Origin of the sequence: Sinorhizobium terangae (assembly GCF_009601505.1) — a bacterium.
In the GTDB taxonomy this organism is placed as follows: domain Bacteria; phylum Pseudomonadota; class Alphaproteobacteria; order Rhizobiales; family Rhizobiaceae; genus Sinorhizobium; species Sinorhizobium terangae.
This window is the reverse complement of sequence record NZ_WITC01000066.1, coordinates 1-95,010: the sequence shown is the minus strand read 5'-3', so window position 1 is coordinate 95,010 and position 95,010 is coordinate 1. Positions and strand designations below refer to the sequence as shown.

Below are 95,010 nucleotides of genomic sequence, written 5' to 3'. Positions count from 1 at the left end.
CCGTTCGACAAGATCTGCTACATCGGCTGCGGCGTCACCACCGGCATTGGCGCGGTGATCAACACCGCCAAGGTGGAAATGGGGTCGACGGCGATCGTCTTCGGTCTCGGCGGCATCGGTCTCAACGTCATCCAGGGGCTCAGGCTTGCCGGCGCCGACATGATCATCGGCGTCGATTTGAACAACGACAAGAAGCCCTGGGGCGAGAAGTTCGGCATGACCCACTTCGTCAATCCGAAGGAGGTCGGCGACGACATCGTGCCTTATCTCGTCAACATGACGAAACGCGGCGCCGATCAGATCGGCGGCGCCGACTACACCTTCGACTGCACCGGCAATGTGAAGGTGATGCGCCAGGCGCTCGAAGCCTCGCATCGCGGCTGGGGCAAGTCGGTGATCATCGGCGTCGCCGGCGCCGGCCAGGAGATTGCGACGAGGCCTTTCCAGCTGGTCACCGGCCGCACCTGGATGGGCACCGCCTTCGGCGGCGCGCGCGGGCGTACCGACGTGCCGAAGATCGTCGACTGGTACATGGAGGGCAAGATCGCCATCGATCCGATGATCACCCACACGCTGCCGCTCGACGACATCAACAAGGGCTTCGAACTGATGCATTCCGGCGAAAGCATTCGCTCGGTCGTCGTCTACTGAGCGTGAAACATGGAACTGGTAACGCAAAATCAATGCTTCGGCGGGACGCAGTCGGTCTACCGGCACCTGTCCGAGGTCTGCGGTGTCGAGATGACCTTCGGCCTCTATCTGCCGCCGCAGGCGCGGACGCGTCCGGTCCCGCTGCTGTGGTATCTCTCGGGGCTGACCTGTACCCATGAGAACGCCATGATAAAGGCGGGCTTGCAGCGCCACGCGGCGGAAGAGGGGCTGGCGCTGGTCTTCCCCGATACCTCGCCGCGCGGCGAAGGGGTGGCCGACGACGAGGCCTATGATCTCGGTCAGGGCGCAGGCTTCTACGTCAACGCGACGCAGAAGCCCTGGGCACGGCACTACCGGATGTATGATTACATCGTCACGGAATTGCCCGCCCTGCTGCAGGAGCAATTGCCGCTCAACGGCATCAACGGCGTTACCGGACACTCGATGGGCGGTCATGGCGCGCTGACGATCGCCTTTCGCAATCCTTCGCTGTTCCGCTCGGTTTCCGCCTTTGCACCGATTCTCAATCCGACCCGGTCCGACTGGGGCCGCAAGCAGTTCTCGGCCTATCTCGGCGACGACGAAGCCCATTGGGGCATGTACGACGCTTGCCTGCTTCTCAGCGAACTCGGCTGGCAGGGCGATATCCTGATCGATCAGGGCTCGGCAGACCAGTTCCTGGGACAGTTGCAGCCCGAGGCGATGGCCCGGCTCATGGCCGAGCGGCGCCAGGCCGGCGTCCTCAGGATGCAGGCGGGATATGACCATAGCTACTACTTCGTGGCGAGCTTCGGCGAAGACCACGTGCGCTGGCATGCAGAGCGGTTGAACGCCGCGTAAGGGAGAGGAAGGCATGGCTTTTAGACCTGGTACCGCACTGACCGCAGCAGCCGTATTTGGCGGAGTTCTCGCAGGCCCGGCTGCGCCGGCGCTTGCACTTGATCCGGCTGCCGGCGACCCGGCAGCGGGCAAGACAGTGTTCCGCAAGTGTCAGGCCTGCCATGCGATAGGTCCGGATGCCAAATCGAAGACCGGTCCGCTGCTCACCGGTGTGGTCGACCGCCCGGCCGGCAAAATCGAAGGGTTCTCCTATTCGCCAGCCATGACCAAGGCGGCGGAGGGCGGATTGACCTGGACGCCTGACAAGATCGCTGAGTTCGTGACCAATCCGAAAGCCTTTTTGCCCGGCACGAAGATGACCTTTGCGGGATTGCGCAAGGACCAGGAGCGCGCCGATCTGATCGCATATTTGGCAACGTTTCCCTAAGGCGCGTCGCATTCGTTTCGAGCCGTGCGATGCGCTTTAAGTCTTTGATTTCACGCACGTCCAGAAGCCGCGGCGCACTTTCAGGCGACACGCACTAAAGCGAAGGAGGAGCCGAATACCAGAAGCATGAGGAAGATGCCCCGGCCTCGTTGAAGCGGCGGGGGTAGTGTCGCAGGCCGATACCGGGAAGTGAGGAGACCCACGAGGTTTTCCCGGGGCGAGCGGGTTGAATGGCCCTGATCGGCAGCACTCAAGAGGAGGATGAAATGAAACGACTTCTTACATTGCTTGCCATCATGTCGATAGGCGGCAGCGCGCAGGTCGCTCTCGCCAACTCGGAATTGCAGAAGCTTATCGACGATCCCAATCAATGGGCTATCCAGACCGGCGACTACGCCAACCTGCGCTACTCGAAGCTTGACCAGATCAACAAGGACAATGTCGGGAAACTGCAGGTGGCATGGACTTTCTCGACCGGCGTGTTGCGCGGTCACGAAGGTGCGCCGCTCGTCATCGGCGACATCATGTATGTCCATACGCCGTTCCCGAACACGGTCTACGCGCTGGATCTCAAGAAAGACGGCCAGATCCTCTGGAAATATGAACCAAAGCAGGATCCGAACGTCATTCCCGTGATGTGTTGCGACACCGTCAATCGGGGCGTGGCCTATGCGGATAACAAGATCTTCCTGCATCAGGCCGACACAACGGTCGTGGCGCTCGACGCCAAGACCGGCAAGGTCATCTGGAGCGTCAAGAACGGCGATCCCTCCAAGGGCGAGACCAACACCGCCACCGTCATGCCGGTGAAGGACAAAGTGCTCGTCGGCATCTCCGGCGGCGAATTCGGCGTGCGCGGCTCCGTGACGGCCTATTCGATGGCGGATGGCAAGCTCCTGTGGCGCGGTTATTCGATGGGCCCGGACAGCGATACGCTGATGGATCCAGAAAAGACCACACACCTTGGCAAGCCGGTCGGCAAGGACTCGGGCACCGCCACCTGGGAAGGCGATCAGTGGAAGATCGGCGGTGGAACCACCTGGGGCTGGTATGCCTATGATCCCGAACTGAACCTCATGTATTACGGATCGGGCAACCCCTCGACCTGGAACCCGACCCAGCGGCCCGGCGACAACCGCTGGTCGATGACCATCTGGGCGCGCGATGTCGATACCGGCATGGCCAAATGGGTTTACCAGATGACGCCCCACGACGAATGGGACTATGACGGCGTCAATGAGATGATCCTGACCGACCAGCAGATCGACGGCAAGGATCGCAAGCTGTTGACCCACTTCGACCGCAACGGCTTCAGCTATACGATGGACCGTGTCACCGGCGAATTGCTGGTGGCGGAAAAGTTCGATCCCAAGGTCAACTGGGCGAGCGAAGTGGTCATGGATCCGAAGTCCGACCAGTACGGTCGGCCGCAGGTCGTGGCGCAGTTTTCGACCGAGCAGAATGGCGAGGACACCAACTCGACTGGTATCTGCCCGGCGGCGCTCGGAACCAAGGACCAGCAGCCCGCGGCCTATTCGCCGAAGACTGAACTGTTCTACGTGCCCACCAACCATGTCTGCATGGACTACGAACCGTTCCGGGTAAACTACACCGCCGGGCAGCCCTATGTCGGGGCGACGCTATCGATGTATCCGGCGGCTGACAGCCATGGCGGCATGGGCAATTTCATTGCCTGGGACAACAAGGAAGGCAAGATCAAGTGGTCCCTGCCGGAACCCTTCTCCGTCTGGTCGGGCGCTCTGGCGACAGCCGGTGACGTGGTCTTCTACGGAACGCTAGAGGGCTATCTGAAGGCGGTCGATGCCGCGACAGGCAAGGAGCTCTATCGCTTCAAGACGCCTTCCGGGGTGATCGGCAACGTGATGACCTACGCCCGTGACGGCAAGCAGTACGTCGCTGTGCTCTCGGGTGTCGGCGGCTGGGCCGGCATTGGTCTGGCAGCGGGCCTGACCAACCCGAATGAGGGTCTCGGAGCAGTCGGCGGCTATGCGGCCCTCAGCAACTACACCGCGCTCGGCGGCACGCTCACCGTGTTCAAGCTGCCGGATTGAAGGGGCAATCCTCGCCAGGGAATGGGCGCGGGCAGTGAAGCTCGCGTCCATTCGTCCCCGCCTAAAAGGACATAAGATGACCAGAACCAGACCCGCGATACCGTTGATCCTTTCCGCATTGACGCTTTTTGCCGGCCCCGCAGGCGCGGAAGACGCGTCGGCGCCAAAGGACAACATCACCGCCGTCCGCAGCGAGAACGGGCGGTACTATACCGCCGATGACGTTCCGACCTTCAATATCGCCAAGGATGGCACGGTTGACTGGATGACCTATTCGGGCTTCCGTCGCTATCATTCCGAATGCCACGTCTGTCATGGCCCGGAGGGCGAGGGCTCGAGCTACGCGCCGGCCCTGAAGAACTCCGCCATAAATCTGGACTACTACGCCTTCCTCGAAGTTGTCACGAACGGACGCAAGAAGGTGAACGTGGCCGAGCACTCGGTGATGCCCGCATTCGGCGAGAACGCCAATGTCATGTGTTATCTCGACGACATCTATACCTATTTGAAAGCGCGTGGCTCAGGTGCCTTGCCGCGGGGACGCCCGGCCAAGAAGGAAGCGAAATCGGATGAGATCCGGGATGCTGAAAAATCGTGCCTCGGCAGTAACTAGCGTCGGCGCAGCAGTCAGCGTTCTCGTCCTGGCCGTCGTCCGTATCGGTCCGGCAATGGCGCAGACGTCGGATCTGGTGTCGAAGACAGCTTTTCGTGTCTGCGCCGATCCGGCCAATCTGCCGATGTCGGATCGCTCGGGCGCAGGGTACGAGAACAAAATTGCCGAGCTCATGGCGTCCAAGCTTGGACTGCCATTGGACTACACGTGGTATCCAATGGCCACCGGCTTCATTCGCAAGACTTTGCAGGCCAATGCCTGCGATGTGGTCATCGGCTACGCCCAGGGCGATGAACTTGTATTGAACACCAACCACTACTACACCTCGGCCTATGTGCTGATCGTCCCCTCGAGCGGTCCACTGTCCGGCGTGACCAAGCTGTCCGATCCACTCCTCAGGGACAAGCGGATCGGCGTCATCGCTGGAACCCCGCCCGCGACGCATATGGCGCGGAACGGACTGTTGCCCAAAGCCAGGCCGTACCATCTGATGGTCGATCGACGCTACGAGGATCCGGCCGACGAAATGCTCGCCGACCTGAAGTCTGGCGCCATAGACGCGGCGATCCTCTGGGGGCCGATCGGCGCCCCCTTGGTCAAGGCGAGCCATCCGGACCTGAAGGTGACGCCGCTTTTGTCGGAGCCGGCGCTGCCGAAGCTCTTCTACCGCATCACCATGGGCGTCAGGCAAGGCGAGAAGGTCTGGGAGCGCAAGCTGAACTCCCTGATCCGCCGAAATCAGCCCGAGATCAACGCCATTCTCACCGAGGCGGGTGTGCCGCTCGTGAACGATATGGGCACAGGGCCGCTCAAGGCGTCACAATGACGCCTGCCGGCCTCACGTTTTGAAGCAGTGGTTTTTCAGGATGTAGTGAAGGCCGCGCAGCCAGCTGTCGTCGGTGTTCGAGCGAATGTCGACCGCGAGGCCGCGCAGCATCTCGCCCGAGCGCACGTCGCGTAGCACGAGGCTTATCGACAGAATGAGGTTGGATATTTTCCGCACTTCGCCAACCAGCACATAGTCGGCCCCGAGCTGGGCGGCCATGCGCACGTCGCAGCCGTTGCAGTTGGCGGGGTTCACCGTGTTGGCGAGATCGGTCGCCACGGGATCATTGGAGAGGATGACGAAACCTTCCGCTGCGAAACGGTCGCGCGCGGCACCCTCCAAGAGTTCGAGCCGCGCCGTTTCGTCGGCGCGCACACCGTTGTAGGCGCCCTCCGTCGACAGATCGATGAAGGTCACGCCGAGGAATGCCACCTGGGCACCCGACATCAGCGGCTTGTCCAACCCCGCCACGGCAAGTGTCGGCAACAAGGCCAGGATCAGCGCTGTCAGGATGCGTTGCATGGCTCAGCCTAGCACAGGCTTTTTGCGAAACTACGCTCCTTAAGTATCGGTTTTGCAACAAAAACTGCGCTGTTAATCTCCTCCCCAAAGGGAGTGTCAGACTGGGAGGTCGTTCCGGCAATGTCCAACCTACGGCTTGCGCTTGCCGCCTTTTGCGCGGCGATGCTTGTCGCGCTCCCCTTACGGGCAATGGAGGTGAAGGCTGCCGTGCTCAGGATCGACCGTGCGGTCGGCACGCCGATTTCGCGGCTCGACGCGCTACCTGCCGATCTGGGCTTTGCCGGCGCCATCGTAGGCAACGAGGACAATCGGACGACCGGCGCATTCACGGACACGGACTACACGCTGAAAACGCAGGCGGTTTCACGGGACAAGGCGGCGGCAGCGCTGGACGCGCTGAAGGCAGAAGGCTTCGGCCTGATCACGGTGATCGCCGATGGCGACGCCCTGAAGGCGCTGTCAGACCGGGCCGGGCCCGAAGTGCTGCTTTTGAACGCAGGCGCTCGCGACGAGACGCTGCGCGACGCCGACTGCCGGGCCAATGTACTGCATGTCTCGCCGAGCCGCGCCATGCTCAGCGATAGTGTCATCCAGTTCCTCATGTGGAAGAAATGGCCGCGTATCCTCTTGATCCACGGCTCGCATCCCGAAGACCAGCTTCTGGCCGAAAGCTACCGCAAATCGGCCGCCAAGTTCGGGGCGGAGATCGTCGAGGAGCGCGAGTTCGTCGACACCGGCGGCGCCCGGCGCACCGATACCGGCCACGTCATGGTGCAAAAACAGATTCCCGCATTTACCCAGGATGCCGAGGATTACGACGTGATCATCGCGGCCGACGAGGCCGGCGTCTTCGCACCCTACCTGCCTTATCACTCCTGGGATCCGCGGCCTGTGGCAGGATCCGCGGGCCTGCGCCCGGTGTCCTGGCATGCCGCCCATGAAGCCTGGGGCGCGACGCAGTTCCAACGCCGCTTCGAGAAACTGGCCGGCCGCGGCATGCGCGAGGAGGACTACCAGGCCTGGCTTGCCATGCGGGTGATCGGCGAAGCGGTGACGCAGTCCGGCAAGACCGATCCGGCGTCGGTCAGGGCCTATGCCCTTTCTGAGGATTTCGAACTGGCTGCGTTCAAGGGCCAGAAGCTGACCTTCCGTCCCTGGAACGGGCAAATGCGTCAGCCGATCCTTTTGACCGATGGGCGGGTGACGGTGTCCGTTTCGCCGCAGGATGGCTACCTGCACCAGCATTCGCCGCTCGACACGCTGGGCACGGATGCACCCGAAACCGCTTGCCACGCCTTTGGAGGATAGAATGCTGAGATCCGCAGTGTTGCTCTTGCCGGCCGTTCTGATGTTTGCCGGCCCTGCTGAGGCCAACAAGGTCTTCGTGACCAATGAACGCAGCAACAACGTGACAGTGCTCGACAGCCAAAGCTGGGAGGTGATCGCCACCTTTCCGGCCGGCAACAGGCCGCGCGGCATCACGATCAGCCCCGATGGCAAGGAGCTCTATGTCTGCGCTTCGGATGACGACACCGTCCGGGTCTTCGATCCCGAAACCTACAAGGAACTGCATACGCTGCCGTCAGGCGCCGATCCGGAGCTGTTCGTTCTCGATCCCTCAGGCAATCCGCTCTACGTGGCGAACGAGGACGACAATCTGGTAACGGTCGTGGACGTGAAGACGCGTCAGGTGGTGGCCGAGATACCGGTCGGCGTCGAACCGGAAGGCGTTGCGGTCAGCCCGGATGCGAAGACCATCATCAACACCTCCGAAACCACCAATATGGCGCATTTCATCAACGCCTCCACCTACGAGATCGAGCACAACGTGCGGGTGGACCAGCGCCCGCGCTACGCCGAATTCACGGCCGACGGCAAGAAGCTTTACGTCAGCTCTGAAATCGGCGGCACCGTTTCCGTGATCGACCTGGCGGCGCCCGAGCCGACGATCGCCAAGAAGATCGGCTTTGCCGTGCCGGGCATTCTGCCGGAATGGTTGCAGCCGGTGGGTGTCAAGGCGACCAAGGATGGCTCCCGCGTTTTCGTGGCGCTCGGCCCGGCCAACCGGGTTGCGGTGATCGACGCCGTGAAGGACGAAGTTCTCGACTACCTGCTTGTCGGGCAGCGCGTCTGGCAGATGGCATTCACCCCGGACGAGGAATTCCTGATCACCACGAATGGCAACTCAAACGATGTCAGCATCATCGATGTCAAAGAGGAAACGGTGATCCGCTCGGTTCAAGTCGGCGAGCAGCCCTGGGGCGTCGTGGTCGCTCCGAACTAAGAAGAAGCAATGCAGCCGGAAGGTGCAGACCTTCGTTCAGTGAGCCGGCCGGAAATGACAGTTTTGGGGGAGGAGGCGATGAACTCCTTCTGCTGCTCTAGATCGTATCGGACGAACTCCTGTATCGGCCCCTGGGCATAGTGCTGGTTTACGCGCTTTCATTCATCGGCGTGATGCGCGAGGCGCTGCTCTGCAGCCGTCAGAACGCCGCGTGCGGCGCTGGAGGACGGCATGATCAAGGTCGATGTCAGACGAAAGGCATTCGGCGGCGACGAGATCCTGCGCGACATCCATTTCGAGATGGACAAGGTGCTCGACAGTGCCCGTTTGCAGGCGGTCGACGCCGAAAACCGACACTTTCCGCTATATTGCCGCCGACGGCATTTGCCTTGATCCTGCTTTCTCGGGAAGGACCTGAAGACGTTCAAGAGAGAGGAGGAACAGATGCTCAAGCTACATCCGTCCATCGACAACGGCTTTCCGCCCGCCAGCCCGGACTTCCAGGGCGGCACGCTGAAATGCAAATGCACAACCAATCCGGTGACCGTCAGGATCGATGCACAGACGGCACACAACCATGCCTGCGGCTGCACCAAATGCTGGAAGCCAAATGGCGCGATCTTTGCGCAGATCGCGGTTGTCAGCCGCGACAAGGTGAACGTCACATCCGGTTCGGAAAAGCTGCAGATCATCGATCCAAGCGCAACGATCCAGCGCTACGCCTGCAAGGATTGCGGTACGCACATGTATGGCCGGATCGAGAATACCAAGCATCCCTTCTATGGCCTCGATTTCGTGCATACCGAGCTCAGCGACGAAACCGGTTGGTCGCCGCCGCAATTTGCAGCCTTCGTATCCTCCGTGATCGAAAGCGGCGTCAGCCCCGACAGGATGCCGGACATCCGTGCACGCCTGACCGAACTCGGCCTGCCCCCCTACGACTGCTTGTCTCCTGCGCTGATGGACGCAATCGCCACGCATATCGCAAAACAGTCCGGCGCATTGCCGGCCTGACAAGAGAGCCCAACGCCTCCTCCCTCGGACCCCGCCCGTTTGTCTCCTGTTAGGAGGCGCTCCCAACGGGTGGGGTTTGAGGCGTTTACGGCCAAGTCGGTTGGAGGCACCCCCTCTGCCCGGCAGGGCAGAGGGGGTGGCTAACCCGTCGGCGAAATGGAATTCAAGCCTGATAGGCCGATGCTTTCCATTTGATGGCACAGCCTATGGAGGGCTGTTGTTCCGACGGGCCTTTGCCGAACAGCGCGACCATGACCATGGCCTCGTAAAGGTCGCGCCTCAGATCGGCAGGGCCGATCTCCTTGCGCGAGGCGTCCAGTCGCCCGCGATATTGCAGTTTCATGTCCTTGTTGAAGCCGAAGAAGTCGGGCGTGCAGACGGCGCCATACGCTTTGGCGACGGATTGGTCCTCGTCGTAGAGATAGGGAAAGGGCAGGGCGTTTTGCGAAGCGAAGCGCTTCATGTTGTCGAACGAGTCTTCCGGATACGTGCCGGCGTCATTGGCGTTGATCGCCACGAAGCCGACACCGTGAGTCTTGAGGCCGACCGCGTCCCGAACGATCCGGGCAATGACCGCTTTCACATAGGGGCAGTGATTGCAGATGAAGGCAACGACCAGCCCCTTCGGGCCGGCCCGATCGAATATGGAGTGGGTGAGACCATCGGCGCCGGGAAGCCTGGCGTCGACCGCCGGCCAGCCGAAATCACAGACAGGAGGTGTCGCGGCCATGGCTCACGCCGCTTTCTGCATCGCGCCATCGGAGGCCGCACGGATGGCCGCGATGTTTCTCGCGTAGGCTTCCTCGCTGCCGCCCTTGAACACCGCGGAGCCGGCAACCAGCACGTCCGCACCGGCGGCGGCAACGAGCGGTGCCGTTTCCGGCGTCACGCCGCCGTCGATCTCGATGTGGATTGGACGGCTGCCAATCATGGACTTCACGCGCCGCACCTTCTCGACGGCCGATGGAATAAAGGCCTGGCCGCCGAAACCCGGATTGACCGTCATCAGGAGGACGAGGTCCAGTCGGTCCAGCACATATTCGATGGTGGTTTCCGGCGTCGAGGGATTGAGCGACACGCCGGCCTTGCAGCCGAGGTCGCGGATCGCCTGCAACGACCGGTCGAGGTGGGTAGTCACTTCGGCATGAACTGTGATGATGTCGCAGCCGGCCTCGGCGAAGGCACCGAGAAACGGGTCGGCTGGTGCGATCATCAAGTGACAGTCGAACACCTTGTCCGTTCGGCTCCGGATCGCCTTGATGACCGGTGGCCCGAAGGTGATGTTCGGCACGAAATGGCCGTCCATAACGTCAAGGTGGATCCAGTCGGCACCCGCCCGGCAAACGGTCTCGACCTCTTCGCCGAGTCGTGCGAAATCAGCCGACAGAACCGAAGGGGCTATGATGGTCTTCTCGCTCATGACGACGTCTCCGGATGATTGGGCTCTCCCATGCTGAACACGCGACTTGCGGAAATGTCCCGAGCCGTGATGGTTGAGAGTTGCTCGGCGTCGACCGGGCCGACGGTTTCCTCGAACAGGCGGTTTGCCTGCCGCAGTCGCGCCCGGTCGAGCGCGTTGCGGATCGAGCGCGCATTGGCGAAATGCGGCTGGCGCCGGCGGCGCGCGATGTAGTCGCCCATCACCGCTGTCGCCTCGGCGTCAAATCGATAGCCCTGACGGCTGAGCATGCTCTCTGCAATCGACAGGAGCTCGCCGTCGTCGTAGTCGGGAAAATCGATATGGTGGGCAATGCGCGAGCGGAAGCCCGGGTTGCTCTCGAAAAACCGGTCCATGCGGTCGGCGTAGCCGGCGAGAATGACGACAAGATCGTCGCGGTTGTTCTCCATGACCTGCAGCAGGATCTCGATCGCTTCCTGGCCGTAGTCGCGCTCGTTGTCCGGACGGTAGAGATAATAGGCCTCGTCGATGAACAGCACGCCGCCCATTGCCTTCTTCAGGATCTCCTTGGTCTTGGGCGCCGTGTGGCCGATATATTGTCCGACCAGGTCGTCGCGCGTCACCGACACGAGATGTCCCTTGCGGATATAGCCGAGCCTGTGCAGCAGATTGGCCATGCGCAAGGCGACCGTCGTCTTGCCGGTGCCGGGATTGCCGGTGAAGCTCATGTGCAGCGACGGCGGCTCGTGGGTGAGGCCCATCGCACGGCGGGCCCGTTCAACGAGCAGCAGGGCGGCCGTCTCGCGGATCCGCCGCTTCACGGGTTTCAGGCCAACGAGCTCTCGATCCAGCTCGTCGAGGATTTCGGCGACGCCGGAGGCCCTGTATTCCTCGGCGAGGTCGACCGATGTCGGCAGGCTTTCGGTGCTCGATTGGGCTTGCGGCATCGCCATCTTGTCTGCTCCTTTATCGCTGCGTTTCCCAGGCATAGCGCTGGCTGCGACCGCGGCTTTCCGTGCGGGTCATTCGCAGTTTTGGCTCGTTGTCGGGACGGTTGACGATGAAGGACATCGTCACAGTCTCGAGGCCGCGGCTGGAATCGAAGGCATTCAGGCGGATGTAATCCTGCGGATGGGCTTTGCGGCAATCCTCCAACTCCATCATGACGCCCTTGGCATCCTTGAGGTCGAACATCGGATTGCCCCACATTTCCCAGTAGGTGTTGCGGGGATGCGGATCGTCAGTATGCTCGACGCCGATCGCCCATCCCTTACCGAGACAGTACTCCACCTGTGCCGTTACCTGTTCGTCCGTCAGGTCCGGCAGGAACGAGAAGCATCCTTGAGTGATACGCATGTCGTCTCTCCTTATTCCTGTATCCGTCAGGCGACGCTTACGCTCGGTACGAAGTCCGAAGTATCCGTCGGGGTATAGTTGAAGCTGATGTTGCCCCAGGTCTCGAGGGCCGCTTCGAGCGGCTTGCACCACTTGGCCGCTGCCCTGAGGATCTCGGGACCTTCATGGGCGATGTCGCGGCCTTCGTTGCGGGCAAGCACCATGGCTTCCAGCGCGACCCGATTGGCTGTGGCGCCTGCCTGTATGCCCATGGGATGACCGATCGTGCCGCCGCCGAACTGCAGCACGACGTCATCACCGAAAAGATCGAGCAACTGGTGCATCTGGCCGGCGTGAATGCCGCCCGACGCCACCGGCATGACCTTCTTGATGTCGGCCCAGTCCTGCTCGAAGAAGAGACCTCGCGGGAGGTCGACCTCATTCTTCATTTCGCGGCAGACATTGTAGTAGCCCTGCACGGTCAAGGGATCTCCTTCGAGCTTCCCGACGGCAGTGCCTGCATGCAGGTGGTCGACGCCGGCGAGCCGAAGCCATTTGGCGATGACGCGGAAAGAAATGCCGTGGTTCTTCTGCCGCGTGTAGGTGCCGTGACCGGCCCGGTGCATGTGCAGGATCATGTCATTCTGCCGGCACCATTCCGAGATCGACTGGATTGCCGTCCAGCCGATGATGAGATCGACCATGACGATGACCGAGCCAAGTTCCTTGGCGAATTCGGCGCGGCGGTACATCTCCTCCATCGTGCCGGCGGTGATGTTGAGATAGTGCCCCTTGACCTCGCCGGTGACGGCAGAGGCGTGGTTGACCGCCTCCATGCAGTAAAGGTAGCGGTCGCGCCAGTGCATGAAGGGTTGTGAGTTGATGTTCTCGTCGTCCTTCATGAAGTCGAGACCGCCCTTCAGCCCCTCATAGACGACGCGGCCATAGTTCTTGCCCGAGAGTCCGAGCTTCGGCTTCGTGGTGGCGCCAAGCAGCGGCTTGCCGAACTTGTCGAGCCGTTCGCGCTCGACGACGATGCCGGTCGGCGGACCCTTGAAGGTCTTCACATAGGCGACGGGAAGGCGCATGTCCTCGAGCCGTGCTGCCTTCAGCGGCTTGAACGAGAAGACGTTGCCGATGATCGACGCGGTCAGGTTGGCGATCGATCCTTCCTCGAACAGGATCAGGTCGTACGCGACGTAGCAGAAGTACTGCCCCGGCGTTCCAGGTACCGGATCGACCCGATAGGCCTTGGCGCGGTATTGGTCGCAGGCGGTCAGACGATCGGTCCAGACGACCGTCCAGGTGGCTGTCGAGCTTTCGCCGGCAACCGCGGCCGCCGCCTCGATCGGATCGACGCCCTCCTGCGGCGTAATCCGGAAAAGCGCGATCAGATCGGTGTCCTTCGGCTCGTAGTCGCCGTTCCAGTAGCCCATCTGCGCATATTTGAGCACGCCGGCCCTGTAGCGTTCCTTGCCCTTGATCTCTGTCTTTGCATCGGCGTTCATGACAAAGTCCTTTCCTCTGGATGTGGTCAGGCGGCTTGCGACTGCGCCGTCTGGGGTTTGAGCGAGCCGCTCGCGTAGCGCCGGGCCATCTCCGCGATCGGCACGACCTTGATGCGGGATGCGTTGCCGGCGGTGCCGAAGGCCTCGAAACGGGCCTTGCAGACCGCCGACATGGCGTCCATGGCGGGCTTCAGGAACTTGCGCGGATCGAATTCGCTGCGGCTCGTGTCGGCGACGCGGCGAAAGGCAGCGGCCGCCGCCAGGCGCAAATCCGTGTCGATGTTGACCTTGCGCACGCCGAAACGGATGCCCCGCACGATCTCCTCGACCGGCACGCCGTAGGTCTCCCGCATTTCGCCGCCATGGGCGTTGAAGACATCCTGCCATTCCTGCGGCACCGAGGAGGACCCGTGCATGACGATGTGGGTGTCGGGTAGCCGGTCATGGATCCTCTCGATCACATCCATGGCGAGCACTTCGCCGGTCGGCTTGCGGCTGAACTTGTAGGCGCCGTGCGAGGTGCCGATGGCGACCGCCAGGGCATCGACCTCGGTCTCGGCGACGAAGCGGGCGGCCTCGTCCGGGTCGGTCAAGAGTTGCGAACGATCGAGCGCACCTTCGAAGCCGTGGCCGTCCTCGGCTTCGCCATGGCCGGTTTCGAGCGAGCCGAGGCAGCCGAGCTCACCCTCGACCGATGCGCCGACCATATGGGCGAGGCGGCTGACTTCCGCGGTGATCGCAACGTTGTAGGCATAGTCCGCGGGGGTCTTCGCATCCTCCTTCAACGAGCCATCCATCATCACGGAAGTGAAACCATGCTGGATCGCCGTGAGGCAGGTCGCGACATTGTTGCCATGGTCCTGGTGGATGCAGAGCGGGATGTCGGGATACATAGCTTCGAGTGCTTCCATCATCTTGGCGAGCATGATGTCGTTGGCATAGGAGCGGGCGCCGCGCGAAGCCTGGAGGATCACAGGTGCGTCGCAGGCGCGCGCCGCTTCCATGATCGCCAGGCCCTGTTCCATGTTGTTGATGTTGAAAGCCGGTACACCATAGGTGTGTTCGGCGGCATGATCGAGCAACTGGCGGAGCGTGATACGGGCCATGGTCAAACCTCCCTGGACGATGCGATGACGGCTTCGCCGGCCCGCATGGTGGTCCCGGTGCCGATGGGGCGCGCGTCCCGGAATTCCTTGCGAACGAGCCTCAACGCTTCGGCGATGATGTGGTCGGCGGTGATGCCGAAATGGCGGTAGAGGTCTCCGGCCGGTGCGGAGGCACCGAAGCCGACCATGCCGACGAAGGCACCGTCCGGCCCCATCCAGCGATCCCAGCCGAGGCGGCCGGCCGCTTCCACGGCAATGCGCGGGGCATCTCCGAGGACCTGCCGCTGATAGGATACATCCTGGACTTCGAATTTCTCCCAGCAGGGCATGGAGACCACCGCCGCTTCGATACTCTCCTCGGCCTGCAAGCGTTCCGCTGCAGCGACGGCGATCTCGACCTCGGACCCGGTGGCAAGCAGCGTAACGTCGCGGGCCCCACGCGCTTCCCTGAGGACATACGCCCCGCGCGCTGACAAATTCTCGTCGCCGTCGGTCTGGCGCAGCATCGGCAGAGCCTGCCGCGAGAGAGCGAGGACGCTTGGCGTCTTCTTCTCGCCAAGCGCGATCTCCCAGCATTCCGCCGTCTCGATGATGTCGGCGGGCCGGAAGACGTTGAGGTTGGGGGTGGCACGCAGCATCGCCAGATGCTCGACCGGCTGGTGGGTCGGTCCGTCCTCGCCAAGACCGATGGAGTCATGAGTAAGCACATAGATGACGGGGAGACCCATCAGTGCCGAGAGTCGGATCGCGCCGCGCGCATAGTCTGAAAACGCCAGGAACGTGCCGCCATAGGGGATGAAGCCGCCATGCAGCGCGATGCCGTTCATGGCGGCCGCCATGCCGTGCTCACGGATACCGTAATGCAGGTAGCGGCCCTTGAAATTGCCAGGCCCGATGGGCTGAGTCTGCGACGTCATCGTCAGGTTCGAGCCGGTCAGGTCGGCGGAGCCGCCGACCGTCAGGGCCGTCGCGCCATTGATGACCTCCAGCGTCATCTGCGAGGCCTGGCGTGTGGCGACCTTGGAGGCTCTCTTGCGGTGTGCCGCTCGGAATTTAGCCAGCAGAGGAGCAAGGTCGTCGCCTAGTTGCCGGCCGACGGTTTGTTCGTAGCGCCTTTTCGAGCGGGAAGCATCCAGCCGGGTTTCCCATGCCTCGCGCGCCATCCGGCCTCTGACCGCCACCCGCTGCCAGGCGGACTTGATCTCGGGCGGCACGAAGAAGGGTGGGTGTGGCCAGGCGAGCTTTTCGCGTGTCGCGGCGATTTCCTTGTCGCCGAGTGCTGCCCCATGGGTCTTGTGCGATCCTTCCATGCTGGCTGCGCCCTTGCCGATCCGGGTGCGGCAGGCAATCAGCGATGGCTTGCGGGTCCGGTGCGCTCGCTGGATCGCCTTCGCCACGGCCTCGGGGTCGTGGCCATCGACGCGTTGCGCGTCCCAGCCGGCGGCGCGGAAACGTGCAAGCTGATCCATCGAGGTGGAGAGGTCGGTCGAACCATCGATCGATATCCGGTTGTCGTCCCAGAGCACGATGAGCTTGCGCAGCTTCAGATGTCCGGCAAGGTCAATCGCCTCGTGGCCGATACCCTCCTGCAGGCAACCGTCGCCGGCGACCACATAGGTGAAGTGATTGCAGAGCGAACTCGAAAAGCGGGCGGCCATCATCTGTTCGGCAATCGCCATGCCGACGGCCGTGGCAATTCCCTGGCCGAGCGGGCCGGTGGTGGTCTCGATCCCAAGGGCATGGCCGTATTCGGGATGGCCGGCCGTTTTCGAGCCGAGCTGGCGGAATGCTGACAGCTCGGCCATCGGCATGTCGGCAAAGCCGATGAGGTGATGGATGGCATAGATGAGCATCGACCCATGACCGGCCGAAAGCACGAAACGATCGCGATCCGGCCAGTCGGGCAGGGAGGGGTCAATCTTGATGAAGCGGTTGAAGAGGACGGTCACCGCGTCGGCCATGCCCATCGGCATTCCGGGATGGCCGGAATTGGCCTTCTGCACGGCATCCATGGCGAGAAACCGGATGGCATCGGCCATGTTGCGCTCCGATGCGGCGGCTCGGGCTTCGATCTGCTGCGAAACATTCATGATGTCCTCCTCACGACATGCGGTGTTTGCGCTCGAGCAGTTTGTGGATGAGCGGCGTAAAGATCAGCTGCATGGCGAGATCGAGCTTGTCGCCCGGCACCACGATGGAATTGGCGCGCGACATGAAGCTGTTGTGGAGCATCGACAGCAGGTAGGGGAAATCGATGCTTTGCGGTTTGGCGAAGCGGATGACCAGGATGGATTCGGCGTGCGTCGGTATCCAGCGGGCGATGAAGGGGTTGGACGTATCGACGATCGGCACACGCTGGAAATTGATATCGGTGAGCGAAAACTGCGGGCAGATATAGTGCACGTAGTCGGGCATGCGCCGCAGGATCGTGTCGGTCACGGCCTCGGTGGAGTAGCCGCGCGTCGCCTTGTCGCGATGGATCTTCTGAATCCATTCGAGATTGATGACCGGAACGACGCCGATCTTCAGATCGCAATGCTGGGCGAGATTGACCGTCTCGGTGACGGCACAGCCATGCAATCCCTCGTAGAAAAGAAGATCGCTGTCGCCAAACTCTTCCCAGTTCGTGAATGTCCCGGGTTCCGCGCCATATTTCGCGGCCTCGGCGTCGTCATGCACGTAGTGACGCGTGCGTCCGATGCCGCGCCTGCCATATTCGGCAAAGACGCTCTCCAGGATTTCCAGTTCGTTCGCCTCGGCGGAGAAATGGGTGAAATCGACGCCTCGCGCTTTCTCCTCGGCTATCTTGCGGCGCATGGTTTCCCGGTCGTAGCGGTGGAAAGCATCCCCTTCGATGAAGGACGCCGAGACGTTCTCACGCTTGAAGATCTTTTCGAAGGTGTCCTTCACTGTGGTGGTGCCGGCGCCGGAGGAGCCGGTGATCGATATGATCGGGTATTTGGCTGACATACCGGTCTCCTTTAGGCGCGAAACAGACCGCGCTTGCCGAAAAGCGGCGCGCGTTCACCAATCATGTTCGGGTCGACGTGATAGCGGGCGACGCGCGCCACCTCGCGGCGCGAGCCGAAAGCCAGCGGCACGCGCTGGTGCAGGTTTTCCGGAACGAGATCGAGAATGCGGGTGATGGAGTTTGTGGCCGCGCCGCCGGCGTTCTCGATGATGAAAGCAATCGGGTTGGCTTCGTAGACTAGCCGCAGCCGACCCTGGTGGTATCCTTTTCGACCATCGGCGGGGTAAAGGAAAATCCCGCCGCGAACCAAGATCCGATAGGTGTCGGCGACCAGCGAGGCGATCCACCGCATGTTGAAGTCCCGCTCGCGCGGCCCCTCGGAGCCTGCCAGGCAATCGTCGACATAGAGCCGGATCGCCTCTTCCCAGTGTCGGTAGTTCGACATGTTGATGGCGAATTCGCTGGTGCGCTCCGGGATGCTGACCGACTTGTAGGCCTCTACGAAACATCCGAGCCGGTTGGAGAAGATGAAAATCTCCGTGCCCTTGCCGAGTGAGAGCACGAGGGCGGTTTGCGGACCATAGATAAAAAAGCCCGCCGCCAATTGCCGGTTTCCGGGTTGCAGAAAGGACTGGGAGGGGTCCACGTCCGGTCCCTTGGCGGCGGGAAGCACGGAGAAGATAGTGCCGATCGAGACGTTGTTTTCGATGTTCGACGAGCCGTCGAGCGGATCGATCGCAACAGCGAGGTGCGCCGCCGGATTGAGCAGGACAGGCTTTTCCAGCTCTTCCGAGGCGTAGTATGCGACCGGCGCCCCCTGCAGGCACGACAGGAAGAGCTCGTTGCACAGGACGTCCAGATTCTTCTGCAGGTCGCCGTCTGAATTGCTGAACCCGGGGGTGCCACTGAACGCGGTATCGAGCGCTCCCTGATTCATGATTTTACGGACGACGAGGGCGGCCGTTGCCAGCCTCTGGATCACTGCGGCCACGTCCGGCGCCGGACCGTCGCCATTGGCTGTACGCGATGCGAGATAAGCCTCGAGAGTTGCGCCTGACATGATGTCTCCTCCCACGATGTCTCCTCCCACGATGTCCGGGAAAGGATGGCGCAAAAGGGCGGTTTGTAAAATTTATTCGATTGACTACAGAAGTTAGATTTACTTACTCTCTTGCATGCGCAACGTAACCCTTCGCCAACTCCGGACTGTTGAGGCCATTTGCAGGCTGGGGAAAATCAATCTCGCAGCCGAGGCTTTGCGTGTGACCGGACCGGCGCTCACCTTGCAGATCCAGCAGCTCGAACGGGACGCCGGCGTGCCGCTGTTCGACAGAACGCGCAACGGCATGGTTCCGACGGCTTACGGTATTGCCTTCCTGGAGGCGGCGCGGGCAGTTGAAGACAGCCTCGTCGGGCTCGAGGATTCGATCAGTGCCATCAAGGGGCTCAGGACCGGGCGGTTGCGTCTCGGTGTCGTATCGACCGGAAAATATTTCGCACCGCAACTGATTGCCGCCTTCCGCGATCAGACTCCGGGCATCGAGATCAATCTCTTCATCGGCAATCGCGCCGAGATCATCACAAAATTGAGGGATCATGAAATCGATGTCGCCCTTATGGGGCGGCCACCGCGCGATGTCGAAGTGCGCGCTCAAGTGTTCGGCGACCATCCGCTGGTCTTCATCGCCAACGCCGGTCATGCGCTTGCAGGTGTCCTGGAAATTTCGCGGGAGCGGATTGCCCAGGAGCAGTTCCTGGTACGCGAGAAGGGTTCGGGAACGCGCATCTCGCTTGAGATCTTTCTGAGCGGCACGCCGCACAGACTGGAGGAACTCGGCACGGAGATCGCGTCGAACGAGACGATCAAGCAGGCCGTCATCGCTGGTCTTGGGATCGCCTTCATCTCGGCCCATACTATCGAGCAGGAGGTGAAGCTCGGCCGGTTGGTCATACTCGATGTGGTGGAGACGCCGATCCGCCGGCAATGGTTCAGCGTATCACGCTTGGACCGCGTCACCACCCCGGCGATGCAGGCTTTCGAGCGGTTCCTGCTGGCGCAGGGTGCGAGATACCTGCCGGTGGTCAGCAAGCCCTATCCGGCCAACGCGTTCGGCTAGGCCGGTAGCGCTCCGGCAGATCAGTCGACGGAACGCACAATGTTCGCCGTCGCGCGGCAGGAAAACGCGGTGTCGACCGCCACCTTGGTCTTAATTGTGAGGCCACTGAACGGTTGATACCATTCAACATAGAGGGCGGAGGACCCTCGCACGGATCACCCGTAACCGCCGCAGTCAGGTCCGACGTGGACCGATAGCGGTTGCAAAACCCGGCGACGGCGACGCCGGGCATGTCGGTGCGGCGACAGACCGCTCCGACTCTTCACCCAAGCGGCGCTCTGAGAGCAACGCTTGTTTCGTGTTCGGCCCGGTTGCGAGGCGCCGGTAATGCGGGGCGGCACACAGATCTGGACGAATGGAGGAGACATGTCCTGGCATAAACCGAAATTCATTGAAGTCAGCTGCGCGATGGAAATCACCCGCTACGCTCCCGCGGACGGGGATGAGCCGATCCTGTTCTAGGTCGCGATGATTCCGGTCGGGTCGACGCAAGATCACGACCGTGATCCATTCCAAAAAGTTGGAGCGGGATACCGGCGGAAAGCGCGACACGTTTTCTCATCCCGCTCTACTGCATGATTCCTCGAATCGGGATCGGTTTGAGGCGACCTTTGCGCATCTCATAAAGACACGCGGCGCTGTGAGACGCGGCCCTACGAGGATCGGCCCGCAGCTCTTTGGGTATTCCGGTGAAGAAATCATCCGATGTTCGCATCATCGTTCTGGGGTCCGCCGCCGGCGGCGGCCTTCCGCAGTGGAATTGCGGCTGCCTGAACTGCACGATGGCGCGCGATCCGGGCTCCGCCCTCAAGCCACAGACCCAATCATCGCTTGCCGTCAGCCTCGATGGCGAGGCCTGGGCCGTCTTCAATGCCTCTCCGGACATCCGCCAGCAGATTGAGCACAATCGTCTGCTGCAGCCGCGCCGGCTGCGTCACAGTCCGATCAAGAGCGTCGTACTGACCAACGGCGACATCGATCATCTGGCGGGACTGCTTGTGCTCAGGGAAAAGCAGCCGTTCACGGTGTTTTCCACCTGTTCGGTCGGCGAGATCATCGCCGAGAATCCGGTCTTCCGCGTGCTCGATCCGGAGCTGGTTTCAAGGAGGAGCGTCGAGATCGAAGAAGCTTTCTTTCCGCTTCCCGACCTCGAGGCGCGGCTCTTCACTGTTCCCGGCAAGGTCCCGCTGTTCCTCGAAGAGGACGAGCCGGATCTGAACGTCGAGGGCGAAAACACGGTGGGGATCGAGCTTAAAGCCGGCAGCAAGCGCGTTTATTATATTCCCGGCTGTGGCGTGATGAATGCCGGTCTCGGCGCGCGCCTCGCGGATGCCGACGCTCTGTTCTTCGACGGCACGCTCTTTACCGACCGTGAGATGATCGCGACCGGTACGGGACGCAAGACGGGCCGCAGAATGGGCCACATGCCGATCAGCGGCGAGGGCGGCAGCCTCGACATACTCGATGGCCTGAACATTCGTCGAAAGGTCTATATCCACATCAACAACACGAACCCGATCTGGCGGCCTGGCCCCGAGCGCACAGCGGTGGAAAGCCGCGGCTTTGAAGTCGGGTTCGACGGCATGGAGGTCAGCCTGTGACGACGGCAACTGGCAGAGAAGCTTTTCATGCGCGCCTTCTGGCGATCGGCGAGGAGCGCTATCACGACAAGCATCCTTTCCACGCGATGCTCCACGGCGGCCGCGCAACGATGGCGCAGGTCCGCGCCTGGGTGATCAACCGCTACTATTACCAGAGCCGCATTCCGATGAAGGACGCCGCCTTCCTGTCGCGCTGCGACGACCCGGACCTGCGCCGGGCCTGGCGCTCCCGGATCGAAGACCACGACGGCGGTATCGACGAAGGCGGCGGCATCCGCCGCTGGCTGCGTCTCGCGGAAGCGGTCGGCCTCGACCCCGCCTATGTCGCCTCGACGCGGGGCGTCCTGCCTGCGACCCGATTTGCCGTCGATGCCTATGTGTCGTTCGTGCGGGAGAAGCCCCTTGTCGAGGCGGTGGCCGCCTCTCTGACCGAGCTTTTTGCGCCGAAGATTCACTCGGAGCGCATTGCCGGGCTTCTGCAGCATTATGCGTTCGCGGACGATGCGGCACTCGCCTACTTTCGGCAAAGATTGACGGAGGCGCCACACGACGTCGAATTCGGTCTTTCTTATGTGCTCGATCACGCCGACACGGCGGAAAAGCAGGATGCCGCCGCCGCGGCGCTCACCTTCAAGACGGACGTTCTGTGGTCGCAGCTCGACGCGCTTTACTCCGCCTATGTGACGCCCGGCCTCATCCCGCCGGGCGGCTGGGACGGAGAGCAAGGTGTCGTCGGCGCGAAGACGCCCAGGGAGGCGGCGGAATGAGCGCCGATGCGGCGATGAATTCAGGGACCAGGATTTCAGGGGCGAGCGTCGTCAAGCTGGCACGCGGCGTGCGGCTGCACGAGGACCCGGTTCGCGGCCAGACGGTGCTCTTGGCACCGGAGCGGGCGATGGCTCTCGACGATATCGCCGTCGCGATCGTGCAAGCGCTTGACGGTGAGCGGAGCCTCGACCGGATCGTCGACGATTTTGCCCAAAAGTTCGACGCTCCCGCTGCCGAGATCGCTAGTGACGTCAGGGCTTTCGTCGAGGAACTCGCCAATCGCCGCCTGCTGGAGATCGTCGCATGAGCAGCGCCCTCGCCTCGACAAACCATTCCGCGTCCCCCGTAGCGCGCGTGCCGCCGCCGATGGCGATGCTGGCGGAGCTGACGCATCGCTGTCCGTTGGCCTGTCCCTACTGCTCCAACCCGATCGCCCTGACACCGGGGGACGAGGAGTTGTCGACCGAGGAATGGATCGACGTATTCAGCCAGGCGGTGGATCTCGGCGTGCTGCATCTGCACTTGTCCGGCGGGGAGCCGGCGGCGCGACGGGATCTCGTTGAACTGACGCGAGCGGCGGGTTCGCTGGGGCTTTACACCAATCTGATCACGTCGGGTGTCGGCTTGACCGAGACCAGAATCAATGACCTCGCCGCGGCCGGTCTCGACCACATTCAGTTGTCGATCCAGGGTGTTTCCCCCGAAAGCGCTGATCGGATCGGCGGCTACAAAGGTGGCCATGAACGAAAGATGGCCGTCGCAAACTGGGTGGCGGGCGCCGGCATCCCGTTGACAGTTAATGCTGTCTGCCACAGGCAGAACATGGGCGAGATCGACGGTATGATCGAGCTGGCGATCCAGCTTGGGGCGCGGCGGGTGGAGATCGCGACCGTGCAGTTTCATGGCTGGGCCGAGCGCAACAAGGCGGCGCTGCTGCCGACGCGCGAACAAGTCGAGCACGCCACGCGAACCGTCTCTGCGGCACGGGAAAAATATCAGGGCATCCTGGTGATCGACTATGTGCCGGCCGACTATTATTCGAAATACCCGAAGGCGTGCATGGGCGGCTGGGGCCGCGTCGGCCTGAACGTCACGCCCTCCGGCCGGGTGCTTCCGTGCCACGCGGCCGAAACGATCCCGAGCCTCACCTTCAAGACCGTCCGCGAAGACACGCTTTCCAAGATCTGGTACGAGAGCGACGCCTTCAACGCCTATCGGGGCGAAGACTGGATGCCGGAACTCTGCCGCAACTGCGAGCGCAAGCAGGTCGACTTCGGCGGCTGCCGTTGCCAGGCAATGGCGCTTGCCGGCGACGCGAGCACAACGGATCCGGTTTGCATCCGATCGCCGCTTCGCGAACGGTTGACGCGCGAAACCGAACGGCTTTCGGCGATGTCACCGGCCACTGCCTGGAGCTACCGCGGACGGTAGCGCTCATTCATGTCCGGAATGGGCTCTGATTTGCCCCACTCGGATGAACTGGTCGGTGTCCTGAAGCTTGCGCTCGATCACGACAAGGAAAGCCGCCAGCCCGACGCCTGTCGCACGCCAGTACCAAACCGCCGGCTGTTCCGGTTGAGCACTTCCGCGACCCATTCAACGTCCGTTCTGGATGGATAGGCGAGACTGAAGCGATGCGCCCGGAGGGGGGCGATTTCAAGCGCCGAGAGCTCGCCATTTGCCGGGTTGACGCCAGCAAAATACATCAGACGCAGGTCGCTCCGAAACTCCTCGTACCCCCTAATTCCTTCATAGTCATTGAGGAAATCGCCGCAGCCATAAAGGAGGAGGCGGTTGCGATAGACTTCGATTGCCTTGGCGTGGTGCGATGAGTGTCCGTGCACGATCGACACGTCGGCTTCGTCAATTAGTGCATGCGCAAATTGCCGCTGAGCATCGGGGATGTCATCCCCCCAGTTGGGGCCCCAATGAATCGACGCGACCACCACATCCCGTGGCCGCTTCATCTTCACGATATGATCAGCAACGCGACTGGCGCTGGTCGGGGTAAGATCCGGCAGAAAATTCACGCCTGCCCTGTTCCCTGTCGCGGCCCAGCTAGGTGGGGTCCCGGCCGTCGGAGCGGCGAGCGCAAAGACGAGCACGCGTCCTCTCTTACCCGTTTCAAGGACGGCCGGCGCACTTGCTTCGGCCAAGTCGTGTCCGGCGCCGGCCGTCTTGATCTGCAGGCGGTCCAAGACCGCCAAAGTGTCGAGTAAGCCGGCATGTCCCCAATCAAGAACGTGGTTATTGGCAAGGACGCAACAGTCAACTCCGCCAACGACCAGGCAGGAAGCGTTTTCGGGGCTCATTCGATAGTTGATGCCCTTCGGGACATAATCGTTGCTGCGGGTTATTGCCGTCTCGAGATTGACGATGCGAACATCCGGGCTCGCGCGATCGAGTTCATTCAACGCCACCCCCCAGATATAGGCTGGCGCCGCCGGCCGCGGGATCGGCCCGTGCGCTTGTTCCGCAAGGCGGATGTAGTCACGCGCTGATTTACAATAGCCCTCATGCAGAACCGGATCGCACGGAACGGGCAGCACCTGGTCGATGCCCCGTCCGGTCATGACGTCACCGCAAAGGAAGAGCTGCATATGCAGACCGTTCTCAAGTGACCGCGCCATCGGATGCCTCCAGCTTGTGCTGCTGTTCGCGCCGTAACGACCTTTTGCAGCCTATCGCGCAGTACTCACATGCACCATCGAATTTCCCTCGGCCGGCAGGCTGCGAACGAGCCGCAGATGTCCCTCGCGCGAATTACGATACTGAACGGTATCGCGCTGGGCGACCGGCGCCAGCCTTTCGGTGCTGGCTCACAGGTGCTATCCTTAGGATTTCGCTTGGGATCCACGGCGCCCACAAGCGATAGGAATGACCTGGGAGGCAGCCTATGTCACAGGAAAGAGCCGCAGACGTGTCGGAGGCCGAGATCGCCGTCCACTGGCAGGAAGAGGATTACGTCAAACCATCCGAGAAATTCATCGCGCAGGCGAACCTGACCGACAAAAGGGTCCTGGAACGCTTCAGCCTCGACAACTTCCCTGATTGCTTCAAGGAGTACGCCGATCTTCTTGATTGGTACAGACCTTGGGACATCACGCTTGACACAGGCAAACCGCCGTTCTGGAGATGGTTCGTCGGCGGCAAGATCAACGCGAGCTACAACTGCATCGATCGCCACCTCGCCAAGCACAAGAACAAGACTGCAATCCACTTTGTCCCCGAAGCGGAGCAGGAAGCAATCCAGCACGTCACCTACCAGGAACTCTACGTGCGCGTGAACGAGGTAGCGGCGCTGCTGCGGGACTTCTGCGGGCTGAAACAGGGCGATCGAGTGACGCTGCACATGCCGATGGTGGCCGAGCTTCCGATCACCATGCTCGCTTGCGCCAGGCTCGGCGTCATTCACTCGCAGGTGTTCAGCGGCTTCAGTGGAAAGGCGACGGCAGACCGCATTGTCGATGCCGAGAGCCATGTGCTGATCACGATGGATGGCTATTACCGTGGCGGCCAGTTTCTCGATCATAAGCAAAAGGCGGATGTCGCTGTCAGCGAGGCAAAAAAGGAGGGCTTGTCGGTCGACAAGGTGCTGGTGTGGCAAAGGCACCCGGGCAGATACTCCAGTCCAACGCCCTTGGTTGAGGGTCGCGATTTCATCGTGAACGAGGTGTTGTCCGGTTACCGGCACCGCAAGATCGAACCGGTCGAGATGCCGGCCGAGGATCCGCTGTTCCTGATGTACACCAGCGGCACTACTGGCAAGCCGAAGGGCTGTCAGCACAGCACGGGCGGATATCTGTCCTATGTCGCGGGGACGTCGAAATACATTCAGGACATCCATCCGGAGGATGTCTACTGGTGCATGGCCGATATTGGCTGGATCACCGGCCATTCCTATATCGTCTACGGCCCGCTGGCGCTCGCCGCCTCTTCGGTCGTGTTCGAGGGCCTTCCCACCTATCCCGACGCCGGACGTCCCTGGCGCATTGCGGAAGAACTCGGCGTCAACATCTTTCACACTTCGCCGACGGCGATACGCGCGCTGCGGCGCGCAGGCCCCGACGAGCCGCGGAAATACGATCACCACTTCAAGCATATGACGACCGTCGGCGAGCCCATCGAGCCGGCGGTTTGGCGGTGGTACTACGACGTCGTGGGGAAGGGCGAGGCGGTGATCGTCGACACCTGGTGGCAAACGGAGAATGGCGGCTTCCTCTGCAGCACGGTTCCGGCCCTCCACCCGATGAAGCCGGGAAGTGCAGGACCGGCCGTTCCAGGCATTCATCCGATCATCTATGACGAACTTGGCAACGAAATTCCGCCGCGCTCGGGCCGTGCCGGAAACATCTGTATCCAGAACCCCTGGCCGGGCGGTTTTCAGACGATCTGGAGGGATCCGGATCGCTTCGTCGAACAATATTACGCGCGTTACTGCAAGGACAGGAAGAGCCTTGACTGGCGCGACTGGCCGTACATGGCCGGCGACGGCGCCTTGCAGGCGGCCGACGGTTACTATCGCATTCTCGGCCGCATAGACGACGTCATCAATGTGGCTGGACATCGGCTCGGCACCAAGGAAATCGAGTCCGCCAGTCTGTTGGTGGAGGAGGTCGCCGAGGCTGCGGTCGTCCCCGCCAGAGACGAGATCAAGGGCAAGGTGCCCGACCTTTATGTGTCGCTGAAACCCGGTCTCGCGCCGAGCGGGGCCATTCGCAAGCGCGTGGAGGATTCCGTGGTCCATGAGATTGGGCCGATTGCTCGGCCGCGCCGTGTCGTGATCGTCCCCGACATGCCGAAGACCCGGTCCGGAAAGATCATGCGGCGCGTGCTCAGGGCGATCTCCAACGATGAGGATGCCGGTGACATCTCGACACTGGCCAACCCGGAGGTCGTCGACGAGATTCGAAAGATAAAGGCCTAAGGCGCGTCGCGTATCAATGCGGCAGAGGAACGGTAACAGATAGCGAGCGCATAGGAGTCGCGGTCAAGCAGACGCATGCGCCGTAATCCCATCAAGATCTAGGCGTTGCTCTGCTCCATCGCCAGTTCGGCCTCGAGGCTTTCGGCATCGCGGAAGATCGTGGCAACCGCCAGAAGGCGTCCGCCGCGCTTGTAGCGCAGGAGGCAGTCCTTCGCGGTAACATCACCCTCGACCTCGATCGCGTCCCATCCCTCCGCATGGCCGACATAGTTGATCGGAACGTCGTAATGCTGGCTCCAGAAGAACGGCACGTCCGTGAACCTCTTCCGGTGTCCGAGCATGTTGAGCGCCGCGGCAGCGCCCTGCCGCTCCGCCACCACCCAGTGCTCCACCCTGATGCTCTCGCCGCTGTGGGGGTCGGGCCACCGCGCGATATCGCCGGCCGCATATATTCCCGGCACGCTGGTCTCGAGATAGGCGTCGACGAGGACGCCCCGGTCGGTGGCGAGACCGGCTCTCTCGGCAAGGTCGACCCTGGGCCGCACGCCGATGCCGGCGACGACCATGTCGGCGGCCAGGGTGCTGCCGCTGCTCAGAACGACCTCGCTCGCGCCGATGCTCGCCGCGGTATCCCCAAGGTGGAAGATGACGCCTTTTTCCTCGTGCAGCGCGCGGATGAAATCGCCCATCTCGGGGCCCAGCACCCGTTCCATCGGCCGTTCCTCGGGCGCCACCACATGGACCTCGACACCGCGGGTCCGAAGGGAGGCGGCAACCTCGAGGCCGATGAAGCTGGCACCGAGCACGACAGCGCGCTGCGCCGCGCCGCTCTGCGCGATGATCTTGCGGCTGTCGGCAAGCGAGCGCAGTGTATGGACATGCGGCTGGTCCGCGCCGGGTATGCTCAGGCGGACCGGCTCGGCGCCGGTCGCGAGCAGCAATTTGTTGAAGGCGACCCGTGCCCCGTCGCCGAGCACGACCTCGCGGGCACCGACATCGATATCGGCAACCCTTGTTGCGAGGCGCAGGTCGATGCCGTTCCTGGCATAAAAGCTTTCCTTGCGCAGCGGGATCCAGTCCTCCGGAGCCTTGCCCGCGAGATAGTCCTTCGAAAGGTTGGGGCGGTCGACGGGCAGGGCCTCGTCGTCGCTGATCACGACGATGGCGCCCTGATACTGTTCGCGCCGCAGTCTCTCTGCTGCGGCAAACCCAGCCGCGCCACCGCCGACGATGACGATCCTCTCCTGGGAGCCCCCGGCATCGCTTTCGCGCGGGGCCGGAGCCGGCTTCTTGCGCTTCTCGCCAACGAAAATCCTGTCACCGCGCTGCTCGACCGACCAGCAGGCGAGCGGCGACAGGGCCGGGGCGCGCAACGCCTCCCCGGTGCGCAGGTCGAAGCAGGCGTGATGCCAGGGGCAGCGGACGCTGTCGTCGGCGACGAGGCCGTCGGCCAGCGGTCCGCCATAGTGCGAACAGGTGGCGGTAACGGCGAATATCTCTGCTCCGCGGCGCACCAGAAGCACAGGCTCGCCGTCGCGATGGCCGACCAGCTTGCCGCCATCGGGAAGATCGGCAAGCGCAATGCCGAGGGCGAGATCGGGTCCGCTCGGGGCTGAATGGTTACCGGCCATTTTTCTCCTCCCTCGAAGGGCAGCTGCCGGTGTCGCGACGCTCGGTTGCCGCGGCAGCTTCCCTTGAATTGTCCGCTATTCCGGCTTGTAGGCAAATGAATTTGGCCTGACGTGAGTGGAATTTTTGTGATGACGTCAGGTGCAGTCGCTCTCGCAGCACAACGAACGGCCGAGAAGCTGGGATTGAGCCGGCGGGACGGGTGGATTAGGCCGCTCTGTCGAAATCCCGGTCGAGCCGACGAATCCACGCGCGGAAGTTCTCGAAGAGGATCACGAGATCATACTGCCATTCCAGCTTGAGCAGGCGCCAGCCCCTTCCGCCGGACGCTATTTCTGCCTCTACCTGCTGCTTCAGTCGATCCGGCCTGTCATCGTACGCGCGGAATCGAAATGACGGCTCTGTATGGTACTTTCCAATGGCGCGGAAACCATTCACTCCTTCGTTCATAGCGCCGACCTCGGTACTTGTATCTCAATTCTGTCGTCCAAGGGCATTCTCCCTTTCCGATCGGTTCAATTTATATCGTAATACGATATATCTAGCAAGAGTCGCGAAAAACGGTCTGGTTCCTGCGGTAGACATCGACAGCGAGCTACAGCGGGGGGGAGTGAGGGGCGTCTCACGTCATCCTTGGGAGGAAGCCTTTTCATGCAGTCGCGTGAGCAGCGCGATCAACTCCGGTGCCATGATCCTGATTTCGCGCAGGTGAATGGCGCTCAGGTGCCGGAGGCTCGCTTCAGCCTTCTCTGTCAATCTCAGAGTTTGGCGACGCCTGTCGGCCGGGTCCGTCTCCCGCAAGATGTATCCCCCCTTGACAAGACGGGTCGCCAGCTCCGTTGCCGTATGCGGCGCAATCAGCAGCCTTTCGGCAAGCATGCCCACGGTCATGGCTTCGCCGACGGACATTCCCCTGATTGCCAAGAGTGCCTGATGCTGCTGCGGTGGCAAGCCCGCTTCCTGGGCCGCCGAAGTGCTGAAATCCAGGAACTTGCGCAGCGCATACCGAAGCGTCGCCAGTGCCTCGTAATCGGCTTGCGTCAGTTCCGCTTCCGTCCGACTCATGGTGTCGTCCCGATCTGCTCCGCTCGTCTGCTATTTGACCGTGTTTCTTGGGGCGGACAAGGGGCTCGCGACCGGGGATAGGTCGTGATGGAGTGGCAACTGCGTCTTAGGGCTGCAGCCATCGTCCGGGTGTTGCGCCGGAACGCTTTGTGCGTTGCAGAGTGACACGGACCCGGGATCGCGTGTCCGCGGCAGCGGCAGATTGCTGAGGGAGGTCATTCTCCACCTGTATGCACTGAGCGGTGCCAGGATTGCGCTCAAGGCTCGCGAATTGCGTCGTCGAGCCCTCGTAGCAGCGGATAGAGGAAGTAGGAAATAACTGTTCGACCGCCGACCTTGATCTCTGCGGAGACCGTCATGCCGGGCAGAAGGCGCACGGTTCCGGGCGGGGCACGGAGCTCGCTGTCGCCGAGCGAAACGCGCGCCTTGAAGAACGGAGCCGTTGCCCGACCCGCTGAGGCGTCCTGTTGATTTGGGGTGAAGGCGTCGCGGCTGATCGTGCGGATCGAGCCAGACGCGGTGCCATATTTCTGGAATGGATAGGCGTCGAATTTGATGCGGACCTCCTCGGTGGCCGTGACGCGACCGATATCGCGGGCATTGATCTCGACCTCGGCTTCCAGGGGCACGTTGAGAGGCACCAGCGTGACGATCGGCTCCGCCTCGCGCACAACCGAGCCGACCGAGCGCTGGGCAAGATCGAGCACGACCGCGTCGGCGGGTGCGGTCAATGCGACCATCTCTCGGCGCAACTCCATCTTCTTCAATTCCGTGCTTGCCGTATCGCGCTGTCCGCGCAACTCCACGAGCTGCTCCGTCGTTGTGCGACGGAAATCCTCGATGAACGCCTGTCGATCCGCCCTGAGCCTTGCCAGGGCATGTTCGGCTTCAGCTGACTTGCCGCGCAGTTGCGAGAGATTGGCATCGACATCGAGGCGCGCATCGCGCGAACTGAGGAAATTGATGAGCGAACCTTTCTCTTTCTTGTAGAGCGTCTCGCGTGCGTTCTCGATCCGGGTGAGGCTCTCCCGCCGGTCGAGCAGGATCACCTCCTGGTTCCTGCCTGCCTCGATTGCGGCAAGCTGCCCCGCGATCTGCTGATCGAAATTCTGGAGCTGCGCGACATAAAATGCGCGCCGTTGGCCAAAGAGCTGCACCTGCAGCCGCTCCTCGGACGAATTGCCCGCGATTACGGAATAATCGGCGTTGGCGAGTTCCGCTTCAATGCGCTTTATCTGCGCGCCAAATGCGGCAAGCTTTACCCGCTGCTGGTCGAAATCCGACTGGCTGAACGTTGCATCAAGCATCACCAGCGCCTGGCCCGCGCGCACCACCTCTCCGGTCGTCACATCGATCGAACGAACGATGGAGGTCTCTAGCGGCTGCAGGATGATGTTCGGCCGCGTTGTCACCAGCTTGCCGGGAGCAACGACGACCTCGTCGATCGATGAGATCGAGGCCCACAGAACCGCGGCGGCGATGAGGGCCGCAATGCCGTAGAGAGTCAACCGGGCGATCCTCGGCGGTACGCGCTCCTCCAGTTCCACCGCGTCAGACTGAAACTCTGCGATCACGGGCGGCAGCGGGCGTCTGCCGGTGAGGCCGTCATCCGAAATATTTGTGGATCGCCGGCCGCGCGCGGTCATGCGGACTGCCTTGTCTGCTGTGACCAGAGGTGGCGATAGGTCATGCAGCGTGAAACAAGCTGATCGTGGCGTCCGATATCGGCGATCTTGCCGCGCTCGATGACAAGGATCGCATCGGCATCGACAAGCGTGGACAGGCGGTGCGAGACGATGATGACGGTGCGTCCCTCGGCGATCTTGGAGAGGTTCTGCCTGACGATAGCCTCGCTGTCGGGGTCGAGAGCGCTCGTCGCTTCGTCGAGGATGAGCAATCGAGGATCGGTGATCAGCGCCCGGGCGATGGCAAGACGCTGTTTCTGGCCGCCCGAGAGATTGGAGGCATTTTCCTCAAGCAGGGTTTCGAAGCCGCGAGGCAGTCGCTCGATGAACTCCTCGGCGCCGGCAATCCGTGCGGCCGCGGCGATCTCCTCGATGCTCGCATCCGTCCTTGCCGCCGCGATGTTTTCGCGAACGGTTCCTCGGAAAAGGAAATTGTCCTGCAGCACGACGCCGATGCTCTTTCTCAGGTGGACGAGATCGATCTCGCGGCTGTCATGGCCGTCTATGCGCACGAGGCCCTGCTGGTTCTGATAGAGCCCCTGGATAAGCCGGGTGACAGTTGTCTTCCCCGAGCCGCTCTTGCCGACGATGCCGAAGACCGAGCCCGCGGGGACCGTGAAAGAAACATCGTCAAGTGCAGGCGGGCCGTCAGGCCCGTACCGGAAAGTCACCCTATCAAATTCGATCAGGCCCTTGAGATCCGGCCTCAGCCCGCGTCCGCGCCCGAACTGCTCCGGGCGCTGGTTCATGATCTCGCCGAGCATGCGCACGGAAAGCGCCACTTCCTGATATTCGTGGATCATGGTCACGATCTGGACGAGCGGCCCCGAAACCCGGCCGGCCAGCATGTTGAATGCGACGAGCGCGCCAATTGTCATTGACCCGCTGAACACATCGAGTGCGCCCAACCCGACGATCGCGACGCTCATCAGTTTTTCCAGAAGCCCCGTGATAGCCTGCGCGAAGGTCGAAATCTTCTCGACGCGGAAGCGCACGGAGATCGAGCGGGCCGAATGGTCGTCCCACACCCGCCGTTGGCGTGGCTCGAGCGCCAGCGACTTGACCGTGCGCATGCCGTGCACCGTTTCCACGAGCATGGCCTGCCGATCGCCTTCAGCCTGATAGAGCGCCTGAAGCCGTTGCTGGAACGGCCCCACCAGCGTCATTACGACGAGGCCTACCAGCGCGGCAAAGCCGAGCACCACGAAGGTGAGCTTGACGCTGTAGAGGGCGAGGATCGGCACGAACACCAGGAGCGAAAGCCCATCGAGCAGGGTGAGGAAGAGCCTGCCGGTCAGAAACTCGCGAATGCGGCCGGTCTGCTGCATGTGCTTCACGAGGACGCCGGCGGACGCCTGCTCGAACAGTGCGATCGGCAGGTTCAGGAGATGCCCGAAGGTACGCGTCGCTATCCTTATATCGATCTTGTTGGTCGCGTAGAGCAGAAGATAGCGCCGCAGGAAGGAGAAGGCAGCATCGAAGACAAGCGCCACCGCGATACCGATGGTCAGAACCGTCAGCGTCGCGTAGCTCTGATGCACCAGTACCTTGTCGATGACGAGCTGGAAAAAGATCGGCGTGGTGAGGCCGAGCCCGTAAAGGGCGATGGCCGCGAGCGCCACGTCCCGGAAGAGCCCGCGTTGGCGTATGATCTCCGGCAAGAACCAGCGAAAGCCGAAGGGCTGGTCATCGTCGCCGAGACGGTAGTTGCGTTTCACGAGAACCGCGGAGCCGCGCCAGGCCTTGGAAAACTGGCTCTCATTGAGGACGATGAAATCGGGGCGCGCCGCCAGCGGATCGAGAATCCGGATCGCCTCCTCCTCGCTGTCAGTCGCAACGCCGGCGATGACGACCCAGTTGCCATTCTCCAGCTCGGCAAGTACCGGATAGGCGCCCCCCATCTGAAAGAGCGAACGCCAGGTGAGCTCTACGTGCCGGGCACGCAAGCCGGCATCTTTCGCTATGCGCAGGAGCTGCCGGTTCGCGACCGGCTGGGCCCCCAATGCGTAGTCATGCAGCAGCCGTTCGGGTGAAAGGTCGATGCCATGGTGACGGGCGACAAGGACCAGACACTGAAGACTGGTATGCGGATTGGTACTCATCACCCGCCCCAGAAAATCGCGCTGCGGCTCAGTTGAAGTTCGGTGACGCGTTGGCTGTCTGCCCCTGTTGGGTGTCGCCCGCCGGAAGTTTCTGGATATCGCCGATCCGTCGAACCGCGCCTGCTTCAACGAGGCCGGCAAGTGCCTTCTGCATGAGGTCCACCGCATTGGCGAACGCATCCACCGGCATGATGATCCGCTGCCGGAACGCCGGCTTCGGGTTGTTCTTTTCGTCCCGTTCGGTGGCGGAAAGCGACATCAAGTCGATCCTGACGATCGTTCCAGTGACAGTGATCTCGCCGATGCCGTCTGAATAAAGTTCGGTGCTCATCTTTTACTCCCTACCTTTGAGCTCATCATGCGGCAGGCGCGTGCTGCCATGGTGGAAACGGATCACGCAGGCCGCGCGCCAGCTGCGGATCGAAGCCGGTCTCCTCACCGATCATGCAGTCGTCGAGCGCGGCGCGGATCGCCCCCTCGACGAGACCCGTCCCGATGAAGACGAGTTCCTGCCGGCGATCGCCCCAGACGGCGCTCCAATGCCGATCGAGCAATTCGCGGAATTGCGGATAACGGGGCCAGTGCGCCTTGGGCACCGAGGCCCACCAGAGGCCCTTTGCCTCGGTGCGGCGTTGGGTCCCGGCGATCGAAAGCTGGCCGATCCAGTCGGGGCGCGTCGCCAGCCAGAAATGCCCCTTGGCCCGAATGAGGCCCGTCCATTCTTTCGCGAGGAAATCCTCGAACTTCGCGGGATCGAAGGGACGCCGCGCCCGGTAGACGAAACTGGTGATCCCGTATTCCTCGGTTTCGGGGACATGGTCGCCCCAGCCGTAGAGTTCCTTGTGCCACAGCGGGTGTCGCGCCGATCTCGTCTCGCTGAACAGGCCGGTATCGAGGACCGTGGCGAGCGGCAGCCGGCCGAAATCGGTTTCCATGACACGGGCATCGCAATTGAGCGCAGCGATGATCCGGCGCACCGTTGTCCGCGTTTCGACACTCACGTCCGAAATCTTGTTGATCACCACCACATCGGCGAATTCGATCTGCTCGACGAGAAGATCGATGAGGGTGCGCTTGTCGTCCTTGTCGCGCGCCTCGCCGCGGTCGGCGAGAAAATCCGCGCTCGAGTAATCGGCAAGCAGGTTCACTGCATCCACGACAGAGACCATCGTATCGAGCCGGGCGACATCACACAGTGCGGCGCCTGTTTCATCCCTGAAGGAGAACGTCGCGGCGATCGGCAAAGGCTCGGCAATGCCCGTACCCTCGATCAGCAGGTAGTCGAAGCGTCCTTCCGCCGCCAGGCGGCGAACCTCGGCAAGCAGGTCCGCGCGAAGCGTGCAGCATATGCATCCGTTGGTCAGTTCGATCAGCGTCTCGTCGGTGCGCGAAAGGTCGGCTCCCCCGTCGCGAACGAGGTCCGCATCGATGCTGATCTCGCTCATGTCGTTGACGATCACCGCGACGCGATAGCCTTCGCGGTTACGCAGAATATGATTCAGGAGCGTCGTCTTGCCTGCGCCGAGAAAGCCCGCCAGCACCGTCACCGGCAGTCGATCGTCGCGCATCGTTCCTCTCTCCATGTCTGCCCCTACGCCACGAGTTGCGGCCTGAACGCAACATCCACATAGTAATTGGTGCTGTTGAAGCTGTTCGTCGGGAACAGCCCGCTTGACCCGTATGCGTAGACGCCGTTGCCTCCGCTCTGTGCCGACGACAGTGCCCGCAGGTTGTTGTTTGCGACTTCGGATGTGAAGAAGTTGCTCGTCGCCGAATAGAACCCATTGGTGCTGTAGGAGACGACGTAGGTCGTATCCGGCTGGATCGCGACCTGCTCGGCGAGATTGACCGATTGCCAACCGCTGGCGGTTTCATTCGTGAACGTCGCGCTTGCGAGCAGCGTGCCGGTCGACGTCCACAGATAGCCGGTATGCGGGCCCGTGTTGTCGGCGCCCTTGTAAAAGCGGAACCCGGTGATCCAGCCGGCCACGTCCGCCTGGAACTTCATGCCAAGATTGACCGCACTCGGATCATTCACCGAAGCAATCGCTGGCGCACTGTTTGCCGCGAATACGTTCTGCTCGGGACCCTGCTGAATAACGTCAACCGAAGCCTGGGCAGAGGCAATGCCGCCGACCCCGTCGGAAATGGAGTAGGTGAAGCTCGCCGGCCCGGAATAACCGTTCGCCGGAGTGAAAGTAATGACGTTCGACTGGCTATTGAAGGAGACGGAGCCGTTCACCGCATTGCTGACGCCCGTGATCGTTATTGTGTCGCCATCCGGATCATTGTCATTGGCGAGCAGAGCAGAGGCCTGGATCGATAGCGGCGCATTGGTACTCGTGGAGAAGCCGGAATCGTTGTTGGCCACAGGAGCCGTGTTCTGTGTGGCCTGCTCGTAGAGAACGTCGACCCAATAGTTCGTCGCATTGTAGCTCGCCGTTGGGAAGATGCTGCCCGTACCGTAAGCATAGACGCCGTTTCCGCCGCTGGTCGCGCTCGATGGCGCGGTAAGCGCGCCGCTCGAATGGCTGGTGCCGAAATAGTTCGGAGTTATCGCGTAGCGGCCATTGGAATGATAGCTCGCCACATAGGTTGTGCCCGCCGAAACTGCGACCGGCTGCGAGAAGGTCACGGTCTGCCAGCCGCTCGCGGTTTCGTTGGTGAAGGTGGCGGAGGCAAGCAGTGTCCCCGAGCTGGTCCAGAGCGAACCGGTGTGGGTGCCGGTGTCCTGGGCGCTCTTGTAATAGCGCAGCCCGATGATCGTGCCGCGAGCGGAGGCAACGAACTTGACCCCGAGTTCCACGGAGCTCGCATCGCTCGTGGCAGCGACGCTCGGTGTATCGGACGCGGCAAACAGGCTCGTCGTTCGGCTGACGGTGAGGCTTACGCTGGCCGAGGACGTTCCACCGCGGCCGTCCGATATGGTGTAGGAGAAGCTGGCCGGCCCGGTGTAGCCGGTGGTCGGCGTGAAAATAATGCGGTTGGCCTGGGTGTCGAAGGTGACCGCGCCGTTCGTCGCGCTGTTGACGCCGGTAATCGAGAGCGTATCGCCATCGAGATCGACGTCGTTGCCAAGGACTGCAGACGCGGCGATCGACAGGGCCGTATTGTAGTAGGCCAGGAAGCCGTTATCATTGGCGGCAGTCGGGGCTGTATTCGTCGTCGACTGGTTGAAGACGACGTCGACCCAGTAGTTCGCGGCCTGGTAGTTCGATGTGGGGAAGACGGTGCCTGTTCCGTAGGAATAGACGCCGTTGTCGCTGCCCGTTGTGGAGGCCGGGGCCGTCAGCGGCCCATTGGTGCGCGCAGTCGTGAAATAATTACCTGTCGCATGGTAGGTGCCCGAGGTGTGGTAGGAGGCGACATAGGTTGTTCCGGCGGAAATCTGAATCGGGCTGGAAAATTTCGCGGTCTGCCATCCGCTGAGCGATTCATTGGTAAAGGTCACGGTGCCCAGCAGTGTGCCGGTGGAGGTCCAGATGGACCCGGTGTGTGGCCCCGTATCGTTGGAAGCCTTGTAAAAGCGGATGCCGGTAATCGTCCCGCTGGTGGAAGCGACGAATTTCATGCCCAGTTCGAGGGCACGGTTGTCGTTAAAGCTGCTGCCGGTCGGGCCGTCCGCCGGTTGGAAGAGCGATACGCCGACCGGCCCCTCTTCCACCGTCAGGCTGACACTGCCCTGATCCGTTCCGCCGCGGCCGTCGGAAACCGTGTAGCTGAAGCTCGCCGGCCCGACATAGCCGGCCGTCGGCTTGAAGATGACGTAGCCCGTCTGAGCGTCCAGCGTTACCGTGCCGTTGACGGCATTGCTGACTGCGGTGATCGTCAGCGCGTCGTTGTTGCCGTCGGTGTCGTTCGCGACGAGAGCGGCGACAGGTATGGTCATGGTTCCATCGCGAAATACGGTGAAACCGCTGTCGTCGACGGCTACCGGAACGATGTTCGGGCCTGCATTGAAGACGACGTCCACCCAGTAATTGGCGCCGTTGAAGCTGTTGCCGGGGAAGGTCCCGGCATTGGCGCTGTAGGCATAGACGCCGCCGTTCTGAGCAACCTTGATGGCGCCGTTGGAGTAGGCGGAATTGAAGTATCCATCGGTCACCGAGTAATAGCCGCCGCTGTGGTAGGACGCGACGTAGGTCGTTCCAGCCGTGATCTGGACCGGGCTCGAGAAAGTGACCGTCTGCCATCCGGAAATCGGCTCGCCCGTCGAGACGCCCGTGGCAAGGAGCGTTCCGTTGGCGGTCCAAAGGCTGACGACATGCTCGCCTACGTTATAGAAGCCCTTGTAAAAGCGAATGCCTTCCACGAGACCATTGGTCGTCGTCTGGAAGCGGACCCCCAGTTCCACGCCGGTGCGATCGAGTGCGGTCTCCACGGCCGGTTTTGCAGCCAGCGTCCACAGACTGGAGGTCTGGGGCAGCGATACGGTTACCTGTTTGCCGGCCGATGGCGTCTCGAGATTGAGGCTGTCGTCGACGGCGCGCGACATGATCGTGTAGGTGCCGCTTGCCTGTACGACCCAGTTGTAGGTCCAGTTTTCCCTGCCGGTCGCTTTGAACCAGTGCTGTCCGCCGTCCGTGGAGACCTCGATGCCGGCGATGATCCCGCCGCCGAAATCCTGCGCCGTGCCGGTGACTGTGACCCGCTGCCCCTCCACGAAGGTCGCGCCGACACTGGGGGACGTGATCGTCGAGACCGGCTTGGCCGTATCCGTCGATTGCGTCGCCAGAATCAGGCTCGCATCCAGCGTCTGCGGCTGGATGCCCATGTCGGCGAACATGTTGACCATCGCCTGCTGGACATTCGGATCAGTCGGCGTCGCAGCGCCCTCGTGGTTGGAATCGAGACCCCAGGACCAGAAAACCGTGCCGGCTCCGAAGACGAGTGCCCCGCTTTCGGCCCGGTACATGGTGAGGCTATGAGACACGTCGGCTGAGCCGATTGAGGTGCCGTAGTCGCGCAGATAGGTGTCCACCGAAACCGTCGAGAGCGACAGATTCACCAATCCGGCCGGCCTGAAGCCGTTTTCGACATCGGAGTCCCATTCGTATCCGAGCAGGTTCTGCACCAGCGAGTAGGTCTGCCCTGGCTGGAGGTTCGCGACATCCGTGTTGCGCCAGAAGCGCAGGTTGGAATAGTCGTACGGAATGGTGATGGTGTCCTGGCGGTAGCTGTCCACCGTGAACATGGTGCCGGTCAGCGAGTTTTCGGGCTCCTGTCCCGGGTCGGCAAAACGCGGGTCGCGCCAAGTGCCCGTGCCGACATTGCTCGGATCAGTGCTTGTGCCCCAGGTCTCCTTGTAACAAACCATCGTCCGGTAGGGCGTGCCGTTGCCGTCGATGCTCGTCTCCCAGCGGACCTTCCAGTAGCATTCGTTGCCGCTCCAGAATGCGAGATTGACGCCGGCGTCTCGCGCGGCTTCGACGTTGGCTCGCTGTTCAGCCGACCAGTACTCGTCATGTCCGACCGAAAGGAAAGCATCATGATTGAGCAGCAGGGTGCCGTTTCGTGTCGTGTCGACGCCGGAGATATAGGAAACATCGTAGCCGTTCTGCTCGAGCCAGCGGATCGCCGAATGCTCGGCCCCGAAAATGAAGTCGTGCGTGCCGCCGACGGGGCTCGTGTTGGTGATAATGGGGCGATTGTAGCTGACGGCGGAGGCCCTGCCGATGGCGGTCAGGCCGCAATTGCAGTTGGGGGGCATGTAGCCGATCATGTCGTTGGGATCGACCGGCACCTGGCCATAGTACAGGCTTGCGCCGCCCCAGGCATTGTAGGCCTGCCAGGTCGTATCGGATGTCTGGAAGACGATGTCGCTGGTCGAGGCGTCGTCGCGGACGATAAACGGGATGTGGCTTGAGCCCGCGGTTCCATCCTCGCGGACGAGCTTGGCGATGTAGACGCCAGAGACCATGTCGTCGGGGATTGTCCAGCTTGCTGAGACAGACCAGTTGCCGCAGTCGATCAGGCCGCGCGCCATGTCGACTATTGGATGCGGCTGCACCTGCGCCTGTGCAAGATTCACGTCGATCGTCGCCACCCTGCGGGCGCCGTCGCCGCCGTAATAGCCGAGCCGGTAGATTTCGATCCGGTAGTCCGTCGAGTCGGTTGCGATCTTGAAATCGACCGTCTGACCGATATTGGTGCTGATCTGTGTGGCAAAGCCTTGAATATTGCCGTCGCCATCGCCGTCGATGCCCCATTCGCTGATGGGATTTCCCTGCTTCATGTTTTCCAGGACGATCTTGTTCGGCGTCGCGGTGACAGCGGCCGTCGCCGCGGCCTGCTGGGTAGTCGCACTCAGCGACGCAGTTGGCGAGAGGCTGGAACCGCCTCCGACGAGCCACGTTCCTGTCGCAGGATGGGATGCGGCTCCCACCGTCCACGTCGGGTAGAGGGCCGTGGATGCTTGCGTTCCGCCGTCAGTCTCGGAAACTGACTTTTCCACTGAAAGGCCGGTCGCGATACTGTCGCCTAGCAGCTTGCCTAGCCCCCCGGTGTCCTCAGGGGCCTTGTCGAGGCTGGTTTCGCGTCGGTCTCTGCGGAGCCGGTCGCCGTCATGGCGAGGCTCGTTCGGGTCCTGGTCGTCCCTTGGGAAATCGCCCAATCCGCCGGTGTCCTGCGGGAATTCGCTCGCACCGCCGGCATCTTGCGGGGGTTCCCCTCCCTCGTGATCCCCATGAGGTTTGTCGGGCCCGGTGTCCTGCAGCGCATGGACTTCTGCATCCCGAGGGTGGGCGTCGGTCCCGCCTGCATCCTGTGTGGATCCCGTGTCGCGCCTTCTCCGTCTGCGCGACGCGCCGTCACCTTCGACACCGACCCCGGTACCAGGCACGACAGTCACCGAGACTGCAGGGGAAAGACCAAGATTTGCATGATAGGCGGCGGGAGTCGTGTAGACCCTGCTCGCACCACTGAAAACGCTCAAGTATTCATGGTTCTTGAGATGCATCCTGAGCATAGCGCACCGCCCCGATTGGCATTCGCGATCGAACGGACCCAAGTCTTTGCAAAAGCCGATCCTGACAGCTTTTGCCCTTCAGTGAACGACAGCAATCGGTCTATGACCTTCTGCTAAAATTGGTAGCTGCGGGGCTACCCTCCACCGATGTGATTAACCCGCGCTCGGCGCAGCAACTTTCTGACAGTTGATGGTGCGGCGCGGTACAGGGCGCGTGGATGAAGGGTGTTCCGAAACGGCATCGCTGCCAAAGATCATCGGCAGTAATCGCGCGAGCGTTTCATCCAATACGGTTTTAGGCGGCTGAGCACTGGCAGGCCCGAAAAAGCGCCGCACCAAGAAAGACAAGCAAAGATACGGGGCGCTGGTGGTCTGAACGTCGTAGCCGCTTCCGCAGCTAATCTGCATGCATAGGCGCGGGCAGCGAGGCGGGAGATTCGTGTGATTGCCAACGGTCCGGTTCACTCGCCACGCATGTTCTTGAGATCGCGAACTTAGTTTTCCTAATCAATCGGGCGGGATTTGCATTGGAGAGCAGAAACATGTTGCTTCGTTCGATCGACGTATCTGCACCTCACCCTGACGTCCTTTATGCCGACTGTCAGTCGCATTGATTCCATGGACAGATCGATCATACACTTTTGAAGTTATGGTCTTTTCTGCACTTTCGATCGCAATCACGAAGCTCCTCCCGCCGGCGGTAATTTGATGGAGCGGATAAGTGGTTCATGTCTGCGCAGTACGTGCTCGGTCGAACTGCGCAATTTCGCTGGAATAAATGCGCTGGAAAAGGCGTGCGACGGTGACCGCATCGCATGTAAGGCAAGCTTCTGCTGCCAGACGGTCGATTTTTCGAGCGCGCCACGTTTCCTGTGGAGACACCCACGGTTGGGCGAGCGGAGCAACGGACGCACCCTAACGCGATGAGGTGATGGAAATGGCAAAAATCCTGCTCGTTGCGCCGACCTGTGATGGCGAGGATGTTGGCGAGGCGTGGGTGGCTTTTCAGTGGGCACGGCGGCTTGGCGAACGCCATGAACTTACTCTGCTGACGTACCACAAGAGAGGCGCAACGCCGGCGGCGCAGCAATTGACTGGTATCAAGATTGTGGAGTGGAGGGAGCCGCCTTTTCTAGGGCGGGCGGAACGGCTGAACAGCATGATGAAACCCGGCTATGTCCCCTTCTACTTCCGAGCGCGGCGTTGGATCCGTGAAGCCGTTGATAGGGGGGAGCGTTTCGATCTGGTGCATCAACCGGTTCCGGTCGCAATGCGCTATCCCTCGCCGGCCGCCAACTTGGGGTTACCGCTCGTTATCGGACCGGTTGGAGGGGGACTGTCGTCTCCTCCGGGGTTCGCAGCGGAAGATGCCTCCGCCCCATGGTTCGTGGGAATGCGTCGGTTGGACGGCTATCGCTGGCGCTGGGATCCCTTATTGCGCGGTACTTTTCAGAACGCAGACTGCGTGCTTGGGATCGCCGGGTATGTGAAGGAACAACTTGCGGGGATGCGCATGCGACGCTTCGAGGTAATGAGTGAAACCGGCCTCGATGAGGTTCCGCCGCCGGTCGACAGGGCGGGGCGTTCGGGGCCGACGAAGCTGCTGTATGTAGGACGTCTCGTCCGAACGAAAGGTGCGCGCGATATTATCCGCGCTATGGCTCTCTTACGGGACCTTGCAGTCGAGCTCGACATCGTGGGGGAGGGCCCTGAGCGCAGTGAATGCGAGACGCTCATTGCGTCGCTTGGCCTCAACAAACGCGTCACGTTGCATGGATGGCGAGCGAAGGAAGAATTGCCCGAATTCTACCGGCGGGCTGACGTATTTGTCTTTCCAAGTTATCGCGAACCAGGTGGAAACGTCGCATTGGAAGCGATGGGATATTCGCTGCCGCTCGTCGTGATCGACCGCGGTGGACCAGGAAGCGCGACTTCGGAGCGCTGTGCGATAAAGCTTCCCATCACCACCCCCGAAGCGCTCGCGGCTGCCATCGCTGCAGCAATTCGCAGGCTTGTGATCGATCCGGAACTGCGCTGTCAGATGGGACTCGCTGCACACGAGCATGTGACGCAAACCGCCCTGTGGTCGGCGAAACTCGATCGAATGGATTCAATCTACAAGGATATTATTGGCGCAACTCCGCAAGACGATGTCACGTGACCGCGTTCGGAGCTAGGGCGGCGCGTAGCGCCGCTCGGTGCCCCGGACCTAACAAAATCCGCATGCTTTCGCCGACGATGATGGCAAGGCGAAACAGCATGGTGGCTACCGGTCCGTGATGCCGTCGATAATAGCGGACGCGATTAGCGGTCATCAATGCGGACAAGTACGGGTTACGATGGTATGCACCACCGATGTGAACTGCGCGCGCATTCGTGTCATAAAGGATCAAAAGCGCCGAACGGCGAACCCTTTTCATATAATCGACTTCCTCACTGTAAAGGAAGAATGACTCGTCCCAATCGCCGACTATCCGCCGGGTCCGTGCCGAGATGGCCAGAATGGCACCAGTCGCCCATTCAATCCGACCGCCTTGCTGATAAAGCTTGGGATCGGCAACGATCTCACCCAACCCGATCCTGGCGGCAAGTTTCGTTCCGAGCAGCGCGTCCGACCAGACCGTTACCGCAGACGGCTCACGCCGCAAGGAATGGCAAATTTTGCCGTCCTCGCCGAGGATTTGCGGGACCACCACGCCGACCGACGCCTCAGCCAGCCGATCGACCAAATGGCGTGCCGCGCCGGGGTGAAGCCGAACGTCCGGATTGAGGATCAGAAGATCCGCCCAAGGCGCCACTGTGGCCGTGGCGGCGTTGATGCCTGCCGCATAGCCGGCATTCCGGCCCATTCTGATGACCTTGGCGCCGATTGGATGGGCATTTGCGAGGTCGGCCGAGCCGTCGCGCGAGGCATTGTCTACGACGATTACCTCGTAGTTCGCGATCCCTTCAAATCCCGCGGCCAGGGAATCGAGCAAGCCCGGCAACACGGACGCGCTATTATAGGTAACGATCACCGCTGCGAGGCTGCCCGTCCCGTCTTGTCCCGGGACGACAGAGTTATGTCCTCGATCATCCACTTGCGGCTTGTCCATACCGTGCCCTCATATGCCCCGGAGCGCGGAGCTTCCCGTGATCATTGCAGGAAGATCGCCGACGCCAAAAGACTGCCGAGAGAGGTAGGGTGTCGGCCTGGCACAGACGCTGCGTCATCCAGAAAGTCAGGTGGACCGTGGCATACGTCATCCTCTCGGAGTACATCAGCACCATTGTCGTCAGGCGCGGCTGCGCTCCGTAAGTCTTTGAGTGCACTGGATTATCCTGCCTGATTTCCTAGGATATTTCGAGGTTTCGACGGTCCATCGATCCGTATTCGCCGCGCCTTTTGGCCGTCCTTGCCGTTTCCGCAGGATAGCGACGCCCGGGATATTCCTCATGTCGATCGAGTTTCAGCATTCCTTGCCTCCGAGAGCGGAGAGCGTGCCGGGAGGCAGCAAGCTGACACGACGATTCGCGAGTCGGATCGCGGCTGGCTCGCTCGCAAGGCTGCGGGCGCTTGAAGAGGTGTCCGCCGACGCCTGCATCCGGGTCGACGAGCTGATCGCTCTGGCAGCGCGCGGCCTGCCACGCATGCGCAAGAAGGGGTTGTTCGCGCACACGGCGCGCGCCGTCAAAACCAACACGGGATGGTCGGAGCAGCCCGAGGGCGAGAGTCTTCGTTATACGGCAATGGTCGCGCTTGGATTGTCCAAGTTGGACGTTGCGGCGCAGCGGCAGGTTCTCGATGGCAACACCGCTGCCGATCTGGCGCGAACGGCCGAAGCCCGCGCCGAAACGACCGACGATCCCGGGGCGATCGCGCTTGCCGCGTGGGCCGCGGCGGAGGCGGGGCATTTTCATGCTTCCCGGCTTTTCCGCAAGCTTGCCGCTCTGCTTGCCTCACAGTCATCTGTCGCCACCGTGAACTGCGCATGGGCGCTCATTGCCGCGCTCGCCGGAAGGTATTTCGGGGACACACGGGAATTGGCCGCATTTGCCGCAAGCCGGTTGATTGGCGGCCAGGCCGCGTCAGGGCTCTTTCCGCATGTGCTGCCCGCCTCGGTTAATGGCCGCCTGCGCGCGCATATTGGCTGCTTCGCCGATCAGGTCTATCCGATCCAGGCTCTTTCGCGGCTTCACGCCGCGCACGGCCATCCCGCCGCCATGGCGGCGGCCGAGGCCTGCGCCGCGCGAATCTGCTCACTGCAGGGACCAGCCGGACAATGGTGGTGGCACTACGACAGCCGCGACGGAAGTGTCGTCGAGGGCTATCCAGTCTACAGCGTGCATCAGCACGCCATGGCGCCGATGGCACTGCTCGACCTTTGGCAGGCTGGGGGGAGCGGCCATTGGCGGGCAATCGTCAGCGGATTGGACTGGCTCGATCGTCATCCGGAGGTGCTGGCACCCCTTATAGCTCACGACAAGAACGTCATCTGGCGGAAGGTCGCGCGCCGCGAACCCAACAAGGCGGTACGGGCGATGTCGGCCTTCACCACGGCGCTGAAGCCCGGCATGCATCTTCCCTGGCTTGACGCGGTCTTCCCGCCGAGCCGGGTGGATTACGAATGCCGCCCCTATGAACTGGGATGGCTTCTCTATGCATGGCTTTCCGGAGAGGAGGCAGTGAACCGGGCTCCGGGCGTGGAGGATAGCGATGCCTGACCTGTTGCAAAGATCCGACGTGAACGTCAACCGCCGACTGTTGTTCGGCATGTATCTGGATGCCGTTCGAATGGATGATGTGATCGAGGCCTGCCGCAGAGCGCTGATCACGCGTAGTCCGATCCTGCTCGGGGTGTTGAACGCCGCCAAGATCGTCAAACTGCGCAGCGATACGCTGTTGCGCAATTCGCTCATGGAGTGCGATCTCCTGTTGGCCGATGGCCAGTCGATCGTATGGGCCAGCAAGCTGCTCGGGCGGCCGCTGCCGGAGCGCATCGCCGGCATCGACATTTTTGAGCGGCTCCTCTCGCTGGCGCACAGGGAAAATCGCTCCATAGCGCTTCTCGGCGCCCGGCCCGAGGTGTTGCAGAAGCTGCAGGAGCGGCTCCGCGAGCGCTTTCCCGGGCTGCGGATCGCATGCAGTTACGACGGCTATTTTCAGCCGGGCGAGGCCGGTCAGATCGCGGCGGGGATCAGGGATTCCGGCGCGGACATGTTGTTCCTTGGAATGACGTCCCCCAAGAAAGAGATCTTTCTCGGCAAATATGGTCCGTCGCTCAACGTTCCCGTGCTGCATGGCGTCGGCGGATCGTTCGACGTACTGGCAGGTATCACCAAGCGCGCGCCGCTGGCCTGGCAGCGCGTCGGAATGGAGTGGGCATATCGCTTGCTCCAGGAGCCGCGCCGGCTGGCGTGGCGCTACCTGACGACCAACGCGACCTTCATCCAGCTATCGCTCAAGGAATTCTTCCATCCCGCCCCGGCGTTTGGGCCCGAGAGGATAACGGGCAAATGACCGGAAACCGACCCCAATCCACCCGACGGATGCGGAGCATCTCCAATGACTGAAGCGTTCCGAGGCCGGCTAGCGATACTTGGCATGGGCTACATAGGCCTGCCAACGGCTGTCGCGATTGCGACCCGCGGTGTCGACGTCATTGGCGTCGACACCAATCCCGCGACAGTCGCGGCCGTATCGCGCGGCGAAGTACCGTTCGTCGAACCTGATCTCGCCGTCGCCGTCAGCGGCGCGGTCGCCATGGGCAGGCTTACCGCGACGTCGGAGGTGCCGGAGGCCGATGCCTTCATCATAGCGGTCCCGACGCCCTTCAACGAGGACAGAACCGCGGATCTGTCCTATGTGGAGGCCGCGGCCAAGCAGATCGCTCCGAGGCTCAGACCCGGCAACATCGTGGTGCTGGAATCCACATCGCCCCCCGGCACGACTGAAAAGGTGGGGGCCTGGATCGGCGACCTGCGGCCCGACCTGAGGATGCCCCGCGACGGTGAGACGGGTGCGGACATCTTTGTTGCCCATTGCCCCGAAAGGGTCCTGCCGGGCCGCATCATGATCGAGATCGTCACGAACGACCGCGTCGTCGGTGGCCTCACGCCAAGATGTGCGGAGAAGGCCGCTTCCATCTACCGCCTGTTCACGCAAGGCGAAATCCTGCTCACCGACGCGGCAAGCGCGGAAATGGCAAAGCTCGTCGAAAATGCCTATCGCGACGTAAACATCGCCTTCGCCAACGAGCTCTCGCTCATCAGCGAGTCGCTCCACATCGACGTTTGGGAAGTGATCCGGCTCGCGAACCGGCATCCGCGGGTCAGCATCCTCAATCCCGGTCCTGGCGTGGGCGGCCATTGCATACCGGTAGACCCCTGGTTCATCGTTTCCGCGGCCCCGCAATTGTCGCGGCTGATCCGTACGGCACGGGAAGTCAATGACCGTCGGCCGCACGACGTGGCCGAGCGTGTGGTGGCGAAGGCGCAACGGTTCAGGGCGCCAACGATCGCCTGCCTTGGGCTGACCTTCAAGGCGAACGTCGATGACGTGAGGGAAAGTCCGGCCGTCGAAGTCGTCGGCCTTATCGCCAAGGCCCTGCCGGAGGTCGAGATCTTCGTTTCGGATCCCTATGTCAGCATGCTACCGACCTCGCTGGCAGGATACTCCAACCTGCGCCTCGAGGGCGCCTACCAGGCCGTGGAACGGGCCGACATAGTCGTGCTGCTGGTCGAACATGAACCGTTCAAGGCGATGCGGCACACGCGCTTAGGCGGCAAAGTCGTTTACGACACGCGCGGGGCGTGGCGCTGACGGTTCAGCGGATTCGAGGGCGAACTCTACAGGCGGGTTTCGGACACCGAAAAAGTGCTCGATCGCCTGGGTCGAGCGCATCGCGGCTTGACCGTCCCCATAGGGGTTCACCGCCTGCGCCATGGCCTGATAGGCCGCCCGGTCGGTCAGCAATGTCGTCACTTCGCGCACAATGCGGTCCTCGTCCGTACCGACGAGCCGCACAGTGCCGGCGGCAACGGCTTCGGGACGTTCGGTCGTCTCCCTGAGGACGAGCACCGGCTTCCCGAGGGTCGGCGCTTCCTCCTGGACGCCGCCGCTATCCGTCAGAACCACGGAACAGTCGCGCATCGCCTGGACGAAATCGCCATAGTCGAGCGGCCGCGTCACCAGGACATTGTCGAGGCCGACCAGCGGGGGGATGAGCGCGTCGCGTACGACTGGATTGAGGTGTGCGGGCAACAGGAATACGATCTCCGGAAACGTGCTTGCCAGCCGGGCAATCGCACGGGCCGTTCGCGCCATCGGCTCTCCCCAGGATTCGCGTCGATGCGCCGTGATCAGAACGCTCCTCCTGCCGGAAATCCTCTGCATGTCCGGGTTGTCGAGGGGGGTGTTGCGCGACGCGACATGGAGCAGGGCGTCGATGACCGTGTTGCCGGTGACGACGATGGTGTGCTCGTTCACGCCCTCGGAGAGGAGGTTGGCCTTCGATGTCCGCGTCGGCGCCAGATGCAGGCAGGCGAGTTGCGTCGTCAGCCGGCGGTTCAGTTCTTCTGGAAACGGATTGTAGCGGTCGCCCGTTCTCAGCCCTGCCTCGAGATGGATCAAAGGGACCTTTCGATAGAAGGCGGCAAGTGCAGCCGCAAAGCAGCTGGTCGTGTCGCCCTGAACCAGCACGGCATCGGGTTCCTCGGCGTCTATCACGCCGCAGACACCGCCTAAAGCGCGATTGGTGATATCTTCGAGCCTCTGCCCCTGCGTCAGGATGTTGAGGTCATGGCTCGGGCGGATGTCGAACAGCGTGTTGACCTGGTCGAGCATTTCGCGATGCTGGCCTGTTACGGCGACGATGGGCGTGCAATGGGACGAGCGATCGAGCTCAGCGATCAATGGCGCCAATTTGACGGCCTCGGGGCGCGTCCCATAAACAATCAACACCTTGCGCATGCCGGCCTCTCCTTCTGACCATGCTCGACGCTCATCGCAATAACCTCGGTAAGTTCCCTCGGTCGGGCGCGATCGATTTCCCTCCGCGGATCCGGTGCAGTGCCCGCTCTCTTCGCTCCCGCCTCAATAGCCGTGGTGAAAGCGGCAGTCGTTCAGCACAACACCAAGGACGTTGCTCTTCTCAGACAGATACTGCTCGCAGGAATCGACTTCAGAGAGTGTGGTCCGCTCGGCCGCCGCGACCAGGATCACGCAGTCAACATTCGGCAAAAACGCTATGACGTCGTCGGTGGAAAGCATGGACGACATATCGTAGAGGATGACATCCGGACTCATCCTTTGCCGTAGTTCCCGCAATACTCTTGTCGTCTCGGGGCTTTGCAGCGTTTCCGCCGAAAACGGCACTGGCTGCCCGTTGACGCCGACAGCCAGATTGCTGTCGTGGCGCAGGAAGACCTCGCTGATTTCACTCCGGCCGTTGAGGAAGCTTTCAAATGGTGGCGAGCCCGTCACCCCGAGCCTCTCGCCGATCTGCGGCCGTCTCAAATCGACGTCGACGAGCAGGGTGCGGCAATCCTTCTGGTCAGCCAGGCTGAATGCCAGGTTCAATGCGAGGAAGGTTTTGCCACAGCTGGGCGCGGGGGAGGTGATCGCGACGGACGTCCAATTGTTCTGCCGCAACGTTTGCAGGATCTTCGTGCGCATCATGTCGAATGGAGTGCGCGCCGGGGTCGATCGGTTGATGGTAACAACGCGATTTTGGGCGAGGATCGCAGGATCGATGCGAAGCGCCGGCAGGCCGGCCCAAACTACCTCACTCTCGATCCGCGAGCAGGCATGAATTGTCTGTTCCGAAGCTCGATCTATGGCGCGGACCTGGGCGATTCCCTGGAGCGATGTGGAAATACTTTCCATGATTTGTTGGTGACCCTTATCGTATAGTTGTTGTTGTTATTTTAGATCCGATAATGTTATATCAAACATTCTTGTGCTAATTCGAAATAAAATTCTCGAATACGAGTTCAATCGGCGAATAATAGTAATGGATGGTGGCCAATGTGCCCGGAATGCCCGCGGCGACGAGCGCCGCCGCTATGCCTCGCGCCACCCTTCGTTTGCGGCCGGCGGCGCGCAACTCGGCTGGCGTCGCGATATGCGGGATGGTTGCGAGCGGTTGGTATTGAAGCAATTGGGCCAGTTCCGATGGCCTACGCACTGTCCTGTTGAGGATTTCAAGCAGTGCCACAAGGGCGAGGCTGAGCCCGATTCCCGCCGCGCCGCCGATGCCGACGATACGCCGCCGGTTTGGGCCTACAGGCGATTGGGGTGGCGACGCGGGCTCGAGCAGCGAAAGGCGTCCGCCATCGGAGCGTAGCTCGATCTGCTCGCCTATCAGGGCCTCCGCACGCCGTGCGATCGCGGCGTTGTATTGCGTCTGGACATTCAGCCTGTTCCGTTCGAGCGAATTGAGGGCCGTTTCGCTGGCCGGTGTCGCCACGATCGACCGCGTCAGGTCGGCTATGTTTTGCGTGATGGAAGCCTTTTCCTGGCTTATGACCACCAGGCGCTGATCGACGTCCGAAAGCTGAAGATCAAGCCCGGACAGTGCCTTCTTGCTCCCGGAGGTATCCATTGCCTGACTGGACGGCAGACCACGCTGCAACGACGCAATCCGAGCACGCAGTGCTATGATATTGGGGCTCTTTTCGGAAAAGATCGCGAGTTGCTCAGCCAAGGCGCGATTCAGATCCTGAAGCATCTGCTGCTCAGGCGTGACCGGGCCGCTGTCGACCGACAGAGCGCCGGTGGCATAAGCATCCATGAGACTGCTGCGCCTGCTGCGAAGAGCGGCCTCCTCACGCTCGAGCAAAATCAGCCGCTCCTGCTGGCTGATTTGCTGCCGGCGACGGAAATCGAGGCTCTCGGGTAGCGTGTCCTTGTTCTCGCTCTTGAATTTGAGGAGATCGGCCTCAAGTCGGTTCAGGTCGGATCCAAGCCTCGCGACCTCCCGGTCGAAAAACCGCAGCGTGTCGCCGGCGCGGTCTGTGCGCTGGCGCTGATTGCTGCGCAGGATCATTGCCACGAGCTCATTGACGGTCTTTGCCGCCAGCACCGGCTCGCCAGCCGCGAAGCTTACGTCGAAGATGCTCGCTCCCGTATTGGCGCTCAGCGTCTCCAACTGTTCGAAAGTGATGCGGGACCGCATGTCCTCGACGATATCCTCGCTGGAGAGCTCCTCGTCGCCAGACCGCTTCTCGCCCGATAGCTTGTTGCCGTAGAGATCGAGCTTGTCCGCCAGCGCCAGAAGATACTCGCGCGTGGTGATCTGCTGCCGGATGATCTGGAACTGGTCCACGGCATTTGTCGGCACCGTCGAACGCGCCAGGTCCGCTGGAATCTGCGGCGCTTCCACGAGGATCTTGGCGCTGGCCCGATAGACGGGAGGAAGTATGCGCGCGACCAGAACGGAAACCGCCAGCGCCGAGATGGTGATCGCCAGGATGTACGGCAGCCTTCGCCACAAGATCGAAATGTAGAAGCGTACATCCACATCGCGCATCGCAAGGTCACCCGAACTTGGACTTGAGCGGCACCGTGCCAAGTATTCATCTTCAAGCGGTTACGAGGCGGGTGATAGATGATCAATGGGGGGTGACCGAGCGCGCCTCCACCTCCGGTACTAGTTCCTTCGAGTAGGCTCTTTCAACCTATGTCTTACGCTCGGATTCGCGTCTGACGCATGACCTCCCATGTAGAGCTTTCACGGGTTGTATTTGTCGCGGCCGGGACTGCTGCCGCACCGGGCGTGCGCTACGCGCCGGCAAGGGCAGGCCCTTTCCGGAGGTACAAGCCACTGAAAGCGGAAGGGATGCCGGGCATTCTGTCAGGCGAAGGGGCCTTCGCGACCGTCGCCTCCACCGAAAGAGGGTAGGCCATCACCTCGACGGCGGCACTGCAAACCGGCATTCGCCTAACCGTTTCACCCAATCTGCTGCTGCGGCTCGCGCTTCAGGCGACTTCCAAACACCGGCTCGCGCGGTCATGCTGTCAAAGTCGGCTGCTCACCCCTGTCGGGAGGCGCGTCGACCATCGCCATTCCGCTCAACGCACGTAGGGTCACAAATGCACGCTGCTCCACGTCTAAGCGTGGTCATCCCGCATCTCAACGAGCCTGACAATCTGCGTCGCTGCTTGCTTTCTCTCGACGCGCAGCGCGCGGACGGCATTCCCTTCGAGATCATCGTCGTCGACAACGGTTCGGCCGAACGGCCCGATGCCGTCTGCTCGAGTTTTGCCGGGGTATGCCTGGAGTACGAGCTGGTTCCGGGTCCTGGCCCCGCCCGGAACCGGGGTGCAAAAGCGGCCCGATCCGACCTCCTGGCCTTCATCGATGCGGACTGCGTGGCGCAGCATGGCTGGGTGCGCGCGATCGTAGAGTTCCTGGCCGGAAATCCTGATATCGATGTGGTCGGTGGCGACATTGGAGTTCTGATGGCCGATCCGGAACGACCGACATCGATCGAACTCTATGAAAGCATCTACAGCTATCGCGCTCGCCTTTACGTCGAAAGTCACGGCTTTGCCGCAACCGGCAACATGGCGGTTCGAACGCGGGTCTTCCGCTCGGTCGGTCCCTTTGGGGGCATTTCCACGATGGAGGACACGGAATGGGGAAGGCGTGCGACCGCGCTGGGCCATCGGCTGGCCTATCTGCCCGAGGCGAAAGTTCTCACGCCTTCCTGCAGATCTTTCGCGCAACTGGCGCGGCGATGGGACCGACACGTCGCTCACGAGTTCCGGAAGGTTGGTGATAGTCCGACAGCGAAGCTCCGGTGGCTGGCGGGTGGAGTGATGATCGGCGCCTCTCCTCTGATCGAGATGTTCAGAATCCTGGTTTCGGACCGTATCTCGGGCGGCCGCAGCAGACTGTTTGCTCTGGCATGCCTGATCCGAGTCCGGCTTTATCGCGCCGGTTTGATGTTCAACCTGGCGCTCCACCAAAACGCAGCCTCACTGGTTGAGAACTGGAACAGAGAAAAGACCTGAGTCATTTTACGTATTGCTTGCGTGCTACCCCGGATCATCGAGAATATGCGAAAGCAATTCTTGATGTTGCGGCATATTGGTAAAGCGCTATCGCGAAATAACTAGTACTAGAACTAATTGTCTAATGGGTATTTATTGATGTCTCGACAGAAAAAATGTCTAATATTTCTGCAAGGCAGAAATCAATATTATTAACGCAAATAATATACCTCCTAACTCGAATTTATATTTGGGATGGGCAGAGAGATCTGCGCTTGCGGTGAGTTCCACTATCAGTCGTGGAGAGCGCAATGCCGAAAAGTCCCAGGTTATATCCCCATTGGCTTATCGCACCGCCCGCGTCGCACGATTCAGCGGTCGGCCCGCGGCGATCCTATCTTGCGGCCAAGCGTGGTTTCGACATTGCGTTCACATTGATGATCGCGCCATTTGCCCTGGCGATTGTCGCAGTTCTGGTACTTCTCGTTCGCCTGGATGGCGAGAAGGCTTTCTTTCGCCAGGCGCGGCTCGGCAAAGGGGGGCGGGTTTTCCATCTCTGGAAGCTTCGGACCATGGTTCCGGACGCGGAGCAAAGGCTACAGGAATACCTGGATGCCGATCCGCTGGCCCGCATCGAATGGGATCGCACGCAGAAGCTTCAGAACGATCCGCGGGTTACGATGCTTGGCAAATATCTGCGCAAATATTCCGCCGACGAGTTGCCGCAGCTCCTGAATGTCCTTCTTGGCGACATGAGCCTTGTCGGTCCGCGGCCGATGCTGCCGGACCAGCGGTCTCAGTATCCCGGCAGTGCGTACTTCAGCTTGCGTCCGGGGATTACCGGGCTCTGGCAGATCAGCGAGCGCAACATGTCCAGTTTCGCTCAGCGCGCAACATACGACACACGCTATGCTGGCATCATGTCCTTCGGTACGGATCTGTCGATTCTGTCGAGGACTATCTTCGTTGTCCTGCGCGGCACGGGCTTTTGAGTGCCATTCTCGCTAAGGCCCCGGCGTGCCTCTCGTCCAGCGGGTGTCGAACGTGCCCGGGAACGAGTGTCCCGGCCTTATTGCCCTGGTTCGGCTCAGTGATCTGACCAGTTCGTCCCGTCGGTTGCAGGATCGCTGGGAAACAGATCATTGATCTTATAGGCGACTTCCGTCCTGTTCGTCGCCTTGACCTTCTTCATGATGTTGCGGATGTGAACCTTGACGGTGCTTTCCCGCAGGTTGAGTTCATAGGCAATGATCTTGTTTGCCTTGCCACGCCGCAGTGCCTCCACCACTTCGGCCTGACGCGCGGTAAACATGCCGGCCAAAGGGCGCGCGACCGCATTGCCCGACTCGAGCAGCCGACGCATGGCGAATACACTGCTTGCTGGAACGAAGGTCCCGCCGGCTACGGCGAGGTCGATCGCCTCGATACAGACATCGATGCTGACCGAGGAAGGGATATAGCCCTTGGCGCCATACTCGAGCGCCTTCATGATCTGGGCGAGCTCGTCCGTATCAGCCAGCACAATCACCGGCACCGGTTCGAACTCGGAAGCGAGCTTCCTTATTTCCTCGGCAACGGCCGGATCAACGATCTTTCTACCGCCTACATTCAGGAGGATCGAGGACAATGGAGGGTGTAGGTGTCGCTGTCGCCGCCATTCTTCGATCGATCCGAATGCCAGGACACGCATGTCAGCCTTGTGGGACACTATGCTTTGCGCCAGGCATTGGCGATCAAGCGCCCGACTGTCGATAATCACAAGCAAGCGCTCCGGAAAGGAAGGCTGTTCTGTGCCTGTGTCGATATTGTTGTCAACTTGCGTGGGAATGTCGTTTTGTATATCTTTTCCATGGCTAATCAATTTCATAGTTATACGTCTCCCCAATAGCAATCTCGTTCGCAAATTTGTTTGACGTGTTGACATTTAAAGCTTGCGCGAGATCCTACACCGCAGATTTCGACTGAAAACGTGGCAATCTACGCAGCCCTTAAACGAAATTCACTACATAAGCATTGATTGATATTTATAACGTGAACTAACCAAGGGCGCGCGGCCGCTGCCCCCAGGCAGGCCCAAGCCGTCATTCCCAGTCTGCCCTATTCCAATGTAGGTTAAAGACCCCCAAAATCTTATAGTAGACGTACCTCTTTCGACGTACGGATGCATCATCCTCCGGCACGCAATCGGGACGGGGAAATCTCTGCCGCTATCAGGTCCCATTGAGCTCATGGCTGCCTATGGCTCCCTTTGGCGCGTCGTTAAGGTCATTCGATACGTACGACTGATGACCCAGCGCGCCACCTCATCACTAAACTTCAGTGAATAAATATTTAAGTAAAGTCTAATAAAATCTAGACTACTATAGCGATCGTAAGGATGAAACGACCAATTTGGGGTGCTGTGCCTAAAATAAGGAGTATTTTGCACGCATGCAGCGATGAGGTGTGTCTTATTAAATGATACATCCGCAGTATATGGCGCTACGTCGTCTACCACCTTTTAAGCAGACTCGGCCGTAACATCTTCTTATCCAGCAATCCTGTTCGGCCGTGGCATTTCCCGCGACCTGAAACATCGATGAATGACCAATCGTTCGCCGTAACGAGGACTGTCTCAATTTAGATCGGTCCCCGCCGCGGCTGCCTGGCATGAGGTGCCTGTTTGCGGGCGGGCCACAGGCTGGCAGTCCTGTTGTTGACCGCGCCAAAAGGGGACGAACGCTCACCAGAAGCGAGGGGGCGGCGCGGCGCATCCATCAGGACTTCCTCCTCACGGCCCGGCGAAGGTCGGCCAACGATCAAAGGCGCCCTCATTCCGTCGGTCGAGCCCTGTATCTGGGCTTCGAGCGTTCGTATTTGCCCTCGCTTTGCTCCGACACTGCCATGCACATTGTGTCTGTCGACCTGAGACCCGGGAATGTTGAGCATCCAGGCGCCGCTCGCCCACAAGAATATAAACAAGACATAGGTCGCGTTCCAGAAGTGTACGGTCCAGCCAACCAGGAAAAACGCGCCCATCGCAATCAGATATGCCGTCCGGTAGCTGTTCAGTTTCTCGTCAAACCCTTCTTTGATACTTACATGAAATAAAAGTGTAAGATATGAGGACATTATTAAGGCTACCCCAGGAATTCCGTAATATATTGCATGCGTAAGCCAGAACATATCAATGCTTTCGGGCATCCATATTGGTCGATCCCACCTGTTGAAGCCCACTCCGAACAATGGGTGGTTGAGAACGGATGCCGAGCCAAAATTCCAGATTAGTACCCGATAGCCGGCGGAATACGTGTCAAATGAAAAGTGGGTGATAAAGAACTCTGGAACAGATTGATTTGATGCCGCCGCGATGAAGACGTAAACCGTGAGCATTTGCACCCAAAGTATTTTCCACCGGTGAACGTAACTGCGCAGCAACCAATTCCATGCGATCATTAGCGCTTGAAAGATCAACGCCGTCAGCGGACCTGATGAAAGGGCGAGGAAACTCGTTACTGCGACAATCCCGGACTTGGTCCATTTCATGAATGGTTTCTCCTGATAGCCAAGCACCAGGTGCACCAACGCAAGCACACTACCGCAGACAACACCAAACAAAATTGGGTGGTCGAGCGTACCTTGTACACGTCTCAGTCCCCAACGGGGCTCTGTGATGGCAACAGGGTGGGACGGCAATACAGTGGAAAACAATTCAAGCAGGATGTCGCGATCGCTGAGTGCCTCGATGATGGCGAACGGCGCCAGGGCCGCCACGATCAGGAACAGCAGGCGAACTGCACGATAAAAATCGCTTGCGTCACTGATATAGGTGCGGGCGAGCAGGTACGCCCCTGCCGTTTCGATGAAGAGTATTCCTGCCGGCTCGATGGACTGTTGGAAGCCGTGGGCCACCGTGAGGCTGATCGCACCCCAGAAGCAGTAGAGAAAAAGCAGGACGTCCGGCGCCCTGACACGTCCCGCCTTCCCGCCGACCCAGCGCAAGAGGCACGGACCAAGCAATGCAATGAGAACGATCCGGTATGGCGAAAGGGCGAGCGACCCCAGTTTTATCGTCCACGGTAAAAAGAGGCTCAGGAGAAACAAGCGAACTGGCCAAGCCAATTTGCCTTGCATCACGGTGTACGAGCCCCTCCCAACTCGACGCGAGACGCGACTGGGCGACGTGGCGAGGGTCCCTGCGACGGTTATCATGGAGAGCACATCTTACGGTACTGGACTCGGCCGGCGACCCGCTCTTCGGTTGAGCATGGCATCTGTTTATCTGGGCCCATGACTCACCCTGGCTCCCGCGTTCATCGATTAAAGCAAACTCAGTGCCGGCAAGGCGTCCAATCGATGTCGAAAAGGCACAAGAAATTCCGCTGAGAGTTGGAACATCAACTGGCTACCCGCTCACACCCCAGGCTGAAAATGTTGTCTGGGGCTCCAGATGTACCGCTGCATATTCCTCATCGCACACCAGACCAGATTGCGGAAATCCTTGAGGCCAGTGAACCTGATTATTCGCTTTGTAGGATCGTCGTTTAGAGGGGAGGGATACCTCTTTCGGGACTCCACTGACCAGAGGCGGGAAGCGCCGCCTTCACCAATGTTAGTAGAGCATCGGAAAGTTGATGTAGCGCTAGGACATTCCAGCGGACAATGCTGCCACACTTGAGAGAAGTTTAGCTCGAAGCGCCACCCGGATAAAATCTTGCGCGAACGGGACACGATTTTCGGTAAGCATCTGTTCATTTTGCACCCGATGCTGTGATCGAGATCCCGATTAGTCTATCTGAAAAGGAAATATGATTATGTCTTGTACGCACAAATCTGATATCTGTTCTGCATAAGAAAGCTATAATGTCAAGCAAAGTTTCGATTATTCTACCGACATTCAATCGAAGTAGCACTTTGGTTGGCGCGATAAATAGTGTCATCACTCAATCGCACAAGGACCTTGAGCTGATAGTCGTCGACGACGGCTCCACGGAAGACATTGAAAAAGTCGTGCGCAGCATTGCTGACGACCGCATCCGCTACATAAGGCGAGAGTTAAACGGCGGAGCCGCCGCCGCACGAAACACCGGTCTGAAGTACGCCAAGGGCGACTACGTCGCGTTTCAGGACAGCGACGATATCTGGCTGCCTGGAAAGTTGGAAAAACAACTTGCGCTGCTGTGCTCCCTTCCAGCCCACTTTGGGGCAGTGACTGGAGCAAAGATAATCTACGGTAGAGACTCAAGCTTCAACTACGGTCCCACGCGAGTAGCTCTTGCTCCTCCTCCTGACGGGCGTCTTTGTCCCGATGAGGGCCAACTCGAGCGACTTTTGACCGAGAATCGCATCAGCGTTCAGAACACCCTGTTCCGACACAATTGCATGCCGACTCTGGAATGGTTTGACCCCTGCGCGAGGGCCAACGAGGATTGGGAATTTGCGATCAGGTTGGTGCAGCACACAACTGTGTATGAGGACATTGAACCTGTCGTCCTGGGGTTCGTTTCGGCCGACAGTATATCCGCGAATGGTCGCAAACCTATCATCGGGCGGTTGCGCATCCTGCGAAAAAACAGAGCAATCCTTACTACACGGAGAAGGCTGAGATCCCTGATAATGCTCGACGTTGTCCGGTACTTTTATGTAGTGGGTAAGAGAAGGTCTGCCGTCAAATTTCTCCTTGCGGTGATCGGAGATTATCCACCGCACATCAGGTTTGTCTGTTGGGCCTTGGCAAAAAAATTTCGCGATTGGTTCCTCACGCCTTCCTGATGCGAGCGTGGTGCCGCATGCATTCTGGCGTGCCGCCTAGTCGCGGAGGACTGGCGGCCAAATGCCTGACCGAACAGTTGCGAGGACCTCTTGTTCACGAGACGTTTTCGCTCTCTTCTGGAATGGGTCGTGGTTTGCGATTTCGAGCATAAGAGCAAGACGAACTGAGCGCATCGCCTCGATGAGCCGACGTCTTGGCGGTTCGGTGAGGACCTGTCGGTAAATGTCGAGCTGCAGGTTTGCCGCTCGCTGCAGGCCGAAGCGCTTGGTAACCATTTCACGGCCGAACCGGCCAAGGGCAGTCCGCCGCGCCGGATCCTTGATCAGTCCCTCCATCTGCGCCGCAAGTCGGCCGGCGCCGGCGGCTCCATCGGCCAGGCCGTAAAAGCCTTGTCTCAGGAACAGTTCGACTGTTGATGGTTCGAAGATTTCGGAAAAAGCCTGTTCCCCTTGCACGATGAGCGGGCGGGCGATGGCAAGCGCGCGCAGCGCCGAACTCCCCATTCCGATGACCAGATCGGCCGCCGCATAGGCACTGCGCGGGTCCAGATCGGCACCAGGAAGCATCACGATCTCACGTCCATGGCGACGGTTCACTGCGGCTGCCCTCGTCGTCAACGCTTCGCGCGCGGGACCGTCGCCGAGAAGGATGAGCCTCAACGGATATGATCCTGCGAGTATGTCCGCCGCATCGATCGCCCGCACGAGGGCATCCAGCTTGAGATCGATCGCGAGGCGGGACACGGTGACGACAAGGAACTCATTGTCGGTAACGCCGTGCCTGTTGCGGAACCCTTTCCCGTCGACGAGGGGCGTGTCGCGCTCGACATCGATTGGCGGCTCGAGCACCCAGACCTGGCCGCGATGCGTCTTGCGCGCCTCTATGGCAAGATCGGACGTGCCCATGATCAAGGGTACCGAGGCTGGGACATGCGGCATCACCTGCATGCTGAGAACGGTACAAAGCAGGGGAACATTCAAGAGAAGGCCGGCTCCGTAATAGGCGTCGAGGCAGGTCGGCCACTCGTACGCGTGGATCAGGTCGATGCGTTCGCTCCGCGCAAGCGCTGCGATCTGGACTATCCTCGAGGGGGCCGGGCGATATTTCAAAGGCCGCGCCGGCACATAGCGAAGACCGCGCTCCTCGATATACGAGACGAGCGGGCCGGGGATGCCGTAAACAATCACCTCATGACCTGCCTCGGCTACGGCGGCCGCGAGATCGATGGCATTTATCTGGCTGCCGCCGATCGAAAGGTCATGTGGATACACGAGCACGCGCAACGCCTTGGTTCCCGTATCTGCCTGCTTCCGGCAAAGCCGTCCTAGGTCTCTTCGAGACGGCAGAGGAAATGTAGCGCCAGCGTAATGTCGGTCGTCCCACTCACTTCAACCTCTCACTTTGGCCGAAAAAGAATGCCGCAACCCTGATCGCAAACGAGGCGCGTGGCGCGAAATCATCAATGCTCTGTACGTTGCTACGCCTTTCGACGCACTCGGTACTGCATTTTGTTTCCTTTACTGTTGGGCCGAAAAGAATTCTTCTGATTCGCAGAATTAATTGATTTACCTGACGAATTAGAAACCCGGCTAACACGCCGCATCACGGCCGCGGGTTTTAATCAACACGATGAGAAAACAGGGATATTGGCAGCATGATCGCGTCCGATGTCACGCTGCATGATGATGTCGTCATCCATCATCCGGATCTCGTCAATCTGTATGGATGTGCGGTCGGCGCGGGCACGCGGATCGGCACGTTCGTGGAGATTCAGAAGAACGCGGCAATCGGACGGAACTGCAAGATTTCCAGCCACTGCTTCATCTGCGAAGGGGTGACCATCGAGGACGGCGTCTTCATCGGTCACGGGGTCATGTTCACCAACGACATCTATCCACGGGCCGTCAACGCCGACGGGGGGCTCCAGTCGGAGGCCGACTGGACCGTGGTGCCGACACGGGTCAAGCACCGCGCTTCCATCGGCAGCAACGCGACCATTCTGGCCGGCGTCACGATCGGGGAGGCCGCCCAGGTCGGCGCCGGCGCGGTGGTGACCAGGGATGTACCAAGCTTCGCGATCGTTGCCGGCGTACCCGCGCGGATCATCGGACGCGTCAAGGATGCCACGATCGAGACTGCGGAGGCGTGAGATGATCGGCGTTGCTGTCGTCGGCTACGGTTACTGGGGGCCAAACCTCGTGCGCAACTTCTGGGAAGCGCCCGGTGCGCGACTCATCTCTGTATGCGATCTGCGCAAGGATCGATTGGCAACCGTCCAGACCCGTTACCCCGCCGTTGACATCACAGACGATTTTGAAGAGGTCCTCCGCGACCCGCGCGTCGATGCCGTTGCGATCGCCACGCCGGCTGCCGCGCATTTCAAGCTCGCCATGAAGGCGCTGATGGCGGGAAAGCACGTGCTCGTGGAAAAACCGATGGCGGCGACCTCGGACGAGGCACGCCGCATGGTCGAGGAGGCGGCGCGCCGCCGCCTCGTGCTCGCCGTCGACCACACATTCGTGCACACGGGCGCCGTCCGCAAGATGCGGGAGCTTGTCGAAGACGGGCTTGGCGACGTCTACTACTACGATTCAGTCAGGGTCAATCTCGGCCTCTTCCAGCACGACGTCAGCGTTATCTGGGACCTTGCCGTGCACGATCTGTCGATCATGGACTACGTGCTGCCGGAACGGCCCGTAGCGGTGTCGGCCACGGGCATGAGCCATGTTGCCGGCGAACCAGCCAACATCGCCTATCTCAATCTCTTTTTCGACAGCAAGCTGATCGCGCACATCCACGTCAACTGGCTCGCTCCGGTCAAGGTGCGCCGGACGCTGATCGGCGGCAGCAGCAAGATGATCCTCTACGACGACCTGGAGCCCAGCGAGAAGATCAAGGTCTACGACAAGGGGATAACGCTGAACGGCAACCCGCAGAAGAACGGCGAGAAGGTCTACCAGATGCTGGTCGGCTATCGTACCGGCGATATGTACGCCCCCCACCTCGACGTCGCCGAGGCGCTCGGCATCGAACTGCGTCAGTTCATCGATTGCATCGAGCGAAATGAACAGCCGGTTGCCGACGGAAATGCCGGGCTGCGGGTGGTGAAAATCCTCGAGGCCGCCACACAGTCGCTCGCAGAGCGCGGCCGGGTGGTCGAGCTCGAGCATATGAGGCGCATCGCATGATCCCCTTCCTCGATCTCAGGGCGCAGTATGCATCGATCAAGGACGAGGTCGATGCGGCAGCGCTGCGCGTGCTCGCGTCGGCGCAATATGTTCTGGGCGACGAGGTCGCTGAGCTTGAGCGCGAATTCGCGGCCTATTGCGGCGCGCGGCACGCGATCGCCGTCAACACGGGCACGAGCGCCCTTCATCTTGCGCTGCTTGCGCTTGGCATAGGTCCTGGCGACGAAGTCATCACCGTCCCCTTCACGTTCGTCGCCACGGTCTCGGCGATCTGCTACACCGGCGCACTGCCGGTCTTCGTCGACGTCGAGCCGGTGACGCTGACCATGGATGCGACGAAGCTCGAGGCTGCGATCACGCCCCGGACCAGGGCGATCTTGCCGGTTCACCTTTACGGACAAATGGCCGACATGGACGCCATCAAGGCCATTGCGGACCGGCATGGCGTACCCATCATCGAGGACGCCTGCCAGGCCCACGGCGCCGAATACAAAGGCCGCCGTGCCGGAAGCATCGGGGTGTCGGGTTGCTTCAGCTTCTATCCGGGAAAGAACCTGGGTGCCTGCGGCGAAGGCGGCATCGTGGTTACCGGCGATGACAGCCACGCGCGCACGATGCGCATGCTCAGGGACTGGGGCCAGGAAAGCCGGTATCACCACGTGCTCAAGGGCTTCAACTACCGGATGGACGGCATTCAGGGGGCCATCCTGCGCGTGAAGCTCAGGTATCTCGACGCGTGGACTGAAGCACGCCGTGCCCACGCGGCACGCTACTCTGCACTGCTCGCGGGGTCCGACCATGTGAAGGCGCCCCTCGAAATCGCCGGCCGGCGTCACGTCTACCACATCTATGCCGTCCGGTGTCGGGATCGTGAAGCGTTGCAGCACGCGCTTAGCAGCGAGGGCATACAGTACGGCCTGCACTATCCCATTCCGGTGCATCTGCAGAAGGCCCATGCCGACCTCGGTTACGCACCGGGCGATTTTCCGAGATCGGAGGCGGCCGCCCGGTCGGTTCTTTCGCTCCCCATCTATCCGGAAATGACAGCCCGGCAGATCGATGAGGTGGTGTCTGCGGTGGAGCAGGAGGCCCATGTCCACTGAGCGCTCTGCGGGCATCCGAATTGTCCAGGCGGTGCATGGCCGCCGTGAGGCCGTTGCCGATCCGAGCTATCAGGTGGCGCTGGCCGAAGAGCTGAAACAATCCTACGGCGCGGCGGGGCTTGTCGAGCTCTACGGCCGCTTCATCGTTGGCGACGGATTTGTCGACCTGCTGATGCGCAAGGCGATCTGGCAAAGCGTTGCGAAGAGTTGCGGCTGCGGTCTGCAGGTCGGCAGCGGCGCCGGCTTCAAACACCCCGAAACGTTCGAGATCGGCAACAGCGTCTTCATCGGCGCACAGGCCTACATCCAGGGCCGCCACGACGGCAGGTGCGTCATCGGCGACAATGTCTGGATCGGCCCGCAGGCCTTCCTCGACGCGCGCGATCTCGTCATCGAGGAGTTCGTCGGATGGGGGCCGGGTGCCAAGATTCTTGGATCGAGCCACACCGGCATTCCCGTCGATGTGCCGATCATCAGAACCGACCTCGAAATCAAGCCGGTTCGCATTGGCGCCTGGGCCGATATCGGGACCAATGCGACGATCCTGCCTGGCGTGACGATCGGTCAAGGCGCGCTCGTCGGGGCGGGCGCGGTGGTGCTCTCGGACGTCGAGCCCTTCGCCGTCGTTGCGGGCGTACCGGCGAAATTCCTGCGCTGGCGAACGGATTGCTCACCAGCGTCGGCGAAACCATAAGAGATGAGGCGGGCAATGAAGGACAAGCGGATTCTAATCACGGGTGGTGCCGGCCTCATAGGCTCGCATATTGCCGACCTCGTCGCACTCGAGCGGCCACGGGAAATCCGGATCCTCGACAATTTCGTACGCGGCCGGCGCGAAAATCTCCGTAGGGCGGCGAGTATCGGCCCGCTCAGGATCATCGAAGGCGACATCAGGGACCGTGCCCTGCTGGCGAGTGCGCTCGAAGGCGTCGACATCGTCTTCCATCAGGCGGCCATTCGCATCACCCAATGCGCGGAGGAGCCGAGGCTCGCTTTCGATGTCCTTGCGCGCGGCACGTTCGATGTTCTCGAAGCGGCGGTCAGCGCTGGCGTGTCGAAGGTGGTCGCAGCCTCTTCCGCCTCGGTGCTCGGGCTCGCCGAGAGCTTCCCGACAACCGAGGACCATCACCCCTACAACAATCGGACTATCTACGGCGCGGCCAAGGCATTCAACGAGGGGCTCCTGCGCAGTTTCTCCGAGATGTACGGGCTCAACTATGTCGCGCTCCGTTATTTCAATGTCTATGGCCCGCGCATGGATGTCCACGGCGTCTATACGGAGGTGCTGATCCGGTGGATGGAGCGCATCGCCAGCGGCCGGCCGCCGATCATCTTCGGCGATGACAGCCAGACTTTGGATTTCGTGCACGTGCGCGATATCGCACGCGCCAATCTCATGGCCGCAAGGTCGGATGTCACCGACGAGGTCTTCAACGTTGCGAGCGGTACGGAGACGAGCCTCCGGGAGCTGGCGCTGCTTCTGGCCCGCATCATGGGAGCCTCGCTTGAGCCGCAACTCGAACCGGCGCGCAAAGTGAACGCGGTCACACGCCGGCTTGCGGATACAAGCAAGGCCGAGCGGCTGCTGGGGTTCAAGACAGAGATCACGCTCGAGGAGGGACTGCGCGATCTCGTTGCCTGGTGGCGGCGCGAGCGGGCGTCGACAGGGGGAGAAGCGGCATGAGCGAGGCACCTCGCCAGATCCCGGTCGCCAGACCCGTTCTCGATGAACGGGAAGTCGAGGCGGTTCGGCGGGTCATCCTTTCAGGATGGGTGACGCAAGGCCCGGAGGTTGCAGCGTTCGAACGCGAGTTCGCGGCCTTCGTTGGGGCGCCCCATGCCTGTGCGGTCTCGAACTGCACGACGGCGCTTCATCTGGCCCTGCGTTGCGTCGGCGTCGGCGTCGGCGACGAAGTGATCACGGTCAGCCATTCCTTCATCGCGACGGCGAACGCCATCCGGTATTGCGGGGCGCTACCGGTCTTCGTCGACATCGAGGCCGGCGGCTACAACATGGATCCCGACCTCATCGAGGCCGCAATCACGCCGCGCACCAGGGCAATCCTCTGCGTGCACCAGCTCGGCATGCCTTGCGATCTTCGCCGCATCGTGGATATCGGCAAACGACACGCCATTCCGGTTATCGAGGATGCCGCTTGCGCCGCCGGAAGTGAGATACTCTGGGATGGGCAGTGGCAAAGAATCGGTCGGCCGCACGGGGACATCGCGTGCTTCTCATTCCATCCGCGCAAGGTGGTTACCACCGGCGATGGCGGTATGCTGACCACGGCAAGCGATGAATACGACCGAAAATTCCGGTTGTGGCGCCAGCACAGCATGAGTGTGCCGGATACCGTCCGACACGGCGCGAAACAGGTGATCTCAGAGGACTATCGGGAAATCGGCTACAACTACCGCATGACCGACGTCCAGGCGGCGATCGGCCGCGAGCAGTTGAAGCGGCTTCCAGCTCTCGTCAAGCGGCGAAGGGCACTCGCCAGCCAATATACCAGGCGCCTTTCCGGCGTTGCGGGATTGCAGACGCCGGTTGAGCCTCACTGGGCCCGGAGCAATTGGCAGAGCTATTGCGTGACATTGCCCGGCTGGATCGACCAGCGGCAGACGATGCAGGCCCTGCTCAATTGCGGCATCTCGACCCGCCGCGGCGTCATGAACATCCACCTGGAGGAAGCCTACGCCGGGAGCGACACGCACAGGGCCGCAACCAGCCTGGCGCAAAGCGTCGCCGCACAGCAGCGATCGGTGATCTTGCCGTTCTTCACGCAGATGACCGGCGCCGACATAGCGCGGGTCGTCGAGGAGCTCCTTTCCGTTCCGGCAATCGCCGAACCCGCAGCGCTGCGAGCGGTATGACGCCATCGCTTGTTCCCCTTGCTTGGCGAGGTTAGGCGGATCTCGAGCGCCAGGCTCGCATGGCCGCGGGCAATGAAGCGAGCGGCACGAGTTCGATCAGCCTCCGAAGCGCATAAGCTCCGCTCAGCGTCGCTGTCATGAGGCCGAGAATAGCTGCCGGCCACGGCGGCAGTACGAGGAGGGCGCCGAAGACGAGCCCTGACGCCGGCAGGAAGATGAGGGCGAGCCTACGATTGGCGCTGGACCAGCGAAAGCCCGAGAGCTGCCGAACGATCGCGTAGATCAGGAGGCCATGCCAGACATAAAGGCCGAAAAACGCGGCGGCTGCTCCGGCTGAGCCGAACGCGCCGACGAGGAGCCATGCGAGACCGACATGGACCAGGGTCGCCGCGACCTCCACCCAGAAAAAGACCTTTTTCGCGCCCTTGGCGAGGACGATGAAACCCATGGGCCACGCAATGACACGCAGCATCATGCCGAGGCAGATCCAGCGAAGCATGTCCACCGCGGCATAGAACTCGGGCGAATAAAGCAGCCTTATGACCAGCGGGGCAGCGGTCAGCGTGGCGATGAGGCCGGGGCCAGCGACAAGCATGCTGATCTGCGCCTGCTCGTTGACGAGACGATTGCATTCGGCATCGTCTTGCGCGACCGCGGTCAGGCGCGGATAGAAGTCGGTGCCCATCGCCTGCAGGACGAAACTGGCGTAGAAGCCCCCAAGAGTCCAGGCTGCCTGGTACAGCCCCGCTGCCGCGACGCCTTCCGCTTTCATCACGATGAGGCGGATCGCATAGGCCGCGCCGAGTGTCAGGAATCCACTGGCCATGAAGACGACGCCGAGTTTCAAGAGGGCGGCGGTTTCCTCGCGGACCTGACGCACGGGCATGGGAGGCGTGCGGAGGCGTATCTGCCTGCGATACCACCAGGAGGTCGCGAGCGTGGTAGCGGCAGCAGCGACGAGCGAAGGCACGATCCCCGAGGTGCCGAAGAGATAAATCAGCGGGATGCTGATTACGGTGCTGAAAAACGCCGCAAGGACATTGATGCGGGCAAGACTGGCAATGTCTCGCATGCCTTGGATCAAGGCTGTCTGGCCGTCTGAAAGCAGGCGGAACAGGATTGCTGCGGAAAGCAAAGCGACGCCGCTGGCGTAGCCGGGACCTCCGAAGGTGAAATCGGCGACGGGATAAGCAACTGCTGCCAGAAGCAGGGCGCCGAGAAGTCCGAGCACGAGCGATGTCCGCTTGAGCACGGTCGCCGTTCGGGCAATCCGGTCCGCGTCGCCGCTGCCGACCGCTTCGGCGATCTGGCGTACGCCGCTTGCCTGGATCCCGAGTCCGGCGAGCGCGTAGGCGATATCGGCGATGGAACTGTAAAGGCCGATCAATCCTACGCCGGCCGGCCCCAGGAGCAGGGCCATTGCCTTGTTGCGAATGATGGAAAATAGGACGTTGATGACGGACGAGCCGCCGATCAGGGCGGTCGACTTGAGGATCTGGCTGTAGCTCGATCCACGGTCAGGGCTCGCGCGCGCTTCCATTGATGTCATTCGCCTCACACCTGCGGTTGGCCCTCAGGGATTTTCGGCCATTGGCCAGCACGGAGAAGCCGCCGGACGACTGTTTCCGCGCTCGTTTGCCAGGCGGGCAGGCGCCGTCCGAAAGTTTTCTCGAACTTCTCCGTGCAAAGGCGCGAGTCCGCTGGGCGCCGGGCTCTTGTCGGGTAGTCGGCGCTGGCAATGTCCTGCACGGTCGCGGATGGGCCGCCATTTGCGCGGCTGACGGCTAGAATGTGCCGCGCGAAACCCGACCAGTTGGTCTCGCCGGTTCCCGCAAGGTGATAGAGGCCGAATCGATCTCTTTGTGGCTGTCTGGCGATCTCCAGTATCGCGGTTGCCAAATCCAGTGCCGACGTCGGATTGCCGTATTGGTCGGAGACGACCGTCAGAGTGTCTCGGCTTTCGGCAAGCCTCAGCATCGTTTTGACGAAGTTGTTGCCAAAGGGACTGTAGACCCAGCTTGTCCGCAAGATGATGTGGCGAGGCGTTATGCTTGCCACCGCCCGCTCGCCTTCGAGCTTGGTCGCGCCATAGAAAGTGCCAGGTCTCGTCTCGTCGTCTTCCCTGTGCGGACCGCGACCGTCGCCAGAAAAGACGTAGTCGGTCGACAGGTGGATGATGGGTACGCCGAGTTTTGCCGCTGCCTCGGCAATGCACGCGGCGCCCACCACGTTGACGGCATGAGCGAGCGCAGGCTCGTCCTCCGCGCGATCGACGGCCGTGTAGGCGGCGGCCGAGATGACAACGTCAGGTCTTGCCGCAACGATCGCCTCCCGCATCGGGACCGGCTGCGTGAGGTCGAACTCGGGGCGGCCGACGGCGATCAGTTCGATGTCGCGCAGTGGCGCCGCAAGCTCGATCAGGCTGCTTGCGAGCTGCCCGGTTGTACCGGTGACGAGCACTTTCATCGCGCCACCACCGACTTGCCGAGGCGCTCCCCCCGATAGCTGCGCTCGCGGATCGGCTGCCACCACCAGCCGTTGTCCAGGTACCAGTCGATCGTCCGCGCCAGTCCCGTTTCGAAGCTTTCCAGCGGTCGCCAGCCGAGTTCGCGCTCGATCTTGGCCGTGTTCATGGCGTAACGGCGGTCGTGACCTGGCCGATCGTCCACGAATGCGATGAGGTCGCGATAACTCTTCCGGTTTCGGCGCGGTCTCTTACGGTCGAGGATATCGCATATCGTCTCCACGACGGAGAGATTGGTGCGCTCGGAGCCTCCGCCGATATTGTAGCTTTCGCCGGTGGCACCTTGGGCAGCTACCAGCTCCAGCGCTCGCGCGTGGTCGTCGACATATAGCCAGTCGCGAACATTCGCGCCGGTGCCATAGATGGGCAGCGGCTTCTCCTCCAATGCGTTGAGAATGATCAGGGGCACCAGCTTCTCCGGGAAATGATACGGACCATAGTTGTTCGAGCAGTTGGTGATAACGACCGGCAGGCCAAAGGTGTGGTGCCAGGCGCGGACGAGATGATCGGATGCCGCCTTCGAGGCGGAATAGGGCGAGGATGGAGCATAGGGGGTATCTTCGTCAAAGGCACCGTCATCGAAAGGAAGGTCGCCGAATACCTCGTCGGTGGACACATGGTGGAAGCGGAACCGCTCGGCCGCCTCTTCGGGAAGGCTGCGCCAGAATTTCAGCGCGGCCTGGAGCAGCCTGAACGTACCGAGGATATTGGTCTCGATGAATGAGCCAGGTCCATCGATCGAGCGGTCGACATGCGTCTCTGCAGCAAGATGCATGATGCGGTCGATTTTTTCTGCGTGCAGGATGCCGGCCACGGCCTCTTCGTTGCAGATATCGCCGCGGATGAAGCGGTAGTTGGGAAAGTTCTCGATTTGTCGGAGCGAGGCCGGATTGCCGGCATAAGTCAGCTTGTCGAGGTTGATCACGCGCTTGCTTGGGTCGGCCACAAGATGGCGGCAAAGCGCGGAACCGATGAACCCGGCACCGCCGGTGACGAGGATGTTCATGGACGCTCTTCTCCCGCAGCGAATTCGAACACCTCGGCCTGCCGCAGCTGTGGAGCCGTCCGATCCTTCTCGGACAGTTGCAGTTCCGCAAGGGGCAGCGGCCAGGCTATCGCGATGTCAGGGTCGTCGAAACGGATCGCGCGATCATGGGCGGGCGAATAGGGATTTGTGACCTTGTAGACCACCTCCGTGTCCGGCTCGAGTGTCAGAAAGCCGTGCGCGAAGCCCTTGGGAACCAGGAGCTGATTCCATCGGCGGGCTGAAATCTCGATGGCGACCCATCTCGCGAAGCTGGGTGATCCTCGACGGATATCGACTGCGACATCGAAAATGGCACCTTTGACCACCCTCACCAGTTTGTCCTGCGCGTAGGGCGGAAGCTGGTAGTGAAGGCCCCGCAGGACGCCACGCGAAGCGGAATAGGAGTGGTTGTCCTGGACGAAATCCAGCGCGATGCCGTGTTCGGCGAATTGCCGGGCGTTCCAGGTTTCCGAAAAGAAGCCGCGTTCGTCTCCCATCTTGCGCGGCACAATCTCGAGGACCCCGTCAAGGTCGAGCGATCTGACCTCAAGACTCATGCGGCGTACTCCTCCACGAGGCGTCGAAGGTAGGAGGCGTAAGCAGTCCTCCCGAGCACGCTGGCGCGTCTCAGCACGTCCTCGGGCCCGAGCCAGCCCATATCGAGCGCGATCTCTTCCGGACAGGCTATCTGGACGCCCTGTCTGCGTTCGACCGTTCGCACGAACGATGAGGCATCATGCAGGCTGTCATAGGTGCCGGTGTCGAGCCAGGCATAGCCGCGTCCGAGCTGGCAGACGTGCAATTGTTCCCGTGCGAGATAGATGTTGTTGACCGTGGTGATTTCGAGTTCGCCTCGCGCCGATGGCTTGATCGAAGCGGCAATGTCCGCGACGTCGTTGTCGTAGAAATAGAGGCCGGTCACCGCCCAGTTGGATTTCGGCCTTGCCGGTTTCTCCTCGATCGTCTTCGCCTTGCCTGTCCTCTGGTCGAAGGTAACGACGCCGTAGCGCTCCGGGTCGTCGACGCGATAGGCAAACACGGAGGCGCCCGTTTCACGGGATGCGGCCTGCCGGCAGACATTCGGCAGGCCGTTGCCGAAGAAGATATTGTCGCCGAGGATCATCGCGACATTGCCGTTGCCGATGAACTCGCGGCCGATGATAAAGGCCTCGGCAAGCCCGTTGGGGTGCGGCTGTTCGGCATAGGAGAGGCTCAGCCCGAAGGCAGAACCATCGCCGAGGAGCGCCTCGAAGCAGGGCAGGTCGCGCGGCGTGGAGATGATGAGAATTTCGCGTAGGCCGGTCAGCATCAACACGCTCAGCGGATAGTAAACCATTGGCTTATCATAGATCGGCAGGATCTGCTTGGAGACCGCAATCGTGAGCGGGTAGAGGCGGGTGCCACTTCCTCCCGCCAGGATGATCCCCTTCATTTTGCCTCCCCCTTGAAACTGCAGTGGTTGCGTGCAACTGCGGCCAGCGGTGATCGAAACGAGACCTTGTCCACGCGGGTCATTGGCTGGCCTGACCGGGTTGCGGGTCCATTGAACGGGTCAGAGGCGGCTCGGACATTCTAGGCATCCGTCGAGCGACGACCTTGACGACGTCTCCCGGCATCAGCGCTGTCGTCTCCGACGCTGGAACCTCACCGATTTTGCCATCGCCTCGGCGGATAATGGCGAAGCTGGTTGCCGCTCCACCGCGCGGCTCGGGATCCCCAGTGGACGAAAGCCTGTCGAACAACAGCCTCTCCATGGTGGCACGCTTCAGTTTCAGTTGTTCGAGCGTCGCTTGCTCCGATTGCAGTTCGCTGGCGATCTCGGCCTGGCGATTGTCGTAAAGCCCCTCGAGGTTTCGTGTCGTTTCACTGATATTCTGCCGCGCCCGCATGATCGCGGTCACGAAATCCAGGCGATTGGCGCGATCGTTGGCAAGCGCGCGCTCCAGGTCCGACTGTCGCGATGCGACGGCGACGCCTCGTTCGACGAGGGTTTTCACGCCTTTAAGCTCTCGCTCCACGGTCTCGATGCTGGCTTCCGCGGCTTTCACCTTCTCTTCGAGGACTCGGATTTCCTGGTTGAGGAGATCGCGCAGTTCGGACAGCGATTTCGATTGCCGGGCAACCACGTTTGCACGTGTCGAAAAGATGATCCGTTCCTGGTTCTGGATCGCTGCGACCAGCGCAGTGTCGGCGTTCAGAGGCTGGGCGAAGGCTATTTCCTCTGCACCCGACATTTCCGCCTGCAGCCGCGCTATTCTCGCGTTGCTGCGCAGCTGTGCGTTGTCAATTCCCCGCAGCTCGCCGATGAGCGTGATATTGTCCTGCGGAGGCCCGGAACTGGTCTCGCGGAGCTCACCGCCACTCATGGCCAAGGCCTGCAGCACGGTCAGCCCGGGGCGGAACTTGTATTCTCCTGGTGTCGTCACGTCTCCGACAACATAGACTGGCGGGTATTCGACGATCTCGACGGTCGTCTCCGGTGCCTCGACCAGCCCGATCTTGGCCTGCAGGCGTTTGGCGATTTCGGCAGCAAGCTGAGCCTTGTCGAGGTTGCCGACGGTCACGGTGCCGATGACCGGCACCGAGATGGCACCCGCTTCGGACACAACGAATTCTCCGCCGAGCGCCCATGGCACATATTCGCCCTTGGTCGGCATCCACTGCATGATCGTCAGGCGTATTTTCGTCCGAGGCGCAAGTTCGGGCGCATCGGCCCAGGCAGGTGTCGACACGGCGCCGACGATGGTGAGCGCAGCCGCAAGGGAAAAGTTTCGGAGGAAAATGCTGCAAATGCGGCAGGATGCTCGCATGTATTTCTCCAACCTGCAAAGCAGTGTCCTCGTCACACCCTCAAGCGGAGAAGAACGCTTCTCCGACAAGCTTATCGTCGCGTGAGTCGCGTAACGCGCATGTCTGCAAGATTGCGACGCTGCAATGGCAAGTGTGCAAATTTCTCCGAATATTTGAAAGAGGAAGCCCCGTGGTTCGGCTTCATCAATATTGGTGAAACGGTGAAGCGGCCGTTTTATCCCAAACAAAGGGGCGTTGCAGTCGTTCTCCCTTGTTCGACATTAGGATGATGAGCGCAAAGTACAGGCAGAAGAGTATTGTTGACCCTATCAATAGATCGAGGGTGATGGTCCCAACGGCCTAGTTCCTTCGGATAGGGCAGGCGGAAACACGTTTTGTTCCGGGACGTCCTTCTAGGCATGCCTCAACCCTTTGGCGCCGTCGCGACCGCGGCTCGTGTGAGCTAAGGTTACCTTGCGGCAGACTTGCGGTTTGCTCTCCTCGGCAAGCACCTTGCCGATCGACGCATTCCGCGGAGAGGGACGTGCTTGATGAGCAGGGGCAATTGCGACGGCGTCGGCATAGCGAGAGAGACCGCGACTGAGCGCCGGCGCGAACCACAACGCGTCATCCTGATCATAGCCAATGCCGGGACAATCTCGGAGAGGCTGATCCATGCTCTCGAAAGGGAATTTCCATGGGTCGTTGTCGAACAGGTCGAGGATGTCGGCGCGGCTTTCAGCCTCTTTTCCCATCCCGTATCGCTCATCCTCATCGATATCGCACTGATAAGCGAGGCCGAAGAGAGGTCGTCCGAACTTCTCCATGTCCACCCTCAAGCTCTTACCGCCGTCATCGAACCTCATGACCAGAGCCTGGACGCGTGCCTTATCAAGCTCCAGAACTCGCCATTGGTCCGCAGTGTCCTTCCCATGAACCTCAGACTCGATCTGTGGCTGTCGGTAATCAGGCTGATGCTCTCAGGCGGCGAGTACCTTCCACCCGGATTGATCCTGCGGGCGCGGAAGAATGGCCATAGTGCCGACCTGCCTTCCGGCAATGGCGGTATGTCGCCTCGGCCTCGAAGCGAAGAGGCGCGTTTCGCGGAGTTGACCGCTCGCGAAATGCAGATCCTTGAAATGGTCGCCCGCGGTCTGCAAAACAAGCTGATTGCCGCGGAGTTTCGCCTGTCCGAACACACGGTGAAGATTCACCTGCACAACATCATAACGAAACTCGGCGCACACAACAGAACGGAAGCGGCTGCGCGGTTCCGCAGTTTGAAGGAGCGCCACTGATCGCTGATCGTCCATTTACCGGCCTCTTACAGCTCAAGGCTGCGAGCTTGGCATTGAGCGCGATCGACTCCATCTGTTTCCTGGATTTTCCCCGTCGTCACCCATCGCTGCTTGATCGGGCCTGCCATCAGCTTCTGTCCGGCTTCTGCGAGCGGGGCAGAGAGAGGCGGCGTCGGCGCGCAGCCTTCCATGACGGACCCCGGTACGAGGGTGCGGCGGGGTCTCACTGCGCTGGAAAAATTTGAAAGTCTTTCGCCTGTAGCGTCGGAATGGGTGGCTAGCGATCATTCGCGCGAAGACGCACAATGACTTCGCTCCGAATGAGGCAAGCGTTACGCCCATCCGGTGCGGGCCGAAGGGCCGAGTTGACCACCCGACGTCTTGAATTCCGGGACTGGTCAAAAATCAAAATGGTCGGGAAGTTGGAGGAGCATCTGCCCGGTCTCTGTCGTTCGGCTGCGTCGTGATGGCGTCTGCCAAGGGAGGAAAAATGTTTGAACGACTATTCAAACTGAAAGAGCATGGGACGACTGCCCGCACCGAGGTGGTTGCCGGGCTGACGACATTCCTGACGATGTCGTACATCATCTTCGTGAACCCCGACATTCTGTCGACGACCGGAATGGATCGCGATGCGATCTTCGTCGCGACCTGTCTTGCCGCCGCACTAGGCTCTGTCGTCATGGCCCTCGTCGCCAATTGGCCGATCGGCATGGCGCCGGGCATGGGGCTCAACGCCTTCTTTGCCTTCACCGTCGTCGCCGCCCTCGGCTTCACCTGGCAGCAGGCGCTCGGAGCGGTGTTCATCTCCGGCCTCATTTTCCTGCTGCTGACGGTCACGGGCGTGCGAAGCTGGCTGATCGCCGGCATCCCGCATTCGCTGCGCAGCGCGATTGCGACCGGTATCGGCCTGTTCCTCGGCATCATCGCGCTTAAGAACGCCGGTATCGTCGTCGATAATCCCGCAACGCTCGTCGGCCTCGGCGACCTCAAGCAGACCGGGCCCTTGCTCGCGATCCTCGGCTTCTTCGTCATCGCCGTGCTGGATTCGCTAAAGATCCGCGGCGCGATCCTGATCGGCATCCTCGTCGTCACTGTCCTGTCGATGCTGCTCGGCGTCAGCGAGTTCAAGGGTATCGTTTCGGCGCCGCCGAGCATCGCCCCGACGTTCCTGCAGCTCGACATCGTGGGCGCGCTGCATGGCGGCCTGCTCCATGTCATCCTCGTCTTCGTGCTTGTCGAAGTGTTCGACGCGACCGGCACGCTGATCGGCGTCGCCAAGCGCGCGAAGCTGGTCGAGGAGGGCAAGCCCAACCGTCTTGGCCGCGCTCTGCTTGCCGACAGCTCGGCGATCATCGCTGGCTCGCTGATGGGCACGAGCAGCACCACGGCCTATGTGGAGAGCGCGTCCGGCGTCCAGGCCGGCGGCCGCACCGGCCTCACCGCGCTGACCATTGCGGTGCTTTTCCTCGCGGCTCTGTTCATCTCGCCGCTCGCCGCTGCGGTTCCGTCCTATGCAACGGCGCCCGCGCTGCTCTATGTGGCGGGCCTGATGATGCGCGAACTCACCGAAGTGGAATGGGATGACCTGACCGAAGCGGCACCGGCAGCCCTGACGGCGATCGCCATGCCCTTCACCTATTCGATCGCCAACGGTCTTGCCTTCGGCTTCGTGAGCTACGTCGTGCTCAAGGTATGCACCGGCAAGTGGAGCGTCATCCACCCGGCGACACAGATCGTGGCAGCGCTGTTCGTCGTTCGCTTCGCATTCTTCGGCAGCTGATCGGTTGACGTCGGGGCGGAAAGCTCCGGCAGGACGTCCGTTTCTCATCTTGAACACACTGGCATCAGCCGGATCTGCTCTCCTGCAGGTCCGGCTTTTCCTTTGTTCAATGCTCACAGTACCAAGCTGGTTTGAGACGGCACGGCGTCTCTCCCGCCCACGTTCCCGCGAGCGGCAACGGAGACGTTCAAACTTGTCCGATAGTTGTAAAAATATGTTGCCTTCGCCGCAGGTTCTGCCATGATTTGAAAGGAAAAAATTGGCGCGAATCCGCGCTCATCTTTTGAGAATTTGTAAAATTGGACGCCGCATGGATGTTGTGCAGAACAGGCTGCTGATCGTCGCCGATGACCTCACCGGCGCGCTCGACACGGCGGCGCCTTTCGCGGTCCATGGATTTTCGGTCGACGTGGTCGCAGACCAGAGCGCGCTCTGCGAGGCGATCGCGGGTGGCTCCGATGTGGTCGCGGTGACCACGCGCAGCCGCGAGATCGAACCGGACGAGGCGGCGCGACGCGTCCGCCTCGCGCAACAGGCGATGACGCCCGGCATGAGACTTTTCAAGAAGGTCGACTCGCGGCTGAAGGGCAACGTCGAGGCGGAGCTTTCCGTCCTGGATTTTGCGAAGGCCGTCGTCTTGCCAGCAATCCCGGAATTCGGCCGGGTCGTCCGCAATGGCCAGATCTGTGGCTTCGGGGTCGATCAACCGATCTCCATCGCTACGCGTCTGGGTGCCATCGCCGATCGCGCCGTCATTCCGGACACGGAGACGGTCGAGGAGATGCGGGCCGCCGTCGATGCCATTGCTCCGGACGATCTTCCTGTCGGTGCCCTGTCGCTCGCCAATGCGTTGGCAAGTAGAACCGACAGGCGACGCGCTGGGCCTTTTGCCGCGCGGGAAGGGCGGTTGCTGATGGCAATCGGCTCCCGGGATCCGATAACGGTATCGCAGGTCGAGGAGTTGCGGCGAGCCGTGCCGGATCTCCTCTATCGCGCAGCACCGGCAGGGCGAGTGCAGCAGGCCGTTCACGGATACGAACGCGCTGACGACGTGACCTTGATACAGGCGGTGGAAGGCGTATCGCCAGCCCGGGCACTGGACGTGGCAGCGGCGCTCGCGGAATCCGTGGTGGCCTTCTGCGGCGAATGCCGGACGATGCTGCTCTCGGGCGGAGCGACGGCGGAGGCCTATTTCGACCGCCAGGGCATTCGGATACTTCGCCTGGTCGGGGAGGTGCTGCCGGGCCTGCCGGTTGCCGAGCACGGCGGCCAATTCTACATTACCAAATCGGGCGGCTTTGGGGATTCCGACACGCTTTGCAGGGTCGTCCGCGCCATGACGAGGAAAGAGGTATTGGCCTGATGCGCGCCGGAGAGCAGCTTTCGCACCGCAAGAGCCTGAGCGAGGTCGTCTTCGAACGGCTGCAGCACGCGATCAAATCAGGGGCCTATCAGAGCGATGAGCGTCTGCCGACCGAGCACGAGCTGGCCGCGGAGTTTCAGGTCTCCCGACCGGTCGTTCGTGACGCCCTGAAAAGGCTTCGCGATCAAGGCCTTGTCTATTCGCGGCAAGGCGCCGGCAGTTTCGTTCGAATCCAGGGATTGCGGCAGCCGCTTGGCTTCGGGCCGCTCGAAAACATCGCCGACCTGCAGAACTGCTACGAGTTCCGCATGACGATGGAACCCGAGGCGGCGGCACTCGCGGCCGAGCGGCACAGCGAAACGCAGATCCGAGTGATCAGGCTTGCGCTTGAAACCTTGCAGGATGCGACCAACCGGCACCGTCACCGGGAGGATGCCGACTTCATGTTCCATCTGGCGATCGCGCAGGCGTCGGGAAACAATTACTTCTCGACCGCCATGGAAGCGCTCAAGGAACACATCGCGATCGGCATGCAGTTCCATGGCCTGTCACTGAAAAACTCCGTCGCCGGCCTGCGCCATGTCTATGACGAGCACGCGGCGATCTACGAAGCCATTCGAGACCGGAAATCAAACCAGGCACGCGAGCTCATGCGTGAGCATCTCCGCGGCTCCCGCGATCGGCTTTTCGAGGGTCGGCGGCCAGAACTCACTTAGGACGGTTGATCTTCCACCCCTCGCAATATGCGGATGCGGTTCCGTCCCGCCTCCCGCGGAAGTCGCTTCACAACGAACCGCGAGGGCAGATGTCGCACAGATAGGTCAGGCACGGCATACATGCCCGCCGGCGTCTGTCGCCGGCAGGCCGTTGAGAATAAGTGCGCCATCACGCCATCTATGGCGCCAATTCATCTTGCCGGAGTGCAAGCCGGCGGCCCTTCAGAGCGTGGCCCGATAGATGCCGAGCACATCGCTCGCCGACATGTCGCGCGGATTGTTGTCCATCAATCTGCGAATGGCGTGGGCTTCGCCTGCCCAACTCTCCAAAGCGGCAGGATCGGCCCCGTGCGCTGACAGCCGCATTTCGACGCCGAGACCTTCGCAGAAGCGATAGGCAGCGTTCAGAACCTGGGTTTCGTCCTCGAAGGCCGGAAGACCGAGCGCCTTCAGGATTTCCGCCGTCTTCTCCTTGCGCACCGGCGCGTTATAGGCAAGCACATGCGGGAAGATGATGGCGTTCGCCAGTCCGTGCGGCAGTCCAAGACGTGTGCCGAGCGGATAGGCGAGTGCGTGGCCGGCTGCCGTGTTAACCGGGCCGAGGCAAATACCGCCGTAGTAGGAGGCGAGCATCATGCCGGCGCGCGCTTCCGTGTCGCGGCCATTCTCCACGGCCCGCGCGAGATATTTGCCGACGAGGCGAATGCCCATGCGGGCATAGCCGTCGATGAGGTCATGGGCGCGGATATTGGTGAAGGCCTCCACGCAGTGCGCCATGGCGTCGATGCCGGTAGCAGCCGTCACCGCCGGCGGCACGGACCAGGTCAATTCCGGATCGAGGATGGCGATATCCGCAAGCAGGTGCGGGCTTTCCACCGCCTTCTTGGAATGCGTAACGCTGTCGGTGATCAGCGCGCGGATGCCGGCTTCGGATCCTGTGCCGGCCGTGGTCGGTACCTGCGCCAGCCGCGTCCGGCGGCCTTCGACCTTGTCCGGTCCGACAACGTCGTCAAGCGATTGGGAGCCATCCCACAGGGCGGCGACGAGCTTGGCGACGTCCAGCACCGAGCCGCCGCCGAGCCCGACGACAAGGTCGGGCCGCAAGGCACGGGCCGCCTCCAGGGCACCGGTAAGCGCCCTGTCGTCCGGTTCGGCGGGAACGTCGGAAAAGATCGACGCCTTGTTGCCGAGACCGAGCCTTTCCGCAAAGCCGATCGTGTGTTCCGACGCGATGATCAGCACGCGCTGGGCGCGCTCGGCCAGGGCACCGAGCCTAGCCGAGGCGCCCGCGCCGATCTCGAGGCGCTTCGGTTGATGAAGCGTAATCGGTCTCGCCATACCGTCCATGATTGCCCCTCACGCCTCTTCCAGCTCAGCCATGCGCGCCCACACCGCCTCGCGTTCCGCGTCGGTCAATTCCACGAGCGGGGGATTGACGCGCAGCCAGCCATTGTCACCGCGCCGGCGCGCAACCATTGCCTTGACGGTCGGGAGCTGGACATAGGCATTGGTGAGTTCGCGCCAGGCGACGATCTTCTCTTGCGCGGCCTTCACCCCAGACTCCCTGCCGGCGACGTTCCAGTTGTCGAAGACGAGGCGGAGATCGCCAGCCACCAGGTTCGAGCTTGCCGTGATGCAACCGGCGCCGCCGGCTTGTAGCAATGGCAGCAGCAGCGGGTCGGCGCCAGCCAGAACACCGAAGTCCGGGAAGGCCCTGACCATGGCCTTCATGTTTTCGAGATCGCCCGAACTGTCCTTGATGCCGACGACAATGCCCGGGAAATTCTCGCGAAGACGGCCGATGACTTCATGCGGGATCGCCACGCCGGAAACCTGCGGAATGTGATAGAGCACGATCCTCAGCCGATCGTCGCCGACAGCGTCGATGATACGCGCATAGGCGCGATAGATGCCCTCGGCGCTGACACCTTTGTAATAGAAGGGCGGCAGCATCACGACGCCGCGCACGCCAACCCGGACGGCGTGGCGGGTGAGTTCGATCGTGTCGGCGACGGCCGATTGGGCGGTTCCCGGCAGAAGCTGTTGCGGGCGAATGCCGCCCGCTATCGCACGGTCGAGAATTTCCATGCGGTCCTTCAATCCGAAGGAATTGGCCTCTCCGGTGGTGCCCAGAAGGGCGATGCCGTGGCAGCCTTCGTCAAGCAGCTTTCGGCAATGGTCTATGAACAGGCGGAAATCCGGCCTGCCATCGGTCGTTACGGCTGTGGTTGCGGCGCAAAATACGCCGCCAATCTCGAAATCAGACATTTGCGTTCTTCCCAGCGATCAGTTTGCGCGCGTAGGCGATAGCGGCGTTCATGTTGACATGTTTGGCTTTGCCCGTACCGGCGATATCGAAGGCAGTCCCGTGATCAACCGAGGTCCGATCGATCGGTAGGCCCACCGACACGTTGACTGCCGTATCGAAGGCGACGAGCTTGATCGGGATGTGACCCTGATCGTGATATTGCGCGATGACGAGATCGAAGCCGCCCTGGTAGGCACGGTGGAAAACCGTGTCCGCCGAAATCGGGCCCTGCACATCGATGCCTTCCGCGCGCGCTTCGGTCACGGCGGGCGCGATGTGTTCATCGTCTTCCGTCCCGAAAAGGCCGTTTTCGCCGCAATGGGGATTGATGCCGGCGACCGCAATCCTCGGATTCTCGTAGCCGATGCGTTTCAAGTGCTCGTTGCCCGCCCTGATCGTCGCCAGAATGCGCTCGGGCTTGGCGCGCCCGATCGCGTCCTTGAGCGAGACATGGGTCGAAACATGGATGACCTTTAGCCGCTCTGACGCCAGCAGCATGAAGGCGGATTTCGAGCCGGTGAGCGCAGTCAGCATGCCGGTGTGGCCGTCATAGTGGTGGCCGGCCGAGTTCAGCGCCTCCTTGTTGATGGGAGCGGTGACGATGCAGCCGATCTTTCCGGCCATTGCCGACTTGACGGCGAGGTCGATGAAACGAAAGGAGGCGTCGCCGGAGACCGCGCTGAGCTTGCCCCAGGGGAGCGGCGCCCCTTCGACCGGAACATCCTCGACGGTGCCACGAAGGTCGAGTTCGATACCGAGGATCGCCTTGGCCGCCTCGAGCTGCGCCAGGCTTCCGAAAACGCGCGTTGCAGCCCGGTCGGCGTCGTTCATCTCGGCCAGAGCCTTGACGATGATCTCCGGTCCGACGCCCGCCGGGTCGCCCATGGTTATGCCAACGATATTGCTCATTTCGGGTCTCCGTCGATCCAGCCCTTGGCGAGGCGGACGTATTTGATCGCGCGTCGATGGAAGGTGAAGGCGATGTGAAGGTTGCCTTCTGCGTCCTCGAGAAACGCCGGATAGGAAAGCTCGTGATTCCGGCCATCGAGCGAATTGTTTGAAAGGCAAGTGCCCGGGCCGTCTTCGACCACGCGGCGAAGCGGGAACGTCCTGCCGCCGTCCGTCGAAACGCAAAGCGTCAGCGGCGCCCGGGGCACGCCCCAGATCGGTGTTATACCACCCTCGGCGTTCGGACGATGATCCTCCTCACCAAGTTCGTCGTAGAGCGACTCGCGCCGGTCGCTCGATGTTGTCGACGAGACGGGATTGCACAGCAGCGCTACCCGCCCGTCGGCAAGGCGGATGGCCGCGATCGAGGAATTGTTGTTGGGCACGTCCGTCGCCTCCGGCGCCGTCCAGCTCCGCCCGCCGTCCCGGCTCGTCGAACGGTAGACGAAGTCCGCCTGGCGACGCCGGAAAAACGCGACCATCTCATTGCCGTCGAGCGGCACGATCGTCATGTGGACGCAGCCATAGGATTGCGGGACTTCGGTGACCGACCAGCTCGCGCCCTCATCGTTGCTCACTGCCACGGCTGCGGTGTCGTGCGTACCGGTCCAGCGTGCGCCGGGGCGTGGGTTGCACAGAAACAAAGGCAGCATCCAGGCGCCATCGTCACGCCGGACGATCGTCGCGCGGATGAACGTCCCGGCCGCCAGCCCAAGGTCGCGCGCCTGTCCGGAAACGAGGGTTCCGTTCTCAAGGGTCAAGGACCTTTCGCGCACGCGGCTTTCGTCCTGGTTTCCCGAGGGCTGTGCCGTGTGAAACAGGCTGACGCCCCCGTCGGGGCGGACAAAGATCATCGGGTTTTGTTCGGAGCGCTCCGGATCATCGCTGACCTGGACTGTGTTGGACCAGGTGCTGCTCCCTGGCGCAAGCGTCGAGAGGTGAATGGAAATGTCCGATTTGCCCTCGAGCGTCCCGGCAAACCAGGCGCAGGCGAGCGAGCCATCCGGCAGGAACGCCAGGAACGACGCGTGATTGTGAATCCTGGGGGACGGCAGAAAGGCCTCTTCGCGGTCCGCTTCAATGCGAACGACGTGCCCGTCCATGCGTCTTCCGATCTCTTCCGGCGTCAATTCCTCTCCTCCTTTTTCCCGTCGATGTGCAAAAAGAATTCAAACAAATCAGATGTTGTCAAGTTGAATATGATCAATCCAGGAGCCTAAGCGTGCGCAGCACGTCAAAAAATGGAAGCAAGAACAACAAGATGTCGTGATGCAAAAATCGTTTGCAGGAAATCGCCTCAGCATCAGTTGACAAATTAATGACCTTCCTCCAGTCTGCCGTTCAATGAACGAGAGGAGCATCGCGGGAGAGGCATGGCCGCAATCGTCAATCATCAAGGTGAGCGTCCGACGGCCATGGCGCTGTGTTGCGTGGCGACGGCCGCCGCGCTTGCCGCGGCGGATGCCGCCGTCGTGCGTCTCCTTGCGGGTGAGGTGCATGCGTTCGTCATCGGCTTCTTTCGCAGCCTTTTCGGCCTGGTGACCATCGTTCCATTGATCGTGGCGCGCCCTCGAGTCCTGAAGTCCGGCTATCGGCTCCAGCATGCCACTCGCGCGGCGCTGAAGCTTGCCGCGCTCGTATGTTTTTTTATGGCCTTCGCTGCCGCGCCGCTCGCCGATGCGATGGCGATCATGTTCACGACGCCGATCTTCCTGATGCTGGGCGCCTGGCTGTGGCTCGGCGAAAAGCTCACCCCCGGCCTCATCTTCGCGCTCGTGGCAGGCTTTGCCGGCGCCTTGATCATCATCGACCCTGCTGGACATGGCGGCATGGAAGTCGCTCTGCTTCTGGCGCTCGCCGGCGCCGCACTTCAGGCGCTCGTCCAGCTCATGCTGAAGCGCATGTCCGATCTGGATTCCACCGAGACGCTGGTGGTCTGGAACCTGATCGCCACCGTCCCGCTGGCAGCCGTTCCCGCGGCATTCTATTGGACGACGCCCGACCTGCGTGAGTTCGCCTTGCTCGCACTGCAAGGCGCGATGGGCGCTGCCAACATGGCGCTGATGACCAAGGCGTTCAGCATAGCGGATGCATCGCAGATCGCACCCATGGACTTTCTCCGTCTCCCCTTTGTTGCCGTCATGGCGTGGATCCTGTTCGGCGAGGTCGCAGGACTGTCCACCTGGCTCGGTGCCGCGATCATCTTCGCCGCGACGATGATCGTCGTCGGAGGCGGGCGCCTGAAGCGGCGGGTGGCGGAAGATTGAGACAACCTGCCGCAGGTTGGCGGCTACCGATAGCGACGGCTTCGCAGCGCGGCCGGACACGGAACATTGAAAGCGCTGGCTCATCAGGGAGGAGTAGATGAAGGGTAAGAGACTGCTGTTGGGCTTGATGATGACCGCGTCGGCGGCGGCGTCGGCCTGGGCCCAGGAGGCAAAGGACATCACGGTCGTTCTCGATGAAGAAGTCGACCTTGTCGAGCCTTGCATGGCGACGCGTTCGAACATCGGGCGCATCATCCTGCAGAACGTTTCCGAGACACTGACGGAACTCGACGTTCGCAACAACAAGGGGCTGATGCCGCGCCTGGCCGAGAGCTGGGAGGAGGCGAGCCCCGGAACCTGGCGCTTCCATCTGCGCAAGGATGCGAAGTTCTCCGACGGATCCGCCTTTGACGCCGGTGACGTCAAGCACTCGATCGAACGGGCGATGAGCGACAAGATCTCATGCGAAAGCCCGCGCTATTTCGGCGATACCAAGCTGGAAACCAAGGTCGTCGACGACAATACGATCGACATCACCGCGACGCCGGCACAGCCAATCCTGCCGCTGCTGATGACACTGGTGACGATCGTGCCTGCTGAAACGCCGATCGAATTCACGCGTGAGCCGATCGGCACGGGGCCTTACAAGCTCACCGAGTGGAAGGCGGGCCAGAGCATCACGCTTACACGCCGTGACGACTACTGGGGAACCGCGCCGGAGGTGACGAAGGCGACCTACGTGTTCCGTGCCGATCCTTCCGTGCGGGCGGCCATGGTCGCAGCCGGCGAGGCTGACATTGCGCCGCTGATCTCGGAACTCGACGCAAATGACGCGGAGATGGACTTCAGCTACCCCAACTCCGAAACCTTCTATATGCGGCTCGACCACTCGATCCCGCCGCTCAACGACAAGCGCGTGCGCGAGGCACTCAACATGGCGCTCGATCGTGATGCCTTCATCGGCACCTTGTTGCCGAAGGGCGCGATCAAGGCGACGGCAATCGTGCCTCCGACGACACTCGGCTGGAACCCCGATGTGAAGGTAGCGCCCTACGATCCCGAAGGCGCCAAGAAGCTGCTTGCCGAGGCGAAGGCCGATGGCGTTCCTGTCGAAACACCCATCACGATCGTCGGGCGCACCAACAACTTCCCGAACGTGGTGGAAGTGCTCGAAGCCGCCCAGCAGATGTTCGAAGAGGTAGGCTTCAAGACGAAGCTGCAGATGTACGAAGTCGCGGAGTTCGAGAAGCAGTATTCCAAGCCCTATCCGGAAGGCCGGGGGCCACTGCTTGTCGCCGCCCAGCACGACAATGCGCGTGGCGATCCGGTCTTCTCGATGTACTTCAAGTACGACAGCAACGGCCGCCAATCGGGCATCGCCAATCCGGAGGTCGACAAGATGATCGCCGAAGCGACCGCGGCAACGGGCGAGAAACGCGCGGCCGATTGGAAGAAGCTCATCGCCTACCTTCATGACGACGTGGTTGCCGATGTGCTGCTGTTCCATATGGTGGGCTTCGCACGGGTTAATCCGCGCATCGACTTCACCCCGACAATCGCAACCAATTCGCAACTGCAATTGTCGGAAATCCGCTTCAAGTAAGCGGATCCTGAAAGAGGGAGGGCGGCGGCGACTCCGCCCTTCCTACAGCGCCGTGCGTCTTCAGGCGCACAAAAGGTCGCTGTAGCACTTTGATCTACTGCATGTTTCTCAACTCGGCTCCGATGGAGGAACATGCAGAGACAATCGGGAGTAGGACCGATGGGAAAAAAGATGATGAGGCGCGTCGTGTCGAGTTTCTTCTCGCTCGTCGCGCTGGTGGTGATGGTGTTCTTCCTGTCGCGGCTGACGGGCGATCCGGCAGCCTTGTTCCTGCCGATCGATGCGACGCAGGAAATGCTCGATCAATTCCGCGAACTCCATGGGCTGAATGATCCTCTGATCCAGCAGTTCGGACGTTATGTCTGGGACGTCCTGCACCTCGACTTCGGCGACTCGATCCGCAAGGCGCGTCCTGCGATCGAGGTGGTCCTCGAGTCCTTCACCTGGACGCTGCAACTGGCGCTGATCACCATCGCGCTGGTGACCGCGCTCGCCATCACGATCGGCTCGGTCGCAGCCTTCCGGCCGGGCGGCCTGTTCGATCGCTTCGTCTCTCTGGTTTCGCTGATCGGCGCTTCGGCGCCCGATTTCTGGATCGCGATCGTCGGCATCGTCGTCTTTTCCATCACGCTCGGCTGGGTTCCGACATCGGGCACCGGCACGGTGTGGCACTGGATTCTGCCGGTCGCCGTGCTCTTCATCCGGCCATTCGGCCTGATCCTTCAGGTCGTGCGCGGATCGATGCTGACAGCCTTCGGGTCCGCCTATGTGAAGACGGCTCGCGCCAAGGGCGTCGGAAACCGTTCGATCATTTTCGTCCACACGTTGCGCAATGCCATGCTGCCGGTGATCACGGTCATCGGCGACCAGGCGGCGGCGATGCTCAACGGCGCGGTTGTCGTGGAGACGATCTTCGGCTTCCCCGGCGTCGGCAAGCTGATGATCGATTCCATCCTGCAACGCGACTTCAACGTGATTCTTGCGGCGATCATGGTCACCGCGATTGCGATTTTCGTCATGAACCTGCTGATCGACATTGCCTACGCATTGCTCGATCCGCGCCTCAGGACCTGAAGGCCATGACCATGTCCAGTACTTTGCCATCCACGCAGATCTCGACCAAACGGCAAGGCAAGGCGCATGTGCTCCTCGGCATGCTGTGGCGCGACAAGTTTGCGTTCTTTGCGACGGTCTTCCTCATTCTTGCGGTCCTGTGCGCGCTCTTCGGACCGATGTTGCTGCGCGAGGCGGCCGTCTCGCAGAACCTGCGCGCCCGCAACCTGGCGCCGTTTACACTGGATCGGGGCTGGCTGTTCCTGCTTGGGGCCGATGCCCTCGGCAGGCCGCTGCTTGCCCGCATCGTGGTCGCCGCGCAAAACACCTTGATGATTGCCGCCGGTGCGGTCGTCTGTTCCGGCGTCGTCGGTGCGTTGCTAGGCCTCGTTGCCGGTTACGCGTCGGAGCGACTGTCGAACGTGATCATGCGGCTTGCGGACGTGATCATGTCCTTTCCGTCGCTGCTACTCGCAGTGATCGTGCTCTACATGCTGGCGCCGTCGGTCGGCAACATCGTGATCGTTCTCGCCATCACGCGGATCCCCGTCTACCTGCGCACGACGCGGGCCGAAGTCCTCGAAATCCGTCAGCGCATGTTCGTGCAGGCGGCAAAGGTCATGGGGGCCTCCTCGCTGCGGATCGTGTTCCGCCATATCCTGCCCATGGTCGTCCCGACGCTCGTGACCATAGCGACGCTGGACTTTGCCTTCGTGATGCTCGCCGAGTCCTCGCTCTCCTTCCTCGGCATCGGCATCCAGCCGCCCGAAGTGACCTGGGGCCTGATGGTCGCGCAAGGCAAGCAATACCTCACCAACGCCTGGTGGTTGGCGTTCTGGCCGGGCCTGGCGATCATTCTCACGACGCTGTCGCTCAACCTGCTGTCGAACTGGATGCGTGTCGCCCTCGATCCGGCGCAGCGCTGGAGGCTTGAAATCGGAGGCCGCAAGAATGGCTGAGCATCTGCTTGAAGTGCGAAACCTGTCCGTTCAGTTCCACACGGCCGGCGGAACGGTGCATGCGGTGCGCAACATAAGCTGGCATCTCGACCGCGGCGAGACGCTGGCGATCCTCGGCGAAAGCGGCTCGGGCAAATCCGTCTCCGCCTCCGCGATCATGAACCTGATCGACATGCCGCCGGGAGAAATCACCAGCGGCGAGGTCATCTTCGCCGGCATGAATCTGCTTGCCATGTCTGATGACGAGCGCCGCGCGATCAACGGCAAGCGGATCGCAATGATCTTCCAGGACCCGCTCAGCCATCTGAATCCGGTCTTCACCGTCGGCTGGCAGATCATCGAGGTCATGCGCATTCATGGAGTGCCGGCAGATGAGGCGCGCGCGCGGGCGCTCGATCTCCTGAAGCGTGTCGGCATTCCCGCGCCTGAAACGGCGATGCGCAAATATCCGCACCAGTTCTCCGGCGGTCAGCGGCAGCGCCTGATGATTGCCATGGCGCTTGCGCTCAAACCCGACATCGTGATTGCCGACGAGCCGACAACCGCACTCGACGTCACGGTGCAGGCCGAAGTGCTTGCCCTTCTCGGCGAGTTGCAGAAGGAAACCGGCCTCGGACTGCTGTTGATCACTCATGATCTCGGCGTCGTGGCCGACATCGCCGACCGGGTGGTCGTGATGAATGCCGGCGAGATCGTGGAGACCGGGACGCCGGACGAGGTCTATCACAATCCGAAGCACCCCTACACGCGCAAGCTGATTTCGGCCGCTCCCGGCCGGGGTGAGATGCATGAACCGAATGCCACCGGCGAGCCGCTGCTGAAGGTGGAAAATCTCTGCAAATCCTATGGTTCCTTCAAGGCGCTGAAGGGCGTGTCCTTCACGCTGCAGCCGGGAGAGACGATGGCGGTTGTCGGCGAAAGCGGATCGGGAAAGTCGACGCTGGCGCGGGCGCTCCTGCGGCTCGACGAAGCGGACTCGGGCCATGCCTATTGGAAAGGCCGGGACCTTCTGAAAATGCCGGCCAAGGAGCTTTACCAGCTCAGGCGCCAGATGCAGATGGTGTTTCAGGATCCGACACAGTCGCTCAATCCGCGCATGACGGTCTACCAGCTGATCTCCGAGGCCTGGGTCATTCATCCCGAGATCCTGCCGAAGGCGCAGTGGCGCGCACGGGTGGAGGAACTGCTGACGCAGGTCGGCCTTTCGCCCGCCCACGCGGAGCGTTATCCGCACCAGTTCTCCGGCGGCCAGCGCCAGAGGATCGCGATCGCCCGCGCGCTGGCGCTCCGACCCGAACTCATCGTTTGCGACGAGGCGGTCTCCGCGCTCGACGTATCCATCCAGGCGCAAGTGATCGCGCTCCTCGACAAGCTCCGGCGTGAACTCGGCATCGCCTTCATCTTCATCGCCCATGACCTGCCGGTTGTGCGCGATTTCGCCGATCATGTGATGGTGATGCAGGCGGGCGAGTGCGTCGAAGTCGGCAGGGTCAGGCAGATCTTCGAGAACCCGCAGCGCGACTATACGCGCCGCCTGCTCGACGCCGGTCTCGATCCGGATCCGCGGGTCCAGGCCTCTCGCCGCATGCCAAAGGTGCGGGCCGGCGTCGAAGTGGGCTGAGCAATCGCTGGCGACACCGCGAGAACGGGGCCGCGTTACCGCAGGAGGAACGGCTCGTCGAAGAAATGTTCCTCCAGGTTGACGCCTTCACCGCCGCGGTCGATCACCGCGAAATCGGAAACACTCTCCAGCGGCGTCAGGATGCCGTGCCAGACGTTACGGGCTATGTTGACCCCTTGGCCCGGCGCCGTCAGGAAGGCACGCGGTTCGTCGGGCCCATTGGCCGTCTCCTCGGAAACCACGACCAGGAACGGGTTGTTTCCGAGGGGGATGAAGGCCTGGCTCCCAAGCGGGTGGCGCTCCACCATCGTCAATGTCAGGGGCAGGACGTAAGGCTCGCCGCGCACGATGCTGATCATCGGGCGGGCCTTTTCGCCCGCGGTCTCGATCCTGGCGAGGTCGTGATAGCGCATGCACCTCCCGCCATTGATCGGAAAGCTGTGGGCGTTTTCCGTCTCGATGACGTCGCCGAAAGGCGCGAAGGCCTCGCGGGTCAAAGGCTGGATGGCGATTTCCTTCATCTGGTAGCTTCCACGATCCGTCCAAAGACGCACAAGCGGGCCGATCTGCCGCCCGGTCGTCAGCGCATGTCCCTCAGTTTGGCAGCATGTCCTGCAGGCGGAGGAGCGCGATCCTTTCCACCTGCCGGCATGCGGTCTCGAATTCGGCTTCGCGGTCGTTGCCGATCCGGTTCTCGAATGCGGCGAGGATCTCGTCCTTGCGCCGTCCCTTGACCGCCATGATGAAGGGAAAGCCGAACTTTTCGACATAGGCGCTGTTGAGCGTCGTGAATCGCTCGCGCTCGCCATCCGTCAGCGCATCGAGACCGGCCGAGGCCTGCTCGTTGGTCGAGCTTTCGGTGAGGCGTTTTGCCAGGGCGAGCTTGCCGGCAAGGTCCGGGTGTGCATTGAGAACCGCCAAACGCTCCTCGTCAGTGGCGCTGCGAAAGACGTGGACGAGTGCGGCGTGCAGGCCGAGTGCCGTATCGTTGGCAGGCGAAAGTTCGCCGGCGAAGGCGCGTTTGGCAATCCACTTCGAATGTTCGAAGACGCCGCCGAAACGGGCAATGAAGTCTTCTTCGGAAATCCGGGAGGGTCGGTTGTTATCGGCCTCGAAAGGGTAGGCCTTTGCCCAATGGCGGGCAATGTCGATGCGGCGGGCAAGCCAGACCTTCTCATGCCCCTTGACATAATCGAGGAAGCGGGCGAGTGCGGCGATCCGGCCCGGCCGGCCCGCGAGGCGGCAGTGGAGGCCGATGCTCATCATTTTCGGTGAACCGGCGGCGCCCTCTGCGTAGAGAACGTCGAAGCTGTCCTTCAGATAGCTGAAGAATTGGTCGCCGCTATTGAACCCCTGAGCTGTCGCAAAGCGCATGTCGTTGGCGTCGAGCGTGTAGGGAATGACGAGCTGATGCCTGCCGTCGTGCTCATGCCAGTAAGGGAGGTCGTCGGCGTAGGAATCCGAGACATAGTCGAAGCCGCCGGCCTCGGTTACCAGATCAAGCGTGTTTTCCGAGCACCGGCCGGTGTACCAGCCGCGCGGTCGTTCGCCGGTGACGATCGTGTGGAGGCGGATCGCCTCGGCGATTTCGGCCCGCTCCCTTTCGACGCTGAAATCCTTGTGCTCGATCCATTTCAGCCCGTGCGAGGCAATCTCCCAACCGGCCTCCTGCATCGCGGCGACCTGGGCGGGCGATCGCTTGAGCGCCGTTGCCACGCCATAGACGGTGGCGGGCACATCGCGATCCATGAACAGGCGGTGCAGGCGCCAGAAGCCGGCACGGGCGCCATATTCGTAGATCGACTCCATGTTCCAGTGGCGCTGACCCGCCCAGGCTTGCGCGCCGACGATCTCCGACAGAAAGGCTTCCGATGCCGCATCGCCATGCAGCACGCAGTTTTCGCCGCCCTCCTCATAGTTGATCACGAACTGGACGGCGATCCGCGCTCCGTCCGGCCAGACCGCGCGGGGATTTGGGCCGTGGCCGTGAAGATCGCGGGGATATCTCATGAAAGCAGTTCCTCCAGACATTGTCTCTCAGCACAATTCGTAGCGAGAAAGCCGCCGCCTCATTCCCCCCAAAAAATTTGAAAGTCTCGAAGGCTGAGGCCGCTACACAAGCGCATCTCCTCTCCGGATACTGTGCAATGGAAAGCTGACTTCGGGAGGAGCGAACGCATGCAATCTCAAGGTGGAAACGCCGGCCGCCTGACCACCCACGTGCTGGACACGGCAAGCGGCAAGCCGGCCAGCAACCTGCGCATCGAACTCTACCGGTTCGATGGCGAGCGGGCGGAGCATCTCGTCTCCACGAGGACCAACGACGACGGCCGCTGCGATCAGCCGCTGCTTGCCGGCGAGCGCATGGAAAGCGGGACCTACGAGCTGCGTTTCCACGCTGGCGAATATATCGGCCCGGCCGCAGAGCGCGGCGCAAATCCGTTTCTGGACATCATTCCGATCCGCTTCGGGATCGCCGATGAGAAGGCGCACTATCACGTGCCGCTTCTGCTTTCGCCCTATGGCTACTCGACCTACCGCGGGAGCTGACCGGCCATGACCACTGAAATCCGCAACACGATCCGTTTCCTGCTGAACGACCGGCTGGTCGAGCTTGCCGATGTTTCTCCGGTTCAGACCCTGCTCGATTTCCTGCGCATCGACCGCAATCTGCGCGGAACCAAGGAGGGCTGCGCCGAGGGCGACTGCGGCGCCTGCACCGTACTCGTCGGCCGGCTTCTTGGCGGTCAGTTGAAATACGACTCCATCAACGCCTGCATCCGTTTTGTCGGCTCGCTCGACGGCTGTCATGTCGTCACCGTCGATGCGCTCGCTCAGCCGAACGGCCCGCTTCATCCGGTGCAGCAGGCGATGGTCGATACGCATGCCTCGCAGTGCGGCTTCTGCACACCGGGCTTCGTCATGTCGCTCTACGGCCTCTGGATGGAAAATCCGAAGCCGAGCGTTGAGGAGATCGAAAAGGCACTCCAGGGCAATCTCTGTCGCTGCACCGGCTATGCGGCGATCATTCGAGCCGCGGAAGCGGTTTCATCGATTGGCGAGGTCGGAAAAGACCCGCTCGTCGCGGAGCGTGAAAATATCGCCAGGCAGCTTGCCGCGCTTCGGGATGGCTGCCGGGTCGTGATCGGCAAGGAGGCTGAGCGCTTCGTGCTGCCGGCCTCTGTCGATGACTTTGCCGCCGTCCTCGAATCCGATCCCAAGGCGACGATCGTTGCCGGCTCGACCGATGTCGGTCTCTGGGTGACGAAGTTCATGCGCGACATCGCGCCGGTGATACACATCTCGCATCTCGAAGAGCTGCGCCGGATTTCCGTCGATGGCGACGCCATCACGCTCGGGGCCGGTGTCAGCTATACCGAAGCATATCCGATGATCGTCGAGCACTTCCCGCAGATGCGGGAACTCTGGGATCGGATCGGCGGCCAGCAGGTGCGCAACATGGGCACCGTCGGCGGCAACATCGCCAATGGTTCGCCGATCGGCGACACGCCGCCGGCGCTGATCGCGCTCGGCGCGTCGGTGACGCTGCGCAAGGGCGCACGGCGTCGGACCCTGCCGCTCGAGGCTTTCTTCGTCGAATACGGAAAGCAGGATCGCGAACCCGGCGAATTCGTCGAAACCGTCCGCATCCCGTTCCTCGATGAAGGGGCCCGCTTTGCCGTCTATAAGGTGACGAAGCGCCTGGACGAAGACATTTCCGCTGTTTGCGGTGCCTTTCGTGTGACGTTCGATGATCAGGGCAAGATCGCCGACGCGACGGTCGCTTTCGGCGGAATGGCCGGCACGCCCAAGCGCGCCTCAAAGGTGGAGGCGGCGCTCAAAGGGGCGGATTGGACCGACGCCACGATTGAAGCCGCCGTTGGCGCGTTTGCAGAGGATTTCACGCCACTGACCGATTGGCGCGCCTCGGCCGAATACCGCATGCTGGTGGCGAAGAACCTGCTCCGCCGCTTTTACCTGGAAACGCGGGAAGCCGGACGCGTCCGGCTCGATCGCGCCGTCGCCGTCGCGGTTTAGGGAGGTTTGAGCCATGAATGTGATGCAGCCCATCGACCGCATCCGCGGTGGCGTTCACGAGAAGGAAAAACACGAATCGGGCCACAAGCATGTCTCGGGCACGGCCGAATATATCGACGACATTCTTGAGCCTGCCGGGACATTGCACGCCTATCTCGGCCTTTCCGCCCGGGCGCACGCGGAAATCCTGTCGATCGACTTCGCGGATGTGAACGCCAGCGCCGGCGTCGTCGGCATTCTGGCGGCGGACGATATTCCCGGCGAAAATGACATCAGCCCCGCGCACAAGCATGACGATCCGGTTTTTGCGACCCGCAAGGTCGAGTTTCATGGCCAGCCGATCTTCGCCGTGATCGCGACATCGCGCGATGCCGCGCGACGGGCGGCGGCAAAGGTCAAGATCGACTATCGCGACCTGCCGCATGTTACGGACGTCAAGGAGGCTGTGGCGGCGAATTATCCGCTTGTGATCGACCCGCTGAAGCTCGAGCGCGGCGACATCGATGCCGGCTTCGCCAAGGCAAAGAACGTCGTTCAGGGTGAGATGCGGATCGGCGGCCAGGATCATTTCTACCTGGAGGGCCATATTTCCTTCGCGATCCCCGGCGAGGACGACGAAGTAACCGTCTACGCCTCGACCCAGCATCCGAGCGAGACGCAGCACATGGTCGCCCAGGTACTGGGCGTGCCCTCGAACGCGGTGACGGTCAATGTCCGGCGCATGGGCGGCGGCTTCGGCGGCAAGGAGACGCAGGCGAACCTCTTTGCGGCGGTCGCTGCTGTTGCCGCGCGAAAATATCGCCGGGCCGTCAAGATCCGCCCCGACCGCGACGACGACATGACGGCGACCGGCAAGCGCCACGATTTCCATGTCGACTACAAGATCGGGTTTGACGATGAGGGCCGGATCGAGGCGGTCGACGCCGTCTTTGCCGCGCGCTGCGGCTTTTCGGCAGACCTCTCCGGTCCGGTGACGGACCGCGCACTTTTCCATGCCGACAACTGCTATTTCTATCCGAACGTCCGGCTGCGCTCGCGGCCGATGAAGACCAATACGGTGTCGAATACCGCCTTCCGCGGTTTCGGCGGACCGCAGGGCATGGTCGGCGGCGAGCGGATGATCGAGGATATCGCCTACACGCTCGGCAAGGATCCGCTCGAGATCCGCAAGCTTAACTTCTATGGTGGCGAGGGCCGCAACCTGACGCCCTATCACCAGATGGTGGAAGACAACATCATCGGGCGGATCATCGAGGAGCTCGAAACCTCGGCGGACTATGCCGCTCGGCGTGAGGCCGTTCTCGCCTTCAACCACGAGAATCATGTGATCAAACGCGGCATTGCGCTGACGCCGGTGAAGTTCGGCATTTCCTTCACCAAGACGGAGTACAACCAGGCCGGCGCTCTCGTCCATGTCTACACCGACGGCTCGATCCATCTGAACCATGGCGGAACCGAGATGGGGCAGGGGCTCTACACCAAGGTCGCCCAGGTCGTGGCCGACGAATTCCAGGTCGACCTCGACCGGATCAAGGTGACCGCGACCTCCACCGGCAAGGTGCCGAACACCTCGGCGACAGCCGCCTCGTCCGGCTCGGATCTGAACGGCATGGCAGCCGCTAATGCCGCCCAGCAGATCAAGGCGCGGCTCGTCAGCTTTGCGGCGGAACGCTTTGGCGTCAGCGAAGCGGACGTCGCCTTCGAGCCGAACGTGGTGCGGATCGGCGCCGAGCGCGTTTCCTTCCATGATTTCATCAAGATGGCCTACACGGCGCGCGTTCAGCTTTCGGCTGCCGGCTTTTACAAGACGCCGAAGATCCACTGGAACCGCTCCGAAGGCCGCGGTCGGCCGTTCTACTACTACGCTTACGGCGCCTCCTGCTCCGAGGTCAGCGTCGACACGCTGACCGGCGAATACCAGATCGATCGTACCGACATCATCCACGACGTCGGCAAGTCGCTCAATCCGGCGCTCGACCTCGGTCAGGTGGAGGGCGCCTTCGTCCAAGGCATGGGCTGGCTGACGACCGAAGAACTCTGGTGGGATGCGAAGGGCCGGCTGCGTACCCACGCGCCATCGACCTACAAGATCCCGCTCGCCTCCGACCGGCCGCGGATCTTCAACGTGCGCTTGGCCGAATGGTCGGTTAACCGGGAGGAGACGATCCGCCGCTCCAAGGCGGTCGGGGAACCACCCTTCATGTTGGGCATTTCCGTTCTAGAGGCTATATCAATGGCAGCGGCGAGTGTCGCGGGATATCGTATCCCGCCGCGGATCGATGCCCCGGCGACGCCCGAGCGCGTGCTGATGGCGATCGAGCGGCTGCGCGGGAACGTAGCAACGGAGACAACGCGGTAGCATTGAATGCGGCGCATGGCCGGCCGGACGTCGAGCCATGCGCGGAAGCAGGAACCACGAACATGCTGGCGAGCAGAGAGGATATCCGAGCTTTCTTGAACCGAGAAGCGCTCTCGATTCTCGTCGAGGTGGCCGTCGCGGCCGGCTCGACCCCTCGCGATACGGATGCCTGGATGCTCGTCTCGAAGGATCGCACCTTCGCCACGATCGGCGGCGGCCAGCTGGAATATATGGCGATCGATCACGCGCGGAAGCTCCTCCAGGGAGCGAGCGCGGATTACGAGCTGACGATCCCGCTTGGCCCCGAGATCGGCCAATGCTGTGGCGGTCGCGTAGCGCTCGCCTTCAAGGCGGTCGACAGGCAAACCCAAGCGGCACTGATCGAGCGCAGCGATCGCGAGATCGCCCGGAGGCCGCATGTCTATGTCTTCGGCGCTGGCCATGTCGGCGATGCACTCGCCATGGCGCTCTCGTTGGTCCCGGTCCGAACCATCCTCGTCGATACGCGCGAGCAGGAGCTTTCGGCTGTCCATGTGCCCGGGATCGAGACCTGCCTCACGGCGATGCCGGAGGCGGTGGTGCGCGATGCCCCGGCGCGAAGCGCTTTCGTCATTCTCACCCACGACCATGCGCTGGATTTCCTGATCGCCGCCGAAGCGCTCGGTCGCGAGGATGCCTGCTACGTCGGCATGATCGGCTCGAAGACCAAGCGCGCCACGTTCAAGAGCTGGCTTTCGCGGGAAATAGAACGTCCGGAGCTTTTCGACAGGCTCGTCTGTCCGATCGGCGGGACGGCGGTCAAGGACAAGCGGCCGGCCGTCATCGCCGCGCTTGCCGCCGCCGAAATCATCACGGCCGCCCTGAACCACGATCACCCGAAAGACGATGCACCGTCGCGCAAACGGCGAAAGCCGGTCAGGGCGTGAGGCAGGTCAAACGGGGTTCTCGCTCTGCGCGCCAGGCCGAGGCCGGATGGCGCAATTAGCGCATCGGCCCGAAAATCGGACCCGATTTTCGGAAAGCACGATGC

Annotated in this window: 81 protein-coding genes; 43 read left to right on the top strand and 38 right to left on the bottom strand. The window is 61.6% G+C overall.

What is annotated here, in order from left to right:
• The 6 genes from GHK62_RS18045 to GHK62_RS18020 form a co-directional block, all read left to right on the top strand.
• Nucleotides 1-651: zinc-binding dehydrogenase (locus GHK62_RS18045; protein WP_153440529.1), on the top strand; the 651-nt coding region annotated here is incomplete at its 5' end.
• 9 nt (nt 652-660) lie between these two features.
• Complete coding sequence (fghA, locus tag GHK62_RS18040) at nt 661-1,491, top strand: S-formylglutathione hydrolase (protein WP_153440528.1); 831 nt, start codon at nt 661-663, stop codon at nt 1,489-1,491.
• Nucleotides 1,492-1,504: 13 nt separating this feature from the next.
• A complete protein-coding gene (locus GHK62_RS18035; protein ID WP_153440527.1) occupies nt 1,505-1,918 on the top strand; it encodes a c-type cytochrome in 414 nt (137 codons plus the stop codon).
• 266 nt (nt 1,919-2,184) lie between these two features.
• Nucleotides 2,185-3,990 (top strand): lanthanide-dependent methanol dehydrogenase XoxF5, encoded by a 1,806-nt coding sequence (gene xoxF5, locus GHK62_RS18030; protein ID WP_153440526.1) that lies wholly within the window; start codon nt 2,185-2,187, stop codon nt 3,988-3,990.
• Between the two features lie 76 nt (nt 3,991-4,066).
• Nucleotides 4,067-4,603 (top strand): c-type cytochrome, methanol metabolism-related, encoded by a 537-nt coding sequence (locus tag GHK62_RS18025; protein ID WP_153440525.1) that lies wholly within the window; start codon nt 4,067-4,069, stop codon nt 4,601-4,603.
• Nucleotides 4,560-5,429, top strand: coding sequence for a substrate-binding domain-containing protein (locus GHK62_RS18020; protein WP_153440524.1), 870 nt, complete (start codon nt 4,560-4,562; stop codon nt 5,427-5,429). The genes GHK62_RS18025 and GHK62_RS18020 overlap by 44 nt, the downstream gene beginning before the upstream one ends.
• A gap of 12 nt (nt 5,430-5,441) precedes the next feature.
• Here GHK62_RS18020 and GHK62_RS18015 read toward each other — a convergent pair whose 3' ends face one another.
• Nucleotides 5,442-5,951, bottom strand: coding sequence for a DUF3280 domain-containing protein (locus tag GHK62_RS18015; RefSeq protein WP_153440523.1), 510 nt, complete (start codon nt 5,949-5,951; stop codon nt 5,442-5,444).
• A 120-nt stretch (nt 5,952-6,071) separates the two neighbouring features.
• Here GHK62_RS18015 and GHK62_RS18010 point away from each other — a divergent pair, with 120 nt between their 5' ends.
• The 4 genes from GHK62_RS18010 (at nt 6,072) to gfa (ending at nt 9,249) form a co-directional block, all read left to right on the top strand.
• The gene (locus tag GHK62_RS18010) at nt 6,072-7,259 is read left to right on the top strand and encodes an ABC transporter substrate-binding protein (protein WP_153440522.1); all 1,188 of its coding nucleotides are present in this window, start codon (nt 6,072-6,074) and stop codon (nt 7,257-7,259) included.
• A 1-nt stretch (nt 7,260) separates the two neighbouring features.
• Nucleotides 7,261-8,235, top strand: a complete 975-nt coding sequence (locus GHK62_RS18005) for a YVTN family beta-propeller repeat protein (protein ID WP_153440521.1) — start codon at nt 7,261-7,263, stop codon at nt 8,233-8,235.
• A 231-nt stretch (nt 8,236-8,466) separates the two neighbouring features.
• Nucleotides 8,467-8,628 carry a hypothetical protein gene (locus GHK62_RS34345; RefSeq protein WP_234886949.1) on the top strand — a complete coding sequence of 54 codons (162 nt, stop codon included), beginning with the start codon at nt 8,467-8,469 and terminating at the stop codon, nt 8,626-8,628.
• A gap of 51 nt (nt 8,629-8,679) precedes the next feature.
• Nucleotides 8,680-9,249 carry an S-(hydroxymethyl)glutathione synthase gene (gfa, locus tag GHK62_RS17995; protein WP_153440520.1) on the top strand — a complete coding sequence of 190 codons (570 nt, stop codon included), beginning with the start codon at nt 8,680-8,682 and terminating at the stop codon, nt 9,247-9,249.
• Between the two features lie 163 nt (nt 9,250-9,412).
• Here gfa and GHK62_RS17990 read toward each other — a convergent pair whose 3' ends face one another.
• Genes GHK62_RS17990 through GHK62_RS17950 form a run of 9 tightly spaced genes read right to left on the bottom strand, consistent with a single transcriptional unit; the run spans nt 9,413 to nt 18,628 of the window.
• Nucleotides 9,413-9,979: a thioredoxin family protein gene (locus GHK62_RS17990; RefSeq protein ID WP_153440519.1), complete on the bottom strand. Its 567-nt coding sequence runs from the start codon at nt 9,977-9,979 to the stop codon at nt 9,413-9,415.
• Between the two features lie 3 nt (nt 9,980-9,982).
• Nucleotides 9,983-10,669, bottom strand: coding sequence for a ribulose-phosphate 3-epimerase (gene rpe / locus GHK62_RS17985; protein WP_153440518.1), 687 nt, complete (start codon nt 10,667-10,669; stop codon nt 9,983-9,985).
• Nucleotides 10,666-11,601, bottom strand: a complete 936-nt coding sequence (gene cbbX / locus GHK62_RS17980) for a CbbX protein (RefSeq protein ID WP_153440517.1) — start codon at nt 11,599-11,601, stop codon at nt 10,666-10,668. Before cbbX ends, rpe begins: the two co-directional genes overlap by 4 nt.
• Before the next feature lie 13 nt (nt 11,602-11,614).
• Nucleotides 11,615-12,004, bottom strand: coding sequence for a ribulose bisphosphate carboxylase small subunit (locus GHK62_RS17975; RefSeq protein ID WP_153440516.1), 390 nt, complete (start codon nt 12,002-12,004; stop codon nt 11,615-11,617).
• Nucleotides 12,005-12,030: 26 nt separating this feature from the next.
• Nucleotides 12,031-13,491: a form I ribulose bisphosphate carboxylase large subunit gene (locus GHK62_RS17970; protein WP_153440515.1), complete on the bottom strand. Its 1,461-nt coding sequence runs from the start codon at nt 13,489-13,491 to the stop codon at nt 12,031-12,033.
• Between the two features lie 26 nt (nt 13,492-13,517).
• Nucleotides 13,518-14,597 (bottom strand): class II fructose-bisphosphate aldolase, encoded by a 1,080-nt coding sequence (gene fba, locus GHK62_RS17965; RefSeq protein ID WP_153440514.1) that lies wholly within the window; start codon nt 14,595-14,597, stop codon nt 13,518-13,520.
• Nucleotides 14,598-14,599: 2 nt separating this feature from the next.
• Nucleotides 14,600-16,687 (bottom strand): transketolase, encoded by a 2,088-nt coding sequence (gene tkt / locus GHK62_RS17960; protein ID WP_234886948.1) that lies wholly within the window; start codon nt 16,685-16,687, stop codon nt 14,600-14,602.
• A gap of 10 nt (nt 16,688-16,697) precedes the next feature.
• Nucleotides 16,698-17,567 (bottom strand): phosphoribulokinase, encoded by an 870-nt coding sequence (locus GHK62_RS17955; protein WP_153440513.1) that lies wholly within the window; start codon nt 17,565-17,567, stop codon nt 16,698-16,700.
• An 11-nt stretch (nt 17,568-17,578) separates the two neighbouring features.
• Nucleotides 17,579-18,628: a class 1 fructose-bisphosphatase gene (locus GHK62_RS17950; RefSeq protein WP_153440512.1), complete on the bottom strand. Its 1,050-nt coding sequence runs from the start codon at nt 18,626-18,628 to the stop codon at nt 17,579-17,581.
• Nucleotides 18,629-18,743: 115 nt separating this feature from the next.
• Between GHK62_RS17950 and GHK62_RS17945 the strand changes: the two genes are divergently transcribed.
• The 6 genes from GHK62_RS17945 (at nt 18,744) to pqqE (ending at nt 23,485) form a co-directional block, all read left to right on the top strand.
• Nucleotides 18,744-19,685 carry a LysR family transcriptional regulator gene (locus GHK62_RS17945; protein ID WP_153440511.1) on the top strand — a complete coding sequence of 314 codons (942 nt, stop codon included), beginning with the start codon at nt 18,744-18,746 and terminating at the stop codon, nt 19,683-19,685.
• A gap of 366 nt (nt 19,686-20,051) precedes the next feature.
• Nucleotides 20,052-20,147 carry a pyrroloquinoline quinone precursor peptide PqqA gene (pqqA, locus tag GHK62_RS17940; protein WP_026187092.1) on the top strand — a complete coding sequence of 32 codons (96 nt, stop codon included), beginning with the start codon at nt 20,052-20,054 and terminating at the stop codon, nt 20,145-20,147.
• Nucleotides 20,148-20,374: 227 nt separating this feature from the next.
• Nucleotides 20,375-21,286: a pyrroloquinoline quinone biosynthesis protein PqqB gene (pqqB, locus tag GHK62_RS17935; RefSeq protein ID WP_184108690.1), complete on the top strand. Its 912-nt coding sequence runs from the start codon at nt 20,375-20,377 to the stop codon at nt 21,284-21,286.
• Nucleotides 21,283-22,053 carry a pyrroloquinoline-quinone synthase PqqC gene (pqqC, locus tag GHK62_RS17930; protein ID WP_184108688.1) on the top strand — a complete coding sequence of 257 codons (771 nt, stop codon included), beginning with the start codon at nt 21,283-21,285 and terminating at the stop codon, nt 22,051-22,053. Before pqqB ends, pqqC begins: the two co-directional genes overlap by 4 nt.
• Nucleotides 22,050-22,361 carry a pyrroloquinoline quinone biosynthesis peptide chaperone PqqD gene (gene pqqD / locus GHK62_RS17925; protein ID WP_153440509.1) on the top strand — a complete coding sequence of 104 codons (312 nt, stop codon included), beginning with the start codon at nt 22,050-22,052 and terminating at the stop codon, nt 22,359-22,361. The genes pqqC and pqqD overlap by 4 nt, the downstream gene beginning before the upstream one ends.
• On the top strand, nt 22,358-23,485 hold the full coding sequence (pqqE, locus tag GHK62_RS17920) for a pyrroloquinoline quinone biosynthesis protein PqqE (RefSeq protein ID WP_153440508.1): 1,128 nt from the start codon (nt 22,358-22,360) through the stop codon (nt 23,483-23,485). Before pqqD ends, pqqE begins: the two co-directional genes overlap by 4 nt.
• Nucleotides 23,486-23,562: 77 nt before the next feature.
• Here the strand turns inward: pqqE and GHK62_RS17915 are convergent, their stop codons facing one another.
• Nucleotides 23,563-24,684 carry a CapA family protein gene (locus tag GHK62_RS17915; protein ID WP_153440507.1) on the bottom strand — a complete coding sequence of 374 codons (1,122 nt, stop codon included), beginning with the start codon at nt 24,682-24,684 and terminating at the stop codon, nt 23,563-23,565.
• 266 nt (nt 24,685-24,950) lie between these two features.
• On the opposite strand from GHK62_RS17915, the gene acs reads away from it, so the two are divergent.
• Nucleotides 24,951-26,981: an acetate--CoA ligase gene (acs, locus tag GHK62_RS17910; RefSeq protein WP_153440506.1), complete on the top strand. Its 2,031-nt coding sequence runs from the start codon at nt 24,951-24,953 to the stop codon at nt 26,979-26,981.
• 98 nt (nt 26,982-27,079) lie between these two features.
• Here the strand turns inward: acs and GHK62_RS17905 are convergent, their stop codons facing one another.
• The 8 genes from GHK62_RS17905 to GHK62_RS17870 all read right to left on the bottom strand — a co-directional run bounded on the left by GHK62_RS17905 (nt 27,080) and on the right by GHK62_RS17870 (nt 40,429).
• Nucleotides 27,080-28,612, bottom strand: a complete 1,533-nt coding sequence (locus GHK62_RS17905) for an FAD-dependent oxidoreductase (protein ID WP_153440505.1) — start codon at nt 28,610-28,612, stop codon at nt 27,080-27,082.
• Nucleotides 28,613-28,817: 205 nt separating this feature from the next.
• Nucleotides 28,818-29,060: a hypothetical protein gene (locus tag GHK62_RS17900; RefSeq protein WP_153440504.1), complete on the bottom strand. Its 243-nt coding sequence runs from the start codon at nt 29,058-29,060 to the stop codon at nt 28,818-28,820.
• Nucleotides 29,061-29,237: 177 nt separating this feature from the next.
• Nucleotides 29,238-29,675: a MarR family winged helix-turn-helix transcriptional regulator gene (locus GHK62_RS17895; protein ID WP_153440503.1), complete on the bottom strand. Its 438-nt coding sequence runs from the start codon at nt 29,673-29,675 to the stop codon at nt 29,238-29,240.
• Between the two features lie 257 nt (nt 29,676-29,932).
• On the bottom strand, nt 29,933-31,321 hold the full coding sequence (locus GHK62_RS17890; protein WP_153440502.1) for an HlyD family type I secretion periplasmic adaptor subunit: 1,389 nt from the start codon (nt 31,319-31,321) through the stop codon (nt 29,933-29,935).
• Nucleotides 31,318-33,462, bottom strand: coding sequence for a peptidase domain-containing ABC transporter (locus GHK62_RS17885; protein ID WP_153440501.1), 2,145 nt, complete (start codon nt 33,460-33,462; stop codon nt 31,318-31,320). Before GHK62_RS17885 ends, GHK62_RS17890 begins: the two co-directional genes overlap by 4 nt.
• 28 nt (nt 33,463-33,490) lie before the next feature.
• Nucleotides 33,491-33,793, bottom strand: coding sequence for a hypothetical protein (locus GHK62_RS17880; protein ID WP_153440500.1), 303 nt, complete (start codon nt 33,791-33,793; stop codon nt 33,491-33,493).
• Between the two features lie 25 nt (nt 33,794-33,818).
• Nucleotides 33,819-35,030: a GTP-binding protein gene (locus GHK62_RS17875; protein ID WP_153440499.1), complete on the bottom strand. Its 1,212-nt coding sequence runs from the start codon at nt 35,028-35,030 to the stop codon at nt 33,819-33,821.
• Nucleotides 35,031-35,053: 23 nt separating this feature from the next.
• A complete protein-coding gene (locus tag GHK62_RS17870; protein WP_153440498.1) occupies nt 35,054-40,429 on the bottom strand; it encodes a DUF4082 domain-containing protein in 5,376 nt (1,791 codons plus the stop codon).
• 937 nt (nt 40,430-41,366) lie between these two features.
• On the opposite strand from GHK62_RS17870, the gene GHK62_RS17865 reads away from it, so the two are divergent.
• Nucleotides 41,367-42,590: a glycosyltransferase family 4 protein gene (locus GHK62_RS17865; protein WP_153440497.1), complete on the top strand. Its 1,224-nt coding sequence runs from the start codon at nt 41,367-41,369 to the stop codon at nt 42,588-42,590.
• Here the strand turns inward: GHK62_RS17865 and GHK62_RS17860 are convergent.
• Entirely contained in the window at nt 42,583-43,524 is a 942-nt protein-coding gene (locus GHK62_RS17860) for a glycosyltransferase family 2 protein (RefSeq protein ID WP_153440496.1), read from the bottom strand. The two genes, GHK62_RS17865 and GHK62_RS17860, sit on opposite strands and share 8 nt — an antisense overlap.
• A 340-nt stretch (nt 43,525-43,864) precedes the next feature.
• On the opposite strand from GHK62_RS17860, the gene GHK62_RS17855 reads away from it, so the two are divergent.
• From GHK62_RS17855 to wecC, 3 genes are read left to right on the top strand one after another with little or no spacing between them, the layout of a single operon-like run.
• Nucleotides 43,865-45,133 (top strand): hypothetical protein, encoded by a 1,269-nt coding sequence (locus GHK62_RS17855; RefSeq protein ID WP_234886947.1) that lies wholly within the window; start codon nt 43,865-43,867, stop codon nt 45,131-45,133.
• Complete coding sequence (locus GHK62_RS17850; RefSeq protein WP_153440495.1) at nt 45,126-45,929, top strand: WecB/TagA/CpsF family glycosyltransferase; 804 nt, start codon at nt 45,126-45,128, stop codon at nt 45,927-45,929. Before GHK62_RS17855 ends, GHK62_RS17850 begins: the two co-directional genes overlap by 8 nt.
• Nucleotides 45,930-45,974: 45 nt before the next feature.
• Nucleotides 45,975-47,231 carry a UDP-N-acetyl-D-mannosamine dehydrogenase gene (gene wecC / locus GHK62_RS17845; RefSeq protein WP_153440494.1) on the top strand — a complete coding sequence of 419 codons (1,257 nt, stop codon included), beginning with the start codon at nt 45,975-45,977 and terminating at the stop codon, nt 47,229-47,231.
• On the opposite strand, the gene wecB is transcribed toward wecC, so the two are convergent.
• From wecB to GHK62_RS17830, 3 genes are all read right to left on the bottom strand, one after another.
• Nucleotides 47,187-48,380: a non-hydrolyzing UDP-N-acetylglucosamine 2-epimerase gene (gene wecB, locus GHK62_RS17840; RefSeq protein WP_153440493.1), complete on the bottom strand. Its 1,194-nt coding sequence runs from the start codon at nt 48,378-48,380 to the stop codon at nt 47,187-47,189. The two genes, wecC and wecB, sit on opposite strands and share 45 nt — an antisense overlap.
• A 123-nt stretch (nt 48,381-48,503) precedes the next feature.
• Nucleotides 48,504-49,295, bottom strand: a complete 792-nt coding sequence (locus GHK62_RS17835; RefSeq protein WP_153440492.1) for a CpsD/CapB family tyrosine-protein kinase — start codon at nt 49,293-49,295, stop codon at nt 48,504-48,506.
• A 76-nt stretch (nt 49,296-49,371) separates the two neighbouring features.
• A complete protein-coding gene (locus GHK62_RS17830) occupies nt 49,372-50,940 on the bottom strand; it encodes a GumC family protein (protein ID WP_153440491.1) in 1,569 nt (522 codons plus the stop codon).
• 563 nt (nt 50,941-51,503) lie between these two features.
• Here GHK62_RS17830 and GHK62_RS17825 point away from each other — a divergent pair.
• Entirely contained in the window at nt 51,504-52,427 is a 924-nt protein-coding gene (locus tag GHK62_RS17825; protein WP_153440490.1) for a glycosyltransferase family 2 protein, read from the top strand.
• Nucleotides 52,428-52,717: 290 nt separating this feature from the next.
• Entirely contained in the window at nt 52,718-53,398 is a 681-nt protein-coding gene (locus tag GHK62_RS17820; protein WP_153440489.1) for a sugar transferase, read from the top strand.
• Between the two features lie 95 nt (nt 53,399-53,493).
• Here GHK62_RS17820 and GHK62_RS17815 read toward each other — a convergent pair whose 3' ends face one another.
• The gene (locus GHK62_RS17815; RefSeq protein ID WP_153440532.1) at nt 53,494-54,273 is read right to left on the bottom strand and encodes a LuxR C-terminal-related transcriptional regulator; all 780 of its coding nucleotides are present in this window, start codon (nt 54,271-54,273) and stop codon (nt 53,494-53,496) included.
• A gap of 752 nt (nt 54,274-55,025) precedes the next feature.
• Nucleotides 55,026-56,522, bottom strand: a complete 1,497-nt coding sequence (locus GHK62_RS17810; RefSeq protein ID WP_153440488.1) for an O-antigen ligase family protein — start codon at nt 56,520-56,522, stop codon at nt 55,026-55,028.
• 726 nt (nt 56,523-57,248) lie between these two features.
• Between GHK62_RS17810 and GHK62_RS17805 the strand changes: the two genes are divergently transcribed.
• On the top strand, nt 57,249-58,157 hold the full coding sequence (locus GHK62_RS17805; RefSeq protein ID WP_153440487.1) for a glycosyltransferase family 2 protein: 909 nt from the start codon (nt 57,249-57,251) through the stop codon (nt 58,155-58,157).
• A gap of 36 nt (nt 58,158-58,193) precedes the next feature.
• Here the strand turns inward: GHK62_RS17805 and GHK62_RS17800 are convergent, their stop codons facing one another.
• Entirely contained in the window at nt 58,194-59,435 is a 1,242-nt protein-coding gene (locus tag GHK62_RS17800) for a glycosyltransferase (protein ID WP_153440486.1), read from the bottom strand.
• A gap of 377 nt (nt 59,436-59,812) precedes the next feature.
• Between GHK62_RS17800 and GHK62_RS17795 the strand changes: the two genes are divergently transcribed.
• The 6 genes from GHK62_RS17795 to GHK62_RS17770 are packed head-to-tail and all read left to right on the top strand — an operon-like array spanning nt 59,813 to nt 65,323.
• Nucleotides 59,813-60,307, top strand: a complete 495-nt coding sequence (locus GHK62_RS17795) for an acyltransferase (RefSeq protein ID WP_153440485.1) — start codon at nt 59,813-59,815, stop codon at nt 60,305-60,307.
• 1 nt (nt 60,308) lies between these two features.
• Complete coding sequence (locus tag GHK62_RS17790) at nt 60,309-61,346, top strand: Gfo/Idh/MocA family protein (protein WP_153440484.1); 1,038 nt, start codon at nt 60,309-60,311, stop codon at nt 61,344-61,346.
• Nucleotides 61,343-62,449: a DegT/DnrJ/EryC1/StrS family aminotransferase gene (locus GHK62_RS17785; protein ID WP_153440483.1), complete on the top strand. Its 1,107-nt coding sequence runs from the start codon at nt 61,343-61,345 to the stop codon at nt 62,447-62,449. The genes GHK62_RS17790 and GHK62_RS17785 overlap by 4 nt, the downstream gene beginning before the upstream one ends.
• Complete coding sequence (locus GHK62_RS17780) at nt 62,439-63,143, top strand: acyltransferase (RefSeq protein ID WP_153440482.1); 705 nt, start codon at nt 62,439-62,441, stop codon at nt 63,141-63,143. The genes GHK62_RS17785 and GHK62_RS17780 overlap by 11 nt, the downstream gene beginning before the upstream one ends.
• Before the next feature lie 15 nt (nt 63,144-63,158).
• A complete protein-coding gene (locus tag GHK62_RS17775) occupies nt 63,159-64,133 on the top strand; it encodes an NAD-dependent epimerase/dehydratase family protein (protein WP_153440481.1) in 975 nt (324 codons plus the stop codon).
• On the top strand, nt 64,130-65,323 hold the full coding sequence (locus GHK62_RS17770; protein ID WP_153440480.1) for a DegT/DnrJ/EryC1/StrS family aminotransferase: 1,194 nt from the start codon (nt 64,130-64,132) through the stop codon (nt 65,321-65,323). The genes GHK62_RS17775 and GHK62_RS17770 overlap by 4 nt, the downstream gene beginning before the upstream one ends.
• A 31-nt stretch (nt 65,324-65,354) precedes the next feature.
• Here GHK62_RS17770 and GHK62_RS17765 read toward each other — a convergent pair whose 3' ends face one another.
• The 6 genes from GHK62_RS17765 to GHK62_RS17740 all read right to left on the bottom strand — a co-directional run bounded on the left by GHK62_RS17765 (nt 65,355) and on the right by GHK62_RS17740 (nt 71,684).
• Nucleotides 65,355-66,863 (bottom strand): O-antigen translocase, encoded by a 1,509-nt coding sequence (locus GHK62_RS17765; RefSeq protein WP_153440531.1) that lies wholly within the window; start codon nt 66,861-66,863, stop codon nt 65,355-65,357.
• 14 nt (nt 66,864-66,877) lie between these two features.
• Nucleotides 66,878-67,789, bottom strand: a complete 912-nt coding sequence (rfbD, locus tag GHK62_RS17760; RefSeq protein ID WP_153440479.1) for a dTDP-4-dehydrorhamnose reductase — start codon at nt 67,787-67,789, stop codon at nt 66,878-66,880.
• The gene (rfbB, locus tag GHK62_RS17755) at nt 67,786-68,853 is read right to left on the bottom strand and encodes a dTDP-glucose 4,6-dehydratase (protein ID WP_153440478.1); all 1,068 of its coding nucleotides are present in this window, start codon (nt 68,851-68,853) and stop codon (nt 67,786-67,788) included. Before rfbB ends, rfbD begins: the two co-directional genes overlap by 4 nt.
• Nucleotides 68,850-69,431 (bottom strand): dTDP-4-dehydrorhamnose 3,5-epimerase, encoded by a 582-nt coding sequence (gene rfbC / locus GHK62_RS17750; protein ID WP_153440477.1) that lies wholly within the window; start codon nt 69,429-69,431, stop codon nt 68,850-68,852. The genes rfbB and rfbC overlap by 4 nt, the downstream gene beginning before the upstream one ends.
• Complete coding sequence (gene rfbA, locus GHK62_RS17745; protein WP_153440476.1) at nt 69,428-70,306, bottom strand: glucose-1-phosphate thymidylyltransferase RfbA; 879 nt, start codon at nt 70,304-70,306, stop codon at nt 69,428-69,430. Before rfbA ends, rfbC begins: the two co-directional genes overlap by 4 nt.
• Before the next feature lie 79 nt (nt 70,307-70,385).
• Nucleotides 70,386-71,684, bottom strand: a complete 1,299-nt coding sequence (locus tag GHK62_RS17740) for a polysaccharide biosynthesis/export family protein (protein ID WP_153440475.1) — start codon at nt 71,682-71,684, stop codon at nt 70,386-70,388.
• 531 nt (nt 71,685-72,215) lie between these two features.
• Between GHK62_RS17740 and GHK62_RS17735 the strand changes: the two genes are divergently transcribed.
• From GHK62_RS17735 to GHK62_RS17720, 4 genes are all read left to right on the top strand, one after another.
• Complete coding sequence (locus tag GHK62_RS17735; protein WP_153440474.1) at nt 72,216-72,962, top strand: helix-turn-helix transcriptional regulator; 747 nt, start codon at nt 72,216-72,218, stop codon at nt 72,960-72,962.
• 490 nt (nt 72,963-73,452) lie between these two features.
• Nucleotides 73,453-74,745 carry an NCS2 family permease gene (locus tag GHK62_RS17730; RefSeq protein WP_153440473.1) on the top strand — a complete coding sequence of 431 codons (1,293 nt, stop codon included), beginning with the start codon at nt 73,453-73,455 and terminating at the stop codon, nt 74,743-74,745.
• Nucleotides 74,746-75,055: 310 nt separating this feature from the next.
• Entirely contained in the window at nt 75,056-76,108 is a 1,053-nt protein-coding gene (locus GHK62_RS17725; RefSeq protein ID WP_153440472.1) for a four-carbon acid sugar kinase family protein, read from the top strand.
• Nucleotides 76,108-76,824: a FadR/GntR family transcriptional regulator gene (locus tag GHK62_RS17720; RefSeq protein ID WP_153440471.1), complete on the top strand. Its 717-nt coding sequence runs from the start codon at nt 76,108-76,110 to the stop codon at nt 76,822-76,824. Before GHK62_RS17725 ends, GHK62_RS17720 begins: the two co-directional genes overlap by 1 nt.
• A 222-nt stretch (nt 76,825-77,046) precedes the next feature.
• On the opposite strand, the gene GHK62_RS17715 is transcribed toward GHK62_RS17720, so the two are convergent.
• Genes GHK62_RS17715 through GHK62_RS17700 form a run of 4 tightly spaced genes read right to left on the bottom strand, consistent with a single transcriptional unit; the run spans nt 77,047 to nt 81,210 of the window.
• Nucleotides 77,047-78,171 carry an iron-containing alcohol dehydrogenase gene (locus GHK62_RS17715; RefSeq protein WP_153440470.1) on the bottom strand — a complete coding sequence of 375 codons (1,125 nt, stop codon included), beginning with the start codon at nt 78,169-78,171 and terminating at the stop codon, nt 77,047-77,049.
• 9 nt (nt 78,172-78,180) lie between these two features.
• Nucleotides 78,181-79,092 (bottom strand): dihydrodipicolinate synthase family protein, encoded by a 912-nt coding sequence (locus tag GHK62_RS17710; protein WP_153440469.1) that lies wholly within the window; start codon nt 79,090-79,092, stop codon nt 78,181-78,183.
• On the bottom strand, nt 79,085-80,041 hold the full coding sequence (gene pdxA / locus GHK62_RS17705) for a 4-hydroxythreonine-4-phosphate dehydrogenase PdxA (protein ID WP_153440468.1): 957 nt from the start codon (nt 80,039-80,041) through the stop codon (nt 79,085-79,087). The genes GHK62_RS17710 and pdxA overlap by 8 nt, the downstream gene beginning before the upstream one ends.
• Nucleotides 80,038-81,210 carry a sialidase family protein gene (locus GHK62_RS17700; protein WP_153440467.1) on the bottom strand — a complete coding sequence of 391 codons (1,173 nt, stop codon included), beginning with the start codon at nt 81,208-81,210 and terminating at the stop codon, nt 80,038-80,040. The genes pdxA and GHK62_RS17700 overlap by 4 nt, the downstream gene beginning before the upstream one ends.
• Before the next feature lie 243 nt (nt 81,211-81,453).
• Here GHK62_RS17700 and GHK62_RS17695 point away from each other — a divergent pair, with 243 nt between their 5' ends.
• The 5 genes from GHK62_RS17695 (at nt 81,454) to GHK62_RS17675 (ending at nt 87,583) form a co-directional block, all read left to right on the top strand.
• On the top strand, nt 81,454-82,347 hold the full coding sequence (locus GHK62_RS17695) for a DMT family transporter (RefSeq protein ID WP_153440466.1): 894 nt from the start codon (nt 81,454-81,456) through the stop codon (nt 82,345-82,347).
• Nucleotides 82,348-82,444: 97 nt separating this feature from the next.
• Complete coding sequence (locus tag GHK62_RS17690) at nt 82,445-83,950, top strand: ABC transporter substrate-binding protein (RefSeq protein ID WP_153440465.1); 1,506 nt, start codon at nt 82,445-82,447, stop codon at nt 83,948-83,950.
• A 159-nt stretch (nt 83,951-84,109) separates the two neighbouring features.
• The gene (locus GHK62_RS17685; RefSeq protein WP_153440464.1) at nt 84,110-85,024 is read left to right on the top strand and encodes an ABC transporter permease; all 915 of its coding nucleotides are present in this window, start codon (nt 84,110-84,112) and stop codon (nt 85,022-85,024) included.
• Between the two features lie 11 nt (nt 85,025-85,035).
• A complete protein-coding gene (locus GHK62_RS17680; protein WP_234886944.1) occupies nt 85,036-85,962 on the top strand; it encodes an ABC transporter permease in 927 nt (308 codons plus the stop codon).
• Nucleotides 85,955-87,583, top strand: coding sequence for an ABC transporter ATP-binding protein (locus GHK62_RS17675; RefSeq protein WP_153440462.1), 1,629 nt, complete (start codon nt 85,955-85,957; stop codon nt 87,581-87,583). Before GHK62_RS17680 ends, GHK62_RS17675 begins: the two co-directional genes overlap by 8 nt.
• A gap of 35 nt (nt 87,584-87,618) precedes the next feature.
• Here the strand turns inward: GHK62_RS17675 and GHK62_RS17670 are convergent, their stop codons facing one another.
• Entirely contained in the window at nt 87,619-88,104 is a 486-nt protein-coding gene (locus GHK62_RS17670; protein WP_153440461.1) for an ureidoglycolate lyase, read from the bottom strand.
• A 73-nt stretch (nt 88,105-88,177) separates the two neighbouring features.
• Nucleotides 88,178-89,593, bottom strand: a complete 1,416-nt coding sequence (gene puuE, locus GHK62_RS17665) for an allantoinase PuuE (RefSeq protein WP_153440460.1) — start codon at nt 89,591-89,593, stop codon at nt 88,178-88,180.
• A 168-nt stretch (nt 89,594-89,761) separates the two neighbouring features.
• Here puuE and uraH point away from each other — a divergent pair, with 168 nt between their 5' ends.
• The 4 genes from uraH (at nt 89,762) to xdhC (ending at nt 94,906) form a co-directional block, all read left to right on the top strand.
• Nucleotides 89,762-90,133 carry a hydroxyisourate hydrolase gene (uraH, locus tag GHK62_RS17660; protein ID WP_153440459.1) on the top strand — a complete coding sequence of 124 codons (372 nt, stop codon included), beginning with the start codon at nt 89,762-89,764 and terminating at the stop codon, nt 90,131-90,133.
• A 6-nt stretch (nt 90,134-90,139) separates the two neighbouring features.
• Nucleotides 90,140-91,621, top strand: coding sequence for a xanthine dehydrogenase small subunit (gene xdhA, locus GHK62_RS17655; RefSeq protein ID WP_153440458.1), 1,482 nt, complete (start codon nt 90,140-90,142; stop codon nt 91,619-91,621).
• A gap of 13 nt (nt 91,622-91,634) precedes the next feature.
• Nucleotides 91,635-93,980, top strand: coding sequence for a xanthine dehydrogenase molybdopterin binding subunit (gene xdhB, locus GHK62_RS17650; protein WP_153440457.1), 2,346 nt, complete (start codon nt 91,635-91,637; stop codon nt 93,978-93,980).
• 65 nt (nt 93,981-94,045) lie between these two features.
• Nucleotides 94,046-94,906, top strand: coding sequence for a xanthine dehydrogenase accessory protein XdhC (gene xdhC, locus GHK62_RS17645; protein ID WP_153440530.1), 861 nt, complete (start codon nt 94,046-94,048; stop codon nt 94,904-94,906).
• Nucleotides 94,907-95,010 lie beyond the last annotated feature (104 nt).

Coding starts and splice junctions, on each gene's coding strand:
- GHK62_RS17765 (WP_153440531.1), bottom strand. CDS start 66,863: ATGGAAGCGCGCGCGAGCCCTGACCGTGGATCGAGCTACAGCCAGATC.
- GHK62_RS17675 (WP_153440462.1), top strand. CDS start 85,955: ATGGCTGAGCATCTGCTTGAAGTGCGAAACCTGTCCGTTCAGTTCCAC.
- pdxA (WP_153440468.1), bottom strand. CDS start 80,041: ATGAGCAATATCGTTGGCATAACCATGGGCGACCCGGCGGGCGTCGGA.
- GHK62_RS17890 (WP_153440502.1), bottom strand. CDS start 31,321: ATGACCGCGCGCGGCCGGCGATCCACAAATATTTCGGATGACGGCCTC.
- acs (WP_153440506.1), top strand. CDS start 24,951: ATGTCACAGGAAAGAGCCGCAGACGTGTCGGAGGCCGAGATCGCCGTC.
- cbbX (WP_153440517.1), bottom strand. CDS start 11,601: ATGGCGATGCCGCAAGCCCAATCGAGCACCGAAAGCCTGCCGACATCG.
- GHK62_RS18015 (WP_153440523.1), bottom strand. CDS start 5,951: ATGCAACGCATCCTGACAGCGCTGATCCTGGCCTTGTTGCCGACACTT.
- GHK62_RS17855 (WP_234886947.1), top strand. CDS start 43,865: ATGTCGATCGAGTTTCAGCATTCCTTGCCTCCGAGAGCGGAGAGCGTG.
- GHK62_RS17895 (WP_153440503.1), bottom strand. CDS start 29,675: ATGAGTCGGACGGAAGCGGAACTGACGCAAGCCGATTACGAGGCACTG.
- GHK62_RS17975 (WP_153440516.1), bottom strand. CDS start 12,004: ATGCGTATCACTCAAGGATGCTTCTCGTTCCTGCCGGACCTGACGGAC.
- GHK62_RS17680 (WP_234886944.1), top strand. CDS start 85,036: ATGTCCAGTACTTTGCCATCCACGCAGATCTCGACCAAACGGCAAGGC.
- GHK62_RS17880 (WP_153440500.1), bottom strand. CDS start 33,793: ATGAGCACCGAACTTTATTCAGACGGCATCGGCGAGATCACTGTCACT.
- pqqA (WP_026187092.1), top strand. CDS start 20,052: ATGTCCTGGCATAAACCGAAATTCATTGAAGTCAGCTGCGCGATGGAA.
- GHK62_RS17885 (WP_153440501.1), bottom strand. CDS start 33,462: ATGAGTACCAATCCGCATACCAGTCTTCAGTGTCTGGTCCTTGTCGCC.
- GHK62_RS17815 (WP_153440532.1), bottom strand. CDS start 54,273: ATGAAATTGATTAGCCATGGAAAAGATATACAAAACGACATTCCCACG.
- GHK62_RS17795 (WP_153440485.1), top strand. CDS start 59,813: ATGATCGCGTCCGATGTCACGCTGCATGATGATGTCGTCATCCATCAT.
- wecC (WP_153440494.1), top strand. CDS start 45,975: ATGACTGAAGCGTTCCGAGGCCGGCTAGCGATACTTGGCATGGGCTAC.
- GHK62_RS17790 (WP_153440484.1), top strand. CDS start 60,309: ATGATCGGCGTTGCTGTCGTCGGCTACGGTTACTGGGGGCCAAACCTC.
- GHK62_RS17990 (WP_153440519.1), bottom strand. CDS start 9,979: ATGGCCGCGACACCTCCTGTCTGTGATTTCGGCTGGCCGGCGGTCGAC.
- rpe (WP_153440518.1), bottom strand. CDS start 10,669: ATGAGCGAGAAGACCATCATAGCCCCTTCGGTTCTGTCGGCTGATTTC.
- GHK62_RS17740 (WP_153440475.1), bottom strand. CDS start 71,684: ATGCGAGCATCCTGCCGCATTTGCAGCATTTTCCTCCGAAACTTTTCC.
- xdhA (WP_153440458.1), top strand. CDS start 90,140: ATGACCACTGAAATCCGCAACACGATCCGTTTCCTGCTGAACGACCGG.
- GHK62_RS17695 (WP_153440466.1), top strand. CDS start 81,454: ATGGCCGCAATCGTCAATCATCAAGGTGAGCGTCCGACGGCCATGGCG.
- xdhB (WP_153440457.1), top strand. CDS start 91,635: ATGAATGTGATGCAGCCCATCGACCGCATCCGCGGTGGCGTTCACGAG.
- GHK62_RS17735 (WP_153440474.1), top strand. CDS start 72,216: ATGAGCAGGGGCAATTGCGACGGCGTCGGCATAGCGAGAGAGACCGCG.
- GHK62_RS18005 (WP_153440521.1), top strand. CDS start 7,261: ATGCTGAGATCCGCAGTGTTGCTCTTGCCGGCCGTTCTGATGTTTGCC.
- GHK62_RS17725 (WP_153440472.1), top strand. CDS start 75,056: ATGGATGTTGTGCAGAACAGGCTGCTGATCGTCGCCGATGACCTCACC.
- GHK62_RS17820 (WP_153440489.1), top strand. CDS start 52,718: ATGCCGAAAAGTCCCAGGTTATATCCCCATTGGCTTATCGCACCGCCC.
- GHK62_RS17865 (WP_153440497.1), top strand. CDS start 41,367: ATGGCAAAAATCCTGCTCGTTGCGCCGACCTGTGATGGCGAGGATGTT.
- xoxF5 (WP_153440526.1), top strand. CDS start 2,185: ATGAAACGACTTCTTACATTGCTTGCCATCATGTCGATAGGCGGCAGC.
- rfbB (WP_153440478.1), bottom strand. CDS start 68,853: ATGAACATCCTCGTCACCGGCGGTGCCGGGTTCATCGGTTCCGCGCTT.
- puuE (WP_153440460.1), bottom strand. CDS start 89,593: ATGAGATATCCCCGCGATCTTCACGGCCACGGCCCAAATCCCCGCGCG.
- GHK62_RS17720 (WP_153440471.1), top strand. CDS start 76,108: ATGCGCGCCGGAGAGCAGCTTTCGCACCGCAAGAGCCTGAGCGAGGTC.
- fba (WP_153440514.1), bottom strand. CDS start 14,597: ATGGCCCGTATCACGCTCCGCCAGTTGCTCGATCATGCCGCCGAACAC.
- GHK62_RS17835 (WP_153440492.1), bottom strand. CDS start 49,295: ATGGAAAGTATTTCCACATCGCTCCAGGGAATCGCCCAGGTCCGCGCC.
- pqqE (WP_153440508.1), top strand. CDS start 22,358: ATGAGCAGCGCCCTCGCCTCGACAAACCATTCCGCGTCCCCCGTAGCG.
- wecB (WP_153440493.1), bottom strand. CDS start 48,380: ATGCGCAAGGTGTTGATTGTTTATGGGACGCGCCCCGAGGCCGTCAAA.
- rfbD (WP_153440479.1), bottom strand. CDS start 67,789: ATGAAAGTGCTCGTCACCGGTACAACCGGGCAGCTCGCAAGCAGCCTG.
- GHK62_RS18020 (WP_153440524.1), top strand. CDS start 4,560: ATGAGATCCGGGATGCTGAAAAATCGTGCCTCGGCAGTAACTAGCGTC.
- GHK62_RS17900 (WP_153440504.1), bottom strand. CDS start 29,060: ATGAACGAAGGAGTGAATGGTTTCCGCGCCATTGGAAAGTACCATACA.
- tkt (WP_234886948.1), bottom strand. CDS start 16,687: ATGAATGTTTCGCAGCAGATCGAAGCCCGAGCCGCCGCATCGGAGCGC.
- GHK62_RS18025 (WP_153440525.1), top strand. CDS start 4,067: ATGACCAGAACCAGACCCGCGATACCGTTGATCCTTTCCGCATTGACG.
- GHK62_RS34345 (WP_234886949.1), top strand. CDS start 8,467: ATGATCAAGGTCGATGTCAGACGAAAGGCATTCGGCGGCGACGAGATC.
- GHK62_RS17950 (WP_153440512.1), bottom strand. CDS start 18,628: ATGTCAGGCGCAACTCTCGAGGCTTATCTCGCATCGCGTACAGCCAAT.
- rfbC (WP_153440477.1), bottom strand. CDS start 69,431: ATGAGTCTTGAGGTCAGATCGCTCGACCTTGACGGGGTCCTCGAGATT.
- GHK62_RS17825 (WP_153440490.1), top strand. CDS start 51,504: ATGCACGCTGCTCCACGTCTAAGCGTGGTCATCCCGCATCTCAACGAG.
- rfbA (WP_153440476.1), bottom strand. CDS start 70,306: ATGAAGGGGATCATCCTGGCGGGAGGAAGTGGCACCCGCCTCTACCCG.
- GHK62_RS17905 (WP_153440505.1), bottom strand. CDS start 28,612: ATGGCCGGTAACCATTCAGCCCCGAGCGGACCCGATCTCGCCCTCGGC.
- GHK62_RS17715 (WP_153440470.1), bottom strand. CDS start 78,171: ATGGACGGTATGGCGAGACCGATTACGCTTCATCAACCGAAGCGCCTC.
- GHK62_RS17730 (WP_153440473.1), top strand. CDS start 73,453: ATGTTTGAACGACTATTCAAACTGAAAGAGCATGGGACGACTGCCCGC.
- gfa (WP_153440520.1), top strand. CDS start 8,680: ATGCTCAAGCTACATCCGTCCATCGACAACGGCTTTCCGCCCGCCAGC.
- GHK62_RS17970 (WP_153440515.1), bottom strand. CDS start 13,491: ATGAACGCCGATGCAAAGACAGAGATCAAGGGCAAGGAACGCTACAGG.
- uraH (WP_153440459.1), top strand. CDS start 89,762: ATGCAATCTCAAGGTGGAAACGCCGGCCGCCTGACCACCCACGTGCTG.
- GHK62_RS17805 (WP_153440487.1), top strand. CDS start 57,249: ATGTCAAGCAAAGTTTCGATTATTCTACCGACATTCAATCGAAGTAGC.
- GHK62_RS17915 (WP_153440507.1), bottom strand. CDS start 24,684: ATGGCGCGGTCACTTGAGAACGGTCTGCATATGCAGCTCTTCCTTTGC.
- GHK62_RS18010 (WP_153440522.1), top strand. CDS start 6,072: ATGTCCAACCTACGGCTTGCGCTTGCCGCCTTTTGCGCGGCGATGCTT.
- GHK62_RS17955 (WP_153440513.1), bottom strand. CDS start 17,567: ATGTCAGCCAAATACCCGATCATATCGATCACCGGCTCCTCCGGCGCC.
- GHK62_RS17685 (WP_153440464.1), top strand. CDS start 84,110: ATGGGAAAAAAGATGATGAGGCGCGTCGTGTCGAGTTTCTTCTCGCTC.
- GHK62_RS17945 (WP_153440511.1), top strand. CDS start 18,744: ATGCGCAACGTAACCCTTCGCCAACTCCGGACTGTTGAGGCCATTTGC.
- GHK62_RS17870 (WP_153440498.1), bottom strand. CDS start 40,429: ATGCTCAGGATGCATCTCAAGAACCATGAATACTTGAGCGTTTTCAGT.
- fghA (WP_153440528.1), top strand. CDS start 661: ATGGAACTGGTAACGCAAAATCAATGCTTCGGCGGGACGCAGTCGGTC.
- GHK62_RS17690 (WP_153440465.1), top strand. CDS start 82,445: ATGAAGGGTAAGAGACTGCTGTTGGGCTTGATGATGACCGCGTCGGCG.
- GHK62_RS17875 (WP_153440499.1), bottom strand. CDS start 35,030: ATGCGCGACGATCGACTGCCGGTGACGGTGCTGGCGGGCTTTCTCGGC.
- pqqD (WP_153440509.1), top strand. CDS start 22,050: ATGAGCGCCGATGCGGCGATGAATTCAGGGACCAGGATTTCAGGGGCG.
- GHK62_RS17710 (WP_153440469.1), bottom strand. CDS start 79,092: ATGTCTGATTTCGAGATTGGCGGCGTATTTTGCGCCGCAACCACAGCC.
- GHK62_RS17830 (WP_153440491.1), bottom strand. CDS start 50,940: ATGCGCGATGTGGATGTACGCTTCTACATTTCGATCTTGTGGCGAAGG.
- GHK62_RS17860 (WP_153440496.1), bottom strand. CDS start 43,524: ATGGACAAGCCGCAAGTGGATGATCGAGGACATAACTCTGTCGTCCCG.
- GHK62_RS18035 (WP_153440527.1), top strand. CDS start 1,505: ATGGCTTTTAGACCTGGTACCGCACTGACCGCAGCAGCCGTATTTGGC.
- GHK62_RS17770 (WP_153440480.1), top strand. CDS start 64,130: ATGAGCGAGGCACCTCGCCAGATCCCGGTCGCCAGACCCGTTCTCGAT.
- GHK62_RS17785 (WP_153440483.1), top strand. CDS start 61,343: ATGATCCCCTTCCTCGATCTCAGGGCGCAGTATGCATCGATCAAGGAC.
- GHK62_RS17775 (WP_153440481.1), top strand. CDS start 63,159: ATGAAGGACAAGCGGATTCTAATCACGGGTGGTGCCGGCCTCATAGGC.
- GHK62_RS17670 (WP_153440461.1), bottom strand. CDS start 88,104: ATGAAGGAAATCGCCATCCAGCCTTTGACCCGCGAGGCCTTCGCGCCT.
- GHK62_RS17780 (WP_153440482.1), top strand. CDS start 62,439: ATGTCCACTGAGCGCTCTGCGGGCATCCGAATTGTCCAGGCGGTGCAT.
- GHK62_RS17850 (WP_153440495.1), top strand. CDS start 45,126: ATGCCTGACCTGTTGCAAAGATCCGACGTGAACGTCAACCGCCGACTG.